The organism is Mycobacterium sp. TKK-01-0059, assembly GCF_000709305.1.
GTDB classification, from domain to species: Bacteria; Actinomycetota; Actinomycetes; order Mycobacteriales; family Mycobacteriaceae; genus Mycobacterium; species Mycobacterium intracellulare.
Map to the genome: position 1 here is coordinate 895,149 of NZ_KL446993.1, position 112,159 is coordinate 1,007,307.

At 69.1% G+C, this 112,159-nt stretch carries 122 protein-coding genes and 2 pseudogenes (2 of these 124 only partly in view); 36 read left to right on the forward strand and 88 right to left on the reverse strand.

Annotated features, from left to right (window positions below):
• On the forward strand, positions 1–26 hold the 3' end of the coding sequence (locus K883_RS04465; protein ID WP_036455270.1) for an ester cyclase. The gene continues 325 nt to the left of window position 1, outside the view; the window shows 26 of its 351 coding nt (coding positions 326–351); the start codon falls outside the window, past its left edge; the stop codon is at positions 24–26.
• A gap of 38 nt (positions 27–64) precedes the next feature.
• Positions 65–1,105 carry an LLM class F420-dependent oxidoreductase gene (locus K883_RS04470; RefSeq protein ID WP_036453817.1) on the forward strand — a complete coding sequence of 347 codons (1,041 nt, stop codon included), beginning with the start codon at positions 65–67 and terminating at the stop codon, positions 1,103–1,105.
• Positions 1,106–1,109: 4 nt separating this feature from the next.
• Here K883_RS04470 and K883_RS04475 read toward each other — a convergent pair whose 3' ends face one another.
• From K883_RS04475 to eccCb, 9 genes are all read right to left on the reverse strand, one after another.
• Positions 1,110–2,501 carry a hypothetical protein gene (locus tag K883_RS04475; RefSeq protein WP_036453819.1) on the reverse strand — a complete coding sequence of 464 codons (1,392 nt, stop codon included), beginning with the start codon at positions 2,499–2,501 and terminating at the stop codon, positions 1,110–1,112.
• A 3-nt stretch (positions 2,502–2,504) separates the two neighbouring features.
• Entirely contained in the window at positions 2,505–2,834 is a 330-nt protein-coding gene (locus K883_RS04480) for a hypothetical protein (protein WP_036453820.1), read from the reverse strand.
• Between the two features lie 48 nt (positions 2,835–2,882).
• Positions 2,883–4,217 (reverse strand): phosphoglucosamine mutase, encoded by a 1,335-nt coding sequence (gene glmM / locus K883_RS04485; RefSeq protein WP_036453822.1) that lies wholly within the window; start codon positions 4,215–4,217, stop codon positions 2,883–2,885.
• Positions 4,218–4,366: 149 nt separating this feature from the next.
• Positions 4,367–4,822, reverse strand: coding sequence for a 30S ribosomal protein S9 (rpsI, locus tag K883_RS04490; RefSeq protein ID WP_162288437.1), 456 nt, complete (start codon positions 4,820–4,822; stop codon positions 4,367–4,369).
• A gap of 80 nt (positions 4,823–4,902) precedes the next feature.
• A complete protein-coding gene (rplM, locus tag K883_RS04495) occupies positions 4,903–5,346 on the reverse strand; it encodes a 50S ribosomal protein L13 (protein WP_008260230.1) in 444 nt (147 codons plus the stop codon).
• A gap of 262 nt (positions 5,347–5,608) precedes the next feature.
• Positions 5,609–5,911, reverse strand: coding sequence for a WXG100 family type VII secretion target (locus K883_RS04500; RefSeq protein WP_086427048.1), 303 nt, complete (start codon positions 5,909–5,911; stop codon positions 5,609–5,611).
• Between the two features lie 9 nt (positions 5,912–5,920).
• The gene (locus K883_RS04505; RefSeq protein ID WP_008260234.1) at positions 5,921–6,238 is read right to left on the reverse strand and encodes a WXG100 family type VII secretion target; all 318 of its coding nucleotides are present in this window, start codon (positions 6,236–6,238) and stop codon (positions 5,921–5,923) included.
• Between the two features lie 43 nt (positions 6,239–6,281).
• The gene (locus K883_RS04510; protein WP_036455272.1) at positions 6,282–7,511 is read right to left on the reverse strand and encodes a type VII secretion-associated protein; all 1,230 of its coding nucleotides are present in this window, start codon (positions 7,509–7,511) and stop codon (positions 6,282–6,284) included.
• On the reverse strand, positions 7,508–11,197 hold the full coding sequence (gene eccCb / locus K883_RS04515) for a type VII secretion protein EccCb (protein WP_036453825.1): 3,690 nt from the start codon (positions 11,195–11,197) through the stop codon (positions 7,508–7,510). The genes K883_RS04510 and eccCb overlap by 4 nt, the downstream gene beginning before the upstream one ends.
• Positions 11,198–11,290: 93 nt before the next feature.
• Here eccCb and eccD point away from each other — a divergent pair, with 93 nt between their 5' ends.
• Entirely contained in the window at positions 11,291–12,700 is a 1,410-nt protein-coding gene (gene eccD, locus K883_RS04520) for a type VII secretion integral membrane protein EccD (protein ID WP_036453827.1), read from the forward strand.
• Positions 12,697–14,010 (forward strand): type VII secretion-associated serine protease mycosin, encoded by a 1,314-nt coding sequence (gene mycP / locus K883_RS04525; RefSeq protein ID WP_369798857.1) that lies wholly within the window; start codon positions 12,697–12,699, stop codon positions 14,008–14,010. Before eccD ends, mycP begins: the two co-directional genes overlap by 4 nt.
• Here the strand turns inward: mycP and eccB are convergent.
• Positions 13,975–15,348, reverse strand: coding sequence for a type VII secretion protein EccB (gene eccB / locus K883_RS04530; RefSeq protein WP_036453831.1), 1,374 nt, complete (start codon positions 15,346–15,348; stop codon positions 13,975–13,977). The genes mycP and eccB overlap by 36 nt on opposite strands.
• Positions 15,349–15,469: 121 nt before the next feature.
• On the opposite strand from eccB, the gene K883_RS04535 reads away from it, so the two are divergent.
• Together K883_RS04535 and K883_RS04540 are read left to right on the forward strand one after the other, a co-directional pair.
• Entirely contained in the window at positions 15,470–16,351 is an 882-nt protein-coding gene (locus K883_RS04535) for a cutinase family protein (protein WP_036453832.1), read from the forward strand.
• Positions 16,352–16,393: 42 nt separating this feature from the next.
• Positions 16,394–17,029 (forward strand): cutinase family protein, encoded by a 636-nt coding sequence (locus K883_RS04540; RefSeq protein WP_026071200.1) that lies wholly within the window; start codon positions 16,394–16,396, stop codon positions 17,027–17,029.
• On the opposite strand, the gene truA is transcribed toward K883_RS04540, so the two are convergent.
• The 8 genes from truA to infA all read right to left on the reverse strand — a co-directional run bounded on the left by truA (position 17,026) and on the right by infA (position 21,704).
• Entirely contained in the window at positions 17,026–17,877 is an 852-nt protein-coding gene (truA, locus tag K883_RS04545) for a tRNA pseudouridine(38-40) synthase TruA (RefSeq protein WP_081914347.1), read from the reverse strand. The two genes, K883_RS04540 and truA, sit on opposite strands and share 4 nt — an antisense overlap.
• Positions 17,864–18,508 (reverse strand): 50S ribosomal protein L17, encoded by a 645-nt coding sequence (rplQ, locus tag K883_RS04550; protein WP_008260250.1) that lies wholly within the window; start codon positions 18,506–18,508, stop codon positions 17,864–17,866. The genes truA and rplQ overlap by 14 nt, the downstream gene beginning before the upstream one ends.
• Before the next feature lie 117 nt (positions 18,509–18,625).
• Entirely contained in the window at positions 18,626–19,669 is a 1,044-nt protein-coding gene (locus K883_RS04555; RefSeq protein ID WP_008260253.1) for a DNA-directed RNA polymerase subunit alpha, read from the reverse strand.
• Positions 19,670–19,745: 76 nt separating this feature from the next.
• Positions 19,746–20,351, reverse strand: a complete 606-nt coding sequence (gene rpsD / locus K883_RS04560; RefSeq protein WP_009952905.1) for a 30S ribosomal protein S4 — start codon at positions 20,349–20,351, stop codon at positions 19,746–19,748.
• A gap of 9 nt (positions 20,352–20,360) precedes the next feature.
• Positions 20,361–20,777 carry a 30S ribosomal protein S11 gene (gene rpsK / locus K883_RS04565; RefSeq protein WP_008260256.1) on the reverse strand — a complete coding sequence of 139 codons (417 nt, stop codon included), beginning with the start codon at positions 20,775–20,777 and terminating at the stop codon, positions 20,361–20,363.
• Positions 20,778–20,783: 6 nt separating this feature from the next.
• Complete coding sequence (gene rpsM / locus K883_RS04570; RefSeq protein ID WP_008260257.1) at positions 20,784–21,158, reverse strand: 30S ribosomal protein S13; 375 nt, start codon at positions 21,156–21,158, stop codon at positions 20,784–20,786.
• Between the two features lie 159 nt (positions 21,159–21,317).
• Complete coding sequence (gene rpmJ, locus K883_RS26475; protein WP_003879483.1) at positions 21,318–21,431, reverse strand: 50S ribosomal protein L36; 114 nt, start codon at positions 21,429–21,431, stop codon at positions 21,318–21,320.
• A gap of 51 nt (positions 21,432–21,482) precedes the next feature.
• Positions 21,483–21,704, reverse strand: a complete 222-nt coding sequence (gene infA / locus K883_RS04575) for a translation initiation factor IF-1 (protein ID WP_003418601.1) — start codon at positions 21,702–21,704, stop codon at positions 21,483–21,485.
• A 295-nt stretch (positions 21,705–21,999) separates the two neighbouring features.
• On the opposite strand from infA, the gene K883_RS04580 reads away from it, so the two are divergent.
• The 10 genes from K883_RS04580 (at position 22,000) to K883_RS04625 (ending at position 33,666) form a co-directional block, all read left to right on the forward strand.
• Positions 22,000–23,631 carry an NAD(P)/FAD-dependent oxidoreductase gene (locus K883_RS04580; protein ID WP_086427049.1) on the forward strand — a complete coding sequence of 544 codons (1,632 nt, stop codon included), beginning with the start codon at positions 22,000–22,002 and terminating at the stop codon, positions 23,629–23,631.
• A complete protein-coding gene (locus tag K883_RS04585) occupies positions 23,628–25,154 on the forward strand; it encodes an ATP-binding protein (protein ID WP_036453838.1) in 1,527 nt (508 codons plus the stop codon). Before K883_RS04580 ends, K883_RS04585 begins: the two co-directional genes overlap by 4 nt.
• A gap of 39 nt (positions 25,155–25,193) precedes the next feature.
• The gene (locus K883_RS04590) at positions 25,194–26,042 is read left to right on the forward strand and encodes an LLM class F420-dependent oxidoreductase (RefSeq protein ID WP_036453840.1); all 849 of its coding nucleotides are present in this window, start codon (positions 25,194–25,196) and stop codon (positions 26,040–26,042) included.
• A gap of 20 nt (positions 26,043–26,062) precedes the next feature.
• Complete coding sequence (locus K883_RS04595) at positions 26,063–26,929, forward strand: LLM class F420-dependent oxidoreductase (RefSeq protein ID WP_036453842.1); 867 nt, start codon at positions 26,063–26,065, stop codon at positions 26,927–26,929.
• Between the two features lie 27 nt (positions 26,930–26,956).
• Positions 26,957–27,952 (forward strand): dTDP-glucose 4,6-dehydratase, encoded by a 996-nt coding sequence (gene rfbB, locus K883_RS04600; RefSeq protein ID WP_008260499.1) that lies wholly within the window; start codon positions 26,957–26,959, stop codon positions 27,950–27,952.
• Position 27,953: 1 nt separating this feature from the next.
• Positions 27,954–28,571: a dTDP-4-dehydrorhamnose 3,5-epimerase gene (gene rfbC, locus K883_RS04605; protein WP_036455274.1), complete on the forward strand. Its 618-nt coding sequence runs from the start codon at positions 27,954–27,956 to the stop codon at positions 28,569–28,571.
• Positions 28,572–28,811: 240 nt separating this feature from the next.
• Entirely contained in the window at positions 28,812–29,936 is a 1,125-nt protein-coding gene (locus tag K883_RS04610; protein WP_036453844.1) for an acyltransferase family protein, read from the forward strand.
• Between the two features lie 144 nt (positions 29,937–30,080).
• The gene (locus K883_RS04615) at positions 30,081–31,217 is read left to right on the forward strand and encodes an acyltransferase family protein (protein ID WP_036453846.1); all 1,137 of its coding nucleotides are present in this window, start codon (positions 30,081–30,083) and stop codon (positions 31,215–31,217) included.
• A gap of 95 nt (positions 31,218–31,312) precedes the next feature.
• Positions 31,313–32,479, forward strand: coding sequence for an acyltransferase family protein (locus K883_RS04620; protein ID WP_036453848.1), 1,167 nt, complete (start codon positions 31,313–31,315; stop codon positions 32,477–32,479).
• A 98-nt stretch (positions 32,480–32,577) separates the two neighbouring features.
• Entirely contained in the window at positions 32,578–33,666 is a 1,089-nt protein-coding gene (locus K883_RS04625; RefSeq protein ID WP_036453849.1) for an acyltransferase family protein, read from the forward strand.
• Here the strand turns inward: K883_RS04625 and K883_RS04630 are convergent.
• The 6 genes and pseudogenes from K883_RS04630 to K883_RS04655 form a co-directional block, all read right to left on the reverse strand.
• On the reverse strand, positions 33,599–33,985 hold the full coding sequence (locus K883_RS04630; RefSeq protein ID WP_036453850.1) for a hypothetical protein: 387 nt from the start codon (positions 33,983–33,985) through the stop codon (positions 33,599–33,601). The genes K883_RS04625 and K883_RS04630 overlap by 68 nt on opposite strands.
• Entirely contained in the window at positions 33,982–34,917 is a 936-nt protein-coding gene (locus K883_RS04635) for a metallophosphoesterase family protein (RefSeq protein WP_036453852.1), read from the reverse strand. The genes K883_RS04630 and K883_RS04635 overlap by 4 nt, the downstream gene beginning before the upstream one ends.
• Positions 34,914–35,324, reverse strand: coding sequence for a cupredoxin domain-containing protein (locus K883_RS04640; protein ID WP_268819450.1), 411 nt, complete (start codon positions 35,322–35,324; stop codon positions 34,914–34,916). The genes K883_RS04635 and K883_RS04640 overlap by 4 nt, the downstream gene beginning before the upstream one ends.
• Before the next feature lie 30 nt (positions 35,325–35,354).
• The gene (locus K883_RS04645) at positions 35,355–36,053 is read right to left on the reverse strand and encodes a Rieske (2Fe-2S) protein (RefSeq protein WP_036453855.1); all 699 of its coding nucleotides are present in this window, start codon (positions 36,051–36,053) and stop codon (positions 35,355–35,357) included.
• Positions 36,050–36,626 (reverse strand): annotated as a pseudogene (locus tag K883_RS04650) (RNA polymerase sigma factor). Before K883_RS04650 ends, K883_RS04645 begins: the two are co-directional and overlap by 4 nt.
• Before the next feature lie 42 nt (positions 36,627–36,668).
• Complete coding sequence (locus tag K883_RS04655; RefSeq protein WP_036453857.1) at positions 36,669–38,105, reverse strand: hypothetical protein; 1,437 nt, start codon at positions 38,103–38,105, stop codon at positions 36,669–36,671.
• Positions 38,106–38,208: 103 nt separating this feature from the next.
• On the opposite strand from K883_RS04655, the gene K883_RS04660 reads away from it, so the two are divergent.
• The 3 genes from K883_RS04660 to mmsB are packed head-to-tail and all read left to right on the forward strand — an operon-like array spanning position 38,209 to position 41,825.
• Positions 38,209–39,729 (forward strand): CoA-acylating methylmalonate-semialdehyde dehydrogenase, encoded by a 1,521-nt coding sequence (locus K883_RS04660; RefSeq protein ID WP_036453859.1) that lies wholly within the window; start codon positions 38,209–38,211, stop codon positions 39,727–39,729.
• A gap of 26 nt (positions 39,730–39,755) precedes the next feature.
• Entirely contained in the window at positions 39,756–40,925 is a 1,170-nt protein-coding gene (locus tag K883_RS04665) for an isobutyryl-CoA dehydrogenase (protein ID WP_008260518.1), read from the forward strand.
• Positions 40,926–40,937: 12 nt separating this feature from the next.
• Entirely contained in the window at positions 40,938–41,825 is an 888-nt protein-coding gene (mmsB, locus tag K883_RS04670; protein WP_008260520.1) for a 3-hydroxyisobutyrate dehydrogenase, read from the forward strand.
• 82 nt (positions 41,826–41,907) lie between these two features.
• On the opposite strand, the gene K883_RS04675 is transcribed toward mmsB, so the two are convergent.
• The 5 genes from K883_RS04675 to K883_RS04695 are packed head-to-tail and all read right to left on the reverse strand — an operon-like array spanning position 41,908 to position 46,908.
• Entirely contained in the window at positions 41,908–42,414 is a 507-nt protein-coding gene (locus K883_RS04675; RefSeq protein WP_008260522.1) for a MarR family transcriptional regulator, read from the reverse strand.
• Between the two features lie 8 nt (positions 42,415–42,422).
• On the reverse strand, positions 42,423–43,478 hold the full coding sequence (locus tag K883_RS04680) for a pyridoxal phosphate-dependent aminotransferase (protein ID WP_008260524.1): 1,056 nt from the start codon (positions 43,476–43,478) through the stop codon (positions 42,423–42,425).
• A complete protein-coding gene (locus K883_RS04685) occupies positions 43,478–44,497 on the reverse strand; it encodes a 3-oxoacyl-ACP synthase III family protein (RefSeq protein ID WP_008260525.1) in 1,020 nt (339 codons plus the stop codon). Before K883_RS04685 ends, K883_RS04680 begins: the two co-directional genes overlap by 1 nt.
• A gap of 7 nt (positions 44,498–44,504) precedes the next feature.
• Positions 44,505–45,152, reverse strand: a complete 648-nt coding sequence (locus K883_RS04690) for a hypothetical protein (protein ID WP_008260527.1) — start codon at positions 45,150–45,152, stop codon at positions 44,505–44,507.
• Positions 45,133–46,908, reverse strand: coding sequence for a thiamine pyrophosphate-binding protein (locus K883_RS04695; protein ID WP_051070699.1), 1,776 nt, complete (start codon positions 46,906–46,908; stop codon positions 45,133–45,135). The genes K883_RS04690 and K883_RS04695 overlap by 20 nt, the downstream gene beginning before the upstream one ends.
• A 54-nt stretch (positions 46,909–46,962) precedes the next feature.
• Here K883_RS04695 and K883_RS04700 point away from each other — a divergent pair, with 54 nt between their 5' ends.
• A complete protein-coding gene (locus tag K883_RS04700; protein WP_020823562.1) occupies positions 46,963–47,658 on the forward strand; it encodes an ABC transporter ATP-binding protein in 696 nt (231 codons plus the stop codon).
• The gene (locus K883_RS04705; RefSeq protein ID WP_020823563.1) at positions 47,655–50,171 is read left to right on the forward strand and encodes an FtsX-like permease family protein; all 2,517 of its coding nucleotides are present in this window, start codon (positions 47,655–47,657) and stop codon (positions 50,169–50,171) included. The genes K883_RS04700 and K883_RS04705 overlap by 4 nt, the downstream gene beginning before the upstream one ends.
• Here K883_RS04705 and K883_RS04710 read toward each other — a convergent pair.
• Genes K883_RS04710 through secY form a run of 8 tightly spaced genes read right to left on the reverse strand, consistent with a single transcriptional unit; the run spans position 50,158 to position 56,599 of the window.
• Positions 50,158–50,781: a class I SAM-dependent methyltransferase gene (locus K883_RS04710; protein WP_036453861.1), complete on the reverse strand. Its 624-nt coding sequence runs from the start codon at positions 50,779–50,781 to the stop codon at positions 50,158–50,160. The two genes, K883_RS04705 and K883_RS04710, sit on opposite strands and share 14 nt — an antisense overlap.
• Complete coding sequence (locus K883_RS04715) at positions 50,778–51,344, reverse strand: DUF4389 domain-containing protein (protein WP_008260537.1); 567 nt, start codon at positions 51,342–51,344, stop codon at positions 50,778–50,780. Before K883_RS04715 ends, K883_RS04710 begins: the two co-directional genes overlap by 4 nt.
• A 23-nt stretch (positions 51,345–51,367) precedes the next feature.
• On the reverse strand, positions 51,368–52,576 hold the full coding sequence (locus K883_RS04720; protein WP_036453863.1) for an FAD-dependent oxidoreductase: 1,209 nt from the start codon (positions 52,574–52,576) through the stop codon (positions 51,368–51,370).
• 14 nt (positions 52,577–52,590) lie between these two features.
• The gene (locus tag K883_RS04725; protein WP_036429494.1) at positions 52,591–53,310 is read right to left on the reverse strand and encodes an anti-sigma factor family protein; all 720 of its coding nucleotides are present in this window, start codon (positions 53,308–53,310) and stop codon (positions 52,591–52,593) included.
• 30 nt (positions 53,311–53,340) lie between these two features.
• Positions 53,341–53,886, reverse strand: a complete 546-nt coding sequence (locus K883_RS04730; protein WP_036429496.1) for a sigma-70 family RNA polymerase sigma factor — start codon at positions 53,884–53,886, stop codon at positions 53,341–53,343.
• A gap of 39 nt (positions 53,887–53,925) precedes the next feature.
• Entirely contained in the window at positions 53,926–54,729 is an 804-nt protein-coding gene (gene map, locus K883_RS04735) for a type I methionyl aminopeptidase (protein ID WP_036453864.1), read from the reverse strand.
• A 2-nt stretch (positions 54,730–54,731) separates the two neighbouring features.
• Positions 54,732–55,277: an adenylate kinase gene (locus K883_RS04740; RefSeq protein WP_036453866.1), complete on the reverse strand. Its 546-nt coding sequence runs from the start codon at positions 55,275–55,277 to the stop codon at positions 54,732–54,734.
• Positions 55,274–56,599, reverse strand: coding sequence for a preprotein translocase subunit SecY (secY, locus tag K883_RS04745; RefSeq protein ID WP_008260543.1), 1,326 nt, complete (start codon positions 56,597–56,599; stop codon positions 55,274–55,276). Before secY ends, K883_RS04740 begins: the two co-directional genes overlap by 4 nt.
• 246 nt (positions 56,600–56,845) lie before the next feature.
• Here secY and K883_RS04750 point away from each other — a divergent pair, with 246 nt between their 5' ends.
• Positions 56,846–57,769, forward strand: a complete 924-nt coding sequence (locus K883_RS04750; RefSeq protein ID WP_036453868.1) for a class I SAM-dependent methyltransferase — start codon at positions 56,846–56,848, stop codon at positions 57,767–57,769.
• A gap of 19 nt (positions 57,770–57,788) precedes the next feature.
• Here K883_RS04750 and K883_RS04755 read toward each other — a convergent pair whose 3' ends face one another.
• Positions 57,789–58,457, reverse strand: a complete 669-nt coding sequence (locus K883_RS04755) for a GNAT family N-acetyltransferase (RefSeq protein WP_008260545.1) — start codon at positions 58,455–58,457, stop codon at positions 57,789–57,791.
• 9 nt (positions 58,458–58,466) lie between these two features.
• The gene (locus tag K883_RS04760) at positions 58,467–59,828 is read right to left on the reverse strand and encodes a xylulokinase (RefSeq protein WP_036453870.1); all 1,362 of its coding nucleotides are present in this window, start codon (positions 59,826–59,828) and stop codon (positions 58,467–58,469) included.
• 30 nt (positions 59,829–59,858) lie between these two features.
• Here K883_RS04760 and K883_RS04765 point away from each other — a divergent pair, with 30 nt between their 5' ends.
• From K883_RS04765 to K883_RS04775, 3 genes are read left to right on the forward strand one after another with little or no spacing between them, the layout of a single operon-like run.
• Positions 59,859–60,839: an NAD(P)-dependent oxidoreductase gene (locus tag K883_RS04765; RefSeq protein WP_036453872.1), complete on the forward strand. Its 981-nt coding sequence runs from the start codon at positions 59,859–59,861 to the stop codon at positions 60,837–60,839.
• Complete coding sequence (locus tag K883_RS04770) at positions 60,836–61,489, forward strand: L-fuculose-phosphate aldolase (RefSeq protein ID WP_036453874.1); 654 nt, start codon at positions 60,836–60,838, stop codon at positions 61,487–61,489. Before K883_RS04765 ends, K883_RS04770 begins: the two co-directional genes overlap by 4 nt.
• Positions 61,489–62,406, forward strand: coding sequence for an MBL fold metallo-hydrolase (locus tag K883_RS04775; protein WP_036453875.1), 918 nt, complete (start codon positions 61,489–61,491; stop codon positions 62,404–62,406). The genes K883_RS04770 and K883_RS04775 overlap by 1 nt, the downstream gene beginning before the upstream one ends.
• A 9-nt stretch (positions 62,407–62,415) precedes the next feature.
• Here K883_RS04775 and K883_RS04780 read toward each other — a convergent pair whose 3' ends face one another.
• On the reverse strand, positions 62,416–63,648 hold the full coding sequence (locus tag K883_RS04780) for a zinc-dependent alcohol dehydrogenase (RefSeq protein WP_036453877.1): 1,233 nt from the start codon (positions 63,646–63,648) through the stop codon (positions 62,416–62,418).
• Positions 63,645–64,409, reverse strand: a complete 765-nt coding sequence (locus K883_RS04785) for an SDR family NAD(P)-dependent oxidoreductase (RefSeq protein WP_020823577.1) — start codon at positions 64,407–64,409, stop codon at positions 63,645–63,647. The genes K883_RS04780 and K883_RS04785 overlap by 4 nt, the downstream gene beginning before the upstream one ends.
• Positions 64,410–64,506: 97 nt before the next feature.
• On the opposite strand from K883_RS04785, the gene K883_RS04790 reads away from it, so the two are divergent.
• The 3 genes from K883_RS04790 to K883_RS04800 are packed head-to-tail and all read left to right on the forward strand — an operon-like array spanning position 64,507 to position 67,277.
• Positions 64,507–65,451, forward strand: a complete 945-nt coding sequence (locus K883_RS04790; protein ID WP_014712348.1) for a class I SAM-dependent methyltransferase — start codon at positions 64,507–64,509, stop codon at positions 65,449–65,451.
• Positions 65,444–66,352: a class I SAM-dependent methyltransferase gene (locus K883_RS04795; protein ID WP_036453879.1), complete on the forward strand. Its 909-nt coding sequence runs from the start codon at positions 65,444–65,446 to the stop codon at positions 66,350–66,352. Before K883_RS04790 ends, K883_RS04795 begins: the two co-directional genes overlap by 8 nt.
• Positions 66,353–66,362: 10 nt before the next feature.
• On the forward strand, positions 66,363–67,277 hold the full coding sequence (locus K883_RS04800) for a class I SAM-dependent methyltransferase (protein WP_008260589.1): 915 nt from the start codon (positions 66,363–66,365) through the stop codon (positions 67,275–67,277).
• Between the two features lie 7 nt (positions 67,278–67,284).
• Here the strand turns inward: K883_RS04800 and sppA are convergent, their stop codons facing one another.
• Positions 67,285–69,072, reverse strand: a complete 1,788-nt coding sequence (gene sppA, locus K883_RS04805; protein ID WP_020823579.1) for a signal peptide peptidase SppA — start codon at positions 69,070–69,072, stop codon at positions 67,285–67,287.
• A 38-nt stretch (positions 69,073–69,110) separates the two neighbouring features.
• Between sppA and K883_RS04810 the strand changes: the two genes are divergently transcribed.
• Positions 69,111–70,037: an LLM class flavin-dependent oxidoreductase gene (locus K883_RS04810; protein WP_036453882.1), complete on the forward strand. Its 927-nt coding sequence runs from the start codon at positions 69,111–69,113 to the stop codon at positions 70,035–70,037.
• Here the strand turns inward: K883_RS04810 and rplO are convergent.
• The 24 genes from rplO to rpsJ form a co-directional block, all read right to left on the reverse strand.
• On the reverse strand, positions 70,034–70,477 hold the full coding sequence (rplO, locus tag K883_RS04815) for a 50S ribosomal protein L15 (protein ID WP_020823581.1): 444 nt from the start codon (positions 70,475–70,477) through the stop codon (positions 70,034–70,036). The genes K883_RS04810 and rplO overlap by 4 nt on opposite strands.
• Positions 70,474–70,674 carry a 50S ribosomal protein L30 gene (gene rpmD / locus K883_RS04820; RefSeq protein WP_020823582.1) on the reverse strand — a complete coding sequence of 67 codons (201 nt, stop codon included), beginning with the start codon at positions 70,672–70,674 and terminating at the stop codon, positions 70,474–70,476. The genes rplO and rpmD overlap by 4 nt, the downstream gene beginning before the upstream one ends.
• Positions 70,671–71,351, reverse strand: coding sequence for a 30S ribosomal protein S5 (gene rpsE, locus K883_RS04825; protein WP_008260606.1), 681 nt, complete (start codon positions 71,349–71,351; stop codon positions 70,671–70,673). Before rpsE ends, rpmD begins: the two co-directional genes overlap by 4 nt.
• Positions 71,352–71,388: 37 nt before the next feature.
• Entirely contained in the window at positions 71,389–71,757 is a 369-nt protein-coding gene (gene rplR, locus K883_RS04830) for a 50S ribosomal protein L18 (protein WP_008260609.1), read from the reverse strand.
• A 41-nt stretch (positions 71,758–71,798) separates the two neighbouring features.
• On the reverse strand, positions 71,799–72,338 hold the full coding sequence (rplF, locus tag K883_RS04835) for a 50S ribosomal protein L6 (protein WP_008260611.1): 540 nt from the start codon (positions 72,336–72,338) through the stop codon (positions 71,799–71,801).
• Between the two features lie 11 nt (positions 72,339–72,349).
• Complete coding sequence (rpsH, locus tag K883_RS04840; RefSeq protein ID WP_008260619.1) at positions 72,350–72,748, reverse strand: 30S ribosomal protein S8; 399 nt, start codon at positions 72,746–72,748, stop codon at positions 72,350–72,352.
• A gap of 138 nt (positions 72,749–72,886) precedes the next feature.
• On the reverse strand, positions 72,887–73,072 hold the full coding sequence (locus tag K883_RS04845; protein ID WP_003873499.1) for a type Z 30S ribosomal protein S14: 186 nt from the start codon (positions 73,070–73,072) through the stop codon (positions 72,887–72,889).
• 4 nt (positions 73,073–73,076) lie between these two features.
• On the reverse strand, positions 73,077–73,649 hold the full coding sequence (gene rplE, locus K883_RS04850; protein WP_014712349.1) for a 50S ribosomal protein L5: 573 nt from the start codon (positions 73,647–73,649) through the stop codon (positions 73,077–73,079).
• Positions 73,649–73,966 carry a 50S ribosomal protein L24 gene (rplX, locus tag K883_RS04855; protein WP_008260626.1) on the reverse strand — a complete coding sequence of 106 codons (318 nt, stop codon included), beginning with the start codon at positions 73,964–73,966 and terminating at the stop codon, positions 73,649–73,651. Before rplX ends, rplE begins: the two co-directional genes overlap by 1 nt.
• Complete coding sequence (rplN, locus tag K883_RS04860) at positions 73,967–74,335, reverse strand: 50S ribosomal protein L14 (protein ID WP_003403649.1); 369 nt, start codon at positions 74,333–74,335, stop codon at positions 73,967–73,969.
• A gap of 230 nt (positions 74,336–74,565) precedes the next feature.
• Entirely contained in the window at positions 74,566–76,062 is a 1,497-nt protein-coding gene (locus K883_RS04865; RefSeq protein ID WP_036453884.1) for an HNH endonuclease signature motif containing protein, read from the reverse strand.
• A gap of 40 nt (positions 76,063–76,102) precedes the next feature.
• A complete protein-coding gene (locus tag K883_RS04870; RefSeq protein ID WP_014712390.1) occupies positions 76,103–76,993 on the reverse strand; it encodes a formylglycine-generating enzyme family protein in 891 nt (296 codons plus the stop codon).
• A 68-nt stretch (positions 76,994–77,061) separates the two neighbouring features.
• Positions 77,062–79,422 carry an arylsulfatase gene (locus K883_RS04875; protein ID WP_014712391.1) on the reverse strand — a complete coding sequence of 787 codons (2,361 nt, stop codon included), beginning with the start codon at positions 79,420–79,422 and terminating at the stop codon, positions 77,062–77,064.
• A gap of 84 nt (positions 79,423–79,506) precedes the next feature.
• Entirely contained in the window at positions 79,507–79,854 is a 348-nt protein-coding gene (gene rpsQ / locus K883_RS04880; protein WP_008260801.1) for a 30S ribosomal protein S17, read from the reverse strand.
• Positions 79,854–80,087, reverse strand: a complete 234-nt coding sequence (gene rpmC, locus K883_RS04885) for a 50S ribosomal protein L29 (protein WP_008260802.1) — start codon at positions 80,085–80,087, stop codon at positions 79,854–79,856. The genes rpsQ and rpmC overlap by 1 nt, the downstream gene beginning before the upstream one ends.
• Positions 80,087–80,503 (reverse strand): 50S ribosomal protein L16, encoded by a 417-nt coding sequence (gene rplP, locus K883_RS04890; protein ID WP_008260803.1) that lies wholly within the window; start codon positions 80,501–80,503, stop codon positions 80,087–80,089. The genes rpmC and rplP overlap by 1 nt, the downstream gene beginning before the upstream one ends.
• 3 nt (positions 80,504–80,506) lie before the next feature.
• On the reverse strand, positions 80,507–81,331 hold the full coding sequence (rpsC, locus tag K883_RS04895; protein ID WP_008260804.1) for a 30S ribosomal protein S3: 825 nt from the start codon (positions 81,329–81,331) through the stop codon (positions 80,507–80,509).
• Entirely contained in the window at positions 81,331–81,888 is a 558-nt protein-coding gene (gene rplV / locus K883_RS04900) for a 50S ribosomal protein L22 (RefSeq protein ID WP_009957089.1), read from the reverse strand. The genes rpsC and rplV overlap by 1 nt, the downstream gene beginning before the upstream one ends.
• Positions 81,885–82,166 carry a 30S ribosomal protein S19 gene (gene rpsS / locus K883_RS04905; RefSeq protein ID WP_008260806.1) on the reverse strand — a complete coding sequence of 94 codons (282 nt, stop codon included), beginning with the start codon at positions 82,164–82,166 and terminating at the stop codon, positions 81,885–81,887. The genes rplV and rpsS overlap by 4 nt, the downstream gene beginning before the upstream one ends.
• 18 nt (positions 82,167–82,184) lie before the next feature.
• Complete coding sequence (gene rplB, locus K883_RS04910) at positions 82,185–83,027, reverse strand: 50S ribosomal protein L2 (protein ID WP_008260807.1); 843 nt, start codon at positions 83,025–83,027, stop codon at positions 82,185–82,187.
• 28 nt (positions 83,028–83,055) lie between these two features.
• A complete protein-coding gene (rplW, locus tag K883_RS04915) occupies positions 83,056–83,358 on the reverse strand; it encodes a 50S ribosomal protein L23 (protein WP_008260817.1) in 303 nt (100 codons plus the stop codon).
• Positions 83,358–84,029 carry a 50S ribosomal protein L4 gene (rplD, locus tag K883_RS04920; RefSeq protein WP_008260818.1) on the reverse strand — a complete coding sequence of 224 codons (672 nt, stop codon included), beginning with the start codon at positions 84,027–84,029 and terminating at the stop codon, positions 83,358–83,360. Before rplD ends, rplW begins: the two co-directional genes overlap by 1 nt.
• The gene (rplC, locus tag K883_RS04925) at positions 84,029–84,682 is read right to left on the reverse strand and encodes a 50S ribosomal protein L3 (protein WP_008260820.1); all 654 of its coding nucleotides are present in this window, start codon (positions 84,680–84,682) and stop codon (positions 84,029–84,031) included. Before rplC ends, rplD begins: the two co-directional genes overlap by 1 nt.
• 14 nt (positions 84,683–84,696) lie before the next feature.
• Positions 84,697–85,002, reverse strand: a complete 306-nt coding sequence (gene rpsJ / locus K883_RS04930) for a 30S ribosomal protein S10 (RefSeq protein WP_003873519.1) — start codon at positions 85,000–85,002, stop codon at positions 84,697–84,699.
• 110 nt (positions 85,003–85,112) lie between these two features.
• Here rpsJ and K883_RS28520 point away from each other — a divergent pair.
• A pseudogene (locus tag K883_RS28520) lies at positions 85,113–85,319 on the forward strand (hypothetical protein); the annotation flags it as partial.
• Positions 85,320–85,457: 138 nt separating this feature from the next.
• On the forward strand, positions 85,458–86,720 hold the full coding sequence (locus K883_RS04935; protein ID WP_014712393.1) for a cytochrome P450: 1,263 nt from the start codon (positions 85,458–85,460) through the stop codon (positions 86,718–86,720).
• On the opposite strand, the gene K883_RS04940 is transcribed toward K883_RS04935, so the two are convergent.
• The 8 genes from K883_RS04940 to mftA form a co-directional block, all read right to left on the reverse strand.
• Complete coding sequence (locus K883_RS04940) at positions 86,686–87,285, reverse strand: TetR/AcrR family transcriptional regulator (RefSeq protein ID WP_170320628.1); 600 nt, start codon at positions 87,283–87,285, stop codon at positions 86,686–86,688. The genes K883_RS04935 and K883_RS04940 overlap by 35 nt on opposite strands.
• A 78-nt stretch (positions 87,286–87,363) precedes the next feature.
• A complete protein-coding gene (gene mftG / locus K883_RS04945; RefSeq protein ID WP_036453887.1) occupies positions 87,364–88,809 on the reverse strand; it encodes a mycofactocin dehydrogenase MftG in 1,446 nt (481 codons plus the stop codon).
• An 8-nt stretch (positions 88,810–88,817) separates the two neighbouring features.
• Positions 88,818–90,236, reverse strand: coding sequence for a mycofactocin biosynthesis glycosyltransferase MftF (mftF, locus tag K883_RS04950; RefSeq protein ID WP_036453888.1), 1,419 nt, complete (start codon positions 90,234–90,236; stop codon positions 88,818–88,820).
• A complete protein-coding gene (gene mftE, locus K883_RS04955) occupies positions 90,233–90,964 on the reverse strand; it encodes a mycofactocin biosynthesis peptidyl-dipeptidase MftE (protein WP_026071193.1) in 732 nt (243 codons plus the stop codon). Before mftE ends, mftF begins: the two co-directional genes overlap by 4 nt.
• Positions 90,965–91,127: 163 nt before the next feature.
• Entirely contained in the window at positions 91,128–92,315 is a 1,188-nt protein-coding gene (mftD, locus tag K883_RS04960; protein ID WP_036453890.1) for a pre-mycofactocin synthase MftD, read from the reverse strand.
• Positions 92,316–92,317: 2 nt separating this feature from the next.
• Entirely contained in the window at positions 92,318–93,529 is a 1,212-nt protein-coding gene (gene mftC / locus K883_RS04965) for a mycofactocin radical SAM maturase (protein ID WP_009957098.1), read from the reverse strand.
• Positions 93,526–93,867 carry a mycofactocin biosynthesis chaperone MftB gene (mftB, locus tag K883_RS04970; RefSeq protein WP_198346941.1) on the reverse strand — a complete coding sequence of 114 codons (342 nt, stop codon included), beginning with the start codon at positions 93,865–93,867 and terminating at the stop codon, positions 93,526–93,528. Before mftB ends, mftC begins: the two co-directional genes overlap by 4 nt.
• Entirely contained in the window at positions 93,852–93,941 is a 90-nt protein-coding gene (gene mftA / locus K883_RS04975) for a mycofactocin precursor MftA (RefSeq protein ID WP_007773607.1), read from the reverse strand. Before mftA ends, mftB begins: the two co-directional genes overlap by 16 nt.
• A 102-nt stretch (positions 93,942–94,043) precedes the next feature.
• On the opposite strand from mftA, the gene mftR reads away from it, so the two are divergent.
• A complete protein-coding gene (mftR, locus tag K883_RS04980) occupies positions 94,044–94,637 on the forward strand; it encodes a mycofactocin system transcriptional regulator (RefSeq protein ID WP_020823599.1) in 594 nt (197 codons plus the stop codon).
• Complete coding sequence (locus K883_RS04985; protein WP_036453893.1) at positions 94,634–95,677, forward strand: DUF2332 domain-containing protein; 1,044 nt, start codon at positions 94,634–94,636, stop codon at positions 95,675–95,677. Before mftR ends, K883_RS04985 begins: the two co-directional genes overlap by 4 nt.
• A 15-nt stretch (positions 95,678–95,692) precedes the next feature.
• Here the strand turns inward: K883_RS04985 and K883_RS04990 are convergent, their stop codons facing one another.
• Positions 95,693–96,553, reverse strand: coding sequence for an aldo/keto reductase (locus tag K883_RS04990; protein ID WP_170320610.1), 861 nt, complete (start codon positions 96,551–96,553; stop codon positions 95,693–95,695).
• A 566-nt stretch (positions 96,554–97,119) separates the two neighbouring features.
• Here K883_RS04990 and K883_RS04995 point away from each other — a divergent pair.
• The gene (locus K883_RS04995; RefSeq protein WP_036453895.1) at positions 97,120–97,947 is read left to right on the forward strand and encodes an inositol monophosphatase family protein; all 828 of its coding nucleotides are present in this window, start codon (positions 97,120–97,122) and stop codon (positions 97,945–97,947) included.
• Between the two features lie 7 nt (positions 97,948–97,954).
• Here K883_RS04995 and K883_RS05000 read toward each other — a convergent pair whose 3' ends face one another.
• The 9 genes from K883_RS05000 to K883_RS05040 all read right to left on the reverse strand — a co-directional run bounded on the left by K883_RS05000 (position 97,955) and on the right by K883_RS05040 (position 107,188).
• Positions 97,955–99,142, reverse strand: a complete 1,188-nt coding sequence (locus K883_RS05000) for an NAD(P)/FAD-dependent oxidoreductase (protein WP_020823602.1) — start codon at positions 99,140–99,142, stop codon at positions 97,955–97,957.
• Between the two features lie 25 nt (positions 99,143–99,167).
• Positions 99,168–99,986 carry a mycofactocin-coupled SDR family oxidoreductase gene (locus K883_RS05005; RefSeq protein WP_081914348.1) on the reverse strand — a complete coding sequence of 273 codons (819 nt, stop codon included), beginning with the start codon at positions 99,984–99,986 and terminating at the stop codon, positions 99,168–99,170.
• A 91-nt stretch (positions 99,987–100,077) separates the two neighbouring features.
• Entirely contained in the window at positions 100,078–100,938 is an 861-nt protein-coding gene (locus K883_RS05010; RefSeq protein WP_036453899.1) for an SHOCT domain-containing protein, read from the reverse strand.
• A 92-nt stretch (positions 100,939–101,030) separates the two neighbouring features.
• Entirely contained in the window at positions 101,031–101,771 is a 741-nt protein-coding gene (locus tag K883_RS28490; RefSeq protein ID WP_179945044.1) for a PE family protein, read from the reverse strand.
• A gap of 171 nt (positions 101,772–101,942) precedes the next feature.
• Complete coding sequence (gene tuf / locus K883_RS05020) at positions 101,943–103,133, reverse strand: elongation factor Tu (RefSeq protein WP_008260847.1); 1,191 nt, start codon at positions 103,131–103,133, stop codon at positions 101,943–101,945.
• Between the two features lie 110 nt (positions 103,134–103,243).
• Positions 103,244–105,349 carry an elongation factor G gene (gene fusA, locus K883_RS05025; RefSeq protein WP_008260848.1) on the reverse strand — a complete coding sequence of 702 codons (2,106 nt, stop codon included), beginning with the start codon at positions 105,347–105,349 and terminating at the stop codon, positions 103,244–103,246.
• Between the two features lie 81 nt (positions 105,350–105,430).
• Positions 105,431–105,901: a 30S ribosomal protein S7 gene (gene rpsG / locus K883_RS05030; RefSeq protein WP_008260850.1), complete on the reverse strand. Its 471-nt coding sequence runs from the start codon at positions 105,899–105,901 to the stop codon at positions 105,431–105,433.
• Positions 105,901–106,275, reverse strand: a complete 375-nt coding sequence (gene rpsL / locus K883_RS05035) for a 30S ribosomal protein S12 (RefSeq protein ID WP_007767794.1) — start codon at positions 106,273–106,275, stop codon at positions 105,901–105,903. The genes rpsG and rpsL overlap by 1 nt, the downstream gene beginning before the upstream one ends.
• 268 nt (positions 106,276–106,543) lie before the next feature.
• A complete protein-coding gene (locus tag K883_RS05040) occupies positions 106,544–107,188 on the reverse strand; it encodes a TetR/AcrR family transcriptional regulator (RefSeq protein ID WP_008260853.1) in 645 nt (214 codons plus the stop codon).
• Between the two features lie 196 nt (positions 107,189–107,384).
• Here K883_RS05040 and K883_RS05045 point away from each other — a divergent pair, with 196 nt between their 5' ends.
• Positions 107,385–107,762: a DUF3060 domain-containing protein gene (locus K883_RS05045; RefSeq protein WP_020823605.1), complete on the forward strand. Its 378-nt coding sequence runs from the start codon at positions 107,385–107,387 to the stop codon at positions 107,760–107,762.
• Between the two features lie 29 nt (positions 107,763–107,791).
• Complete coding sequence (locus K883_RS05050; RefSeq protein ID WP_051197770.1) at positions 107,792–108,253, forward strand: DUF3060 domain-containing protein; 462 nt, start codon at positions 107,792–107,794, stop codon at positions 108,251–108,253.
• 39 nt (positions 108,254–108,292) lie between these two features.
• Here K883_RS05050 and K883_RS05055 read toward each other — a convergent pair whose 3' ends face one another.
• The 4 genes in view from K883_RS05055 to K883_RS05070 are tightly spaced (at most 2 nt apart) and all read right to left on the reverse strand, a layout consistent with a single transcriptional unit that may run on beyond the window.
• Positions 108,293–109,060 (reverse strand): crotonase/enoyl-CoA hydratase family protein, encoded by a 768-nt coding sequence (locus K883_RS05055; protein ID WP_008260858.1) that lies wholly within the window; start codon positions 109,058–109,060, stop codon positions 108,293–108,295.
• The gene (locus K883_RS05060; RefSeq protein ID WP_020823608.1) at positions 109,057–109,776 is read right to left on the reverse strand and encodes a PaaX family transcriptional regulator C-terminal domain-containing protein; all 720 of its coding nucleotides are present in this window, start codon (positions 109,774–109,776) and stop codon (positions 109,057–109,059) included. The genes K883_RS05055 and K883_RS05060 overlap by 4 nt, the downstream gene beginning before the upstream one ends.
• 2 nt (positions 109,777–109,778) lie before the next feature.
• On the reverse strand, positions 109,779–110,717 hold the full coding sequence (locus K883_RS05065) for a crotonase/enoyl-CoA hydratase family protein (RefSeq protein WP_008260861.1): 939 nt from the start codon (positions 110,715–110,717) through the stop codon (positions 109,779–109,781).
• Positions 110,714–112,159 carry the 3' portion of an acyl-CoA dehydrogenase family protein gene (locus K883_RS05070; RefSeq protein WP_020823609.1) on the reverse strand. The gene runs 192 nt beyond the window's last position, so only the last 1,446 of its 1,638 coding nucleotides appear in the window; its start codon lies beyond the right edge, outside the window — the gene reads right to left on this strand; it ends in the stop codon at positions 110,714–110,716. Before K883_RS05070 ends, K883_RS05065 begins: the two co-directional genes overlap by 4 nt.

The following is a 112,159-nucleotide window of genomic DNA, read 5'->3' on the forward strand; positions in this document are numbered from 1 at the left end:
ACTGGACGGGCACTTCCGCGGGCTGAGCGCCCGGTCCCGCACGGGCGCGTGGTAAGTGTCATGGATGCGAATCGGGATCGCTCTCAACTATTCGGGCGGCTTTCACGAAGCCGTGGACCGCGTCGTCGAACTCGAAAAGTCCGGCATCGAGGTCGCGGTGGTGGCCGAGGCGTATTCGTTCGATGCCATCAGCCAGCTGGGATACCTGGCCGCCAAGACCAACACGGTCGAACTGGCGTCCGGGGTGCTTCCGCTCTACATCCGCACGCCGTCGCTGCTGGCGATGACGGCCGCGGGCCTGGATTTCGTGTCCGACGGGCGATTCCGCCTCGGCATCGGCACCTCCGGGCCGCAGGTGATCGAGGGCTTTCACGGGGTCCCGTTCGACGCCCCGCTCGGGCGCACCCGCGAGATCGTGGAGATCTGCCGCAAGGTGTGGCGCCGCGAGCGCGTGCAGTACGCCGGCAAGCACTACCAGCTGCCGCTGCCCGCCGACCGCGGAACGGGTCTGGGCAAGCCGCTGCAGCTCATCAACCACCCTGTGCGCGAACGCATTCCGATCAGCATCGCCGCGCTGGGTCCCAAGAATGTCGAGCTCACCGCCGAGATCGCGGAGGGCTGGCAGCCGGTCTTCTATCTTCCGGACAAGGCCGCGTCGATCTGGGGTGAGCCGCTGGCCGTCGGCGCCGCCAAACGCGATCCCGCGCTGGGTCCGCTCGACGTCATGGTGCACGCGTCGCTGGCCATCGGGGACAACGTCGACGAGCGGCTGGCCTGGGTCAAGCCGCAGCTCGGGCTCTACATCGGCGGGATGGGCGCCAAAGGCCGCAATTTCTACCACAATCTGGCGACGCGTTACGGGTACGGCGAGGTCGCCGACCGGATACAGGAGCTGTATCTGTCCGGCCGCAAGCAGGAGGCCATCGACGCCGTGCCCGACGAGCTGGTGCGGGGCATGTCGCTGATCGGGCCGCGCGGGTATGTGGCCGAACGGATGGCCGCCTTCGCCGAGGCCGGGGTGACCACGCTGTTGTTGAGCCCGCAGGCCACCGATCGCGACGAGTCCATGCGCTTCGTCGAGGAAGCCCTGCAACTGCGGCCCTGAGCGGTCACTGCCCGGCCTGCGGAAGCTGGTCCGCGGCAATCTCGCACGGCGTCGACCCCTCGCCCGCCGCGGGTGAGGGATCGGCGGCCGGCGCTGCCGCGGGAGCCGGCGGCTCGGCCGGTGGCTCGGCCGGTGGCGGGGTCTCGCCCGGTGGCGGCACGTCGACCGGTTGGGCTTGCTGATCGGGCTCCGGCCCGCTGGGTTCGGCGGGTTCGGCGGCGTCCTCGACCGCGTCCTCGACATCGCCCGCGTCCTCCGTGCCCTCCGCGTCAGTCGGATCCTCGGCGTGAAAAGGGTTCTCGTCGAACGCGTTTCCGTCCGCCGAATCGCCGAGGACGGCCGCGCCATCCGACCCGTCGCCCGCCGACCCGAGCAGATCGCCCATCGCGTCGACGATCCTGCCGGCGAGCCCGAGAAGACCGCCGCCACCCCCACCGAGCCCACCATTACCGAGGCCGCCGCCGAGCCCACCGCTGCCGAGGCCGCCGCCGAGCCCACTGCCGAGCCCGCCCAGATCGCCCAAGCTTTCGGCGGGCCACCCCGACGCGTCACCGAGGCCGCTACCCCAGCCCGCGACCGGCGCCGGCAGGGCCGGCAAGGGGGCGACCGGCGCCGGCGCCGCGGCCGCCACCGTCGCCGCGGGGTCGTCCACCCGCGGTGCGGACTCGGCGGCCACCGGCGGGGCGAGCTGCACCGGAACGACGCCCGCCCCGAGATCACCGGGAAACTCGAACCGCGCCGCCGGGGCGGCCGCGGCCCTGTCGATCACCATGGCGTAGGACGTCTGGACCCCGTCCGACGTGGACCGCATCGCGGCCAGCCAGTCGTTACGAATGTCGTTGTCCACGTAGGGAATCACCTGATGCCGCACCACATCCTCGGCGCCCCGCCGGTCCCCGGCCGTGACCGCGGCGGCGGCGGCCAACCAGGCCGGCCGCTGCGCCTGCGCGCGGTCGTCGACGGCGATGGCCGTCGCGACTTTCGAATCGACCAGGTGCCACAGGTTGTCGCGCAGCGACTCGCATCGCTGGGCCGCCGCGCGCAGTTCGCCGACGACCGCGTCCGCGCTGTCGCAATGCCGCTGCAACAGCTGCACCGCGGCGTCGCCGCCCGCGCCCTGCCACGCCGCGGCCAGCTCGGCCACCTGGGCGCGCTGCATGCGCAGCGCCTCGGCGGCCACCACGCCGGCGGCCCGCAGCTCCGCGCAGTCACGGTCGAGCGCGCGCAGGTCGAGTCCGTCCTCGCTCGCATACCATTCCCGGATCTGCGCGGGATGCGCTGTCAGGTCGGGATGTTGGTAGCCGAGCGCGTGGGACGCATGCACGTAGGTCTGGGTGTGCTCGACGGCAACCCGGCCCTCGGCGAGGCGCGCGTCCACGTCCAACCGGTCGGCCACGAGCTACGCGATCCGCGCCGCGGCATACAGTTCGGCGTCGGCGTAGCGCTCCGCGCTGGACCGCAGGGCGGCGGCGATCTCGGAGGACGCGCGCGACCACTGCGTCACCTGCTGCGTCAGGCGCACCAACTCGACGCGGAGCGCGTCGCCGCGCGCGGTGTGCGCCCGCCCGGCGCAGGCCCCGCCGAAGGCCAGCCTGGCCAGGTGATCGCTGACCGCGCGGTCGAGAAATTCCGCGGCCATGGCGAATTGGTTAGCGACCCGGTGCGTGGCCGACGCGTCGATCTGGGCGCGGGCAGCGGCGACAGGCCGTGTTCCCCCAACGAATTTCATGCCTAATCCGACGCCGGTAGGCGGGTCGGGGTTCCCGGCGCTGCGGGATCAGTGCGCGGCGCTGACCGCATCGGCGACCCGGGTGGCGATCCGCGCAGCGATCTCCTTTTCGGGGGCCTCCACCATCACGCGGATCATGGGCTCAGTTCCCGACGGGCGCAACAGGATTCGACCGGTGTCGCCCAGCTCGGCCTCGGCCTGCCCGACCGCGGACTGCACCGACGGCGCGGCGGCGGCCGTGGCCTTGTCGGCGACCGTGACGTTGATCAACACCTGCGGCAGCGTCTGCATGGCCGAGGCCAAATGCGCCAGCGACGAGCCGGTCTGCGCCATCCGGTTCATCAGCCGCAGCCCGGTGACGATGCCGTCGCCGGTCGAGCCCAGCGCGGGCATCACGATGTGCCCGGACTGCTCGCCGCCCAGGCTGTAGTCGCCGGCCCGCAGTTCCTCCACGACGTAGCGATCGCCGACGCCGGTGGTGCGCACCGTGATTCCGGCCGAACGCATGGCCAGATGCAACCCCAGGTTGCTCATCACGGTGGTCACCAGCGTCCGCGAGGACAGTTCGCCGGCCTCGTGCATGGCCAGCGCGAGCACCACCATGATGTGGTCGCCGTCGACGAGGTTGCCGTCGGCGTCGATGGCCAAGCACCGGTCGGCGTCCCCGTCGTGCGCCAGACCCAGGTCGGCGCGGTGCGCGACGACCGCCGCGCGCAGCGAATCCAGGTGCGTGGAGCCGCAGTTGTCGTTGATGTTGAGCCCGTTGGGCTCGGCGTTGATCGCGATCACCCGCGCGCCGGCCGCGCGGTACGCGCGCGGGCCCACCGCCGAGGCCGCGCCGTGGGCGCAGTCCACCACCACGGTCAGCCCGTCGAGGCGCAGCGTGCTGGCCTTGCTCAGGTGACGCAGGTAGCGGTCAGCCGCATCCTCGGCGTCGACGACCCGCCCGATGCCGGTTCCGACCGGGCGCGGCCCCGGATCCCCGACGAGGGCTTCGATCTGGTCCTCGGTGCCGTCGTCGAGCTTGCGGCCGCCGGGCCCGAAGATCTTGATGCCGTTGTCGGGCATCGGGTTGTGGGAGGCGGAGATCATCACCCCGAAGTCGGCGTCGTAGGCGCCGGTCAGGTAGGCCACCGCGGGGGTGGGCAGCACCCCCACCCGCAGCGCGTCGACGCCCTGGCTGGTCAGCCCGGCGATCACCGCGGCCTCCAGCATCTCGCCGCTGGCCCGCGGATCGCGGCCGATCACCGCGACGCGGCGACCCGGCGCCGACGCGCTCGCCAGACGCCGCGCCGCCGCGGAACCCAGCGCCAGCGCCAGCTCGGCGGTCAACTCGCGGTTGGCGACCCCACGGACACCGTCGGTGCCGAATAGTCGACCCATGCGAACAAACCTCTCACAGTTGTCGGGCTAGCACCTAACGTGCCCGTTCCTTTGTGGCCGAAACGGGGCGCGGGTGGGCGCAGACACGCCGCAACCGGCCACAACTTGTGCACCGCGATGCCAAGTTGTGGCCGGAAAGCGACGGCCGATCAGCGCTTGCTGTACTGAGGCGCCTTGCGGGCCTTCTTCAGGCCGTACTTCTTGCGCTCGGTGGCGCGCGGGTCACGGGTGAGGAACCCGGCCTTCTTCAGCGCGGGACGGTCGTCCGGCGAGGCCACGATGAGCGCCCGCGCGATGCCCAGGCGCAGCGCGCCGGCCTGCCCCGAGGGGCCGCCGCCGTGCAGGTGGGCGTAGACGTCGAAGCTCTCCACCCGGTCCACGGTGACCAGCGGGGCCTTGATGAGCTGCTGGTGCACCTTGTTGGGGAAGTAGCCCTCCAGGGTGCGGCCGTTCAGGTTGAACTGGCCGGTGCCCGGCACCAGCCGCACCCGCACCACGGCCTCCTTGCGGCGGCCGACGGTCTGGATGGGCCGCTCGAACACGTAGGGCTCGGCGGGCGCGGCGACGTCGGCGGTCTCCGAGGCCTCGACCGGGGCTTCGGTCACCTCGGCGACGGCCACTGTTTCCTCTGCGGTCTCTGGGTTGTCCGGGTTCTCTGGGTTCTGAAGGCCCTCGGGCGTTTCGGTCACTGGGCCACCTGCTTGATCTCGTACGGAACGGGCTGCTGTGCGACGTGGGGGTGGGTCGGGCCGGCGTAGACGTGCAGCTTGCGCGCGATCTGCCGGGCGAGCTTGTTCTTGGGCAGCATGCCGACGATCGCGTCCTCCACGACGCGGTCGGGGTGCTTGGCCATCAGCTCGCGGATGGTGCGGCTGCTCAGACCGCCGGGGTACCCCGAGTGGCGGTACGCCAGCTTCTTGTCCAGCTTCTGGCCGCTGAAGGCGACCTTGTCGGCGTTGATGACGATGACGAAGTCACCGCCGTCGACGTTGGGGGTGAACGTCGGCTTGTGCTTGCCGCGCAGCAGGTTGGCTGCCGCGACGGCAAGGCGGCCAAGCACCACGTCCGTGGCGTCGATGACGTGCCACGACCGCGTGGTGTCACCCGCCTTTGGCGTGTACGTAGGCACAGCGCTTACCACTCTTTCTCTGCGAGCCTCGGTTCCGAGGCTGTGGATCCCGGTGTGACCGGGTGCCGGTCAGGCGTCCGCGGTAAGGGCTTGGTCTCGGCGACCGACGTTGACCCGAGGCCCTGGCGTACCGCACGCCAACGGAGCAGCTTACCGACCGCCATCCCCGCAGGTCAAAATGACTGTGTGGTCCCGACGGCTCTCCTCCGTCAGGACCACACAGTCTCACGCGCGGCCAGGCCGCGCGGTGTCTCGTCGGCCGCTACCGCGCCCACACGCCGGCGGCGCGGCGGTCGGCGTTGGCCACCTCGTCCGCGCCGTCGCGGACCGCGTTTCCGAGCGCGGCCAGCATCTCGTTGAGCGCGGTCGCCGACTGGTGCCATTTCACCTGCTCGGCCTGGTAGGCGGCGGCCGCTTCGCTGGTCCAGAGCTGCTGCAAGGGCGCGATGTGTGCTCTCAGCTCGTCGAGCGCGGCATTGAAACGGGCCGATGTCGAGTGAATTTCCTGGCGCACCGAGTATTCGATTTCACCGAAGTTGTAGGACAACACCGAATCCACGGGGATCTTTCCTCCTCACAGGTTTCCGCCGGCGGCGGCGATGCGGTCGGCGTGGCTTTGGCCGGCCTCCTGCAGGGTGGCCGCGTTCTGCCGAATGGTGTCGGCGATGGCGTGTAGGGCGTGGTAGAGGCGCACCGACTCGGCGTTCCAGCGATCGATCACGTCTTTGAAGCGCGTGGCCGCCGGCCCGCCCCACGCCGACGGCGGCACGCCGCTCATCCGGCCGATGAACGCCTGCAACATTGCCCTGATTTCCTCGTTGCGCGCGTCGGTGGTGCCCGCCACCGACCGCATCAGGTCGACGTCGGCGCTCAGTGGGTTTGGTGCAGCCATACCTATTACGACCGTGGCAACCGCCGTTCGGTTCCACGAATTGTCATCCGATCGCGTGGGCGGATCTGACCGCCTGCTCGCACGCATCGCGGACCCCGCCCTCGTCGCCGGGTCTGCTCTGGCATCCGACGCTGATCCGCACGGGACCGTCGAGCAGCACCGTCCAGCGCACCTCATGACCCGGGCGCACCTCGCGGTAGGTCACCGCCGACCGGCCCGCGCTGGTGCCGGACGGGTTGAAGTCGACGAACACCCCGGCGGGCTCGGCGTCGATCGCGCGTTTCAACCGTTCGGCGGTGCCGCTGAGCGTCTCGCCGGCCACCGGCGACTGGGTGATGTGCAGCGCGACCTCGGGATCGGCCGGAGACGTGACCTGCACCCGCGCCGAGCCCGGCCCGGTGACCACCCGTCGCGTCGGCCATGTCGCCGGGACCGACAGCGCCACCCGGCCTTCCAGCAAAAACGTCGTGGGCGTGGCCTCTACTCGCGTCGGGGACACCCCGCCGGGCCGGTCCGGCGCCATCGCAGCCGGCGCCGCCGCGGCGACGACGATGGCGGCGGCCCCCAGTGTGCCCAGGGCCCGCACCCGCGACGGGCGGGCGGTGGGACGCGCCCCCGACGGCACCGGGCGCTGCGGGATGGTCGCCCGCGCAAGCCGCGTGAAGCGAATATCGTTGATTTCCAGCACACTTGGTGCCGACGGCCCGCTCCCGCCTAGCGCGTGGATGATCGACGCCGCCAGCGCCGACGCCCCGGCGACCGTGCTCGGGGTGTCGATCAGCACGGACGCGGGGGCCGCGCCGTCGATGACAGCCGCGACGGCTTCGGCGACGGATTGGGGGTCGGCGTTGCGCGGTACGGCGGCGACCTCGCTCGCGGTGACCGCCACCAGCCGCTCGGCGATTTCCACCGCCACCGTCGGTTCCGCGCGAGACGCCCGCGTCAGCAGCCACGATCGCGGGCGCGCCCGCACCCCACCGGCCACCCTCGCGGCGGCCGCGGTCACCACGCCCACGCGCGGGGAGGACCACCAAGACGGGTGCACGACGACCATGCCGGCGGCGGTTCCGCAGGTTGCCGTCCGTAGCGCGGCCTCCCACAACGCGTCGACGGTTACCGGCCGCTCCCCCACCAGCGTGACCTGGTCGTCGATCGCGTCCAGGGCGGACCGGATGACGTCGGCCGTCTCGCCCTCGTCGATCGTTCCTGTGCCACAACATAACCGGCGGATTGTGCCCGGCCCGGCCTCGATGATCGGACGGTGTTCGCTCACGGCGGGCTCCAAGCCACCTGGACGAGGTCTTCGTCGCCGGTACGGTTGGTCAGCAAGCCGCGACCCGGCGGCAATTGCGCCGGCCGAGCGCGGCCGAACGGCGCGCCCTCGCTGGGAGATCCGCTCATCATCAGCGACATGCAACCGAGGTCACGCAGAGCCGCGAGCACAGGCTCGAACATCGCGCGTTCCGCCCCGGCGCCGCGGCGGGCGACGACGAGGTGCAATCCCAAATCTTGTGCATAGGGCAGGAATTCGGTGATCGGTCCCAGCGGATTTCCCGTCGGCGTGGCGACCAGGTCGTAGTCGTCGACCACGACGTAGATCTGCGGCCCGGACCACCACGCGCGGCTGCGCAACTCGGCCTGGCTCGCGTCGGGCGGCGGCATTCGTGCGCTCAGCAGGGCGAGCACGTCGGGCAGCAGCGCGGCCAACGCGGCCGGTGACATCGCATACCCGCGGAGATGCTCCGACTCGACCACGCCGAGCAGCGTGCGCCGGAAGTCGACGATCAACAGCTGCGCTTGCGCGGCGGTCTTCGTCCGGACCAGCTCACGGCACAAGGTACGCAGCGTCGCCGTCTTCCCGCACGCGCTGTCGCCGAGGATCACCAGATGCGGCTGACCATCGAAATCGATTGCCGCCGGGCGCAGTTCGCGCTCTCGCAGGCCGAGTAGCACTCGGGCGCGAAGCTCGGCCCCCGACCCGCGCACCAAGGTCTCGAGGTCCACGTGATCGGGCAAGAGCGGTAACGGCGGCGCAACCGAGTTACCGGCGAGCACCTCGGCTACGGGCCTTGCGACCACCATGTGCAGCCCGTCCCGGGACAGCCCCCGGCCCGGGCTGTCGTGCGGGACGTGCGCGGCGGCCTTGCGGTCCAGTTCGGAGTCGGCGGGATCGCCGAGCCGTAACTCGACGCGGGTGCCGAGCTGATCCCGCAGCGACGGCCTGACGTCGGCCCAGCGCGACGCCGACAACACCACGTGCACACCGAACGAAAGCCCATGGGTCGCAAGGGCGGTGATCGAGGCCTCCAGCGTCTCGAATTCCTGGCGCACGGTAGCCCAGCCGTCGATGACGAGGAAGACGTCGCCGAACGGATCATCGTTGGCGACGCCGGCCGCGGCCCGCCGGCGATAGTCGGCGATCGAGCCGATCGCGTGCTCACCGAATATGGCTTCACGCCGCCGCACGACCGACTCGCATTCGGCGACGATCCGCCCGACGAGTCGGGACTCGGCCCTGCCGGCGACGGCGCCGACGTGCGGCAACGACCGCACCGACGACAGCGTCCCGCCACCGAAATCCAAGCAGTAGAACTGCACCTGGCTCGCGTCGTGCGTGGCCGCCAGGGCGGTGATGAGTGTGCGCAGCGCCGTCGACTTGCCGGATTGCGGCCCACCGACGATCGCCGCGTTGCCGGCGGCGCCGGACAGGTCGACCATCAGTGGCGTTCGGCGCTGTTCGAAGGGGCGGTCGACAAGGCCGATGGGGACGGCGGTCAGGCCGGCCGGCGTGGGCTCCGCGCCGTGCAGCAGGGTGTGCAGCTGCGGCGCCGGCCCCAGCGGGGGCAGCCAAACCCGGTGTGCGGGCGGCCCCTGGCCGCGCAGCCGGTCCAGGACCGCATGGTAGATGGCCGGCGGGGAAGTCACGTTCGCCCGGTGGGTGCGGCGGACCGCGCCGGTGACCCGGGTCGTGAACGCCTGGACCGAGCGCGCCGCGGCGGGGGCCGCGTCCGGGGAAGCGTCCGTCCGCAACGGTTGCGAAACCGAGGCGGCCTGGAAGCGAATCGGTTCGCCGCCGCCGATCCGCAGGAAGCCGGCGCCGGGCGCGGCGGGCAGCTCGTACGCATCGAGATTGCCCAGCACCGTGCGGGATTCGGCGGCGGACAACGTCTTCAGGCACAGGCGGTACGACAGGTGGGCCTCGAGCCCGCGTAGCCGGCCCTCGTCGAGGCGCTGGCTGGCCAGCAGCAGGTGCACGCCCAGGGATCGGCCGAGACGACCGATCGCCACGAAGGTGTCGGCGAAATCTGGTTGCTGGCTGAGCAATTCGGAGAACTCGTCGACGATGACGAACAGCGTCGGCAGGGCCGGCAGCGCCCCCGGCGGGTCGCCGCTGCGGCGCGCGCCTTCGTAGGCCTCGACGCTGACGCAGCCCGCCGTCCGCAGCAGCTGCTGGCGACGATTCATCTCGCCGGCCAGCGCGTCGCGCATGCGGCTCACCAGCGGCGCGTCGTCGGCCAGGTTGGTGATCACGGCGGCCACGTGTGGCGCTCGCGCATAGTCGAGAAAGGTTGCCCCGCCCTTGAAGTCGATGAGCAACAGGTTGAGCGTCAGCGGGGAGTTACGGACCATCATGCCCAGCGCGATCGTTCGCAACAGCTCCGATTTTCCCGACCCGGTGGCACCGATGCAGAGCCCGTGCGGGCCCATCCCGCCCTCGGCCGGCTCTTTGATGTCCAGCTCGAGCGGTGCGCCCTGCATGGTGGTGCCGATGGGGACGCGCAGGCGGTCGCGGCGCGCCTGGCCGCCCCATAGCGTCGCCGGGTCGAAACGTTGCGCGTCGCGCAGACCGACCAATCCGGGCCAACCGGGATCACCGCGCCCCACGCTCCCCCGATGCCCGGCCAGCCGGAGGGCGCACACCAGCGCGTCGACGGGCTCCATCCGGTCGGGGCACGAAACCGGCGCGGTCTCGCCGGGCTGCCGGATGGTCAGCGGCGCACCGTCATTGCCGCCGCCGATCGCGATGGTGCTGGCGCCGTCGACCGCGGTGGGACCCTCGTCCAGCTCGGCGACCACCACCACCCGGGTCGCCCTAACGCCCGCGAGCGCGCCCTGCGCCTGCGCGGCATCCGAATAGACCATCCGCGCCGGACCGGCCGCGTCGGATTCGCCGGGATGTTGGTTGTGCGGCAACCATTTCAGCCATTCCCAGTGGGCGCGATGCGGGTCGCTGACCGCGGCCGCGACCCGCACCTGATCGGGCGCATGCTGCACGGCGAGCTGGCAGATCATCGCGCGTAGCAAGCCACGCGCGGCCCTCGCGTCGCCGTCGATCGTCACCAGCGATCCGTCCCGCAGGTCGATCGGCACCGGCGCGACGACCGTCGAATACGCGTGGAGGAACCGGCGCAACGCCGTGTCGGTGACCGGATCGCGTAGCTCCTCGGCGGCGAGCTCCGGCGCCACCAAACGACGGGCGAGCGGCTGGGGGCCCATGCCCACCCGCACGACGCAGAAGTCCGCGTCGCCCGGTCCGCGCTGCCACATCCGAGCGCCGCCGATCAACGTCCACAGTGTGTCGGGATGGGGATGACGCCGAATGGCGCACGCGCGCTGCGCCATAGCGACCTCGGATACGGATTGGCTGAGCCGACTCAGGTAGTCGAGATACCGTCCGCGGTCGGCATCGATGCCATCGCCGCGCCGGCGCGCCCGGCCGGTCAGCCCGGACGCCAGGGCCGAGACCAGCATCATCAGCGGAAAGGCCAGGAACACGGGGTTGCGGGCCATGGCGGTCCCCGACGCGAACGCGGCGGCCATGATGCCGATGCTCACCACGGAGATCGCCACCGGCAGCAGGCGGGGCAGCAGGCCGGGCCCCGCCGGTGGCGGCAGGTCCGGTGGCGCCTCGACCACGATCGGCGCCTGTTGTGCCTCGGGCAACAACATCTCGGTCATCGCATCGCCTCCAGTTCGACGACGGTAGGCAGCACCGAAAATGGCGACAAGTCACCTGTGGACAGCCGGATGCCGGGGCGTCGAAACCCGGCTATGTTCGCCAGGATCCGACCGAAGGGATCGCCGTTGGCTGCATCCGATACCGGGCTGTGCCGGGTCCGCGTTCATTGGGGCACCGCCGTCGCCGATCTGGCGCTTCCCGCCGGAGTGCCTGTCGCGGTGTTGATTCCGTCGCTCATCGACGCGCTCGGGGTCCGTCACGCCGACCAGGAGGCGGTGCGCTACCAGGTGTCGATTCCCGGCGCGTCCGCGCTGGACCCGTCGACGACGTTGGCGCAGAACCGCATCGGCGACGGCGCGGTGTTGGTGCTGAGCACACCCTCCGTGCCGTTGCCCGCGCCGCGTTACGTCGACGTCGCGCGGGAGGTGGCGGCCGCGCTGGAGGGGCCCGCTCGGTTGCGTGGCGGTGCCGCGACCCGGCGGGTCACCCGGCTCTGCGGAGCGACTGCGGCCGTCGTCCTGACGGCGGTGGGCGGGCTGGCTTTGGTCCGAAACACCTTCAGCGACGACCACCCTCGAGACGTTGGGATGACGGGCGCCGCTTTGGGATCGGCCGCCCTTGTCGCGCTCGGGCTTGCCGCGGTCGCGCACCGGGCCTACCGAGACCCGATCGCCGGGCTGGCGCTGAGCGTGATCGCCACCGTCTTCGCGGCGGTGGCCGGGTTTGTGATGGTGCCCGGTGGCCCAAGCGTTTCCAACGTGTTGCTGGCCGCGGCGGCGGCGGCCGTCACCGCCGTGCTGGCGATGCGGCTGTCGGGCTGCGGCGTCGTCGCGTTGACGGCGGCGGCGTGCTTCGCGGCGGCCGTCGCCGCGGCGGCGCTGGTGGGCGCGATCACCGCCGCGCCTTTGCATGTCGTCGCGTCGGCATCCGCGGTCCTGTCGCTCGGTCTGCTCGGGGCGGCGCCGCGCATGTCCATTGCGCTGGCGGGGTTGTCGCCCCGATTTGCGACGACGGACTTCGCTGACCCCGAACCGAGTGGCTCGCGGGTGCCCGCGCAAGCGATCCGCGCCGAGCGGTGGTTGGTGAGCCTGCGCGCGGGGCTGTCGTCGTCAGCCGGCGTCGGCGCCGCTCTCACCGTGCTCGCCGGCGCTCCGCGGCTGTCCTGCATGGCATTCGGGACCGTCACCGCCGCCCTGTTCCTGCTGCGCTGCAGGTCCGGCGCAGGCGCCGGGCTGCTGAGCTTTGCCACCGGCGGAACCCTCATCGCGGCAACGACCTTCGGCGTCACGGTACTGCGAATGCAGATGCCCGGACCGCTTCTCGCGGCGGCGACGGCGCTGGCCGCCGCCGCGATGTACCTCGGGTTAGCCGCGACATCCTCCTCGCCCGTCGCGCTCCGATGTGTCGAAGTGCTGGAGTGGCTGGCGTGGTCGGCACTGGTCCCGCTGGCCTGCTGGATCAGCGGACTCTACGGCGCGGTCCGGGGATTGAATCTCACGTGAGGAACTCGCACGTTGGGCGCGTGCTCGCGGTGTCGGCGCTGACGATGTTCGCCGCGTTCGGAACGCCATCGGCGCAGGCGGTTTCGCCACCCGGCATCGACGACAAGTGGCTGCCCGAGCCCGCCTTGCCCGCGCCGACGCGGCCGACCGTGCAGCGCGAGGTCTGCGCGGCGCTGACGCTCGACTCGAGGCCGGGCCGTAACCAGCCGCCGGGGGCGTTCGATCTCTCGGAGGTGTGGCGCCTCACCCGCGGCGCAGGGCAACGGATCGCGGTCATCGACACCGGAGTCTCGCGGCACCGCCGGCTGCCCGACGTGGTGCCCGGGGGTGACTACGTGTCGACCGGCGACGGCACGCAGGACTGCGACGCGCACGGCACCCTGGTCGCGGGAATCATCGCGGCCGCACCGGATTCCAAGTCGGACGGCTTCAGCGGGATCGCTCCGGAGGCCACGTTGATCAGCATTCGGCAGTCCAGCGCGAAGTTCGCGCCCGCCACCGACCGGTCCCGCTCCGGGGTGGGTGACGTCGACACCATGGCGAAAGCCGTTCGGACCGCAGCGGATCTGGGCGCGTCGGTGATCAACATTTCCTCGGTGGCGTGCGTTCCGGTGGCCGCCGCGCTCGACGACCGTGCGCTGGGCGCCGCGCTGGCCTACGCCGTCGACGTCAAGAATGCCGTCGTGGTTGCGGCGGCGGGGAATACCGGCGGCGCCGCGCAGTGCCCGCCGCAGCGACCGGACGCGACCTGGCAGACCATCACGGTCGCGGTCAGTCCCGCGTGGTACGACGACTACGTGCTGACCGTCGGTTCGGTGAACGCCGAAGGGGCGCCCTCGGGTTTCAGCCTTGCCGGGCCTTGGGTCGATGTCGCCGCGCCCGGCGAGGCCGTGGCCTCCCTCGCGCCGGATCCGGTGTCGGGCACGAGTTATGCCGCCCCGGTGGTGAGCGGGCTGGCCGCGCTCATCCGGGCCCGCTTCCCGGCGCTGACCGCGCGGCAGGTGATGCAGCGCATCGAGTCGACCGCACATCATCCGCCCGCGGGGTGGGATCCGCTCGTCGGCAGCGGCACCATCGATCCGCTCGCCGCGGTCAGCACCGGGACGGGCCGGCCCGCCGCCACGCCCAAGCCGCCTGCCGCGGCGCCGGCCGCCGTGTCGCCGCCGACGACCCGATCGCGCGATACCCGCGCCCGGGACACCGCGGTGCGCGGCGCCGCGGTTTGCCTCGTCGCACTGACGGTCGCGCTCGCCGCCGGAGGGGTCAGAAGCCGGTTACGGGGAGGCCGCGACCGCGTCCCGGGCGATTGACGCGCCGCGTCTGCTCAGCTCCGGTCCCGCCGGCAAGAGCGTGAGGATCGGCCAGGGCGCCGGGGTCGGCTCGGAGAGGCCGAGATCGTGCGCGGCGTCGTCGTCGGGGATGGCGAATCGCACCCCGGTGTCGACGATCAGGTAGCGGGTGCCGGCTTTGTCGCCCGCCCGCACGTAGGCGCTGCGGCCGGTCGGCACGTACGCGGCATCCAGCGCGGGGCCGCGGCCGTCCGCCTGCGCCAGCGTCACCGCCGCCTGACCGGGCGGCACCGGCAGCCGGCTCCCCGCCAGCAAAGCCACCCCCGCTCGCCCGCCCGCCCAGCTGGCGCATAACGTGCCGGCGGCCTCCGGCAGCGTCGGCGCGCGGTCGGGGAAACCGGCTACGGGCAGCTCGGCGACGACGGGCGCGGCCCGGATCGCCGCGGGCGCGACGGTGATGGGACTGACCGTGCCCTGCGAGCCGCTAAAGCGCATCAGGTCGGCGGCGACCTGGCCGATCCGCTGGACGCCGGCGGCCAGCACCGCGTAATACTCGTCACCGTCGGTGCGTGTGACGCGAAGCACACTGCCGACGTGAAACCCCGGCAGCCCGGGCGCGGCGGCCCCGAGGCCGCGGATGCGGGGCGCCGAGATCGGTGGCGCCTCGGGCATGGCGTTCAGCAACGCTTGCGAGATGAGCCGCGGCGCGCGGCCCTCGAGGCGGAGCGCCCGCACGACCGCGGCATCTTCCAGGTCCACGATGGCCCGGTGCCCGTCGTAGAGCAGATAGGCCGGCGAACCCGAGGAGACGGCGGCCAGGATGGCCTGCCCGGGGGGCATGCGGGTGACCGCGTTGTCGGCGAGGGGGCCGACGATGACCGTCGTGCTGCTGGCGCCATCGCTGTCGCACATCGAGAAGGCCACGTCCTGTGCGGGCAGGGGCCTGCCGACGAACTGCGGTGCACCCGGGATGCCCAGCAGCGGGCCGCGTTTGGCGCGCTCCAGGTCGGCCTCGCGGATCGGCTGCGGATCGGCGGCCGTCCCCGCGATGAGCCGCGCGGAGGCCAGGTTCGGCACCGGATGCCAGACATCGCCCACTCGAACGAACAGCGCACCCGAATCCCGGGACACCACGATCTGCGCCCGATCCAGCGCGACGTGCGGGCTCAGCAAACCCAACAGCGCACAGCCCGCCAGCGCGAGGACCGTGACCACGCAGCCGGCTGCCAGCGATGCCGACGGCATCCGCGCCCGTGGACCGGTCGGGTATATCGCCTCGCCCAGCAACGCGCATTCGGTGCGGCGCACGAGGTACCGGTGAGCGCTGACGCGCAGCCACGTGGTCGGCTGACGCGGCACTGATCCCCCCACCCTGCGAAATCCGTCTGGGCCCACGGTAGGCCGCCGAACGGCCCCGCCGGAGCGCTTATCCACAGGTCGTAGGAGTTTCGCCCCGGCCGAAATTGGGTAAAATTGCCCGGTGAAAACTCACCGTGCAGCTCGCCTCGTCGGCCTGGGCGCTTCCGCCCTGGTGACCGCCGCCGGCCTCCTCGCCGCACCGGCCGCGACGCCGGTCGCCTCCGCCGATGACTGCCCGGACGTCGAGGTCATCTTCGCCCGCGGCACCAACGAGCCGCCCGGCCTGGGCCGGGTTGGCGACGCCTTCGTGGACTCGCTGCGCCAGCAGACGGGCGGGCTGAACATCCTGCCCTACGGCGTGAACTACGCCGCCAGCAAGCTGCAGCTGCACGGCGGTGACGGCGCCAACGACACCATCGACCGCGTGAAGAAGAGCGTGGAGAAGTGCCCGAGCACCAAGATCGTGCTGGGCGGCTACTCGCAGGGCGCCTCGGTGATGGACATCGTGGCCGGCGTGCCCATCGGCGGCATCAACTGGGGCAATTCGCTGCCGCCGCAGTACGCCGACAACATCGCGGCCGTCGCCACCTTCGGCGACGTGGCCGACCGCGCCGGCGGCACGCTGCCCAGCCAGAGCAAGCTGCTGGGCTCCAAGGCCATCGACCTGTGCAACCCCAACGACCCGATCTGCCACGCCGGGCCCGGCAACGAGTGGAGCGGGCACACCGAGGGCTACGTCCCCGTCTACACCACCCAGGCCGCGGCGTTCGTCGCGTCCAAGCTCGTCGGCGCCGGACAGTCGGTGCCCGGGTACGGCCCGTCCTTCCCCGGTGCCGGCCCGCAGCTCCCCGGCCAGCCCGGCTACGGCCAGCAGACGCCCGTGTACGGGCAGACCCCGCCCGGGTCGGGCCCCTCGATCCACGGCGGCACCGGCACCGCCCCCGCACCCGCGCCGCTCGCGCCCGGGCCGGCCACGTCCGTACCGCAAGCACCTCTCGTCTAAATCGTTACCGGCGGGTTATCAAGGCGCGCTTAACATCTCTGTGTGAGGCTTATCCCTTTAGGGCTGGGCGTCGGATTGCTCGCGGGGGCAGCGTTGTTGGTTGCCCCGCAATTGGTTCCCCGTGCATCGGCGTCCTGCCCCGGCGTAGAAGTGGTCTTTGCCCGGGGGACGGATGAGGCGCCCGGTGTCGGGAAGGTGGGCGGGGCGTTCGTCAACTCGCTGCGCGAGCAGACCCGCAAAAGCGTTGGCGCATATGGCGTGAACTATCCCGCCGACAAGGACTTCCTGGCCGCCGCGGACGGCGCCAACGACGCGAGCAGCCACATCCAGCGCATGGCGGTGAACTGCCCCAACACCAAGCTGGTGCTGGGTGGCTACTCGCAGGGGGCCGCCGTCATCGACATCGTCACGGCCGCACCGGTGTCCGGCTTCGGGTTTCGCAGGCCGTTGCCGCCCGCGGCCGCCGATCACGTCGCCGCCGTCGCGCTCTTCGGGAATCCGTCCGGACGGGCGGGAAACCTGATGAGCGCGCTGAGCCCGAATTTCGAGGGCAAGACCATCGACCTGTGCAACCCGGGCGACCCGATCTGTTCGGGCGGCCTGCGGTGGGCGTCGCATTTGAGCTACGTGCCCGGATTGACCAACAAGGCCGCGAGTTTCGCCGCGGCGAGGGTCTAGCGCGAGCGCACGTCCCGGGTGATGAGGTTGCGCGCGGCCAGCTGGTCGTCGGGTGGGTAGTCGACGCCGACCAGTGTCAGCCCGTGCGCCGGGGCGGTCGCGTAGTCGCTGGATCGGGCTGTGGCGGACAGCAGTTCGCGGCACCAGGAGACGGGACGGCGGTGTTCGCCGACGGCCAGCAGCGCCCCGACCAGGGAGCGCACCATCGACCAGCAGAACGCGTCGGCGCTGACCCGTGCGAAGATCAGGTCACCCTCGCGCGTCCACTCCAGCCGCTGCAGATCGCGGATGGTGGTGGCGTTCTCGCGGTGACGGCAGAACGCGGCGAAGTCGTGCAATCCCAACAGGTCCCGCGAGGCGGTGGCCATGGCCTCGACGTCGAGGGGGCGCGGCCAGGCGGTGACGTAGCGGGCCTGCTGCGGATCCACCCCCCACGGCGCCGTCGACAACCGGTACACGTAGTGACGCCGCAGCGCCGAGAACCGGGCGTCGAAACCAGCAGGGGCGCGGACGATGTCGACGACCCGGACGTCGGCGGGCAGGAACCGGCCCAGCCGGCGCAGCAACGGCAGAAACTCCGCCTCACCGACGTGCGGCGCACGCGAGTACGCGTTCGGCAGGGCCGCCGCGGGCACGTCGACATGGGCCACCTGCCCGGTGGCGTGGACTCCGGCATCGGTGCGCCCCGCCGCCCGCAGCCGCACGGGCGTGCGGAAGATGGTCGTCAGCGCCTCGTCGAGAACCCCGGCCACGGTACGCTGGCCGGTCTGAGTGGCCCAGCCTGCGAAACCTGTTCCGTCGTAGGCGATATCGAGCCGCAGACGGACGTCCTCGCTAACTCTCGTCAGCCTCGTCGTTCGCCTTCTCGGCGGCCTCGGCTTCGGCCCGCGCGGCCACGGCCTTGTCGGCCTTGTCTTCGGCCTCGGCCTGGGCCTTGGTCGGCTCGTCGGAGGCCTCGGAGGCCTCGGTCTCCCCGGCCTCGGCGGTGGCTTCCTCGGCCGTCGGGCCGACGGCTTCGGAGGGCTCGACGGCGGCCTGAGGCGCCGCCGCCGCCGCGACAGGAGCGTCGGACTTCTTGGACGCCTTCACCCGGCGGGCCCGATCGGCCTCGGAGGTGACCGTCTTCTCCCGCACCAGCTCGATCACGGCCATGGGCGCGTTGTCGCCCTTGCGCGGCTCGACCTTGATGATCCGGGTGTAGCCGCCGTTGCGGTCGGCGTAAAACGGCCCGATCTCCTCGAACAGGGTGTGCACGACGTCCTTGTCGCGGATCTTCTTCAGCACCTCTCGGCGGTTGTGCAGCGCACCCTTTTTCGCGTGGGTGATCAGCTTTTCCGCATACGGCCGCAGCGCACGCGCCTTGGGCTCGGTCGTCTTGATACGGCCGTGCTCGAACAGCGACGTCGCCAGGTTGGCCAGAAGGGCCTTCTGGTGCGATGACGACCCGCCGAGGCGAGGGCCCTTGGTGGGCTTGGGCATTGCGACTTCTCCTAATTGGGGCCGGTCCCCGTATCAGGTAGGACCGGGACGGACTTTCGCCAGTTGTGTCCGGTTCCTCAGCTGCCGCTGCACGGCCGCATCGTCACCGGACGGCCTTTAGAGCTGTTCGGTTTCCGCGTAGTCCTGGTCGTCGTAGGCGGCCTCGGTGGACCAGGTGCCGGTGGCGACGTCGTAGCCCGCGACCTGCGAGGGGTCGAAGCTCGCCGGGCTGTCCTTGAGCGACAGGCCCAGCTGGTGCAGCTTGACCTTCACCTCGTCGATGGACTTCTGACCGAAGTTGCGGATGTCCAGCAGGTCGGACTCGGTGCGCGACACCAGCTCGCCGACGGTGTGCACGCCCTCGCGCTTGAGGCAGTTGTAGGACCGCACGGTCAGGTCCAGGTCGTCGATCGGCAGCGCGAACGACGCGATGTGGTCGGCCTCCGCCGGCGACGGCCCGATCTCGATGCCCTCGGCCTCGACGTTGAGTTCGCGTGCCAGGCCGAACAATTCGACCAGGGTCTTGCCCGCGGACGCCAGCGCATCGCGGGGGTTGATCGAGCTCTTGGTCTCGACGTCGAGGATCAGCTTGTCGAAGTCGGTGCGCTGCTCGACGCGGGTGGCGTCCACCTTGTAGGTGACCTTGAGCACCGGCGAGTAGATGGAATCGACTGGGATGCGGCCGATTTCGGCGCCCGAGGCCCGGTTCTGAACGGCCGGCACGTAGCCACGGCCACGCTCGACGACCAGCTCGACCTCGAGCTTGCCCTTGTCGTTCAGCGTCGCGATGTGCAGGTCGGGGTTGTGCACCGTGACACCGGCTGGGGGGACGATGTCGCCCGCGGTGACCTCGCCCGGACCCTGCTTGCGCAGGTACATCGTGACGGGCTCGTCCTCCTCGGAGGACACCACCAGGCTCTTGAGGTTCAGGATGATCGCGGTGACGTCTTCCTTGACGCCGGGGACGGTGGTGAACTCGTGCAGCACGCCGTCGATGCGGATGCTGGTGACGGCCGCGCCCGGAATCGAGGACAGCAGCGTCCGGCGCAGCGAATTGCCCAGGGTGTAACCGAATCCGGGCTCCAGCGGCTCGATGACGAACTGGGAGCGGTTGTCTGTGAGGACTTCCTCCGACAGTGTGGGTCGCTGAGAGATCAGCATGGTGTTTCTTCTTCTCCTTCTCGGCACCCGCTATTTGATGCCGTTGGGTTTTCGGGCCGGCCGGCCCGAAAGTCACTTACTTCGAGTAGAACTCGACGATGAGCTGCTCGGTGAGCGGGACGTCGATCTGTGCCCGCTCGGGCAGCTGGTGGACGAGGATGCGCTGACGCTCCCCCACCACCTGCAGCCAGCTCGGGATCGGCCGGTCGCCCGCCGTCTCCCGTGCGATCTGGAACGGCACGGTGTTCAGCGAGGAGTCCCGCACGTCGATGATGTCGTACTGCGACACCCGGTAGCTGGGGACGTTCACGTGGACGCCGTTGACGCTGAAGTGTCCGTGGCTGACCAGTTGGCGGGCCATCCGGCGGGTGCGCGCCAGCCCGGCGCGGTAGACGACGTTGTCGAGCCGGCTTTCCAGGATCCGCAGCAGCTCTTCACCCGTCTTGCCGGGCTGCCGCACGGCCTCTTCGTAGTAGCGGCGGAACTGCTTTTCCATCACGCCGTAGGTGAAGCGGGCCTTCTGCTTCTCCTGCAGCTGCAGCAGGTATTCGCTTTCCTTGATCCGCGCGCGGCCGTGCTGGCCGGGCGGGTAGGGGCGCTTCTCGAACGCCTGGTCGCCACCGACGAGGTCGGTGCGCAGCCGGCGCGACTTGCGGGTGACGGGTCCGGTGTAACGAGCCATGAGTATCTCCTAGACCCTTCTGCGCTTCGGGGGGCGAACGCCGTTGTGCGGCTGGGGGGTGACGTCGGAGATCGCACCGACCTCCAGTCCGGCGGCCTGCAGCGACCGGATCGCGGTCTCCCGGCCCGAGCCCGGTCCCTTGACGAACACGTCGACCTTCTTGACGCCGTGCTCCTGCGCCTTGCGGGCCGCGTTCTCGGCGGCCAGCTGCGCGGCGAACGGCGTCGACTTCCGCGAGCCCTTGAACCCGACGTGACCCGACGACGCCCAGGCGATGACGTTGCCCTGCGGGTCGGTGATCGTCACGATCGTGTTGTTGAACGTGCTCTTGATGTGGGCGGCGCCGTGCGGGACGTTCTTCTTTTCCCGGCGACGGGTCTTCTGCCCCTTCTTGGGGGCGGACGCTGCCTTCTTGGCTGGTGGCATGGGGGGTTACCTGGCCTTCTTCTTGCCGGCGATGGTGCGCTTGGGCCCCTTGCGGGTGCGCGCGTTGGTCTTGGTCCGCTGGCCGCGCACCGGCAGGCCGCGGCGGTGCCGCAGGCCCTGGTAGCAGCCGATCTCGATCTTGCGGCGGATGTCGGCCTGGACCTCGCGGCGCAGGTCACCCTCCACCTTCAGGTTGGCTTCGATGTAGTCGCGCAGGTGGGTCAGCTGGTCGTCGGTGAGGTCCCTGGTGCGCAGGTTCTTGTCGATCCCCGTCGCTTCGAGAATCTCGTTCGAACGGGTCCGGCCGACGCCGAAGATGTACGTCAGCGCGATCTCCATCCGCTTGTCACGCGGCAGATCGACGCCTACTAGTCGAGCCATAGGTGGCGTTTCCTCTTTTTCTCGGCGGAGGTCTGATCCCAGCCCGTTCCCGATCTATCCGGGGCCCGGCCTCCGTCCGGGCGTGGGTGAGCGACGTATTCGCTCAGTGGTGCTGGGAGGTCTGCATTCAGTTGTAGTTGGTACCGCGCGGCGCCTGGCTCAGCCTTGGCGCTGCTTGTGGCGCGGATCGGAGCAGATCACCATGACCCGCCCGTGCCGACGGATCACCCTGCACTTGTCACAGATTGGCTTGACGCTCGGGTTCACCTTCACGGCTGTTCGATCCTGTTCTGTGTCGTTCGTAGGTTGTTCTGATCGGGCTTGTTACTTGTACCGGTACACGATGCGGCCCCGGGACAGGTCGTAGGGAGACAACTCCACCACCACCCGGTCCTCGGGCAGGATGCGGATGTAGTGCTGCCGCATCTTGCCACTGATGTGGGCAAGCACCTTGTGACCGTTCTCCAGCTCAATGCGGAACATCGCATTGGGCAGCGGCTCGACCACGCGGCCTTCGACCTCGATGGCGCCGTCTTTCTTGGCCATAACTAGTTAAGAATCCTCATCGTTTAGTCTCGTTCGCGTCTGCGCCCAGATCGGCGCGACATGGCGCACCGACTTGCAACGTGAGCCGGTGACAGGAAATTCCTAGGACTGGACACACAAAAAGTCGGCGCGGATGCCGCACCGTCGTTCCACGATACCTGGTCATCGGCGTCCACCAAAATCGCTGTCGGCGGAAGGCGGGCCGCCCGCTCGACCTCCCACACGCCCGCTGACGAGCGCATACTTAACGCCAGTGACTACACCCGCCAACCCCTCAAGCCAGCGCAAGCCCGTCATGCTCACCGTCGACGACGACCCCTCGGTTTCCCGGGCGGTCGCGCGCGACCTGCGTCGCCATTACGGCGAGGACCACCGGATCGTGCGCGCGGAGTCGGGGCCCGACGCGCTGGGCACCCTCAAGGAGCTCAAACTGCGCGGCGAGACGGTCGCGCTGCTCATCGCCGACTACCGGATGCCGCAGATGAGCGGCATCGAGTTCCTCGAGCAGGCGATGGACCTGTATCCGGCGGCGCGCCGCGTGCTGCTGACCGCCTACGCCGACACCCACGCCGCCATCGACGCGATCAACGTCGTCGACCTGGACCACTACCTGCTCAAGCCGTGGGACCCGCCCGAGGAGAAGTTCTACCCCGTCATCGACGGGCTGCTGGACGCCTGGCGGGCCGCCCCCGAGCACCCCGTCCCGCACACCAAGGTGATCGGCCACCGCTGGTCGGCGCGGTCCTGGCAGGTGCGCGACTTCCTGGCCCGCAACGGCCTCTACTACACCTGGTTCATGGCCGACGAGCCCGCCGGCGAGCGGCTGCTCAACGCGGCCGGCGAGGACGGCCTGCGGCTGCCGGTGGTGGTCACCCAGCGCGGCGACACCCTCGTCGAACCCACGGACGCACAGCTGGCCGAGACCCTGGGCCTGACCACCACGCCGTCGCAGGAGTTCTACGACCTGATCGTGGTCGGCGGCGGGCCCGCGGGCCTGGCCGCCGCGGTGTACGGCGCCTCCGAGGGCCTGCGCACCGTGCTCATCGAGCACATCGCGACGGGCGGTCAGGCCGGGCAGAGCTCGCGCATCGAGAACTACCTGGGCTTCCCGGACGGGGTTTCGGGCGGCCAGCTGGCCGACCGCGCCCGCCGCCAGGCCGAGAAGTTCGGCGCCGAATTGATCACCGCCCGCAAGGCGACCGCCCTCGAGGTGAACGGGTCCAAGCGCACCGTGCGCTTCGCCGACGGCGGCTCGATCGACGCGCACGCGGTCATCCTGGCCACCGGCGTCGCCTACCGCCAGCTGGACGCCGAAGGGTGCGCCGAGCTGACCGGCTGCGGCATCTACTACGGGGCGGCGGTCTCGATCGCCGCGGAGTGCGAAGACGAAGAGGTCTACGTGATCGGCGGGGCCAACTCGGCCGGGCAGGCCGCCATGTACCTGTCCCGCACGGCCAAATCGGTCAACATCGTGGTGCGCGCCCCCTCCCTGGAGGCGTCGATGTCCTACTACCTGATCCAGCAGATCGAGGCCAATCCCAAGATCAACGTGCTGACCTGCACCGAGGTGCAGCGCGCCACCGGCGACGGCCACCTCGAGCAGCTGAGCCTGGTCAACAACCGGACCGGCGAGACCGAGGACGTCACCTGTGGCCGGATGTTCATCTTCATCGGGGCCGCCCCGCGCACCGACTGGCTGGACGGGGTGCTGGCCCGCGACGACCACGGCTTCATCCTGACCGGCCCGGACCTGCGCAACGTGTGCGGCTGGACGCTGGATCGCCCGCCGCATCAGCTGGAAACCAGCGTGCCGGGGGTGTTCGCCACCGGCGACGTCCGCTCGACGTCGGCCAAGCGGGTCGCGGCGGCCGTCGGCGAAGGGTCGATGGCCGTGATGCTGGTCCACCGCTACCTGGCCGAATCATGACCGGCGCCGAATCGATCAAGGTCCCCTGCGAGCCCGACGAGCTGCGCAGCCTGTTTCTGTTCGAGGCGCTCACCGACGAGCAGCTTGCGGTGCTGTGCGCGGCGGGCCACATCGAAACCTACGAACCGGGCCCGATCTGCGTCGAAGGCGAACCGGCGACCTGCTTCTACGTGCTGATCGAGGGCGAGCTGATGATGTCCAAGCTCTCCGGCGGCCAGGACATCGAGACCAACCGCACCTCGCAGCGCGGCGTGTACTGCGGGGCCTGGCGGGCGTTCACCGGCGGAAAACAGAAGAGCTACGACGCCTCGGTGCACGTGACCCGGCCGTCGCGGTTCTTCGTGATGGACGCGCCGGTGTTCGCCCAATTCATGCGCGACCAGTTCCCGATGGCCGTCCACCTGCTCGACGGCATCGCCGTCGGCACCGACCGGACCCGCCGCATCATCGACAACCGGGAGAAGCTGCTGGCGCTGGGCCGCCTGTCGGCCGGGCTGACCCACCAGCTCAACAACCCGGCCGCGGCGATCTCGCGGGCCGCGTCGGATCTGCGCGAACGGGTGGCCAGCATGCGGCACAAGCTGGCGATGCTCGCCGACGGCACCGTCTCCCCCGAGGCGCTCAGCGCCCTGGTCCGGCTGCAGGAGAGGGTCGCCGAGCAGGTCGCGAAGTCCGCCTCGCAGCATCTGAGCGCGCTGGAGACCGCCGACCGCGAGGACGCCGTCGGCGACTGGCTGGAGGCCCACGGCATCGACGGCGGCTGGGACATCGCGCCGACGTTCGTCGAGGGCGGCATCGACACCGATTGGCTGGAGCGGATTTCCGCGGTCAGCGAGGAGCTCGCGTCGACGTCGGCGGAGCAGGCGATCCGGTGGATCAACTACACCATCGAGAGCGAACTGCTGATGAACCAGATCCTCGAAGCGAGCAAACGGATTTCGGCCCTGGTCGCCGACGCCAAACAGTATTCGCAGCTGGATCGCGCGCCGTTCCAGGTGACCAACGTGCACGAGCTGCTGCGCAGCACGCTGGTGATGTTCGCCGACCGGCTGACCAAGGACGGCGGCAAAAACTCGCACGCCATCGCCGTGGTCAAGGACTTCGACCAGTCGCTTCCCGAAATCCCTTGCTATCCGGGTGATCTCAATCAAGTGTGGACCAACATCATCGACAACGCGATCGCCGCGATGCGCGATACCGGCGGCACGCTGACCATCCGCACCTGCCGGGAAGGCGAGCACATGGCCCGCGTCGAGATCTGCGACACCGGCCCGGGCATACCCGAGGACGTGCGCGAGCACATCTTCGAGCCGTTCTTCACCACCAAGCCGTTCGGCGAGGGCACCGGCCTGGGCCTGGATCTGGCGTTCAACATCGTGGTCAAGAAGCATCGCGGGGACCTGCGGGTGGAATCGGCGCCCGGCGACACCCGATTCATCGTGCTGCTGCCGCTGCAACCGCCCGCCGCCGACGTCGCCCCCGACCTCGACGGCCCGGAAGAAAACGTCACGACCCCGGAATAGGACTGGAATAGGGCCGCACCGCGCCCGGTTGGGAAGACCATGACCGATGCAGCAAGCAAGCCCGATCTCGGCCGGTTCGGATCGTTCGGACGCGGCGTCACACCCCAGCAGGCCAAGGACATCGAGGCGCTGGGCTACGGGGCCGTCTGGGTCGGCGGGTCGCCTCCCGCCGAGCTGTCCTGGGTCGAACCCCTCCTGGAAGCCACGACGACGTTGCAGGTGGGCACCGGCATCGTCAACATCTGGACCGCGGCCGCGGGGCCCGTCGCCGAGTCCTTCCACCGCATCGACAAGGCGTACCCGGGCCGCTTCCTGCTGGGCATCGGCGTCGGCCATCCCGAGGCTCACACCGAGTACCGCAAGCCCTACGACGCCCTGGTGGACTACCTGAAGCAGCTCGACGACTACGGGGTGCCCGCCAACCGCCGGGTCGTCGCCGCGCTCGGGCCGCGCGTGCTGCGGCTGTCCGCGGAGCGCTCCGCCGGAGCACACCCCTACCTGACCACGCCGGAACACACCGCGCGGGCCCGCGAGATCATCGGCCCGTCGGCGTTCCTGGCCCCCGAGCACAAGGCGATCCTGACCACCGACGCCGAGAAGGCACGGGCCGTCGGCCGCAAGGCGCTCGACGTCTATTTCAATCTCGCCAACTACCGAAACAACTGGAAGCGGCTGGGTTTCGGCGAGGACGAGGTCACCCGGCCGGGCAGCGACCGGCTGGTGGACGCGGTGGTGGCCTATGGCACCGTGGACCAGATCGCGGCGCGGCTCACCGAGCACCTCGAGGCCGGCGCCGATCACGTCCCGGTGCAGGTCCTGACCAAGGATGAAAACCTGATCTCGGCGCTGGCCGAACTGGCGGGGCCACTGGGACTGAATCCGTCCTGACGACCGGCAGGGGGAGCTGGATGACCGAGGGAGTTTCGCTCAAGCCCGACCTGGGCCAGTTCGGCGTGTGGCTGCCGACGCGATCCATCCAACCCGAGTTGGCGGCGGGGATCGAATCGCTGGGCTACGGCGCCGCCTGGATCGGCGGCTCGCCGGACGCCGAGTTGTCCTGGGTCGAACCCGCCCTGGCGCGCACCACGTCGCTGCAGCTGGCCACCGGAATCGTCAACATCTGGTCGGCGCCCGCCGCGGCCGTCGCCGAGTCGTTCCGCCGCATCGAAACTCACCACCCGGGAAGGTTTTTGCTCGGCGTCGGGGTCGGCCACCCCGAGCACACCGGAGAGTACGTCAAACCGTACGACGCCCTGGTCTCCTACCTCGACGAACTCGACGCGGCGCTGGTGCCGACCAGCCGCCGGGTGGTCGCCGCGCTCGGGCCGCGGGTGCTGCGGCTCGCCGCGCGACGCAGCGCCGGCGCACATCCCTACCTGACCACCCCGGAACACACGGCCAGGGCGCGCGAGTTGCTCGGCGGGGCAGTGTATTTCGCGCCCGAGCACAAGGTGGTGCTGAGCACGGACGCCGAACAGGCCCGCGAGATCGGCCGCCAGACCGTCGAGCATTATCTGGGCCTGAGCAACTACGTGAACAATTGGCTGCGGCTGGGGTTCACCGAAGCCGACGTGCGCACGCCCGGCAGCGACCGGTTGATCGACGCGGTGGTCGCCCACGGCACCCCGGAGGCGATCGCGGGCCGGCTGCGCGAGCACCTGGACGCCGGGGCCGACCACGTGGCCATCCAGGTGCTGGGCGGCTATTCCAAAGAAACCCTGCTACCTGCGCTGACCGAATTGGCCGGCGCTCTGGGGCTAACTGCCGCAAACTGACCCATCGGCTCGGTTAGGGTTTGGGGCATGCGGTTACTGGTCACCGGCGGCGCTGGTTTCATCGGCGCCAATTTCGTGCACAGCACCGTTCGCGAGCACCCCGAGGACTCCGTGACCGTGCTCGACGCCCTGACCTATGCGGGCCGGCGCGAGTCACTGGCCGGCGTCGAGGACGCCATCGAGCTGGTGGTCGGCGACATCACCGATGCCGAACTGGTGTCGCGGCTGGTCGCCGAATCCGACGCCGTGGTGCACTTCGCCGCGGAGAGCCACGTCGACAATGCGCTGGAGGGCCCCGAGCCGTTCCTGCACACCAACGTGGTCGGCACCTTCACCATCCTCGAAGCGGTGCGGCGTTACGGTGTGCGGCTGCACCACATCTCGACCGACGAGGTCTACGGCGACCTGGAGCTCGACGACCCCCAGCGGTTCACCGAGGCGACGCCGTACAACCCGTCCAGCCCCTATTCGGCGACCAAGGCCGCCGCCGACATGCTGGTGCGGGCCTGGGTGCGCTCATACGGGGTGCGCGCGACGATCTCGAACTGCTCCAACAACTACGGGCCGTATCAGCACGTCGAGAAGTTCATCCCGCGGCAGATCACCAACGTGCTCACCGGGCGGCGGCCCAAGCTCTACGGCGCCGGCGCCAACGTCCGGGACTGGATCCACGTCGACGACCACAACAGCGCGGTGCGGCGCATCCTGGAGAAGGGCGAGATCGGCCGGACGTATTTGATCAGCTCCGAGGGCGAGCGCGACAACCTGACCGTGTTGCGGACGCTGCTGCAGATGATGGGCCGCGAACCCGACGACTTCGACCATGTCACCGATCGCGCCGGCCACGACCTGCGCTACGCGATCGACCCATCGACGCTGTACGACGAATTGTGTTGGGCGCCAAAGCATACCGACTTCGAGGAGGGGCTGCGTGAGACCATCGACTGGTACCGCGCGAACGAATCATGGTGGCGCCCGTTGAAGGACGCCTCCGAAGCCCGCTACGAAGAACGTGGGCAGTGACGTGGAAGTTCGCGAGCTGAAAGTTCCCGGCGCCTGGGAGATCACCCCCGCCGTTCATGGCGATTCGCGGGGCCATTTCTTCGAATGGCTGACCGACAAGGGATTCAGGTCCTTCGCCGGTCACCGGTTGGATGTTCGACAGGCCAATTGCTCGGTGTCATCGGCCGGCGTGCTGCGCGGCCTGCACTTCGCCCAGGTACCGCCGAGCCAGGCCAAGTACGTGACCTGCGTGCGCGGGGCGGTATTCGACGTCGTCGTCGACATCCGGGTGGGCTCACCGACATTCGGTCAGTGGGACTCGGTGCTGCTCGACGACACCGAGCACAGGACGATCTACCTCTCCGAGGGCCTCGGACACGGTTTCCTGGCGCTGCAAGACAATTCGACGGTGATGTACTTGTGCTCGGCGGAATACAACCCGCAACGCGAACACACCATTTGCGCAACCGATCCGGCGCTGGGGATCGATTGGCCGCTGGTGGACGGCGCACCGCCCACCCTGTCCGACCGCGACGCCACGGCCCCCAGCCTCGACGACGTACGCGCCTCCGGCCTGCTCCCCACCTGGGAGGAGACGAACGCGTTCGTCGAGGGTTTGCGGGCAAAGCCCGCGAATTGACGCGGGCGAGCGGCGTCGCCCATTCGAGCGATGTGCGTTATCCCGCACCATTGTTGACGCGCGCGGCGCGCAAAATCATTTTCACCGCCTGAGCTGCCTATTAGACGCATATCTATTAACGTTCCCATTGCGGGCGCCGAATTGGACCAGTACCGTAAACCGGCCCAATTCAGTATTCGGTGGCGCTAGGATTGCGCCGATGATGCCGATGACGCCCTGTTCAAATGGCGGGAACCGTCAATGAAACTCGGGCAGGTGTTCGATCCGCGCCGCAATGCGCTGAACGCATGGCGGTTAGCGCTCGCGGGCGAGGTCATTTTCTGGCACACCTACCCGATCCGGGGTCATCTCCCTTCGGTGCGGGCGGTTCTTCAACTGCTGCTCTGCGTCGGCGTCGACGGATTCTTCGCGATTTCGGGATTCCTCATCACCGCGAGTTGGATCAGCAACCCTCGGCTCCGCGAGTATCTCGCCGCTCGCGCCCTTCGCATCCTGCCCGGCTTCTACGTCTGCATGATCGTGACCGCGTTCGTCTTCGCCCCATTGAGCGTGGCGATCCAGGGCGGCTCGGCGGCAAGGCTGCTCTTCTCGTTCGCTCCGTTCGAGTACGTGCTGAAGAACATCGCCGTGATGTGGCTCAAATTCGATGTCGGAGGCACTCCGCACGGGATCCCCAATGCCGGCATCTGGAACGCTTCCCTGTGGTCGCTCTTCTGGGAAGTGATGTGCTATGTCGTCGTCGCCGTCATCGGCGTGGCCGGGCTCGCCAATCGCCGATGGGTTTCATTAACGATTTTGGTGGTGGCGGCGATCGGCGCGTCACTCATGCCGCCCGTCCGGTTCCCCGACGTGTTCCATCACCCCGAGGGCAACATAGCGACCACTCTCATCTTCATGGCGTGCCGCGCCGCCATCATGTTTGCGGCTGGAGCGTTCTTGTATCAATGGCGGGACGTGATTCCCGCTCGCTGGTCGCTGGTCGCGGTGAGCGTGGTCATCGTGCTGGCGGCCGGCCAGCTGCCGGACTACCGGGTGGTCGCCGCCATCCCGCTCGCCTATGCCGTCGTCGTCTCGGGCTCCCTGCTGCAAAGCAAGCGGTTGAGATTGCGTACCGACCTGTCCTACGGCATGTACATCTACGCCTTCCCGATCCAGCAGTTGCTGCTCGTCCTCGGGTTGATCAGCCTCACCCCCATCGTGTTCTGCCTCACCGTCGCGGTAGCGACCCTGCCGCTGGCCGCGGCAAGCTGGTTCCTCATTGAGAAACCGGCCAGGTCCCTGAAGTCGCGTTTCAAAGGGAAACCTTTGGCCTCCCGGTCGCAAGCGCCGGTCGCATTGCCACCAGAGGTCTCGGGTGCTGCTTAGCACCGGTCACGGCCTGTATCGACGTTAGGTCACCGGTCCACCGGCACGTCGTTTTGGTCATTGTCGCCCGACCGAGCCCGCCTATGTCGCCCGACCGATACGATGGCGCCCGAGGGAGCGCGGCGTACACGTGGACGGAGGCCGATGAAACTCGGGCAGGTATTCGATCCGCGCAAAAACGCGCTGAACGCACTGAGATTGGCGCTGGCGGCCGAGGTGATGCTGTTCCATTCCTGGCCGATCACCGGCCACATGCCGCCGAAATCTACCCTGCAACTTTTCTTCTCGGTGGGTGTTGACGGATTTTTCGCGATCTCCGGCTTCCTCATCACCAGGAGTTGGATCAGTGATCCGCGACTGCGCGACTACCTTGCGGCCCGCGCGCTTCGTATCCTTCCTGGCTTCTACATCTGCCTGATCGCGACCGCGTTCGTTTTCGCCCCGCTCAGCGTGGCCATCCAGGGCGGCTCGGCCGCCAAGCTGCTCGGGTCCACCGCGCCACTCGAGTACGTCGTGAAAAACGCCGCTGTCGCCTACTTGCAGGTCGATGTCGGCGGCACCCCGCGCTTCGTGCCGGGCGGACCGACCTGGAATGGCTCGCTGTGGTCATTGATCTGGGAACTGCTGTGCTACCTCGCCGTCGCCGTGATCGGCGTAGCCGGATTGGCTAATCGCCGGTGGATTTCTGCCGTGATCCTGGCCCTGGCTACGGGTCTGGCGCTGATACTTCCGCCGCTGACATTTCCGGGCGTGTGGACCATCCCGCAGCTCGCGGTGCGCGCAGCCATCATGTTTTCGGCGGGCGCGGTCATGTACCAGTGGCGAGACCTGATCCCAGCTCGCTGGTCACTCGTCGCCATCAGTCTCGTGATCGTGGCGGGCGCCGGGTTCCTGCCCGACTACCGGGTCGTTGGTGCCCTGCCCCTGGCCTACGCAGTCATCGTGTCGGGTGCCCTACTGAAGAACGACCGGTTGAGACTGCGTACGGATCTGTCCTACGGCCTGTACATCTATGCATTCCCGACCCAGCAGTTGCTGGCCGTCTGCGGGCTCGCGACTCGCCTCCATCCCGCGGTGTTCTTCCTCGTCGCCGTCGCGGCCAGCTTGCCGCTGGCCGCTGCAAGCTGGTTCCTCGTCGAAAAACCCTCGATGTCGCTCAAACGCCGGCTCAAACGGAGGTGGTCCGCCCCCGTAACCTCCAGCTCCGAGGAGCCGCCCCCCGCCAGCAAAGCCGACGTCATTGGCGACCGGCCCGGTCCGGGTTTGAGCGAAACCGCCTAGCTCCCAATGACCTTCAAAAACAGCTGAAAACGCCAGTCGTCCCGGCAGAGTGACATAGACTGCCGCCGACAGCTGGGGGCAACGGGTGGAGGTCTATGAAGCTCGGGCAGGCATTCGATACGCGCGATAACGCACTCAACGCATGGCGGTTGGTGCTGGCGATTTCGGTGATCCTCGGGCACTCGTTTACTGTCACGGGCCGCCCGTCGCCGACCGGGATCGTCGGACATCTGCTTGGCGCCGGAGGGGTCGACGGGTTCTTTGCGGTCTCGGGATTCCTCATCACCGCTAGTTGGCTGCGCCAACCGCACCTGCGGGAATACCTGACGGCGCGAGCTCTTCGCATCCTGCCCGGGTACTACGTGTGCCTGATCGTCACGGCCTTCATCATCGCTCCCGTCGGTGTGGCAATTCAGGGTGGCGCAGCGCTGAAGCTCCTCTTCTCAGCCGCGCCCTTCCAGTACGTCTTGATGAACATCGCGGTGGCGACGCTCAAGGTCGACGTCGGCGGAACACCAACTGGGATCCCTTATCCGGGAACGTGGAACAGTTCGCTGTGGACGCTTATGTTCGAGATCGCCTGCTACTTCGTCGTTGCCGGCCTCGGGGTGGCCGGGCTCGCCAATCGCCGCTGGGTCTCGCCCACGATCCTGGTGACAGCGGTAATCTGCGCAGCGTTGGTGCCGCCCTTCAAACTGCAGGCGGAATTCACGCTCCAATTTGCCGCCGCCAGCGCCCGCTTCGCCATCATGTTCGCGGCGGGAGCGCTCCTCTACCAGTGGCGAGACGTCATTCCGGCGCGGTGGTGGCTCGTCGGGGTGAGTGTCGCAGTCGTCCTGCTGGGCGGGACCGTACTGCCGGATTACCGCAGGCTCGGCGGCATACCGCTTGCGTACGCGATCATCGTCTCGGGCGCACTCATCCGAAACAAGCGCTTGAGGTTACGTACGGATCTCTCTTATGGCGTGTACATCTACGCGTTCCCGACTCAACAGTTGCTGGTGATCTGTGGGGTTGGCGTTCTGAATCCGAACGTGTTCTCGATAGTGGCCACACTGTGCACCCTTCCGCTGGCCGCGCTGAGCTGGTTCGTCATCGAAAAGCCTGCGATGTCTCTCAAACGCCGACTCAAAAAGAGGTGGTCCGGGCCCGCCGCGGCCGAAACGGACCCCAGGGTGGCAGAGACCGACACAGAACGTCCCGCTGCCACGGCCGATGCGACGGCCGACCGGCCGGCCCCGAACGGCACCGGCGCCGCCTAGCCGGGTTCGGCCCTCTGACAAAATAAAAAGGCTCAATCGTCCCCGCTCCAACCGCGGTAATATCCGCGAAGCGGGGGGTGCACGACGGGCGGTGGCCGATGACCCTCGGACAAGCTTTCAATGGGGGAAACAACGCGCTGAACGCGTGGCGGCTGGTGCTGGCTGCCGAGGTGATGCTGTGGCACTGCTGGCCCATCACCGGCCGGATGCCACCCGCGGCGACGCTGCAACTTCTGTTCTCGATAGGGGTGGACGGCTTCTTCGCGATCTCGGGGTTCCTCATCACCAGGAGTTGGCTCGACGACCCGCACGTGCGTGACTACCTGACCGCCCGCGCCCTTCGTATCCTGCCCGGCTACTACGCGTGCCTCATCGTGACGGCGTTCGCCTTCGCCCCCCTCAGCGTGGCGATCCAGGGCGGCTCGGTCGGCAAGCTCGTGTGCTCCGGCGGGCCGCTCGAATACGTCCTGAAAAACAGCGCGGTGGCGTACGTCCATCTCGATGTCGGCGGAACACCAAGCGGGATACCACATTCCGGGCTCTGGAACGGTTCGCTGTGGTCGCTGGTCTGGGAAGTGATCTGCTATCTCGCCGTCGCCGGTGTCGGTATGGCGGGCCTGGCCCATCACCGCTGGGTCTCTCCGGCAATACTCGTCGTGGCTACGGGTCTGGCAACGGCGATGCCGCCGATGACGTTCCCCGGGGTATGGACCATTCCCCAGATCGCCGTGCGTTCGGCGATCATGTTCGCGGCCGGAGCCGTCCTCTATCAATGGAGAGAGGTGATCCCCGCTCGGTGGCCGCTCGTCGGGGTCAGCGTCGTCATCGTGCTGGCGTCCAGCATGCTGCCCGATTACCGCACGGTCGCCGCCCTTCCGTTGGCCTACGCGATCATCGTGTCCGGCGCCTTGCTGAAGAGCAGCCGCTTGAGGCTACGCACGGATCTGTCCTACGGCGTCTACATCTACGCGTTCCCGACCCAGCAACTCTTGGCCGTGTGCGGCCTTGCGCGTCTTCAACCCGTTGCGTTCTTTCTCGTCGCCGCCGCGGCGACGCTACCCGTGGCCGCGGCGAGCTGGTTCCTCATCGAAAAGCCCTCGATGGCTCTCAAGCGCCGGCTCAAACGGAAGTGGTCTGACGCCACGAAAGCCGAAGGCGGCCACCCCGCCACCACAGCAGCAGGATGACCACTTCGGCGGCCACGCTGATCGCCGCATAAGGCGACGGATCCCAGCCCCGTTCGGAGAAGCCGAAGAGCCCCACGGTGCGCGACAGCGCGAAGGCGACCAGAGATCCGGCGGCCATTGCGGCACCGGCCCAGCGCAGCCACGCGGGACCGCCGGCCACGATCAGCAGAGCGATCGCCGATGACACACTGGCCTGCACCAGGAATCCCGTGCCGATGGCCGGAATGCGTTGGTAGCCATGGACATAGAGGTAGGCGTGGCTGACGGCGCTGAGGGCCAACGACGCGGCGAATCCGAACCGCACCAGGGCGCCGATCACCGCAACGCCCGTTCTTTCAGCGCCAGTGCGGTCTCTCCCGTGGTGTAGCCGACCTCGCGGATACCCAATGCGTCGCGCAGCTTGCCGGCCGGCAGCGTCACCGGTTTGGGTGCCGGCCCGTCACCGGGTCTGGGCAGCGGGTACGCGGTGGCAGCGCCGCTGTGAAACGTCACATTGTCCTCCGTTTTGGAAAACAGCTGGTGGACATGGCCATTGAGGCACGTGACGGAGGAGAACCGGCGCAGGTAGCTCAGCGCCTGGGCGGCGTCGTCGGTGCCCCAGCCCCATTGGGGGTACATCGCGAACAAGGGGATGTGACTGAACACGATGATCGGGGTGTCGCTCGGCAGATGGGCGACGTCCTTCTTGACGAACTCCAGCTGATCGACCCCCAGATGGCCTAGCTTGCGCAGGTTCAACGTGTTGACGAGCGCGATCAGGTGCACACCGGCGATGTCGAAGCTGTACCAGCCGTCGCCAACCGCGCCCGCGCCGAAGGTGTTTCGGTACTTCTGTCCCGCGTCGTCGACGGAGTCGTGCTCGCCCGGCACGGTGAACACGTGGCGCGTCTTCAGACCGCTCATCATCTGCTTCGCCTGGTCGAACTGTTCGGGGCTGGAAAGGTGAGTGAGGTCGCCGGTGTGGATGACGAAATCCGGTGTGTAGCCGAGGCTGTTGACCTTGTCGATCGCGTCGCTGAACGTCGCCGCGACGTCCCTGTTGGGCGCACCGGTGAAGCCGAGGTGGCTGTCGCTGATTTGGGCGAACCGCAGGGTGGGCCGGACGTGCGCGCGCTGAGCCGCCGCTTCCCCGGCGACATGCGAGATGACCTCGCCCCCGGCCACGGTCAACCCGACCGCCGCCCCGAACCACGCCGTGTGCCGGAGGAGCTGGCGCCGGGTCATGGCATCGTCGCCCGGGCGGCCGGTCATCCCGTCACCACCACGGTGCCGCGCATCATCGGATGAATCGAGCAGACATAGTCGAAAGTCCCAGGGGCGGAGAAGGTGTGGGCGAAGGTCGCTCCCGTTCCCATGCCGGGCGAGTGAAAGGAGCCGTCATTCGCGGCGACCGTATGGGGTTCCTCGTCGCGGTTGGTCCAGGTGACGGTGGTCCCGGCGGGCACCGTCAGGTTCGGCGGCGCGAAAGCGAAGCCGTCAATGGTGACCTGGTTGGCGCCGGCTGCCTGGAGCGGCGCGGTGATCGACACCCCGGTGGTGGGCGCGGCGGTGGGCGCGGGGCTGGTCGCCACGGGGCGCGGTCGGCCACAGCCGGGCGATGAGAGCACGCTCGCGGCCAGCACGGCCGCCAAAAGCCTTCGACGCAGGGCGATATCCATGCCCACAGATAGGGCGGCGGGTTACACCGTTCAGGCGCCGCGCCCCGGGGCGAACACCTCGATGACACCGTCGACCTCACGAACCATCAATTCGGGCAACGGTTTTGGTGCGATCGGCAACTGATGGGTGAGCACTTGCCCGCTGGGCGAGAACGACGTGGTGTGGCAGGGGCAGCGCAAGGTGTCATCGGGCGCGTCGAACCACAGCTTGCAGCCTTGATGGGTGCACACCCCCGATATCGCGTGCACCTTGCCGTCGATGCGCCGGACGAATCCGGTCACCGAACCCAGATCGAAGGCGTGCGTGGCCCCGTCGGGCACGTCCGAGCTGGAGGCGAGGCGCTGCCAGCTTCCCTCGTTGGGGGTGAGTCGCCCGGCGGCGTTATCCGGGGCACTCGGTCGCCGTTGGCGACCGGAGATCACGGCGCGATCGAGCGAAACCGCGGCGACCGCGGCCGTCGCCGCGGCCGACGTGCCGACGATGACCTGGCGGCGCGTGCCGGTGCGCCCGGGCGGGGTTCGCGTCGGCGTGCCTGACATCTGTTCGCCGATGCGACGGTGCAGATCGGCGAGGAATTCCGGGCGCGGCGCGTCATCCCCGCTGCGGGCGGCCCGCAGCTCGATGGCGGTGCGCAGCTGCGCCGCCTCGAAGTCGTCGGGCGCGAACGGCCTGGGCCGGCGCCCCCGCAACAGATCGTCGACATAGCGTCGTAAGCCCCGCGCATTCATTGCTTGCCCCCATCGTTGACCTGCGCCGCCAGCCGCAGGGCGCGGTGCTGGAGCACTTTGGCATTGGGCACGCTGATTCCGAGTTCCGCGGCCGACTCCTTGATCGAATTGCCGCGCAGAAAGCGCGATTCCAGGATCTGGCGATACCGATCCGGCAGGGCGTCCAGGACGCGCGCCACCCGCTGCGGCGCGGTGCTGATCGCCTCCTCGCTGTCGGCCGGTTGTTCGATGTCCTCGATCGAGGTGATCTCCCGTCCCCTCGATCGAGGTGATCTCCCGTCCCAGGGTCTGGCGCCAGTGTGCGGCCAGCACCGTCCTGGCCGTGGCCCGCAGGTAGGCGCGCACCTCGGCCACGCTCACGGTCAGGCGCAGCGGCCGCAGCGCGGCGAGGAACACCTCGGCGGTGAGGTCTTCGGCGTCGGTCCGGTTGCCGACGCGCGCGAACAGCGTGCGGTACACCCACCCGACGTTGTCGGAGTACACCGCCTCCCAGTCCGGGTAGCCGGCCTCATGCCCGGCGCCGGGTACCGCGCGCAGGGGTCGCGGCCCGACGGGATCGCTTCTTGCCGCCACATGCCTCCTTCACCCGATCAATATCGGCTCGGGTTACACGGGTCAGCGCGCGGCGAGCGCGGCTTCGGCGGCCATCAGCTCGTCGAGCTTGGTGGCGGTGGCGGAAAACACGGACTTGGCGATGCCCAGTATCCGCTCGCGGACCCGGGGCTTCGCCGACGCCGACGGCAGCAGGTGGCCGATCAGGTGACCGAACAGATCCAGGCGCGCCGTCGACAACCACGACATCAAGCCCGGGTCGTCGAACCAGCGCAGCTGGTTGCTGTAATCGGCCCACGCCAGCCGTAGCCAGTCGACATCGGTGTCCGGATGCGGCAGCGGCACACAAAGCTCGTTTTTCTGCGAGTCGTCGCGGTACGCGGCCTCCACGTGGGCGATCAGCGCCGCGCTGAAGATCTGTTGGCAGCCCCGGACGCTCTGCAGGGTGATGCGGTTGGAATCGAATATCGGTGTGGCGGGCCGCTTTTCGGCGCCGTCGGCGGTGCAGTCGAGATAGAGCTCGCGGCCGCTGACCGCCACGGCGCCCCGGTCGAGGACCATCGTGTCGGCCTCGATGGCCCGCAGGTGCCCCATCCGCACGACGTCGGTGATCCGCCGCAGCTGCTCGAGTTCGAGGCGGGTGACGGTGGCGCAGCGGTACATGGCGGGACGGATCGCCGGGTCGATCCGCAGCAGCAGGCCGGCCTCTTCGAGGCGGTCGAACAGATCCCGCACCGACGCCGCGTCGTTGATGGCGCGCAGTTGCGCGGTGAAGCCGGCCTTGATCTTCTCGGCGAACAACGCGCCGGGCTGCATGGTCTCGCGGTCCAGCAGCCAGGAATCGCGCGGCATGATCCAGGTGAGCCGACCCGGCTCGACACCCTGGCCCAGTAGCCACAGGCAGGTGTCGATGCCGGTCTTGCCCGCCCCGACGATCACGTAGCGCTCGTGGGCGCCGCGGCGTGGCAGGTCGCCGGGCGGGACGCAGTCGATGCCGGGCGCGACCCGATACGGCGGCGGGCGCATCGCGGGGACCGTGACCCGCATGTAGGTGGCGTCGACGATGCGGCGCGCCACCCGGACGGTGTAGTCGGCGCCGGCGAGCGTGCGGAACCGGGCTTCACCACGGTGTTCGCCGAGGTATTCGCTCATCGGGAAGTAGCTGACCCGCCCGCTGGGCAGCAGCCGCCGGCGCATGATGTGGTCGTAGTAGGCGCAGATCTCGCCGGCGGTGGCCAGTTCGTAAAGCCCCCGGTTCCAACCGACTTTGTCGATGGCGTCGCCACCCAGCGGCAGGGAGTTGACGCCGTAGAACGCCGAGGGCTGGTGCAGCCGCACGAATGGGTAGGCCATGGTCCAGTGCCCGCCGGGCGCGTGGTTGCGGTCCACCACCACGACGCGGGCCTGCGCCGCTGAGGCTTCGGCGACCAGCGCGTCGATGAACGCCATGGCCATGGCGCCCGCCCCGACCACCAGGTAGTCGGCCTCGATGGTGTGCATACCGCTGTCAGGCTAGCCCGCCACCCACCTTGCCAAGGCCCGAACCGGGTTACTAGGATATGCAAGTATCCGCTTGAGCGCGTCAACCACATCCGAGGGCCCCATGACCACACAGATTCCCCACTTCATCGACGGTCGGCGCACCGCCGGCCAGCCCGGCCGCACCGCCGACGTCTTCGACCCCAGCACCGGGAGTGTCCAGGCCCAGGTGCCGATGGCCGGCCAGGCCGACATCGACGCCGCGGTGGCGTCGGCCCTCGAGGCCCAAAAAGGTTGGGCCGCAACGAATCCGCAACGCCGCGCGCGGGTGATGATGCGTTTCATCGAGCTGGTCAACAAACACAACGACGAGCTGGCCGAGCTGCTGTCGCGCGAGCACGGCAAGACCCTGGCCGACGCCAAGGGCGACATCCAGCGCGGCATCGAGGTCATCGAGTTCGCCATCGGCATCCCGCACCTGCTCAAGGGCGAATACAGCGAGGGCGCCGGTCCGGGCATCGACGTCTATTCGCTGCGCCAGCCGCTGGGCGTGGTCGCGGGCATCACGCCGTTCAACTTCCCGGCGATGATCCCGTTGTGGAAGGCCGGCCCGGCGCTGGCCTGCGGCAACGCGTTCGTGCTCAAGCCCAGCGAGCGCGACCCGTCGGTCCCGGTGCGCCTCGCCGAACTCTTCGTCGAGGCCGGCCTGCCACCGGGCGTGTTCCAGGTCGTGCACGGCGACAAGGAGGCCGTCGACGCCATCCTGAACCACCCGGACATCCAGGCGGTCGGGTTCGTCGGCAGCTCCGACATCGCTCAGTACATCTACGCCGGGGCCGCGGCCACCGGCAAGCGTTCGCAGTGCTTCGGCGGCGCGAAGAACCACATGATCGTGATGCCCGATGCCGACCTGGACCAGGCCGTCGACGCGCTGATCGGCGCGGGATACGGCAGCGCGGGCGAGCGCTGCATGGCGATCAGCGTCGCGGTCCCGGTCGGTGAGCAGACCGCGGACCGGCTGCGCGCCCGGCTCATCGAGCGGATCAACAACCTGCGCGTGGGCCACAGCCTGGACCCCAAGGCCGATTACGGTCCGCTGGTGACCGAAGCCGCCGTGGCGCGGGTGCGCGACTACATCGGCCAGGGCGTCGACGCGGGCGCCGAATTGGTCATCGACGGCCGCGAACGCGCCAGCGACGACCTGACTTTCGGTGACGCCAACCTCGAAGGCGGCTTCTTCATCGGGCCGACCCTGTTCGACCACGTCACCCCGGACATGTCGATCTACACCGACGAGATCTTCGGGCCCGTCCTGTGCATCGTGCGCGCCCACGACTACGAGGAGGCCCTGCGTCTGCCGTCCGAGCACGAGTACGGAAACGGCGTGGCCATCTTCACCCGCGACGGCGACGCCGCCCGCGACTTCGTCTCCCGCGTGCAGGTCGGGATGGTCGGTGTCAACGTGCCGATCCCGGTGCCGGTGGCCTACCACACCTTCGGCGGCTGGAAGCGCTCCGGCTTCGGCGACCTCAACCAGCACGGTCCGTCGTCGATCCTCTTCTACACCAAGACCAAGACGGTGACGTCGCGGTGGCCGTCCGGCATCAAGGACGGCGCCGAATTCGTCATTCCCACAATGGATTAGAACCGAGAAGGAATTCCGGCCTCACTATGTTTACCCTTGACGACGACGAACGGGTGATCACCGAGACGGCCGCCGCGTTCGCCGCCAAGCGCCTTGCCCCGCACGCCCTGGAATGGGATGCGGCCAAGCACTTTCCGACCGACGTGCTGCGTGAGTCGGCGGAGCTCGGCATGGCGGCGATCTACTGCCGCGAGGACGTCGGCGGCAGCGGGCTGCGCCGGCTCGACGGGGTCCGCATCTTCGAGCAGCTGGCGATCGCCGACCCCACCACCGCCGCGTTCCTGTCGATCCACAACATGTGCGCGTGGATGATCGACACGTTCGGCACCGCCGAACAGCGCAAGGACTGGGTCCCGCGGTTGGCCTCGATGGACGTCATCGCCAGCTACTGCCTCACCGAGCCGGGCGCCGGCTCCGACGCCAGCGCGTTGAGCACCCGCGCGGTCAAAGAGGGCGGCGATTATGTCCTCGACGGGGTCAAGCAGTTCATCTCGGGCGCGGGCGCCTCGGACGTCTACGTGGTGATGGCCAGGACCGGCGGCGACGGCCCGCGCGGCATCTCGGCGTTCGTCATCGAAAAGGACAGTGCGGGGCTGAGTTTCGGCGCGCCGGAGGAGAAGATGGGCTGGCATGCCCAGCCCACCGCCCAGGTGATCCTGGAGGGCGTGCGGGTGCCGGCCGAGGCGATGCTGGGTGGCGCGGACGGCGAGGGCGCCGGATTCGGCATCGCGATGAACGGCCTCAACGGCGGCCGGCTCAACATCGCCGCGTGCTCGCTCGGTGGCGCCCAGGCCGCCGCCGACAAGGCGGGAACCTACGTTCGCGATCGGCAGGCGTTCGGCAAGTCCCTGCTCGACGAACCGACCATCCGGTTCACCCTGGCCGACATGGCGACCGGCCTCGAGACGTCGCGCATGATGTTGTGGCGCGCGGCCAATGCGTTGGACACCGACGATCCCGACAAGGTCGAGTTGTGCGCGATGGCCAAGCGTTACGTCACCGACACCTGCTTCGAGGTCGCCGACAAGGCCCTGCAGCTGCACGGCGGCTACGGCTACCTGCGCGAGTATGGTCTGGAAAAGATCGTGCGCGACCTGCGGGTGCACCGGATCCTGGAAGGCACCAACGAAATCATGCGAGTGGTCATCGGTCGGGCAGAAGCCGCACGGTTCAGAGCTTCTCCGGCAACCGCATAGAAGGGTCTTCAGATGACCGAGCACGTGACCGTGGCTTTCCTGGGGTTGGGCCACATGGGCGGGCCCATGGCGACGAACCTCGTTGCGGCCAACCACGCGGTGCGCGGATTCGACCCGGTGCCCGCGGCGCTGTCCGCGGCCGCGGCGGCCGGCGTCGCCGCCTTCGACACCGCCGTCGACGCGGTGGCCGGTGCGGACGTGGTCATCACCATGCTGCCCAACGGCGAGTTGGTGAAGCGCTGCTACGCGGAGATCCTGCCCGCGGCGCGGCCCGGTGCTCTGTTCATCGACAGCTCCACGATCTCGGTCGCCGACGCCCGCGAGGTGCATGCGCTGGCGGAGTCGCGCGGCATCGCCCAGCTGGACGCGCCCGTCTCGGGCGGGGTGAACGGCGCGGTCGCCGGGACGCTGGCGTTCATGGTGGGCGGTGACGACGCCGCCCTGCAACGCGCGCGGCCGGTGCTGGAACCCATGGCGGGCAAGATCATTCACTGCGGCGCCGCCGGGGCGGGCCAGGCCGCCAAGGTGTGCAACAACATGGTGCTGGCGGTGCAGCAGATCGCGATCGGCGAGGCGTTCGTCCTGGCCGAAAAGCTCGGCCTGTCGGCGCAGTCGCTGTTCGACGTGATCACCGGGGCGACCGGAAACTGCTGGGCCGTGCACACCAATTGCCCTGTGCCGGGCCCGGTCCCGACGTCGCCGGCCAACAACGACTTCAAGCCGGGGTTTGCGACCGCGCTGATGAACAAGGACCTTGGACTGGCGATGGATGCGGTGTCCTCGAGCGGTTCGACCGCCCCCCTGGGCCGCCACGCCGCCGAGATCTACGCTGAGTTCGTTGCGTCGGACGCCTCCCACGGTGACAAGGACTTCAGCGCGATCATCGAGACGCTGCGTTGACCGCGCGCCGAACGTCGACTTGTGGCGGGAAATAAGCCGATTCGCCGCAACAACTCGACGTTGGGGGCGCGGGACGACGAGCTCAGAAGTCGCCGGCGTTGCGGCGCAACGTCTCGATCGACGACGCGAGGTCCTGCGATTCGGCGTCGGACATCCCGAGATCGGCGAACACCTGCTTGTTGAGCGTGATCGTCGCGTCCTCGACCGTCGAGCGGCCCAGGTCGGTGATCTGGACCAGCGTGGTGCGCCCGTCGGTGGGGTGCGGAACCCGCTGCACCAGCCCGTCGGCCTCCAGCCGGCGGATCGCGTGGGTGACGCTGGTGACGTGAACCTGCAGCCGGTCGGAGGCCTTGGTGATGGGTAGCGCGCCGGAGCGGCTGAACGCCAGCAGCCGCAGCAATTCGTACCGGGAGAAGCTGAGGTCGTAGGGCCGCAGCGCCGTCTCCACGCGGGCCAGCAGGATCTGGTGCGCACGCATCACCGACGTCACCGCGACCATGCCCGGAGCCACGTCACCCCACCCGGCGCGCTCCCAGTTGGCCCGCGCCGCGGCGATCGGATCACGCTTGTCCGGTCGTGAGTCGGCCACGCCCCTTCTTACCGCACTTGGAGCCCGAGCGTGGCCTTTCCCAACGCCGACAGCACCGCCGTCGTCGATGCGCGACCGCCCACGGTGATCCGCGCGGCACCGTCCGCGTAATACCGCACGCGCGGAGCGTCGTCGCCGAAAGCCTCACGCCACGACCAGCCCTGTTGAGACGGCAGATACATGAAGTTCGCGTGCGCGTCGGCCGTGTAGATCCCCAGCGCGCTCAGGCGCATCCGGAGATAGCGGCGTTCGGCGGTGATCAGCCGGATCCGGCGCAGCAGTTCACCTTCCGCGGCATACGACGCCGCGACAGCGAGCAGGCCGGTGATCGCGATGCCGAACGGCAGCTGCTGGGTCCACAGCGTCGGCGCCAGCTGGTGGGACGCCACCGCGTAACCGATTCGCAGCCCGGCCAGGCCGTAGGCTTTGGAGAAGGTCCGCACCACCACGACGTTGGGAAAACGCGTGACCAGTGCCGCCACGTCGAAACGGTGCTCGGGAGCGGTGAACTCGATATAGGCCTCGTCGAGCAGCACGACGGTGTCGTGCGGCACCCGGCGCAGGAACCGGAGTACGGCGGCCGCGGGCTCCAGCGTGCCGGTCGGATTGTGCGGCCGGCACACCACCACCACACGGGCGGCGCCGGCCGCCTCGGCCAGCGCGTCGAGGTCGTGCTGGCCGTGCGCGTCCAGCGGGACGAGCGACGAGTTCAATCGTGCCAGTTGCGCGACGATCGGATAGCCATCGAACGTCGGCGACGCCATGGCGATCGTGTCGCCCGGCGCGGTCAGCGCTTGCAGCGCCTGCAACACGACGCCCGTCGCCCCGGCGCCCAGCACCACCCGGTCGGCGGGCACACCGATGTGGCCGGCGATCAGGCCGCGCAACCGCTCCGGCAAGAACTCCGGATACCGGTTCGCCGCGGAAACGGACCGAATCAACGCCGAACGCACCGACGGTAGCGGCGGAAACGGATTCTCGTTGAGCGACAGGGCGAACGGATCCACCGCGTTGGGCAGCGCATCGCAGATCTGGCCGGCAACCGGGGCCGGAACCGCGTGCATCAGCCTCGTCCGCCCCAGCGCACCGCGGCGGCGCCGGCGAAGTCGCCGGCATGCGCGAAGGCCGCCATCATGACCACTTCCCCGGCGCCCAGCTGGCCGTCGGCGATCGCGCGGTCCAGATTGATCGGGATCCCGGCACCGAACAGGTTGCCGCACTCGTCAAAGGTGTCCCGATGGCGTTGCGGGGGCAACTCGAGCGCGTCGCGCCAATTGCGCAGAAACGCCCGGTTGGGCTGGTTGGTGACCAGCAGGTCGAGGTCCTTGGCGGCCAACCCGATTCGGTCACACACCGCCAGCGCCACTTCCGGAACCTGCCGGTTGCCGCGGGCCAGCACCTTGGTGATCTTGCTCTCCGTGAAACCGATGCTGCCCTCGCCGGGGCCGGCCTGCCACCACTTGCGCGGCGGGTCGTAGGACAGCGTCATTTCGCCCGCATACTCGCCGTAGGTGCGGCACTCGACATCCAGGATGGGCGAGTGTTCGCTCAGCGCGACCAGTCCCACGGCGGCGCCGTCACCGGGCACCGCCGACTGCGCCTTGCGGCGGATGGTCGGTTGATCGAAGAATTGTCCGGCCGCGTTCTGCGCGATCGCGATGAGCGCGGTGCGCCCCTGGCCCGCGGACAGCAATGTGCGGGCCACGTTGAGCGCCAACACGAATGCGGCGCAGCCGCCGTTGTTCAGGTCGAGCACCCAGGACGGCCGCATGCCCAGCCGATGCGCGATGCCGCCACCCTGGCCGTAGAACGCCATGTCGGGTACCTGGGTGTGGGTGATCAGCACGTCCGCACCTTCGACGACGTCGTGGCCGTGCCGTTCGATCAGCCCCCGGGCCGCACGCTCGATCATGTCGACCGAGCTCTCGTCCGCGCCGACGTGATGGCGAAACTTCGGGGCGCGGAACATCACGTTGTCGCGCAGGTCGTCGGATTCGGCGAATCGGGCGTAGTAGCCGGCGGGAATCGGCTCGCCCGGCAGATAGGTGGAAACGTCGATCAGGCTGACAGTCGGCTTAGCCATGGTCTGCTCATCTCATCCACACCGGCGTCACGGGCAGGCCGTTGCGGTGGCGGTACTCGGCGATCGCCTTGAGGTTGCGCAACTCCAGCAGGTGGCCGGCGGCGAACATGTCCCAGAAGTCGCCGACCCACACGGGCCGCTGCGCCGGAGCGGTCTCCGGGTACGGGTTGTGGTCGTAGAAGGGGTGGTGACAATTCGTCCACAGCACAACCGATCCCGGCTTGTCGAGGACGGTCTGGGCGTCGACGACACGCATCAGGTAGATCATCCACAGATGCTTGCCTTGATCCCAGGCGCAGTGGTAATCCACGGTCCGCGCCTGGGCGTTGGCGACGGTGCGTGTGTAGATCTCGGTTTCCGAGCCGAGCCGGTCGTGCGCCAGCCATAATCCGGGCTCGTCGGTGGGGGTGAACCCGCGCAGGCTGTACGTCCACTCCTCCAGGCTGCGGGTGTCGGCCATGTACTCGTAGAGCTCGTCGGGCGGGCAGTCGACGTAGTCGTTGACGGTGCAGTACTGCCCGAAGACCTGGTCGTGCGGGTACACCGACCGCATCATGTCCATGATGATCGGCGTGGCCTTCTCCCTGGGGCTGGTTTCGATGCGGGTGACCCCATCGATGAGGTCCGGGATATCCTCAAGCGCTGGCAGCGACATTGGTCAAGTTCTCCTCAGCATGTGAAATCTGGTCCACCCCATGGCCTTTGGCGGGCGCGGCGGTGAGAAATGGTGCGAACGGCGGGATCTCGTCGGCGGCGCACTCGACACTGACCACCGCCGGGCCGTCGATGTCGAGCGCCGCGCCCATGGCCGCGGCGAATCCATCGGCGTCGCTGACGTCCACCGCCGCCAGGCCGGGGAACATCGCCGCCAGGCCGGCGCCGAGCCGGCTGGGACGAAACCGGTTGTAGCTGTACAGGTCGTCGTAGAACAGCTGCTCGCGGGTCACGCACATGGCGTGCGCGTTGTTGTTGAACAACACGAACGTCATCGGTAGCCGGTACTGCACGGCCGTGTGCACCTCCATGCCGTGCATGAAGAACGCGCCATCACCGGCGATCACCACTGTGCGGCCGGCCGGGCGGCCGGTGTTGGCTCGCCCCAACGTCATTCCGATCCCGGCGCCGAAGCTGTAGCCCATGCCGCCCATGCCGAGCGCGACGGCGAACCTGCCGCCGCGTCGCACCGGGAGATAGTGGATGGCCGCGGCGCCGGTGTTGCCGGCGTCGACCACGATGTCGGACCCGTCGGGCACGACATCGTCCAGCACCGCCATGGCCTCGCGGTACCGCACGCCCGGCCCGGTGAAGGGCGGGGGCGTCATTTCGGCGGGCCGGCCCGCGCCGGGGATGCGCGGACCGGCCGGCCGCCCGCGGTGGCGAACCGCATGGGTCAGCGCGCGCAGCGAGCCGCGCAGATCATCGGTATGCACGTGGGTGCAGGGCAGATACGGCGGCGCCGAACCGATCGAGACCGTCCGCACCGCCGCCAGCGCCTCGTCCAGGCCGCCGCGCGCGGTGACCGCCAGCCGGGTGCCGACGATGAGGCACACCGCGCTGGCGGCCACCGCCTCGGCCACGTTGCGGTGACCCATGACACCGGTCACCCCCAGCGCGGCCGGTCCCCCGTCTGCAGCAGCGACATCCTTCGCGTCCGGGACGGTCGCCACCCGCGCGTGCAGCAGCGCGCGTAGCTCTTCGAGTTCGGCGCGGGCGTCGTCGCGCGCCACCTGCTCGCCGGCCAGGATCGTGACCCGCCCCTGCACCCGCCGCAGCTCGGCCGCGATCGGATGCGGGTTGCCGATCGCGGCCCGCATGCCATCCGCGTCATCGTCGTCACGCCCGGCGTCGAGATGGGCCTGCTGAATGTCCTTGGGCAGCAACAACACCGCCGGTCCGCCGGTGCGCGCCGCGGCGATGGCCCGGGGCAGCAGCGAGACGATGTCGGCCGGCGTGAGCAGCCGCTCGCAGAACACCGATACCGCCGAGAACAATGCCTCGGCGTTCAACGATCCGTTTGCGCCGCTGGTGTCCTGAAAGCTGCCGCGGCCGTCCATCGTGCGGGCGGGCTGGCCGACCAACGCCAGCACCGGAACCCGGCTCGCCAGCGACTCGCCCAGACCCGCAACGAGGTTCAGCGCTCCGCCGCCCGAGGTCGCGGCCACCACGCCCACCCCGGCCCCGCTTCGGCTGTACCCGTCGGCCATGGTGGCCGCGGAGAACTCGTGCTTGGCCAACACCGCGTCGATGTCGGGGCAAAAGTGCGCGGAGTCGTACACGTCCTCGATGTTGGCGCCGTCCACACCGAAGATGTGATCGACTCCGATCGCCGCGAGGTGCCCGACGATGTGGTCGACCACCCGGTGCCTGCCAAGCATGCCTGAAGAAACGAGGTAGCGGCCCGGTCGGTTCATCGTCGTCCAGATCCAGTACATGAACCGTTCACCGCCGGTCATCGTGATGTCTGAATGACGGTCGAACTTTGCAACGTCGTGCGCGAATACCGGGTCGGCGGTCAAACGGTGCGGGCGCTCGACGGCGTCAGCCTGCGGCTGGCGGACGAGCAGTTCGTGTCGGTCGTCGGGCCGTCCGGGGCGGGCAAGAGCACGCTGTTGCACCTGCTCGGCGCCTTGGATTCCCCCGATTCGGGGTCGATCGCGTTCGACGGCGAGGAAATCGCCCGTCTTGGCGATGAACAGCAGTCGCGGTTCCGCCATCGGCGGGTGGGTTTCATCTTCCAGTTCTTCAACCTGCTGCCGACGCTGTCGGCCTGGGAGAACGTGGCGATCCCCAAGCTGCTCGACGGAGTCCGGTTGGGCAGCGCCAAGCCGGATGCCATACGCCTGCTGGACCGGGTCGGGCTCGGCAACCGGGCGCAGCACCGGCCGGCGGAACTGTCCGGCGGTCAAATGCAGCGGGTCGCGGTCGCGCGTGCCTTGATGATGAACCCGCCGCTGATCCTCGCCGACGAGCCGACCGGAAACCTGGACTCCGCGACGGGCGCGTCCATTTTGGCGCTGTTGGCGGAGGTGGCGCACGAGGAGGGTGGGGGTCGGCTGGTCGTGATGGTGACCCACAACGCCGACGCGGCCGCGGCCACCGACCGGGTGATCACGCTGCAGGACGGTCGCGTCGGTTCGGACGTCATGGCGGTCGCGGGGTGAGGCCCGGGGCGCGGCGCGGCTTCAAGCTCGCGGCCGCGGCGAGCAGGCTGCGCGTGTTCAGCCTGCGCGAGCTGGCCGTGCATCGGCGCCGCACGTTCGCGTCGATCGCCGTAATGGCGGTCTCGGCAACGTATTTGGTGGCGATCTTCGGCATCTTCGGGTCGATCACCGGGTCGGTGGGCCGGCTGGCCGACGGGATCGCCGGCGTCGCCGCGCTCGAGGTGTCCGGCATCACCGACGGCGGATTCCCCGACTCGATACTGGCCGACGTGGCCGGCGTTCCCGGCGTAGCCACCGCCGCACCGATGATCCGGGCGTCGGCGTCCACACCGTCGGGGCCGGTGCTGCTGCTGGGCGCCGACGCGAGCACCGCCGCCCTGGGCGGTGCCCTCAAGGACGTGGTCACCCGGCCGGTGCAGGCGCTGTCCTCGACGCCGTCCGGCGTTCAGGCCGGACCTCGCGTCGGCTATGCGAAAGGCCAGGCGTTTCAACTGGGTTCGGCGTCGGTCACGGTGACCGAGGTGCTCGCGGGCAAGCGATACGAGGACCTCAACGGCGGGCACTACGTGCTTGCGCCACTTGCCTTGGCGCAGAACGCCACCGGCCGCACCGGTCAACTCGACTCGATACTCATCACCATGAAGCGGGGCGCCGACCCCGGCGCCGTCCGCGCCGCGGTCACCGCCGCCGTGCACGGCCGTGCGGTCGTCGCGGCCCCGAGCTTTCGGGCGGCCCGCGCCGGCGACGGCGTCAAGCTGATGAACTACATGGCCCTGCTGGGCGCCGCGGTCGCGTTGGTGGTTGGCGCGTTTTTGATCTACACCACGATGACGATGGCGATCACCGCGCGCCGGCCGGTCATCTCGATGCTGCGGGCGATCGGCGGCCGGCGCGCCAGCATCGTCGGCGACATGCTGGCGGAGGCGGCGGTGCTCGGCCTGATCGGCGGGGCTATCGGGTCCGGCATGGGAATTGTGGCGGGCCACATCGCGATTGGGCGCTTACCCCCGGCGATGACACAAGGGCTCGAAGCCCGCGTGCAGTATTGGCTGCCCGGCTATGCGATACCGCTGGCGCTCGCGGCGACGGCGCTGACCAGCGTGGCGGCCTCGGCGATGGCGGCGCGGCAGGTGTACAAGGTCTCGCCGATCGAGGCGCTCGCGCCGGTCGGGGCCTCGGCGGCCGACACGGTGCCGGGGTGGCTGCGCATCGCCGGCGGGGTGGGTGCGGTGGCGGTGCTCGCGGTGTCGACGCCGGTCGTCACCGGCCAGCGCGGCAGCTACGCCATCGTGGCGATGGCCGCGGTGCTGGGTGCCGAGATCGCCCTGGGCTTCGCGCTCACCGCGCCCATCGTCCACGCCACGGCGGCGATGGCCCGCACGTTCGGGTCGTCCGGGGCGCTGGCCGCGGCGACGATCCAGCGTGCGCCGCGCCGGGTGTGGGCGACCGTGATGACCGTGCTCATCGGGGTACTCACCACCGTCGTGATCACCGGCACGAACGCCGACATGATTCGGTCCGCGCGGGACATCTTCGCACCGGTCACCGATACCGACGTGTGGGTGAGCGCGGACCCGCCCGACAGCTACCCCACCGACGCTCTGCCACAGGGGCTTTCCGCGAAGGTCGCCGCGCTTCCCGGCGTGGCACGGGTGACCGAGGGAGCGTTCGGTTTCGCCGTGGTCGGCGGTACCCGCGTCCTGCTCGACGGGTTTTCCGCCGGCAGCAACGATGCGCTCTTCCGGGCGCTCGACGAACGGGTGCGCACCGAGGTGCTCGCCGGCCGCGGTGTGGTGCTGACGCGGAATCTGGGCAACACTCTGCACGTCCGGGCCGGCGACCAACTGCGGCTCCAAACGCCGCACGGCCCGCGGTCGGTGACCGTGCTGGGCCTGGTGCCGTTCTTCTCGACCGTGATCGGCACCGTCGGAATCGACCTCGACCAGATGCGGGCCTGGTTCGATCGCCCGGCGGCGACGACACTGCAAATCGCCGCCGCCCCGGGGGCGAATCGGCAGCGGCTGCTGGCCGGCGTCCGCGAGGCGGCGCCGGCCCCGAACCACGTGTACGACGGCCCCACCGCGCTGGCGGGGCTGCAGGCCCCGCTGCGTCAGAGCATGTTCATCGCCAACGCGGTGTGGGTCATCGTCGTGGCGGTGGCCGCGGTCGCACTACTCAACACGCTGACGCTCTCGGTGAACGAACGCCGCCGCGAAATCGGCGTGCTGCGCGCCATGGGATCCAGCCGGCGGTTCACCTTGCGGATGGTGCTGGCGGAGGCGGCCGGAATCGGTGTCGTCGGCGGCGTTTTGGGGCTGGCGCTCGGCCTGACCGACCAGTGGTTGTTCAGCCGCATCAGCGGGGACATCATGAATTTCGAAGTCGGCTTCCACCCGAGCCCCCCGGCGCTTGCCTTCACGCTCGGGGCGCTGGCGATCAGCCTGCTCGGCTCGGTGCCACCGGCACGGCGCGCGGCGCGCCTGTCCATCATCGAGGCGGTCAGCGTCGAGTGACGGTGGCGAATCCCTGCAGATGGGGTTTGCACGGGAAGGGCACCGGCGTTCGGATGCTGCGCACCGCGGCGGTGTCGAATCCGGCGGCGGCGATGGCCTCGAGGGTGCGCCGGTTCGGCTCGCAGCCACCGGCCAGCCACGACCACGGCTTGGCGATCAGATCCTGGAACCGGCCGGTCGCGCCGCCACCGCGCACGTGCTCGAGGACCACGAGCCTGCCGCCGGGCACCAGCACCCGCCGGATCTCGCCGAGGGTTGCGGCCACGTCGCCGACCGAGCACAACACCAGCCCGGCGTGGACGGATTCGAAAGAGTTGTCCGGGAAGGGAATCGACTCGCCCGTTCCCTCGACGAGGTCGACCGCGATGCCGCGGCGTCCGGCGAGCCTGGCGGCCATCCGCCGGAACGGCGCCGCGGGCTCCACGGCGGCGACCGACGTCACCGTGTCGGGCAGAAACATCAAGTCGGTTCCCGGCCCCAGCCCGAGCATCAGCAGCCGGCCGGTCGCGTTACTCAGCGCCGCCCGTCGGTAGCGGTGGTAAAAGAGCCGGTCGAAAAGCGGCTGGCCGAATCGGTACACGTAGGGGAACGCCCTGCTTCGCAGGGTCATCGGGCGCCCAAATCCATTCGGAACGGCGGGTATTCGTCGCGCATCAAAGACACGTACACCGCCACCCGGTATCGCCAGCGGACCATGCCCATGAGCAGATCGAACGCGCCCGGTGGGATCGTCCCGGTGAACAGCAGCGCCAGCGCGGCGATGACACACAGCACCTGCAGCGGCGCCTCCATCGACCAGCACAGCAGAACCTGGGGGATGGCCAGCAGCCACTTCACCAGCACCGCCCAGTTTTTCAGCCGCTCGGGATAGTCGACCGCGAGATCGCCGGGGTAGTCGGGCCGAGACGCCAGCGTGAAAGGCGGATACCTGTCGGTGCTGTTCATCGGGAAGCGGTAGTTCATCACCCGCCACGACCAGCGCAGCACGCCGACGTTGAATGCGAACAGCGGCCGCGGATAACGCCCGGTGCACAGGATGGCCACGCCGGCCGCCACGGTCGAGAACGGATAGATCAGGTAGAGCAGTATCAGTATCGGGTAGTGCGGCACGGCCAGCACGCACCACTTCACCAGCCAGAGCCAGCGCGAGGGCGCGTCGAAATCGCCTCGCACTCTTACGGAATCGGCCGGGCTGTTCACGGGCTGGACGGGACCGTCGCCGCTACCCCCAAGTTTCGGCTGATTTCGGCGGACATCCGGCGGTGACTGGTAAGGCGCAGAAACGTCGTCAGCGCGCCGGCCTGCAGCCGGTCGGAGATCAGCGCGGCAGGTCGCAGCACGAACTCACCGTGCGACACCGGCAGTGACGCTACCCAGGACACGGCCATGACTTTGCGTCGACGGGTCCTCTCGTACCACCGCAGGGCGGCCGAGACATCGGCGCCGCCGTTGGTCCCACCGCGAAAACCCCTCAGCGCCTTGCACAAAACCATCGTGTCGAGCAGCGCCTGGTTGGTCCCCTGCGCCAGGGTGGGCGGCATGGCGTGCGCGGCATCGCCGAGCAACGTGACGGGGCCGTGCCCCGGGCCCGGAATCGGATGGCGAAAATGCGGGAACGGCGAGCCCGCCAGGTCTTCGTCGCTCAGCGTCGCGAGCACCCGGTCGACAGAGTCGGACCATCCGGCGAAGTGGGACCGGATCATCTCGATCGGGCGCTGCGGTCGGACGAAGCCATGCGACCACGGCAGGTCGAACCACCACTGCACCTCCGACCCGCCGGCGGGCCACAGGCCGAGGTTTCCGCGCGCACCGATGATCATCAGCGCGGCATCGGAATCCGCGATCTCCGGGACAGTGGCAAGCCCCTGCCAACTGCACCAGCCGGTCGGCTTGGCGGCTTGCGCGCCAACGCAATTGCGCACCATCGAGTGCAGACCGTCGGCACCGATCACCACGTCCGCATCAGCCACGGTGCGGTCGCCGAACTCCACGCAGACACCGACGTCCGTACGGTTCACCGCGATCACCGGGGAACCGCACCGGATGCGCTCGGCGTCGAACCCGTCGAGAAGGCGTTCCAGCAATACTCGGCGCGGAACCATCCGCACGGGTGCGCCCAGCCGCCGCACCATCGCGGTGACGTCCAGCGTGGCCAGCGGCCGGCCGCGGGACGTCACGGCCCGCACGGTGGCCAGCAGCCGGCCGGCGCCGCCCATGTCGACACCCAGCTGGTTCAGCACCGCCTCGCCGTTGGACCAGATCGTCACCGCACCGCCGGGCGCCCGCACGTCGGGCCGGCGCTCGAAGACGGTGACGTCATGTCCATCCCTCACCAAGCCGCGGGCGACGGAGATGCCGGCCACGCCGGCGCCCACCACCAGCACCCGAAGCGGACGCCCGAACACGCTGGCTCCGATCTCTACAGCGAACGCTGCAACAACACCTTGCCGCTGTCGGCGGCGACCACTTGCACGGCGGCGATCTGGTCGACCGGGGTCGAGATCGCGCCCACGGGTGTCGCCGTGTGACCGGGCACGGCCACCCAGGTCGCCAGCCGGGTTTGGCTGCCGTCGCGACCCACCACGACCATCGCCAGCGTGTCATGGTGCGCGTTCAGCGGGGCCAGGCACACGCACCGAAGCGCGATGGATGTGCCCCAGTGCTGGCCGGTGACCTGGACGCTGGAGGTCAGCAGCGAGGTGCCCACCTGCGCCATCGGCTCGGCCGACGCGGTCACCTGCTGGGCGGGAGTCGACGACCACGCCTGCAGGCCGACGAACACCCCGATCGCCAGCACCGCGGCCGCCGCGGCGGAGGCCACCCAGGTCACCACCCGGGTGCGCCGCCGGCGCCACCGCACCGCGGCCAGCAACGACGGCAGCATCTCCTCGGACATCTCCGGCGCCGGACCGGACTCGTCGATCGCGGCCACCTCGTCGCGGTCCAGTTGCGAAAGCAGGGCCGGCACGCCGCTGAGGTCGGCGACCGCCTCACGGCAGGCCGGGCAGCGCGCCATGTGCGTCTCGAATTCGCGGCGTTGCGCGGCCGACAGCGACCCCAGCACGTATGCGGCATCCCACATCGCGTAGCGGTCTTCGGGAGGGCCGATATCGGCCACCGGCGTGTTCATTTCATCCATGTCCTTCACCCCTCAAGCCTTCGGAGCCCCTCATCGGGTAACCCCAAGTTCCTGCAGAGTGAGTCGCAACGCCCGTACGGCATAGTGTAGTCGCGACTTCACCGTTCCCTCGGCGATGCCGAGGTCTGCAGCGATCTGCGTGGTGGTCCAACCGCGGTAGTAGGACCGTTCGATCACCGCTCGGTGATCGGCGGACAACTGGGCCATCGCGTCCGCTATCAGCAATCGGTCCAGGGCCGCGTTGACCTCGTCCGGCGTGGACTGTTCGGGCGCCCCCGAAACGTCGGTCGAACCGACGACGTTGCGGTACCGCGCGCTGCGCCGATCGTCGATGATCATGTTGCGGGCGACGGTGAACAACCACGCCCGCGCCGAGCGCTCGGTGTCCCCGACGACTTCGGGATGCTGCCACGCCCGCAGCAGCGTTTCCTGGACCACATCCTCGGACTGGCTCGTGTCCCCCGTCAGGCGCAACGCGTAGCGCCACAGAACCGCGGCGTGTTCGTCGTAGAGCGCCTTCATCAGAGCGGCTTCGGCAGCCGCTGACGCGTTCCGGGTGCCAGCCACACGAGCCACTCGATCACCTCCTGCCCGGGAAACGAGCAGAGCAGAGGTTTAGTTCACCAGGGTCAGGATGCGCGGCCCCGCGTCGGTGACCGCGACGGTGTGCTCCCAGTGTGCCGCCCGCGAGCCGTCGGTGGTGACCACCGTCCACTGGTCGTCGAGCACGACGGTCTTGCCGGTTCCCAGCGTCAGCATCGGTTCGATGGCCAGCACCGACCCGGGGGCCAGCTGCGGGCCGCGCCCGGGTGAGCCCTCGTTGGGCAGGAACGGGTCCATGTGCATCTGCCGGCCGATGCCGTGGCCGCCGTATCCCTCGACGATCCCGAAGGACCGCGAGTGGCGGGCCTCGGCCGCGCGCGTACCCATCTCGATGGCGTGCGATACGTCGGTCAACCGGTTGCCGGGCACCATCGCGGCGATCCCGGCCTCCAGCGATTCCCTGGTGGCCTGCGACAGCGCTTCGTCGGCCGCATCCAGCGTCCCGATCCCGAAGGTGATCGCGGCGTCGCCGTGCCAGCCGTCCAGCACGGCGCCGCAGTCGATCGATACCAGGTCACTGGAGCCCAAAACCTCTGCGGCCGAAGGGATTCCGTGGACCACCCGCTCGTTGACCGACGCGCAGATCGATGCCGGGTAGCCGTGATAGCCCAGGAACGACGGCACCGCGCCGGCGTCCCGGATCACCGATTCGGCGATCTCGTCGAGGCTCAGCGTCGACACGCCGGACACCGCGGCGGCGCGGACGGCCTGCAGCGCGGCCGCCACGACCGCGCCCGCCGCGGCCATCGCGTCGAGTTCGCCGGCGCTGCGCTGCGGCACCACCTTGCGACTCCGCAGCCGCGCCAGCGGGGTCATGTCTACTTGCCCAGCGCCTGCAGCGCGCGGGCGAACACTTCGTCCATGGTGCCGATGGCGTCGACGGTCTTGAGTTCGTCGCTGTAGTAGTCCAGCAGCGGGGCGGTCTCGTCCCGGTAGACCTTCATCCGGTTCAGGATGACGTCGTCGGTGTCGTCGGCGCGGCCGCGCGACTTGAGGCGCGCCAGCAGCTCGTCCTGGGAGACCCGGAACTCCAGCACCGCGTCGATGTCGGTGCCACGGCGTTCGAGCATCTCGTGCAGCGCCTTGGCCTGCTGCAGCGACCGCGGGAACCCGTCCAGGATGAAGCCATTGGCCGCGTCCGGCTCGCTCAACCGGTCGTCGACGAGCTGGTTGGTCAGCTCCGAGGGCACCAGATCACCGGCGTCCAGGTAGCGCTTGGCCTCCAGGCCCAGTTTGGTGCCGTTCTCGATGTTGCTGCGGAACAGCTCACCGGTGGAGATTTGCGGGATCCCCAGCTTTTCGGAGAGCTTCTGCGCCTGCGTCCCCTTGCCCGCCCCCGGCGGACCCAGCAAAACGACTCTCACTTGAGGAACCCTTCATAGTTGCGCTGCATGAGCTGACTCTCGATCTGCTTGACCGTATCCAAGCCCACGCCAATCATGATCAACACCGCGGTGCCGCCGAACGGCAGGTTCTGTACCGCCCCGCCGTTGCCGATCTGCAAGAACAGGTTGGGCAGCACCGAGATCGCACCGAGGTAGATCGAACCCGGCAACGTGATCCGGCTCAGCACGAACCGCAGGTAATCGGCGGTCGGCTTGCCCGGCCGGATCCCAGGGATGAACCCGCCGAACTTCTTCATCTCGTCGGCGCGCTCGTCGGGGTTGAAGGTGATCGACACGTAGAAGTACGTGAAGAAGATGATCAGACCGAAATAGATGCCGATGTAGACGGGATCGCTGGGGTCGGACAGGTAGCTGCCGACGAACTTGTCCCACCAGCTGTTGCCCACGCCGCCGCTGCCGCTGCGGATCAGCTGGGTGATCAGGTGCGGGATATAGATGAGCGAGGACGCGAAGATCACCGGGATGACACCGGCCTGGTTGACCTTGAGCGGCAGATACGTCGAGGTGCCGCCGTACATCCGGCGGCCGACCATGCGCTTGGCGTATTGCACCGGGATGCGCCGCTGGCCCTGCTCGACGAACACCACGCCGACGATGATGATCAGCGCGGCGATGAGCACGGCGGTGAAGATCATGCCGCCTCGGCTGTCCAGGATGGTCTTGCCCTCGGCGGGGATGCGGGCCGCGATGCCCACGAAGATCAGCAGCGACATGCCGTTGCCGATGCCGCGTTCGGTGATCAGCTCACCCATCCACATCACCAGGGCCGCGCCGCCGGTCATCACCAACACGATGACGATCAGCGTCAAGATGCTCTGGTCGGCGATGATGTCCAGCGAGCAGCCCTGCAGCAGCCCCCCGTTGGCGGCCAGCGCCACGATGCTCGTGGCCTGCAGGATCGCCAGCGCGATCGCCAGATAGCGGGTGTACTGCGTCATCTTGGCCTGGCCGGACTGGCCTTCCTTGCGCAGTTCCTCGAACCGCGGGATGACCACGGTGAGCAGCTGCACGATGATGCTGGCGGTGATGTAGGGCATCACGCCCACCGCGAACACCGTGAGTTTGAGCAACGCGCCGCCGGAGAACAGGTTGATCAGCGAATAGATCTGTCCGGCCGCGCCGCCGCTGGCCTCTTTGATGCACTGCTGGACGTTCGGATAGTTGACGCCCGGGGACGGCAGCGCGGCGCCGACCCGATACAAGACGACGATGCCAAGCGTGAAGAGGATCTTCCGTCTCAGGTCGACTGTCCGCAGCGATGAGATGAAAGCGGAAAGCAACTCTTCCTCCTGCGCAGCCGGGGGTTTCCTGCATCACGCGCCCAACTCCCGCAGGCCAGGACGTACGGCGTCGCGCGTCGAACCGTGTACGAGACTAACAGCTGGTCCGGTCAGGTCCGGTCAGGGCCTTTCCCGCGGCCACCGGAAATGCTGCGACCGGGCCCCGGAAAAAGCACAGGAAGCCGTCAGGCCGGGGGCGTAGAGTGCGGCTGTCTCGTTGCATTTGCTAAGTAACTTGGGAGCAGTATGACACGCACCGACCAAGACAGCTGGGACTTGGCGTCGAGCGTCGGCGCCACGGCCACGATGGTCGCCGCGGCCCGCGCGCTGGCCAGCGGGGGAACCAATCCGATCATCAACGACCCGTTCGCCGCGCCGTTGGTGCGGGCGGTCGGCCTGGATTTCTTCCGCCGCCTGGTCGACGGCGAGGTCACCGAGCCGAAGGGCGACGGGGCGGCCGGAGGCGGCGCGAAGGAGCTGGCGCTGGAGACCGATTCGATGGCGGTGCGCACCCGCTTCTTCGACGACTTCTTCCTCAACGCCGCCCGCGACGGGATTCGCCAATCGGTGATCCTGGCCGCCGGCCTCGACGCACGTGCCTACCGGCTGGGCTGGCCGCCCGGCAGCGTGGTGTACGAGGTCGATCAACCCAAGGTCGTCGAGTTCAAGAGCGCCACCCTGGCCAGCCTGGGCGCCGCCCCGGCCGCGGACCGGCGGACCGTCGGCATCGACCTGCGCGAGGACTGGCCGGCGGCGTTGCGCGGCAGCGGTTTTGACGTGACGCGACCGACGGCGTGGAGCGCCGAGGGCCTGCTGATGTATCTGCCGCCCGACGCGCAGGACCGGCTCTTCGACAACATCACGGCGCTCAGCGCGCCCGGCAGCAAGCTGGCCACCGAATTCCACGCCGACAACGGGACGACGATGATGCAACGCGCCCGGGAGTTCAACGACAGGTGGGCCAAAGTCGGCTGCGACATCGACCTTTCGGGGCTGTTCTTCGACGGCGAGCGCAGCAACGTCGTCGACTACCTCACCGGCCTTGGGTGGCAGGTGGCCACCCGGGCGCGCCGCGATCTGTTCGGCGACTACGGCCTGGAATTCCCCGACGACGACGGGTCGTCGCCGCACCCCAACATCGTCGCGGTCACCGCGACATTGGGCTCATAACCGCGGCCACGCCCAGCGCTCAGCCCGGGGGCTTGGCCGCCGGGGCGCGCACGACCATCGGGACCGCGGGGAAACACCACGCCATCTCCGAGCGCGACTTGCGCAGCGCGGCGGTGCCGTAGCCCCGCTTGCGGTAATCGGGGTGGATCCAGATCCGCACGTTGACCTCGCCGCGGACCAGCTCGCCGAACACCATGCCGACCTTCTGGCCGGAGTCGACGGCCACGAACCACGCGGCCTCCTCGTCGTCGACGCGCCCGAGGGCCGCGCTGATCTCGTCGTCCAGGCTGCCGGCCGGCCCGCCCGAGCCGTCGCCGGCCGCGCCGATCTCCTCGGTGCGCACGGCGAAGATGTCGCGGTCGGTGGCGGCGGAGAAGGGCCGCAGCTCGAGGGTCTCCCCCGAGCTCGCCGGGCGCTCGCCGAGGGTGAAGCTCAGCTGCTTGTTGAGGTCTTCGAGTTCGGCGAGGATCTTGCGGCGCGAGTCGATCGTGAGCTGATCGAACGACATGCCCATCACCGCCTCGGCGGCCAGGTGGGAGGTGTCGAGCAGCCGGACGATCGCCTCCACCGCGGCCGCCCTGTTCTCTGATTCCACGATGGCGTCGGCGATTTCGTGCCGCCGCTCCACGGCTTTCGACAGGGCGTCGGCGATTTCCCGGCGGGTGGCTTTGCGGTCGTGGTCGGTCATTGCACCAGCCTAGAACGGCGGTGGTGCCACCGCGCCACATCGGCGGTCTGCCATCTGTAGGAAGCGGTGGTAGCGGTCCTCGACCGCCGCCGCCCACGCGGGATCGGGCTCGACGACGCGCTCGGTGCGCACCCACCGGGCGGCGTCGGCGATCGTCGTCTCCAGGCCGGCGGCCATGCGGGCGAGGAAGGCCGCCCCCAGCGCGGCCCCCTCCGCCACCGCGGACACCTCGACGGGGCGCCCGGTGGCGTCGGCGATGGCCTGCAGCCACGGCCCGACCCGGGTGCCGCCGCCGGTGGCCACGATGCGCGACACCGGCGCGGCGGACAGTTCGATGAGCTGGCGCACCACGAAGCCGGACGCCTCGTAGGCGGCGCGCCGCAGCGCGGCGGCGTCATGGGTCAGATCCAGCGCCTCGAGCAGGCCGCGGCGGTCCGGGTCGTGCAACGGGCTGCGCTCGCCGCGCAGGTAGGGCGACCACACCGGTACGCGGCCGGGTTCGACGGCCGTCGGATCCGCTTGCGCCACAACGCGATCCACCCAGCCGAGGAAGAGCCCGCCGGCGTTGCTGGCCCCGCCGATCTGACTCTTGCCGGGCGTGGTGTGGGGAATGGTCCACAGCCCGGGCATCTGCCGGGGCTCGGAAATCGTCGTCCACACGATCAGCGTGGTGCCGCACATCACCAGCACGTCGCCGTCGCGGTCGGCGCCGGCCACGATCTGTTCGCACAGCGCGTCGATGGCGCCGGTGGCCAGCGCGGCGCCGCTGCCGCGCACCTCCCCGACGACGGCCCCCATGCTTTCCACCCGCGGCATCTGCTCGACGCGGGCGCCGCGCTCGGCGCAGGCGGCGGGGTCCCAGCCGGTCCCGTCGAACAGGGGGAACGCCGTGGCGGCGGTGGCGATGTCGATCACGGCGTCGCCGGCCAGCGCGTGGTTGGCCACCGCCGGCGCGGGCCAGTAGCCGGCGGCGTCGGGCGCCTGCGCGGCCGTCCACCGCAGGAACTCCGCCGCCTCGCCGAGCGCGGGCAGGGGCTGCGCGTCCCCGCCGGGGGTGCGGCCCCGGCCGTCGCCGTACAGCAACCCCGGCGTGATCGGCGTGCCCGTGGCGTCGACGGCGGTCATCGACGGCACCATCGCCGAGACGGCCACCGCCGCGACGTCGGTCCGGTGGGCCAGTTCGGCCAGGGCCGCCGACGGCCCCCGCCGCCACGCCTCGTCGGCGTCGTGCTCGAGGCGGTCGGCCGCCGGGACCCGCAGCGCGTGGGGGATGCGCACCCGCGCCGCCACGTTGCCGTCGGCGTCGGCGGCTATCGCCTTGACCGCGGTGCTGCCGACGTCGATGCCGATTGTGACGTCTTTGCGTGACACGGGCGTCACCGTACGCCAGCATTGGCATTCGTGACGTCCAAACCGCGCGCCTTGGTCACGGCCCCGATGCGGGGCCCGGGCTTCGCCAAGCTGCGGGAACTGGCCGACGTGATCTATGACCCCTGGATCGAGCAGACCCCGCTGCGCATCTACAGCGCCGAGCAGCTGGCCGAACGGATCGCGAGCGAGGGCGCCGAAATCGTGGTGGTGGAAAGCGATTCGGTGCGCGGCCCGGTGTTCGCCCAGGGGTTGCGCGCGATCGCCTCCACCCGCGGCGACCCCAACAACGTCGACATCGCCGGGGCCACCGCGGCCGGCATCCCGGTGCTGAACACCCCGGCCCGCAACGCCGACGCCGTCGCCGAGATGACGGTGGCGCTGCTGCTGGCCGCCACCCGCCACGTACTGCCCGCGGACGCGGATGTGCGCAGCGGCAACATCTTTCGCGACGGCAGCATCCCCTATCAGCGTTTCCGCGGCGGCGAGATCGCGGGGCTCACCGCCGGGCTGGTGGGCCTGGGCGCCGTCGGCTGCGCCACCCAGTGGCGGCTGTCCGGGCTGGGCCTGCGGGTCATCGCGCACGACCCGTACAACCCCGACGCGCGCCACAGCCTCGACGAGCTGCTGGCCGAGGCCGACGTCGTGTCGCTGCACGCGCCGGTCACCGACGACACCGCCGGCTTGATCGGCGCCGGGCAGTTCGCGGCCATGCGCGACGGCGTGGTCTTCCTCAACACCGCCCGCGCCCAGCTGCACGACACCGACGCGCTCGTCGACGCCCTGGTCGCGGGCAAGGTGGCCGCCGCCGGCCTGGATCACTTCGCCGGCGAATGGCTGCCGGCCGACCATCCGCTCGTGGGGATGGCAAACGTCGTGCTGACCCCGCACATCGGCGGCGCGACCTGGAACACCGAGGCCCGGCAGGCGCAGATGGTGGCCGACGACCTCGAGGCGCTGCTGAAGGGTGACGCGCCCGCCCATCTCGTCAACCCGGAGGTACTAGGCCCATGAAATTCGTCGAGAACGCGGAGACCGCGGTGCTGGACGCGGCCAAGGACATGCTGCGCCGGGGCCTTGTGGAGGGCACCGCCGGCAACATCTCGGCGCGCCGCGCCGACGGCAACATCGTCATCACCCCGTCTTCCGTCGACTACCGCGACATGCAGCTCGACGACCTCGTGCTGGTCGATCCGGGCGGCTCGGTGCTGCAGGCGGCCGACGACCGGTCGCCGTCCTCGGAGATGCAGTTGCACCTGGCCTGCTTTGCCGCGTTCGACGACATCGGCAGCGTCATTCACAGTCATCCGGTGTGGGCGACCATGTTCGCCATCGCCCACCAACCGATCCCGGCGTGCATCGACGAGTTCGCGGTGTATTGCGGCGGGGACGTCCGGTGCACCGATTACGCCGCGTCCGGGACCGCCGACGTGGGTACCAACGCGGTCGCCGCGCTCGAGGGCCGCGCCGCCGCCCTGATCGCCAACCACGGCCTGGTGGCGGTGGGACCGCGGCCCGACAAGGTTTTGCATGTCACCGCGCTGGTGGAGCGCACCGCCCAAATCGTGTGGGGCGCACGCGCTCTCGGGGGGCCGGTGCCGATCCCCGAGGACGTCAACAACAACTTCGCCGCGGTCTACGGTTATCTGCGGGCCAACGCCTGATGCGGGGGTCCCGGCTCGGCCGCGCCACCCTGGCGCGGGTAGTCGAACTGCGATTCTCGTTGGACGCCAAGTCCTTTCCCCGTACCCCGCCGTCGGGGTGGCACGACAATGCCGACCTGCTGGTGCCCGACTTCTTCGATCCCGACACCGATCAGTGGCACATCGCGATCCAGAGCTGGGTCATTCAGATCGACGGCCTGACGGTCATCGTCGACACCGGCGTCGGCAACGATCGGCTACGCCCGCACATGCCGCCCCTGGACCACCTGAACACGGCGTTCTTGGCCGCGCTGCGCTCGGCGGGCGTCGAGCGCGACGCCGTCGACGTGGTGGTCAACACCCACATGCACTCCGACCACGTCGGCTGGAACACCATGCTGGACAACGGCAACTGGGTGCCGACGTTCCCCAACGCCCGGTACCTGCTGCCCGCCGCCGACTATCGCCACTTCGAACCGGACGGGCCCGCCGCGCGGCGGTTGCCGCGCACCGAAGCCGAAGCTGCCCAGCAGCGCGGCGACCAGCTGGTGTTCGCGGACAGCGTGTTACCCATCGATGCTGCGGGGCAACTGATCCGGTGGTCGGACGACTACACGGTCAGCGATTCGCTGCGGCTGCGGCCCGCCCCCGGGCACACGCCGGGCTCCTCGGTGCTCTGGCTGGACGCGGGCCAACCCGCGGTCTTCGTCGGTGATCTCACCCACAGCCCGTTGCAGGTGCGTCGCCCCGGCGACGCGTGCGCCTTCGACATCGACGCCGCCGCGGCCGCAGTGACCCGCCGCCGCATCTTCACCGAGGCCGCGCAGGCGACAGCGACGGTGATACCCGCGCACTACCCCGGCCGCGGCGGCGCGACGATCCGCGCGGTCGGCGACGAATTCGAAGTCGGTGAGTGGCTGGACATTCCAGCCCTGTGACGTGCGAGGTCACCGCTGATCGATCGCCACCTTGACCGCGCCGCTCTCGCCCTGATCGGCGAGCGCCCAGAAAGCGTCGCGCCACCGCGCCAACCCGAAGGTATGGGTGAGCATGGGTCGCAGGTCGACGCGTCCGGCGCCGGCCAGGTCGAGGTAGTGGGCGATGGCGTGCTTGCGTTGCCCGTCGACCTCCTCGACGCCGAAGGCGTTGGAGCCCACCAGGGAAATCTCTTTGAAGTAGAGCGGGCTGTCCTCCCAGCGCCCAGGCGCGTGGACGCCGGCCTTCACCAGGGTGCCCCGCGAGCGCAGGACCCGGACGCCCACCTCGAAGGTCTCGGGCTTTCCGATCGTGTCGTAGACGACGTCGACCGCGCCGGGGTGGGCCATCGGCAGGCCCAGCAGCGGCCGGCGCAGCCGGCCACCGCCCCACGCCACGAGCTCCTCGATGAGGTCCGAACGCGGCTCGTGGGCAAGGACTTTCGCGGCGCCGAACCGGCGGGCCAGCTCGGCCTGGGCACCGAAACGGGCCACCGCGGCCACGGCCACGCCGGGATACAGCGCCCGCAGGATGGCGACCGCGCACAAACCCAGCGAGCCGGCCCCGTACACCAGCACCGAGCCCGTATCCGGCGGGGGGTGGCGGGTGACCGCGTGCAGGGACACCGAGAACGGGTCGGCGAACACGGCCACCTCGTCGGGGATCGAGTCCGGCACCGCGAACAGCATGCTGTCGTGGGCGGGCATCAATTCGGCGTAGCCGCCCGTCACGTCGGCCGAGACGCCGGTATGGATGCCGGGGCTGAGGGCGCCGTCGGTGAAGCTCCAGCACAGGCTGTAGTCGCCGGCCTGACACGCCGGGCAGGGCGGCGCGATGCCCCGCGGCCCGCAGGACAGCCACGGGTTGAGCACCACCCGCTGCCCTACCCGCAGGCCGCGCGCCCTGGGGCCCAGCGCCACCACGTCGGCCACCACCTCGTGGCCCAGGACTTGCGGAAACGAACAGAACGCGGACATGGCGTTGTCGGCGTCGCCTTCGCCGAAGTCCATCAGGATCTGCTTGGAATCCGACCCGCAGATGCCGGTCAGCCGCGGCCGGGTGAGCACCCAGTCCTCCTGCGGCAGTTGCGGATCGGGCACCTCGCGCAGCGCGGTCGGGGTGCGGGCCAGGTTCTGGGTGAGCGCGTTGGCGCGCTCGGGCACCTCGAAGGGCTCCGGTGGCACGCCGTAGACCAGCGCCCTCATGGCGCCGCCAGCCCCGCCGCCCCGGCGATGAACGCGTCGAGGTCGGCGTTCTTGGCGTCGACGACCGGTTTCATGTCCGGCACGTAATGCTCGAAGCCCTCGGTGCCCAGGGCGGCGAGGATGCCGTCGGCCACCTCGTCAGCGGAAACCTTGGGACCCCGGTAGAGGGGTTCCTCGCTGCCCGGGTGATCCCAGATCTCGGTGTCCACCGGGCCGGGCTCGATCAGCTTCACCGCGATCGGTGTGCCGTGCAGGTCCACGGCCATCGCCTCGCTCCAGCCGCACAGCGCGAATTTGCTTGCACAGTAGGCGCTTTCGTGGATTATCCCGAGCCGGCCGCCGACGCTGGACACGTTGACGATCATGCCCGATCCCCGCTCGCGCATCCGCGGCAACAGGGCCAGCGTCAACCGCATCGGGGCGAAGAAGTTGACCCGCATGACCGCTTCGACCTCGTCGGGATCCAGCGCGTCGACCGGGCGCCGCTTCGGGACGGCCGCGTTGTTGATCAGCACGTCGATGCCCCCGAGCCTGTCCCAGGCGGTCGCCGCCAGGTCACGCAGCGCGGAGGTGTCGGCCAGGTCGGCGACCCACATCGCCGATCCCGGGGCGGTGCGCCGGCAGTCGGCCAGGACCTCGTCCAGCCGATCCCGGCGGCGCGCGACCAGCCCGACCACCGCGCCACCGCCAGCCAGCCGCCGGGCCAGGGCCGCGCCCAGACCCGACGAAGCGCCCGTGATCAGCACCCGCTCGTACGCCATCAGTAAAGGTTGCCGCGAATCGCGGGAAGCGTACAGTGGGGGAAGCTTGTTATATCGGCTAAATATTAGATTGACTACCTCCGATAGGGGCACCACCATGACTTCCACCAGGTACGAGGGCGACACCTGGGACCTCGCCTCCAGCGTCGGCGTGACCGCCACCATGGTCGCGGCGGCCCGGGCGATGGCCACCCGCGCCGAGCGCCCGCTGATCAACGACCCGTTCGCCGAGCCGCTGGTCAAGGCGGTCGGGGTCGACCTGCTCTCCCGGCTGGCCGGCGGCGAGCTCGACCCGGCCGAGCTGAACGACGTCCACGACGGCGCCGCCAGCTCCGCCGGGGCGATGTCGCGGATGGCCGACAACATGGCCGTGCGCACCAAGTTCTTCGACGAGTTCTTTGTGGACGCCACGAACGCGGGCATCAAGCAGGCGGTGATCCTGGCCTCCGGGCTGGACGCGCGCGCCTACCGGTTGGCATGGCCGGCCGGGACGGTGGTCTACGAGGTGGACCAGCCGCAGGTCATCGAATTCAAGACCCGCTCGCTGGCCGAGCTGGGCGCCGCCCCCACCGCCGAGCGGCGCGTGGTGGCCGTCGACCTCCGCGACGACTGGCCCACCGCGCTCAAGGACGCCGGATTCGATCCCGCCCAGCCGACGGCGTGGAGCGCCGAGGGCCTACTCGGCTACCTGCCGCCGGAGGCGCAGGATCGCCTGCTGGACACCATCACCGAGCTCAGCGCGCCGGGCAGCCGGCTGGCCACCGAGAGCGCGCCCAACCCCGAACCCGGCGACGACGAGAAGCTCAAGGAGCGCATGCAGGCGATCTCCGAGCGCTGGCGCGCGCACGGCTTCGATCTCGACATGGCGGGGCTGGTCTACTTCGGCGACCGCAACGAGGCGGCCCCCTACCTGGCCGCTCACGGGTGGCGCCTGAACAGCGCCAGCATCCGGGATCTGTTCGCCGCCAACGGGCTTGACCCGCTCGGCGACGACGACATGCGGATGGGCGAGATGCTCTACACGAGCGGCACCTATGAGTGAGGGGCGCGCCGAGGGCGACAGCTGGGGGCCGGCACACAGCGTGGGGGCGACGGCGACCATGGTCGCCGCGTCCCGCGCGGTCGCGTCGAAGGGTCCCGACGCGCTGCTCGACGATCCGCTGGCCGACCCGCTGGTCCGCGCCGTCGGCCTGGATCCCTTCATCCGGATCATCGACGGGGAGATCGACTTCGAGGACGACCCGCTGTTCAACCGCAGGGCGCGGGCCGAGCAGATCACGGTGCGCACCAGGTTTTTCGACGACTTCTTCCTGGACGCGACGAACGCGGGCATCAAGCAGGCGGTCATCCTGGCCTCCGGCCTGGACACCCGGGCGTACCGCCTGCGGTGGCCGGCGGGAACCGTGGTCTACGAGATCGACCAGCCCGACGTCATCGCCTTCAAGACCGACACGCTGGCCGGCCTCGGCGCCGCCGCCACCGCGCAGCGCCGCACGATCAGCATCGACCTGCGCGACGACTGGCCGGCGGCCTTGCGCGAGGGAGGTTTTGACGTCACCCAACCGACCGCCTGGAGCGCCGAGGGGCTGCTGCCCTACCTGCCGCCCGAGGCCCAGGACCGGCTGTTCGACAACATCACCGCGCTTTCCGCACCGGGCAGCCGGGTGGCGACCGAACACGTGCCCGACCCCAACGCGTTCTCCGACGAACGCCTGCGCCGCATCTCCGAGCGTTGGCAGCGCTTCGGCTTCGACCTGAATGCGGCCGACCTGTTCTACCGGGGCGAGCGCAACGTCGTCGTCGACTACCTGAGCGGCCATGGCTGGCAGGTGAGCGCGCACCCCGCCCGGGAACTATACGCCCGCAACGGGTTTGAATTTCCCGCGGAAGATATGACGGCCACCTTCGGCGACCTGAGCTACGTCGCCGCGACGCTCGAGTAAGGTTTTTCCCATGCCACGCACTCACGACGACAACTGGGATCTGGCGTCCAGCGTCGGCGCCACCGCGACGATGGTCGCGGCGGGGCGGGCGATGGCGACGAAGGATCCGCGGGGCCTGATCAACGATCCGTTCGCCGAGCCGCTGGTGCGGGCGGTCGGGGTGGAATTCTTCACCAAGATGATGGACGGCGAGCTCGACATCGATGCGATCGAGAACGCCTCGTCGGTGCGCGTTCAGGCGATGATCGACGGAATGACGGTGCGCACCAGGTACTTCGACGACTATTTCATGGACGCCGTCGGCGCCGGGGTGCGTCAGGTGGTGATCCTGGCCTCCGGGCTGGACGCGCGCGCCTACCGGTTGCCGTGGCCGGACGGCACGGTCGTCTACGAGATCGACCAGCCGCAGGTGATCGAGTTCAAGTCCAGCACGCTGGCCGGTATCGGCGCCGAGCCGACCGCCGATCGGCGTACCGTCGGCATCGACCTGCGGGCGGACTGGCCGACCGCGCTGGCCGGCGCCGGGTTCGATACGGCGGCACCGACGGCGTGGCTGGCCGAGGGCCTGCTGATCTACCTGCCGCCGGACGCCCAGGACCGGCTGTTCGACAACATCACCGCGCTCAGCGCGCCCGGCAGCACCATCGCCACCGAATTCGTGCCCGGCATAGTGGATTTCGACGCCGAGAAGGTGCGGGAGATGTCCGGTTCGTTCCGGGACCACGGTGTGGACATCGACATGGCGTCACTGGTCTACACCGGCGACCGCAACCATGTCGTGGACTACCTGTCGAGCACCGGGTGGCACGCCGAGGGCGTGACCCGCACCGAGCTTTTCGAGCGCGGCGGCTTCGACGTGCGCGCCCCGGAGGACGACGACCCGCTCGGTGAGATCGTCTTCATCAGCGGCAGGCTCGGCGGCTAGCTAAACCCTAGAGCCGCCAGGGCCCCGCCCACAGCGCGCTGGCGCCGCTGACCGACCGTCCGACGTTGTCCACGATGCCGCCGATGGTGCGGCCCAGCAGCGCGCCCAGCGCGTCGGGCAGCGACGCGGCGGCCGGCTGCGAGGACGCCCGGGGCCGAAGCATGTCCAGCAGCGAGCCGCCCGGGTAGGTGACGATGCGCACGTCGGCGTCCTCGTCCAGTCCGGCAAGGATTTTCGCGCGCCGCAGCGCGGTTCGGAACCCGCCCAGCTCGTCGACCAGGCCCCGCTCCAGCGCGTCGGCGCCGGTCCAGACCCGGCCCCGCGCGACCCGGTCGACGGCGTCTTTGGTCAGGTTGCGCCCTTCGGCCACCCGCTCCACGAAGTCCGCGTACAGCAGGTCGGCCTCGGCCTCCCGGTGGGCGCGCTGCTCCGGCGTGAACGGCGCGTCGATCGCCCAGGCGTCGGCGTTGGCGTTGGTGCGCACGGTGTCCGAGCCGACGCCCAGCCGCCCCAGCAGATCACGGATCACCAGCTTGCCGGTGAGCACGCCGATCGAACCGGTGATCGTCGCGGGGCTGGCGACGACCGCGTCGGCCGCCACGGCGACGTAGTAACCGCCCGAGGCGGCGACCGACCCCATCGACGCCACCACCGGCTTGCCCCGTTTGCGGGCCTTTTTCACCTCGCGCCACAGGGTTTCCGACGCGGTGACCGAGCCGCCGGGGCTGTTGACCCGCACCACGATCGCCGACACCGAATCGTCGGCGGCGGCTTCCCGCAGCGCCGGCGCGATGGTGTCGCTGCCGACCGTGGAGGTGCCGAACGGCAGGAACTGGGGTCCCCCGCGACCGTCGACGATCGTGCCGTCGACGTTGATGACGGCCACCGTCGGCTTGGGCCGGCGACCGGGCACCGACGGCGCCGGCGGGATCAGCCGCGACCGTGCGGCGCCGGCGTAGCGCGACAGATACAGCCGCGGCGGCGCATTCTCCTCCGAAACATCTTTCACCCCAACCAGTTCCGCGATGCGGTCATAGGCTTCGTCCCGGAATCCGATCCGGTCGACCAGGCCCGAGGACACGGCCTCCTCGCGCAACAGCGGGGCGCGATCGGCTAGGGCGTCCAGGGCAGCGGCGTCGAGCTTGCGTGATGTCCCCACCGCTTCCCACACCTGCTCCCGGATGCTCTCGAGCATCCGGGTGACGGCCTCGCGGTGGGCCTCGGTGAAGCCGTGCTCGGTGAAACGGTTTGCCGCCGACTTGTATTCGCCGCGCGCGACGACTTCGGCTTCGATGCCGGCCTTGTCGAACGCGTCGCGCAAAAAGGTGGCGTTGCTGGCGAATCCGATCAGCCCGACGCTTCCCGCCGGCTGCATCCAGACCTCGCCGAAGGCCGAGGCCAGGTAGTACGACAACGTGCCCGGGTAGGTCTCGGCCCAGGCCAGTGACGGCTTGGCGGCGGTGAACGCGACGATGGCCTCGCGCAGTTCCTGCACCGCGGCCGACGGCGACGCCGTCAGTTGCACGCGGGCGATCAGCCCGGCGACCCGCGGATCCTCGGCCGCCCGGTAGATGGCGGACACCGTGTCGCGCAGCGACACCGGACGGCTCCCGCCGGTGATCATCGCCAGCGGGTCGAACCCCGACGTCTCCGGCGGCATGGAGCGCAGATCCAATTCGAGCACGCAGCCGTTGGGCACGCCGTGATGACGTGCGGTGTCGACCCGGTCGGCCAGCGCGCGCACCTCGTCCGCGCCTTTTGACAAACCGGGTATCGAGGGCAGGAAAGCGAACATGCCTGCAGACTACCGACCGGCCACCGTACGGTGGTCCGGTGAGGTTTTCCATCGCCATCCCGCAGTTCGACTACGAGACGTTCGACGCGGCGGGGCTGCGGTCCTTTCTCACCCGCGCCGAGGAGCTCGGGTTCGAGGGTGGCTGGGTGCTCGAACAGATCATCGGACCCGCGCCGCTGCTGGCCCCGATGGAGCTGCTGGCCTATTGCGCCGCCTGCACCGAGCGGCTGCGCCTGGGCGTCGGCGTGCTGGTGACGTCGCTGCACGAGCCGCTGCAGCTGGCCTCGGCGATCACCGCGGTCGACCGGCTCAGCCACGGCCGCCTCGACGTGGGTGTCGCCCCCGGTGGCGGGCGGCGGAAATTCGCCGCCTTCGGCGTGGACAAGGACACCTTCATCTCGTATTTCACCGAGGGCCTGGAGCTGATGAAGGCCGCCTGGTCCGACGACCCCCGGGTGACGTTCCACGGCCGCTTCCGCGAGGTCGACGACCTGCCCGTCGCGCCCAAGCCGGTGCAGCGACCGCACCCGCCGATCTGGTTCGGGGGCCTCGCCCCGAAGGCCCTGGCCCGCGCCGTGCGGCACGGCGATTCGTTCCTGGGCGCCGGCTCGTCGACCACGGAGGCGTTCGCCGGAGCCGTCGCCGTCGTGCGCCGTGAGCTCGACGCGCAACACAAGGACCCCGCCGGGTTCACCATCGCCAAGCGGGTCTACCTGACGGTCGACGACGACGCCGCCAGGGCGCGGGAACGCGCGCTCGCCGGGCTGGATCGCATCTACGGGCGGATGCCCGGCGTGCAGGACGTGCCGGTCTCCGGCACCCCCGACGACGTGGCCCGCGGGCTGCGCGAGGTCATCGACGCCGGGGCGCAGATGCTGTTACTGAACCCCGTCGGCATCGACGCGAGCGAGAACCGCGAGCAGATGGAACGCCTTGCCGCGGAAGTGATTCCGCAGCTGAGTTAGGACAGCTCGGTGGCCGAGCCGCCGGCGGCGGTGATCTTCTCGCGTGCGCTGCCGCTGAACTTGTGCGCGGCCACCTCGACCTTGACGGTCAACTTGCCGTCGCCGAGGACCTTGACCAGCGAGTTCTTGCGAACGGCGCCCTTGGCCACCAGCTCGTCCACGCCGATCGAACCGCCTTGCGGGAAAAGCCGATTGAGGTCGCCGACGTTGACGATCTCGTACTCGGTGCGGAACCGGTTGCGGAACCCCTTGAGCTTGGGCAGCCGCATGTGGATCGGCATCTGACCACCCTCGAAGGTGACCGGCACGTTCTTGCGCGCCTTGGTGCCCTTGGTACCGCGGCCGGCGGTCTTGCCCTTGGAGCCTTCACCGCGACCGACGCGGGTGCGGGCGGTCTTCGAGCCGCGGGCGGGTTTCAGGTCGTGCAGCTTGATAGTCACTGTGTTTTCCCTTCGGGCGCCGACTCCACCTCGACCAGGTGGCTGACCACCGCGATCAGGCCGCGGGTCTGCGGGTTGTCCTCGCGGATCACCGAGTGGCGGATCCGTCGCAGGCCGAGGGTGCGCAGGGACTCACGCTGCTTCCAGCGGGCCCCGATGGTGCTGCGCACCTGGGTGATCTTCAGTTGACTGCTCATGGTTGGGTCCCCGAAATCTGCGCCTCACGTGCCGCCGCACTCGCCAGCGCGTCGCTTTCCCGTCGCGCCTTGAGCATTCCGGCCGGCGCAACGTCCTCGATGGGCAGTCCGCGGCGGGCGGCAACCTCCTCGGGGCGCTGCAGCAGCTTGAGCGCGGCGACGGTCGCGTGCACCACGTTGATGGCGTTGTCACTGCCCAGCGACTTGGCCAGGATGTCGTGCACGCCAGCGCATTCCAGCACCGCGCGGGCGGCGCCGCCGGCGATCACACCGGTACCCGGGCTGGCCGGGCGCAGCAGCACCACGCCGGCGGCCGCCTCACCCTGCACCGGGTGCGTAATGGTCCCGCGAATCAGCGGCACCCGGAAGAAGCCCTTGCGGGCCTCCTCGACGCCCTTGGCGATGGCGGCGGGAACTTCCTTGGCCTTGCCGTAGCCGACGCCGACCATGCCGTTGCCGTCACCGACGATCACCAGCGCGGTGAAGCTGAATCGCCGACCACCCTTGACCACCTTGGAGACGCGGTTGATGGCGACGACCCGCTCCAGGTAGTTGCTCTTGTCGCCGTCGCGGTCGCGGCCACGACCGCCGTCGCCGCGCCGACCGCGGCTGTCGCGGTCACCGCGCGAGTCACGGCTGTCGCCGGCGCCTTGTCCGCCGGCGGGCTGCTCCGCCATTATGCGGTCCTTCCAGTCGTGTACACGTTCTCAGTCATCAGAATTGCAATCCGTTCTCGCGTGCGGCATCGGCCAGCGCCGCGATCCGTCCGCCGTAGGTGTATCCGCCGCGGTCGAAGACCACGCTGTCGATGCCGGCGGCCTTGGCGCGCTCGGCGATCAGCTGGCCCACCCGCACGCTGCGGGCTTTCTTGTCCCCCTGCAGGCTGCGCACGTCGTCCTCGATCGACGACGCGGCGGCCACGGTGGTCCCGTTCTCGTCGTTGACCAGTTGCACGTGAATGTGTCGCGCGGACCGGTTGACCACCAGCCGCGGACGCTGCGGCGTGCCCTCGATCTTCTTGCGCAGCCGGGCGTGCCTGCGCAGCCGAGAGACGCGCCGAGTCGCGGAAACGCTCTGCCCCACCGGCTTTCGCGCGGCGGCGCCAGCTTGTGATTGCGCCATGATTACTTACCTGTCTTTCCGACCTTGCGGCGGATCTGCTCGCCCTCGTAGCGCACGCCCTTGCCCTTGTACGGGTCGGGGCGACGCAGACGGCGGATGTTCGCCGAGATCTGGCCGACCTTCTGCTTGTCGATCCCGGTGATGGTGAACTTCGTCGGCGACTGCACGGCGAACGTGATGCCGTCCGGCGCCTCGATCACCACGGGGTGGCTGTAGCCCAGCGCGAACTCGAGGTTGGAGCCCTTGAGCTGCACGCGGTAACCGACACCGAAGATCTCCATCTTGGTGGTGTAGCCCTGCGTCACACCGGTGACCAGGTTGGACACCAGGGTGCGGGACAGCCCGTGCAGCGAGCGGTTGCGCCGCTCGTCGTTGGGGCGGGTGACCACGATCGCGCCATCGTCGTTGCGCGCCACGGTGATCGGCTCGGCCACGGTCAGATCCAGCGTGCCCTTGGGGCCTTTCACCGAGACCTTCTGACCGTCGATCGTTACGTCGACTCCGGCGGGAACCGGAACCGGCTGCTTACCAATACGCGACATCTTTTACCCCCTCACCACACGTACGCGAGGACTTCGCCGCCCACGCCCTGTCGGGCTGCCTGGCGGTCGGTCAGCAGGCCCGAGGAGGTGGAGATGATCGCCACACCCAGGCCGCCGAGCACGCGCGGCAGATTGGTGGATTTCGCGTACACCCGCAGGCCGGGCTTGGACACGCGGCGCAAGCCGGCGATGCTGCGCTCCCGGCTCGGCCCGTACTTGAGCTGAACGATCAGCGACTTGCCGACCCGGGCATCCTCGGTGCGGTAGTCGCTGATGTAGCCCTCGCTCTTGAGGATCTGGGCGATGTTCGCCTTGAGCTTCGAGTGCGGCAACGTCACCTCGTCGTGATACGCCGAATTGGCGTTGCGCAGACGTGTCAAGAAGTCTGCGATCGGGTCCGTCATAGTCATCGAGCGCCACTCCTCTTCATCGCTGCGCTCTGCATCGTCGATGTCGCAGTCATGACAGTGTCTGTCACCTTCCTCGCGGTGGTTCCCGGTCCGGGCCTGTCGCGCACTTTTCTGGGTTGGTCTTAGGGGGTCGGGCTGTTACCAGCTGCTCTTTTGCACGCCGGGCAGCTCGCCCGCATGCGCCATCTCGCGCAGGCAGATCCTGCACAGGCCGAATTTGCGGAAGACCGCGCGCGGCCGGCCGCACTTGTTGCAGCGCGTGTAGCCGCGCACCGCAAACTTCGGCTTGCGTGCGGCCTTGTTGACCAGTGCCTTCTTTGCCATTTACTCAGTTCTCCTTGAAGGGAAAGCCGAGGGCCCGCAGCAGCGCTCGTCCTTCTTCGTCAGTCGTCGCCGAGGTGACGACGTTGATGTCCATGCCGCGGACCCGGTCGATCTTGTCCACGTCGATCTCGTGGAACACCGACTGCTCGGCCAGCCCGAAGGTGTAGTTGCCGACACCGTCGAACTGCTTGGGCGAAAGGCCGCGGAAGTCGCGGATACGGGGCAGCGCGATCGAGGTGAGACGGTCGAGGAACTCCCACATCCGGTCCCCGCGCAGGGTGACCCGCGCGCCGATCGGCATGCCCTCACGCAGTTTGAACTGCGCGATGGATTTGCGGGCGCGACGGATCTCGGGCCGCTGCCCGGTGATCAGCGCCAGGTCGCTGACGGCGCCGTTGATCAACTTCGCGTCCCGGGCGGCGTCGCCGACACCCATGTTGACGACGACCTTGGTCACCGTCGGGATCTGCATGACGTTGCCGTAGCCGAATTCCTTGTGCAAGGCATCGCGAATCTCGTTGCGGTAGCGCTCTTTCAGGCGCGGCTGCACTTTCTCACTGGCCTCTGTTGTGGTCATCAGATGTCCTTGCCGTTGCGCTTGGAGATGCGGACGCGCTTGCCGGTCTCCTCGTCGACCCGGTAGCCGACGCGGGTCGGCTTGCCGTCCGAGTCGACCACCATCACGTTGGACGCGTCGATCGGGGCTTCCTGGGTGACGATTCCACCCGACTGGGCTCCGCGCTGGTTGGTCGAAATCGCGGTGTGCTTCTTGATGGCGTTGACGCCCTCGACCAGCACCCGGTTGCGTTCGGGGTAGACCTTGAGCACCTTGCCTTTGGCGCCCTTGTCCTTACCCGCGATCACCAGGACGGTGTCGTCCTTTTTGACCTTCATCTACAAAACCTCCGGAGCCAGCGAGATGATCTTCATGAACCGCTTCTCGCGCAGTTCGCGGCCGACGGGCCCGAAGATGCGCGTCCCGCGTGGGTCGTTGTCGGGCTTGATGATCACCGCGGCGTTCTCGTCGAATTTGATGTAGCTGCCGTCGGGGCGCCTGCGCTCCTTGACCGTGCGCACCACGACGGCCTTGACGACGTCCCCACGCTTGACGTTGCCGCCGGGGATGGCGTCCTTGACGGTGGCGACGATGACATCGCCGATGCCGGCGTAGCGTCGCGACGAACCGCCGAGCACACGGATGCACAAGATCTCCTTGGCGCCGGTGTTGTCGGCGACCTTCAGCCGCGATTCCTGCTGAATCACTCGATCTCCTGACCTGGTTGCGTGTGCACGGCAGGAGAACCCACCTGGGTGGGCATTCGGCGGGCATGACCCACCAAAAAACCTGACGTGCGCGGTCTTTGTCACCGAAGGGCACGCGGGGCCGATTCGCACCGGCCGAGGTCTGCCCAAGGCAACCCCTAGAGTCTAGGGGACGACCAGCTCAGAGCCAAATTCTGCTTCGGCGGCATCGAGATCAGGAAATTCTGCACCTAAAACGGCGGCGGATCGTCGTCGGGACCGTAGACGGTGGGCCAGGAGCACGTCGCCGGCAGGGCCCGCCGGGCCAGCCGGGCGTCGCGGTTGTGTTTGCGTTCTCCGGCGATGCGGGCGGCGCGGTCTTGGGTGCGGGTGCGGCGGCGTTGGGGCATCATCGCGGTGCGCTCGCCGCAGGGTTCGGGCCGCGGCGCAGCGGGCGCGGGGAGGTCGCCGGTGGGCGCGCACAAGCTGGGAAACAACAGCGCACTACCCGGGGTGGTCACATAAGTCTGACCCGCCGGGGAGGTGAAGATCAGCGTGCCATCGGGCAGCTGTTGGTCACGCCAGCCCCAAAACGTTTTCACCAAATGATGCGTACGACACAGCGCCTTGAGGTTCGAGGCATGCGTGGGCCCACCGGCGGCGTACGGGATGGTGTGGTCCACATCGCAGGCGGTGGCCGGGCGATCACAGCCGGGCCAGCGACACGTCAGATCCCGACACCGCACGAAATCGGCCAACGCCCGCGAGGGCACATACCCCGCCTCCGGCGGCGCATCGGCGGGATGGGCCAACGGCACCAGCCGCGCCGAGGCCGCCAACTCGGCCAGCACCTCCGGCGGGATCAATCCCTCGGCACCGATCTGCACGCCCGGCGCCCACCCCGCGCTGGTCTGCGGGGCGATCACATGAATCACCACCGGGCCCGCGGCCCGGCCCCCGGCCGCACAATCCGAGCGGCCGCAACGACACCCCAACCAGTCGGCGTCGGCGGCCAACGCCCCCAACGCATCAGCGCGGCGCTGCTCCCGAGTCCGTGGGTCATGCGCACACACCGTGGCCGCCAACGCATCCAGGCGCCGATCCAACGCGTGCGCATCCGGGGCGTACAGGGTGCCCTCCAGATGCGCCAGCCCATCGCCCATGTCGGCCATCCACACCTGCCGGCCGGCCACGCGCTCCTGGCGCCGGCGCACCGCATCCACATCCGCCTTGGCCACGATCTTGTCGACCTGGGCGGCCAACCGGCCCTGACTCAACGACGGCCAGCGGCCCACCGTGGCCGCCAACACCGCGTCCACCGAACGCAACACATCGAGGTCGGTAATCAGATCCGTGCGGAACACAATGGTCTGAAACATCCGGTAATCGATATCCCCGGCGGCAAACACCGCCCCCACTTTCGGCAGGCGTTCGCGCATCGCGCGGGCATAACGCACCCGGCTCGCGGCCAGGCCCTGGCCGATCCGCAACTGCGCGCCCACCTCCGCGGCCACCGCCGCCTCGGTGTCCACCGCCCACTCCTCGCTCTCCGCACAGCGCGAGAGCCGATAGGCAAACAACTCCCCGACCGCCACCAACTGCGCCGCCGCCGCCCGATTCTCCACGCGCGCCACAACCCCGATCTGTTCCAACAGGGCCGCCGACTCCGGCGTCGACGACGGATGACACCGCTCAACGAGCTCATCAAGCTCCGCGATCACCGCACGCCGCCGCACCTCATCGAACATACATTCGACTATGCCACAGGGGTCCGACAAGCCGCCCGGCCTAGCCCGACCGCGAATCCGCCACGCAGCGAAACCCGATGTGGGTGGTCGCGGAGTCCTGCGATTGCGGGGACCGGGCCGCCGGCCGGTATCGGTGGCAGTACTCCGGCGCGCACAGGTGGCTGCCGCCCTTCAACGTCTGGCTGACGGACGGGTCGGCGGGGCCCGGCGGGGTGCAGCACGCCTTGGGCGGCGAATGGAGCCGATGGTGCGGCGAGAATTCGGTGGCGGTCCATTCCCAGACGTTGCCGATCATGTCGACGAGGCCGAACGCGTTGGGCGCAAACGTGCCCACCGGCGAGGTCCCCACCCAGCCGAGCGCCCCGTCATTGCGGTAGGGGAAGCTGCCCTGCCAGGTGTTGGCCATCAGCCGGCCATCGCTGGTGACCTCGTCACCCCACGAGTACGTCGTGGTGCTTCCGGCGCGGGCCGCGTACTCCCACTCGGCCTCGGTCGGCAGCCGCCGCCCCGCCCAGCGCGCGTAGGCGGCCGCGTCGGGGTAGGCGACCTGCACCACCGGGTGATCGCCGCGGTCGGCCACGTCGCTGTCGGGCCCGAACGGATGACGCCAGCTCGCGCCCGGCACCCACTGCCACCACTGTCGCCAGTCACGCAGGTCCACCGGCCCCGGCGTCGGCCGGAAAACCATTGCGCCCGGGCACAGATCGTCGGGATCCGCACCGGGAAACAGCGCCGGGTCGATCGGTTGCTCGGCCACCGTGAGATACCCGGTGGCGTCGACGAATTCGGCGAACTGCGCATTGGTCACCGGGTGCCGTTCCACCGCAAGGGGACCGATGGTGACCGTATGGATCGGCGCCTCTTCCGGGTAGAAGCTGGTCGAGCCCATGCGGAATGACCCGCCGGGGAGGTCGACCAGTTCGCTCAGCACCAGTCCAGGGTATGACGAACCCCGCTCGATCGATCCAGGCGTCGCCGGCGCTCGCTCGCGCGGCCGCGTCAGTCGCGCGAAAAGGCCAGCGCGATCTCGGTTTCCACGTCCCGATAGGGCCGGCCGGACAGGTCGACGGTGACCTGGGCAATGGTCCCGCCGGTGAACGCGAACGGCGCCTTGAAGCGACTGGACACACCCGATCCGCCGTTGCGACCGACGGTGATGCCGGCGCCCGCCAACCCGAAGGTGCCGGGGTGGGTGCTCACCCCGGCGAGCGTGCCGACGACCTCGTCATCGATGAACAGCGTCAGGTCACCGAGCGGCGTATGACTGTTTTCGACCGTGCCGGTCCGCGAATAGCTGGCGCCGAACAGATGCCTGCCCAACGGCACGGCCTGCGCCGAGGAGACCTCCTGCTGGCGCTCGCCGAGGAAGTTGTACACGTAATGCAGCCGCCCGTCCTGGATGAACAACACGTGCCCGCCGTGCGCGCCGCCCTGCTTGAACAGCACACCCTCGGCGCCGGTGGTATCGATGGTCACCTCGGCCAGCACCGAGAACGAGCGGCCGCGGATCTCGGCGGCGGCGCCGATGCTCACGTCCGCGCAATCGGGATAGTAGACGTAGCTGGACCGTTCGCCGACCAGATACGGCCGCGACCGCCCCAGGGTCTCCAGGATGTTGAAATCCGAGAGCGGCAGCCCGTTGTACTTGGCGGCCTCCGAGAACCACAACGCCTTGAGTTCCTCGAGTTTCTCCGGCTTTTGGGCCGCAAGGTCGTGGCACTGGCTGCGGTCGGCCTCGATGTGGAACAGCTCCCAGCGATCGGCGTCGAAATGCGACCAGCCGGCCGGTGTGGCCGCGTGCACCGTGTTGGCGAACCAGCCCTCGTGCCAGATCCCGCGGGTACCCAGCATGGTGTAGAACTGGGTGTTCTTGCCGGTGGTGGCCTTCGGATCGTCAAGTGCCGCTTTGAAACTCACGCCATCCAGTGGCTTCTGTGCGATGCCCTTGACCGTTTCCGGCGGTGTCAGGCCGAGCAGGTCATAGACGGTCGGCGTGATGTCGCAGACGTTGATGTAGTTGTCGCGGACCTCGCCGTGCGCGGCAATCCCGTTGGGCCAGGAGATGATTGCGGTGTCGGCGATCCCGCCCTCGTGGGAGGCGTAGCGCTTGTAGAGCTTGTAGGGCGTGTTGAACGCCATCGCCCACCCGATCGGGTAGTGGTTGTAGGTCTGCGGCCCGCCGAGATGCTCGAACAGCTTCATGCTTTCTTCGACCGTGTCGATGTAGCCGTTGAAGAACTTGCCCTCGTTGACCGAGCCGTTGGGCCCGCCCTCGCCGCTGGCGCCGTTGTCGGAGATCACCACGATGATGGTGTTGTCGAGCTGGCCCGATTCCTCGAGATAGTCCAGGATCCGGCCGATCTGGGCGTCGGTGTAGCTCAGGAACCCGGCGAACACCTCGGCCATCCGGGAAAACAGCCTCTTCTCGTCGTCATTCAGGGAATCCCAGGGTCGCACCGTGTCCTGCAGGGGCCACTCCTGGCCGTCGGGACCCTTCACGTCGAGGTACGGGTTGACCGGCGACAGTTCGGTGTCGCCCGGCACGATGCCCATCGACTTCTGCCGCTCCAGCACGATCTCGCGGTAGCGCTCGTAGCCCATGTCGAAGCGGCCCGCGTAGCGGTCGGCCCATTGCTTGAAGACGTGATGCGGCGCGTGCCCGGCGCCGGGGCACACGTAGGAGAACCACGGCTTTTCCGGCGCAATCACTTTGGCGTCGCGGATGAATTCGATCGTCTTGTCGGCGAGGTCCTTTGACAGGTGGTAGCCGTCCTCCGGGGTGGCCGGCGGGCTGACCGGGTGGTTGTCGTACACCAGGTCGGGATACCACTGGTCGGTCTCCCCGCCCAGGAACCCGTAGAACCGTTCGAAGCCGCGCGAGAGCGGCCAGTGCCGCTTTGTCGACGCCAGGTTCGATTCCTCCAGCGGCGTCAGGTGCCACTTGCCCACGCAGTAGGTGTTGTATCCCGCCTCGGCGAGGGCCTCGGACAGCAGGGCGGTGTCGAACGGGATGCGACCGTTGGCGTTGGGGAAGCCCTCGGTGAACTCCTCGATGGTGGCCATGCCGACGGTCGTGGCGTTGCGCCCGGTGAGCAGCGACGCCCGGGTGGGCGAACACAGCGCGGTGGTGTGAAACTGCGAAAGCCGGACGCCGCGTTCGGCGATACGCGACATGGCCGGCATCTCGACCAGGCCGCCGAAGCAGTCCCAGGTCGCGATGCCGGTGTCATCCCAGACCAGATAGAGGACGTTCGGTGCGTCCTGCGGCGCGGTCGGCGCGGCGTAGGGACCCCAATCCGGTTCGGAATCCCGGATATCGAGCTCGATCTTGCCGTTGAAGGCTCGCGAGTCAGTGGACATGCGCCGAGCGTAACGCCACCGCGAGAATTCGGCCGTTCTTTCGCAGTGAGGTCACGCTCGGCGAACGCACATACGCGTGAGGGCTTACTTCGCCTTTTCCAGAATCTCGACGAGCCGCCAGCGCTTGGTCGCCGACGTCGGGCGCGTCTCCATCAGCGAGACGCGGTCGCCGATCCCGGCGGCGCTGTTCTCGTCGTGCGCCTTGACCTTCTTGGTGGTCCGGATGATCTTGCCGTACAGCGGGTGACGGACGCGGTCTTCCAGTTCGACCACGATTGTCTTCTGCATCTTGTCGCTCACCACGTAACCGATGCGCATCTTGCGGCGGCCACGCACCTTCGGGTTCGCGGGAGTGTGCTTGGGGCCCTTGTCCTTCGACGCGGCTTGGGCTGCGGCGGCCTTCTTGGGGGCGGCCTTCTTGGCTTCTGCCATCACGATTCCTTACCATCCGGCCCGGAAGCCAGGCCGAGTTCTCGTTCGCGCAGCACGGTGTAGACGCGCGCGATCTCCTGACGCACGGTGCGAAGCCGGCGGTTGTTGGTGAGCTGGCCGGTCGCCATCTGGAAGCGCAGGTTGAACAGCTCCTCCTTGGACTCGCGCAACCGCTCGGTCAGCTCCTCGTCGGTGAGCTCGCGCAGTTCGCCCGGCGAAATTCCCACTGCCATCAGAACTGATCCTCTCGAGTCACGATGCGCGCCTTGATCGGCAACTTGTGGATTGCGCGGGTGAGCGCCGCGCGGGCGATCTGCTCGTTGGGGTAGCTGAGCTCGAACAGCACCCGGCCCGGCTTGACGTTGACGACCCACCACTCCGGCGAACCCTTACCCGAACCCATCCGGGTTTCCGCGGGCTTCTTGGTCAGCGGGCGGTCGGGGAACACGTTGATCCACACCTTGCCGCCACGCTTGATGTGCCGGTTGATGGCGATACGAGCGGACTCGATCTGCCGGTTGGTGACGTACGCGTGCTCCAGGGCCTGGATGCCGTAGTCGCCGAAGTTCACCGCCGTGCCACCGCTGGCGATGCCGCGCTGGCGGGGGTGGTGCTGCTTGCGGTGTTTAACTCTGCGTGGAATCAACATGATTCAGCTCTCCGTGCTTTGCGGTTCTGCAGCGGGTGCGGCGGCCGCGGCGCCCTCTTCGGCGCTGGCGGCCCGGCCGGCCTCGGTGCTGGTGGCCGTGGTGCCTGAGGCGCCACTGCGGCGCGGGCGGGTGCCCGACGGGCGCTCGCGGCGGGAACGCTCGGCGCCCGCGGGGGCGGCGGCGGCCAGTTCGCGCTTGCCACCGACGATGTCGCCCTTGTAGATCCACACCTTCACGCCGATCCGGCCGAAGGTGGTCTTGGCCTCGTACAGGCCGTAGTCGATGTCGGCGCGCAGCGTGTGCAGCGGCACCCGGCCCTCGCGGTAGAACTCCGAGCGGCTCATCTCGGCGCCGCCGAGACGGCCGGAGCACTGCACGCGGATGCCCTTGACGTTGGGCTGGCGCATCGCCGACTGGATGGCCTTGCGCATCGCCCGGCGGAACGCCACGCGGTTGCTCAGCTGCTCGGCGACGCCCTGGGCCACCAATTGCGCTTGGGACTCAGGGTTTCTGACCTCGAGGATGTTGAGCTGCACCTGCTTGCCGGTCAGCTTCTCCAGGTCGGCGCGGATCCGGTCGGCCTCGGTGCCGCGGCGACCGATGACGATGCCCGGGCGCGCGGTGTGGATGTCCACCCGGACGCGGTCGCGGGTGCGCTCGATCTCCACGTCGGCGATCCCGGCCCGCTCCAGGCCGGTCGACAGCAGCCGCCGGATCGCGACGTCTTCCTTGACGTAGTCCGAGTACTGCTTGTCGGCGTACCAGCGGGACTTCCAGTCGGTCGTGATGCCCAGCCGGAAGCCGTGCGGATTGATCTTCTGGCCCACTAGTCTGAGCCTCCCTTCGCGTCAGAAGTCTCAGACGTCTTGGCTTCGGCCTTCGGTGCGGCCTTCTTCGCGGGCGCTTTTGCCGCGGCCTTCTTGGCGGGCGCCTTGCTGGCCGGCGCCTTGGTGGCCGGGGCCTTCTTGGCGGCGGCCTTGCTCGCCTCGGCGCGGCGGGCCCGGGTCGACTTCGCCGACCGCTGGTCCTTGGCCGGGCGGCTCTCCACCACGACCGTGATGTGGCTGGTGCGCTTGCGAATCCGGAACGCGCGGCCCTGGGCGCGCGGCCGGATGCGCTTGGCGGTGGGGCCCTCGTCGGCGTAGACGGTGGCGACCACCAGGGTCGACGGGTCCAGCCCGTTGTTGTTCTGCGCGTTGGCCGCGGCGCTGGCGATCACCTTGGCCACCGGCTCGCTTGCGGCCTGCGGCGCCCAGCGCAGGATGTCGAGCGCGTCGGCCACCGAGCGGCCGCGCACCAGGTCGATCACCCGTCGCGCCTTTCTCGGCGACACCCGCACGAAGCGCGCTTTGGCCACCGCCGAGGGAAATTCAGTCGTGGTCATCGCCGTTTGGCCTTCCGGTCGTCCTTGATGTGTCCCTTGAAGGTGCGGGTGGGGGCGAATTCACCAAGCTTGTGGCCGACCATCGACTCGGTGACGAACACCGGGACGTGCTTGCGTCCGTCGTGGACCGCGAACGTGTGGCCGATGAAGTCAGGAATGATCGTCGAACGGCGCGACCATGTCTTGATCACCTGTTTGGTGTTCTTCTCGTTCTGCGTATCCACCTTCTTGAGCAGGTGGCCATCGACGAACGGGCCCTTCTTCAGGCTGCGTGGCATGTGCTACTCCTGACTTCCCTAGCGACCGTGCTTCTTGCCGGTGCGCCGGCGTCGGACAATGAGCTTGTTGCTGGCCTTGTTGGGATGGCGGGTGCGGCCCTCGGGCTTGCCCCACGGGCTCACCGGGTGGCGACCACCGGAGGTCTTGCCCTCACCACCACCGTGCGGGTGATCCACCGGGTTCATGACCACACCACGGACCGAAGGGCGCTTGCCCTTCCACCGCATGCGGCCGGCCTTCCCCCAGTTGATGTTCGCCTGCTCGGCGTTGCCCACCTCGCCGACGGTGGCGCGGCAACGCACGTCGACGCGACGGATCTCGCCGCTGGGCATACGCAGCGACGCGTAGGTGCCCTCCTTGCCGAGCAACTGAATGCTCGCGCCGGCCGACCGCGCCAGCTTGGCGCCACCGCCCGGCCGCAGTTCCACGGCGTGGATCACGGTACCGGCCGGGATGTTGCGCAGCGGCAGGTTGTTGCCCGGCTTGATGTCCGCGTTCGGACCCGTTTCCACCACGTCGCCCTGCGAAAGTCCCTGCGGCGCAATGATGTAGCGCTTCTCACCGTCCAGGAAGTGCAGCAGCGCGATGTTGGCGGTCCGGTTGGGGTCGTATTCGATGTGGGCGACCTTGGCGTTGACGCCGTCCTTGTCGTTGCGACGGAAGTCGATCACCCGGTAGGCGCGCTTGTGGCCGCCACCCTTGTGGCGGGTGGTGATGCGGCCGTGCGCGTTACGCCCACCGTGGCCGTGCAGCGGCCGAACCAACGACTTCTCCGGGGTGGAACGGGTGACCTCGGAGAAATCGGACACGCTTGCGCCGCGACGGCCGGGGCTCGTCGGCTTGTACTTACGAATTGCCATGTCTAATCAGGTCTTCCTCGTCGTCGGGCTAGCTCGGTGCGCCGAAGAGATCGATCGGCTTGCTACCCGGCGCCAGCGTGACGATGGCCCGCTTGGTGCTCTTGCGCTTGCCGAACCCGGTCCTGGTGCGCTTGCGCTTACCCTGCCGGTTCGCGGTGTTCACCGATGCGACCTTGACGGAGAAGATCTTCTCGATCGCGATCTTGATCTGCGTCTTGTTCGAATCGGGGTGCACCACGAACGTGTACACGTTGTCATCGAGGAGCGAATAGGACTTCTCCGAGATGACCGGGGCCAAGATGATGTCGCGGGGGTCAGTGACGGTCGCCATCAGGCCGAAACCTCCTCGGGAGTACCGGTGTTGGCGCTGATGTAGGCGTTGAGGGCCTCCACGGAAAACACCACGTCGTCGGAGCGGAGCACGTCATAGGTGTTGAGCTGGCCGGGCGTCAGGATGTGCACACCGGGCAGGTTGCGCACGCTCTTGGCGCCCGCCTCGTCGCTGCGTCCGATCACGACCAGCACCTGCTTGCGGTCGGTCAGCGCGCCCAGGAACGCCTTGGCGCTCTTGGTCGACGGGGTCTGGCCGGCGACGATTTCGGTGACCGCGTGGATGCGCCCGTTGCGCGCCCGGTCGGACAGCGCACCGCGCAACGCCGCGGCGATCATCTTCTTGGGCGTGCGCTGGCTGTAGTCACGCGGCTTGGGGCCGTGCACGACGCCACCACCGGTGAACTGCGGGGCCCGCGTGGAACCCTGCCGGGCGCGGCCGGTTCCCTTCTGCCGGTAAGGCTTACGGCCACCGCCGCTGACGTCGCCGCGCGTCTTGGTCGAGTGCGTGCCCTGGCGCGCCGCCGCCCGCTGGGCGGTGACGACCTGGTGCATCAGCGCGATATTGGCCGGGGCGTCGAACAATTCGGCCGGCAACTCGATCGAGCCTTCGACCTTGCCGGCCGGTGTCTTGACGTCGATCTTGAGCGTCTTGGAACCTTGTGCTGCCATCACTTCTCACCTCGTTTGACCGCGCTGCGGACCACCACGAGTCCACCGGTGCGGCCGGGGACCGCACCCTTGATCAGCAGCACGCCGTTCTCGGTATCGACCTTGTGCACCAACAGGTTTTGGACGGTCACCCGGTCGTTACCCATCCGGCCCGCCATCCGCGTGCCCTTGAACACGCGGGCGGGGGTGGCGCAACCACCGATGGAACCCGGGCGACGGTGCACCGCCTGGGCACCGTGACTGGCGCCCTGACCACGGAAGCCGTGGCGCTTCATGGTGCCGGCGAAGCCCTTCCCCTTGGAGGTTCCGGTGACGTCGACGTAGCTGCCGTCGGTGAAGATCTCGGCCGTCAGCTCCTGGCCGACCTGGTATTCCGCCGCCGCGTCCGGGTTGTCCAGCCGCAGCTCGGCCAAGAACCGGCGCGGGTTGACGCCCGCGGCCGCGTACTGACCGGTCACCGGCTTGTTGACCTTGCGCGGACTGATCTCGCCGTACGCCAGCTGCACGGCGCTGTAGCCGTCCTGCTCCGGCGTGCGGATGCGGGTCACCACGTTCGGCCCGGCCTTGACGACCGTCACCGGCACAATCCTGTTGTTCTCGTCGAATACCTGCGTCATGCCCAGCTTGGTACCGAGAATGCCCTTACGCGCCATTGCTCTGTAACCCCCTACTGGATGTTGACGTCGACACTGGCCGGAAGGTCGATGCGCATCAGCGCGTCAACGGTCTTCGGCGTCGGGTCGAGGATGTCGATCAGCCGCTTGTGCGTGCGCATCTCGAAGTGCTCCCGCGAGTCCTTGTACTTGTGCGGAGAGCGGATGACGCAATACACATTCTTCTCGGTCGGCAGCGGCACCGGCCCTACGACGCTGGCACCCGTGCGGACGACGGTCTCGACGATCTTGCGCGCCGACGCGTCGATAGCCTCATGGTCGTAGGCCTTAAGCCTGATGCGGATCTTCTGTCCCGCCACGCTTCTCCTACCCTCGCTCCTGTTGAGGCCCGGTTTCCGGGCTCAAATAATCCATGTCCTCAGTGCCACCGGCGCGCCGATCGGGCCGGCCGATGTTGGCCGATCGAGCGTTGCGCCGGATAGTGCGCCGCTGTTTACCTGTCGTGGTCCACCGGCCCCCGCGGTCGGGTGTGTCACCCTCACGCGGCCTCGGCGCGCCGATTTCACGATCGAAATTCGTCGCACTCGAAGGATGGGACCGGACGCGCCCGTTTGGACGCTGGTCGTATGCCCGACCAGGCGCAAACCCGGCTCAAGGCAACCTGAACAGTATGCCCTAGATCGGGGCCCGAACAAAATTCGGGCGAGATGCCGGGCCCAATCCGCCACGGCCGGCCCGGACGTCGTCGCTACGCGACGCTAACGCCCAGGTCAGAGGCCTTGAGATGGCCGGTGCCGGGGCCAAGACTAGTGCCATGAGCACACCGACCGTCGATCCGGAAACCGCGCAGGCCGTCAAGGTGTTCGCCGACCCCACCGCGTACGCCGACGAGCCGCGGCTGCATGCGGCGCTGACGCACCTGCGCGCGCACGCACCGGTGTCGTTGGTCGACTGTCCGCCGTACCGGCCGTTCTGGGCGATCACCAAGCACGCCGACGTCATGGAGATCGAGCGGGCCAACGACCTGTTCCTCAACGAGCCGCGGCCGTTGCTGGCCCCCGCCGAGGCCGACGACTTCGCGCGCGCCCAGCTGGACGCCGGGATGGGCCTGCGCACCCTGATCCACATGGACGACCCCCGGCACCGGGTGGTGCGCGCGATCGGTGCCGACTGGTTTCGACCCAAGGCCATGCGCGCGCTGAAGGTCAGGGTCGACGAGCTGGCCAAGAGCTACGTCGACAAGATGATGGCCGCGGGCGGCGAATGCGATTTCGTGCAGGAGGTCGCCGTGAACTATCCGCTGTACGTGATCTTGTCGCTGCTGGGCCTGCCGGAATCGGATTTCCCGCGGATGCTCAGACTCACCCAGGAACTGTTCGGCGGCGACGACGAGGAATTCAAGCGGGGCACCACGCCCGAGGAGCAGATGCAGATCCTGCTCGACTTCTTCAGCTACTTCAGCGATCTCACCGCGGCGCGGCGGGCCCGCCCCACCGACGACCTGGCGTCGGCGATCGCCAACGCGCGCGTCGACGGCGAGCCGCTGTCGGACGTCGACACGGCCTCCTATTACGTCATCATCGCGACCGCCGGGCATGACACCACGAGCGCCACCATCGCCGGCGGGCTGCAGGCGCTGATCGAAAACCCCGACCAGCGCGCCCGGTTGACCGCCGACCCCGCACTGATGCCGCTGGCGACCGAGGAGATGATCCGCTGGGTGACGCCGGTCAAAGAGTTCATGCGCACCGCGGTCGCCGACACCGCCGTTCGCGGGGTGCCGATCGCCGCGGGCGAATCGGTGTATCTGTCCTACGTGTCGGCGAACCGCGACGAGGAGGTGTTCGACGACCCGTTCCGGTTCGATGTCGGCCGAGACCCCAACAAGCACTTGGCCTTTGGCTACGGCGTGCACTTCTGCCTGGGCGCCGCGCTGGCCCGCATGGAGGTGAACAGCTTCTTCACCGAACTGTTGCCCCGGCTGGAGTCCGTCGAGTGCGCCGGGGAACCCGAACTCGTCGCCACCACGTTCGTGGGTGGTCTCAAGCACCTGCCGATTCGGTATTCGCTGCGTTAGCCCGATTGGTCTGGACGTGGAGGAAGCCGTCGACCGCCGCCAGCGCGCATTCGCGGTAGTCGAAATCGGGCAGGGTGGACAGGCGGCCCAGCACCAGGGGTCCGATGAGCATGGCGATCGCCCGGGATCGGTCCACCTCGCCCAGCTCGGCGGCCTCCGGGCTGTCGAAGATGACGTCGAACGGCTCCGCGTACTGCTGAGCGATCCGCTCGCGCAGGGTGGTGATCGCCGCGCTGTCGGCGTTGGCGCTGTGCCGGGGTTCGGGCAGCCCCTCCAGGTCACGCCCCAGTGCCAGCCAGGACATCGCCGTCATGAGGGTGGGCGCGTGGGCCACGGATTCGGCCTGGGCCAACACCACCGCGACCAGCCGGTCCCGCAGCGACCCCTCGGCCGGCGGGGTCGGTGACGCCGGTATCAGGCTGTTGAAAGCCGCTGCCAGCAAGTCGTTTCCGCTCGGGAAGTGGCGATACAGGGTCGCCCTGGCCACGTTGGCGGTGCGGGTGACCGCGTCGACCGTCACCGCGCTGGGACCCCCGGCCCGCAGCAGCGTGACGGCGGCGTCCAGCAGCCTGGCCCGCGACCTCGCGGGGCGCGGGTCGGTCGTCCCGGCGGTAATGGCGACCACCTCCTGTCTGAGACGAGACTATCGGGTCGAAACGAATTCTGACGCCCGGTGCCCGATCATCACGATGGTGGCGTGCGGACCGCGGCTGGTGATCGCGGGCAGGACCGAGCCGTCGATCACCCACAGGTTGTCGATGCCATAGACCCGGCACCGGGGGTCGACGACGGCCCGCGGGTCGCCGTCGACCCCCATCGGCGCGGTGCCGCACAGATGCTGCGAGGTGGACCAGACCGCCGACGCGGAACCGATTGTGCTGCCGGCCAATTCGTGGGCCAATTCGATGCCCCGGCGCAGGTCCGCGACGTCGTCGGGCTCGCTGTCGTAACGGTGCTCGATGCGCGGCGCCACGTCGGGATCCGACGAGACCAGCGTGATGCGGCCCCGCGCGCGCGGTTGCATGAGGGCCACCCCGATGTGCGGCCAATCGGCGTGCCCGGCGGTGCCATCGCCGGTCATCGCCACGAATCCACCGGTGTACGGCCTGATCTCGAGGCCGTCGGCCGTGCTGAGCACCACCTCGAGCACCGGGCGCCCGGGGGCCACCGTCCAGTCGGTGGGCAGCACCCACTCGGCGTGATCGCTGAACGACGCCCCCACCGGCAGCGGCGCGACCACCGGCACCCCGGCGGCCGCCAGCGCGTCGGGGTCGCCGATGCCCGACAGCATGAGGAGGTGCGCCGTTTCAATGGCCCCGCCGCACAACACGATTCGGTCGGCGGTGAACGCGGTGTGGCCGTGCGGCCCGATCGCGTCCACGCCCACCGCGACGCTCCCGGCGAAGCGCAGCCGCACCGCCCGGGTCCGCGCGTGCAGCCGCAGGTTCGGCCGGCTCAGCGCCGGGATGAGATACCCGGCGCCGGACCCCCTGCGCACTCCGTCGACGATGTTGAGCGGGACGGCGCCTATCCCCGAAACCGGTTCCGCCGCAACGTCGTTGAGGTCGGCGATCCAGCCGAATCCGGCGCGCTGGGCGGCGGTGATGAAACGGTGCGTGGTCCCGGTCATCTCGTGGGTGCGGCGCACCAGGATGGGTCCGCTGTCGCCGTGGGCGGGACCGTCGAAGTCCAGGTCGGTCTCGATGGCCCGGAAGCTGTCCAGCACCTCGGACCATCCCCAGCCCGGTAGGCCGATGCGGTCGAAGTCGCGGGGCAGCCCGCGGCAGAAGTAGCCGCCGTTGATGGCTCCCGATCCGCCCACCGTGGCCCCCCGCACCAAGGGGTGCTGGCGGACGGGTTCGTCGGTGAGGTGGGTCTGATAGCGCCGGACCAGGGGGCTGCCGACGCCGATCGGCAGCTGCAGCCCGTTGGCGGTCTGGGCGAGCAGGCCCGGATCGTCGAGGGCGGGGCCCGTCTCGAGGACGGTGACCGTGCGGTCCGCGTCGGCGGAAAGGCGTTCCGCGACAACCGATCCAGCGCTGCCGGCGCCGACGATCAGCACATCGCTGTGCGTGACGGCTGCGGTCAAGGCGGCGGCTAACTCCGGATCTGGGGTTTCAGGGCGCGCAAGTTGCGCTCCCGTAGCACACCCCACCACAACCCCAGGCCGTACGCCAGGTCGTCGATGCGCTTGAGCACCAGATAGGTCGGCAGCCCGATCGGTTCGACGTCGTCGCCGACGGCGTCCCGGCGGCGCAGCCAGTCGACCACCCCGTCCATGACGGCCGCGACCAGTACCACCCGCCGGAAGTGCCGCGACATGGTCGCGGCCATCAGCGCCAGCGGCCAGTAGTGCCGGCACAGCGCCGACGCCAGCTGCAGCGCCGCCGACCACAGGCCGCGGCCCGCGATCATGGCGACATCGGTCATCGACGTCTCCGCGCTACGCATCGCCCGTGCGATGCGCCGACCCGTCAGGACGGCCAGCACGATGGACGCCAGCCGCGACAGCGTGGACCCGAAGGCCATCAGCGTCCAGGTCATCAGCGCCCAGCCGGAGATCACCACCGGCGCCGTCTTGTCCGGGTGGCGCACCGACAGCGGGGCGGCCGAGCCGCCGTAAAACGCCTTGCGCGCGAGCCAATCCCGCAATTCGGTGCGGTGGTCGTGGGCCACCAGCGCGATCGGCTCGTAACGCAGCCGGACGCCCGACTCGATCAGCCGCCAGCACAGGTCGACGTCCTCGCCGGACTGCAAAGTCTCGTCGAACCCGCCGACCTCCCGGATGGCCGAGCACCGACAGATGATCGCCGCGCTGGGGACATACGACACCGTGCTGTGGGGCAATACCGGGGCCTCGCGCTCACCGAGGTCGAGCGAGGAGTGCACGGCCTCGTAGCGCGCCACCACGTTCTCGTTGTGCGTCAGGCCGACAATGCGCGGCGCGACCAGGCCGACGGTGGGGTCGCAGAAGTGACCGAGCAGGGCCTCCAGCCAGCCCCGGCGCGGCGCCACGTCGGAGTCCAGGAACGCCACGAAGTCCGTCCGGCAGGCCGCCAGCCCGGTGTTGCGGGCCGCCGCGGGGCCCTTGCTGCGGTGGTGGCGCAACACCTCGATGTCGCAGTGCGCGCCGACGAAGTCTTCGGGCTCGACGGCGTGGAACGAGCCGTCGTCGACCACGACGACGCGCAACCCGCGCAGCGAGCTCACCAGCCGGCGCACGCCAGAAATGTTGTTGCGCACCGGAATTACCACGGTCACGTCGTGATGCGACGGGCCGCCGGCGGGCCTGGGATGCGCGACCGTGGCGTCCAGGAGGGTGCGGGCGAGCTGGGCGGACAGGTCGTCGCGGACCTTCAGCCGGCCGTCGCAGAGCATGTCCTGTGCGGCCGGGGCCAGCTTCAGCAGCCGCGTCGGCGAACCGCCGAGCAGCGCCGAGCCGTCGCCGAGCACCCGCACGCGGCGGTCGACCTGGACCGCGAAGCCGTCGGGCAGCCGGGGCGCCGAAGAGGTCATGTCAGCATCCCGTCGGGGCCGGGCCCCCAGCGGGCGACGCGGCGGACACACTCGTCGACCATCTCGGCGACGATGCGCTCGCCCTCGGCGGCGGTGGCGGTGGTCGGGTCGCCCAGCACGCCGACCGGGCTGACCGCCGCGACTCCCCCGCGGCGCATCGACCCGAGCAACTCCGGCAACGGTGCGGTGTTGCCGGCGCGCCACCGGTCGGTCCGGACATCGGCCGGCGAGATATGGAGCAACACCGATGTTTCGGTATGCCCGGCGTGGGCGTCACCGCCGGGGGCCACACAGGGGCACCACCCGGCGTCGCGGCCCTCGGCGCGCAGCCTGGCCACCGCGGCGCCCAGCGCGGCGACGTTGCCGCCGTGGCCGTTGACGAAGACCAGGCGCCGGGCCCACGTGCCCGCCGACCTGCCGTACTCGACCAGCAGCAGCGTCAGCGCCTCGGTGCCGAGCGAGATCGTCCCGGCAAAGCTCTGGTGCTCGCCGCTCGCGCCGTAGGCGATGGCCGGCGCCACCAGCCACCCGTCGCCGAGGCGCGCGCGAGCGCGCCGGGCGACCGCCGTCGCGATCCGGGTGTCGGTGTCCAGCGGCAGGTGCGGCCCGTGTTGCTCGGTCGAACCCAGCGGAATCATGACCGATGCCGCCGTGCCGGACAGCTGGCTCGACGTCGCTGTTCCTAGTTCGCCGAGTACGGGCACTCGGTGATGGTAGGACGAATTCACCTGGCGTGCACCAATTGTTGAAGCTTGAAAATAACTTTTTTTCCGCGCCGTTCATCGGTCATTCGAATTGTCGGCTCGTTCGTCACGGTTACCCCGCCCGTACCACGATTTCCGTGGCCGTCAAATAATTCCGACAAAGCCGCCCTGGATAGCCCGGCTTTCGTTATCCGCCGGCCGGCGGCACACCCAGCGCCCGGGTGAAACCGGGCGGCACCAGGATGTCGCCGGGCCCGAGGTCGTGGATCGAGGAATGTCCCAGACCCATCAGGGCCGAGTCGATGCCGCCACGCAAAATGTCGAGGACGTTCTCCACGCCCGGTTGGCCCGCCGCGGCCAGGCCCCACAGGTACGCCCGGCCGATCATCACCGCGCGCGCCCCCAGCGCCACGGCCTTCACGACGTCGCTGCCGCGCCGGATGCCGCCGTCGAGCAGCACCTCGACCTGATCGCCGACGGCCGCGGCGATCGCCGGCAGGGCGCGGATCGAGGCCGGGGTGCCGTCCAGGTTATTGCCACCGTGATTCGACACCGAGATCGCCGAAACCCCCGCGTCCACAGCCCTTTTGGCGTCATCGACGCGGATCACGCCCTTGAGCATGAACGGCCCGCCCCACAGTTCGCGAAGCCAGGCGATGTCTTCCCAGGTCGGCGGCGGGGTGCCCATCCACTCGCCGTAGGCCGCGAAGAAGGGGGGCCCCGGTTCGCCGCGGCGGCCCTGGTTGGGTACCCGCAGCTCCGGCGGCCGCATGGTCTTCGCCCACTGCAGAAACCACCGCGGCTTGGTGATCACCTCCGGGCTCATCTTCAGGATGGTCTTGAGATCCATCTTCTCCGGGATCGAGGGGCTGCCCCAGTCCCGGCCGTGCGAGAAGCTCCAGTCGGTGGTGACGATCAGGCCCGCCGCGCCGGCCGCCCGGGCGCGCTCGACCCGCGCCGCGATCGCGTCGCGGTCACCCAGCCAGTACACCTGGAAGAACAACTTGGGGTTCGCCGCGATGACCTCTTCGATCGGCTTGCTGGCGAACGAGGACAGGCCCATGGCGGTGCCGCGGGCGGCGGCGGCGCGCGCGACGGCCACCTCGCCTTCGGGGTGCACGGCCTGCACGCCGGTCGGTGAGATCAGGACGGGCATCGAAATGTCCTGCCCCATAACGCTGGTCGACATGTCGCGCTTGGCCGGCGCGCCGACGACGTGGGGGGCGAAACCGAGTTCACCGAAGGCTTCGACGTTGTCGGAAACCGTGATTCCCTTTTCGCTGGCCGAAATCAACGACGAATAGGCCGATTTCGGCAGCCGGCGCTTGGCGCGTTGCTGCGCGATGGCAACGGTCTCAAACCATTTCTCGGCCATTGTCACACCGGGCTTTCATTACACAGGCGCGCCGGCGGCGCCGCGGGCGTGACCGTCGGTGGCCGCAGCGACAGCGTGAGCGGCACCGGTTGGCGGATGCGCTTGCCGCGGGAGTGGTCGGCCCGGGGGCGCGGCGTCTCGCGGTCGTGCGCCAGCGCCGACGCGCTGTGGCCCTGGACGCATTCGGGGTCCGGCCCGTCCAGCGGCAGGCCGGTGAAGAACTTGGCCGCCATGCAGCCGCCCCGGCAGCTGTCGTAATGCCCGCAGCTGCCGCAGGCGCCCGCCGACTGCGGTTCGCGCAGCTCGCGGAACAACGGGGCGTTCTTCCACACATTGTCAAAGCCGCCGTCCGACAGCACGTTTCCGGCCAGGAAGCGGTCATGGATGGCGAACGGGCAGGCGTACACGTCGCCGACGGGGTCGATCAGGCACACGACGCGGCCCGCGCCGCACATGTTCAGGCCGGCCAGCGCGCCGGACTGACCGAGCGGGGCCAGGTGGAAGAAGGAGTCGCCGGTGAGCACCCGCTCGCCCTTGGCGACCAGCCAGTCGTACAGCTGGACCTGCTGGTCGGCGGTGGGGTGCAGCTCCTCCCAGACATCGGCGCCGCGCCCGGACGGGCGCAGCCGGGTGATCCGCAGCGTGGCGCCGTAACGGCTTGCCAGCGCGGCGAATTCGTCGAGCTGGTCGACGTTGTGCCGCGTGACGACCACCGAGATCTTGGCGTCTTTGAAGCCGGCGTCGGCCAGATTTTCCAGCGCCCGCACCGCCATGTCGAACGACCCGGGTCCGCGCACCGCGTCGTTGACCTCGGCGGTGGCGCCGTCCAGCGAGATCTGGACGTCGACGTAGTCGCTGGCCGCCAACCGCGCGGCGACCTCGGGCGTGATCCGGACGCCGTTGGTGGAGAACTTGACGCCGACGTGATGGGCGGTCGCGTAGTCGACGAGCTCCCAAAAGTCCGGGCGCACAGTGGGTTCCCCGCCACCGATGTTGACGTAGAACACCTGCATGCGTTCCAGCTCGTCGATGATGTCCATGCACTGACGGGTGGACAGCTCGCGCGGATCCCGCTTGCCCGACGACGACAGGCAGTGCACGCAGGCCAGGTTGCAGGCGTAGGTGAGCTCCCAGGTGAGGCAGATGGGCGCGTCGAGCCCGTGCTCGAACTGCTCGATCAGCCGCGGTACGGCCGCTTGGGTCGGTGCGGTCATTGATGGTCCTCCCGGGGCACCAGCATCTTGGAGTCGACGAGCACACCCAGCGCGTGCAGGTAGGGAACCTGCCCCGCGTCGTCGATGCCCGCCGAGCGAAAAGCGGAGCGGACGTCGGGGTGCTCGGCCAGCGACTGCACCACCGTGAGGATGGTGCGGTTCTTCAAAAACGACAGCTTGCGGGTGCCGAAGTGATAGAGCAGCGCGCCGAACGGTTCCGGGCGCACCGCGACCTGCGGGTGCAGTCGCCAGCCGCGATCAGGATCGAACACGGTGTCGCCGGTAGGGCGAGCCGTTTCGGCCTGCGCGGGCGCAGGCACGGTCAGTAGACCCCGCACATGCCGTCGATGGACACCTCTTCGACCAGGGTCTCGGTGACGAGCTGGGTGTCAGTTTCGGTCTCGTGGTCCACGGGGCCTTGCCTTTCGTCGGGTCTTGACAACGATGGGGTCTGAGTCACACTCGCCGCCAGAATATGGCATCGAGTGCCGAAATGGAAGGGCGGGGTCCGAAGATGCCGCAGCAGCGGGTGGGCAGGCGCCGCTCGACCACGCCGGCCCACATCACCGACGTGGCCATCGACCTGTTCACCGCCCGCGGTTTCGCCGACGTGAGCGTCGACGACGTGGCCCACGCCGCCGGCATCTCCCGGCGCACGCTCTTTCGCTACTACGCGTCCAAGAACGCCATCCCCTGGGGCGATTTCGACACTCACCTCGCCCACCTGCGGGACCTGCTCGACAACGTGGATTCCCGGGTGCGCCTGGGCGATGCCCTGCGCGCCGCGTTGTTGGCGTTCAACACCTTTGACGAGTCCGAGACCGCCCGCCACCGCCGGCGGATGCGGGTGATCCTGCAAACCGCTGAGCTGCAGGCGTATTCGATGACGATGTACGCCGGCTGGCGCGAGGTGATCGCCGGGTTCGTGGCCCGCCGTTGCGATTGCAAGACCACCGACCTGCTGCCGCAGACCGCCGCCTGGACGATGCTGGGGGTGGCGCTGTCGGCGTACGAACACTGGCTCAGCGATGAATCCGTCCCGCTGCCGGTCGCCCTCGGCAATGCCTTCGACGTGGTCGGCGCGGGGCTGAACGAGCTGGACACTTGAGCGTCGAGCACCTGGCGCACACGCTGCGCGCCCAGGGCCGGTTCTGCGCCTCGTCGGGCTCCGCGATGTACGGCGAGCTGTTCGAGCTGGTGGCCGCCGACGTCGAAGCCGGCGGCGTGTTCGCGGCCATCCTGTCCGGACACCGCCACGCCCCCTCGCGCGACGCGGTGCCGCTCCGGCTGCTCGGCGGGCTGCACCGGCTGGTGCTCGACGGCCGGGCGCCGCACCTGCGCCGCTGGTACCCCAGCACCGGCGGGAGCTGGGACGCCGGACCGGCCTGGCCTCAGATCCGCGACGCCGCGGCCGGCCACGCCGATGCGCTGCGCGCGGCGCTGGATCAACCACCACAGACCAACGAGGTGGGCCGATCGGCCGCACTGATCGGCGGTTTGCTGCACCTCAATCAATCCGGTTTGCCGATAAGGCTTTTCGAGATCGGGGCGAGCGCCGGGCTGAATCTGCGGGCCGACCACTACCGCTACCGGTTCGCCGGGAGCCAGTGGGGGCCGCCCGACTCGCCGGTGGCCATCGATGACGCGTGGCGCGGCGCGCTGCCGCCGGGGGGCGACGTGCGGATCGTCGAGCGGCGTGGCTACGACATCGCGCCGATCGACGTCGGCGACACCGACGGGGAGCTGACCGTGCTGAGCTACGTCTGGCCCGACCAGGCCGCGCGGCTCGCCCGGCTGCGCGGGGCCATCGAGGTCGCCCGCCGGGTCCCGGCCCGGCTCGAACGCCGGACGGCGGCCGGCGCGGTCGCCGGCCTGCGGGTGTCCGACGGCGCGCTCACCGTCCTCTGGCATTCCATCACCTGGCAATACCTGTCGGCCGGCGAGCGCGACGAGGTGCGCGCGCACGTGGACGCGCTGGCCGCACGGGCCGACGCGCGCTCACCGTTCGCCCACCTGACGATGGAGCCGGCGCGCTCTCGCCCCGGCGGGCCGATCAGGTTCGAGGTGCGCGCCCGCAGCTGGCCGGACGGCGAGACGCGCGTGCTGGGCGACTGCCATCCGCACGGCCCGCCGGTGCACTGGCACTAGGGTTTTCGCGAACCTCTAGGTCCCCATGAAGGTCATCGGATCGTGCAGCACCCGGGTGCCGTCGTGCAATCCGTCGATGGCCTCCATGTGCTGAGGCTCCAAGGTGAAGTCGAACACGTCCAGGTTCTGGGCGACGCGCTCGGGCTTGGACGACCGCGAGACGACCACGTTGTCCAACTGCAGGTTCCACCGGACCAGCACCTGCGCCGGCGTGCGGCCGTACTCGGCGGCGATCGCCGTCACGGTCGGGTCCTCGAGCATCTTGCCGACGCCCAGCGGGCTGTAGGACTGCGTGGTCACGTCGTGCTGGGCGTGCGCCTGGCGCAGCTCGGCCTGGTTGAGGCGCGGGTGCAGCTCGACCTGGTTCACCGCGGGCACCTCGTCGGTCTCCTCGATGACGTTCGCCAGCAGTTCCTCGGTGAAGTTGCAGACGCCGATCGAGCGGACGTGCCCCTCGTCGCGGGCGACCTTCATGCCCTCGAAGCTCTCCACGTACTTGCCCAGCTTCGGCGCCGGCCAGTGGATCAGGTAGAGGTCGAGGTAATCCAGCCCAAGACGGTCCAGGCTCTCCTTGCACGACTCCTGGGCACTCTGGAAGCCCTGCCTCGAGGTGCCCAGCTTGGTGGCGACGAACAACTCCTCACGCGGGATGCCCGACGCGGCGATCGCGCGCCCGACGGCTTCTTCGTTTCCGTACGAGGCAGCGGTGTCGATGAGGCGGCAGCCAGCCTCCAGGGCCGCGAGTACCGAGCTTTCCGTCTCCTCATCGGACAATTTGGCTACGCCCAAGCCGAGTACGGGCATCTTCGCCTCGTCGTTGAGAGCGACGGTCGGAATCACGCTGGAAGCGCTGTATATCTCATCAATCACTGTCACTTTTCAATCACCTGCCTGCCAGGTTGGGGTGTGGGGTTTCTTCGACGTAAACGATTCAGGGACAACACACCAGGCGGCTTATGCCAACCCCTTCTGGTGCGTATGGGCCCCATTCATCGTTCGCTTGGAGACAATAACCGAGCCGGGCGGATGCCGCCCGGACCGAGGCGGTCGACGTCGCATTAGCAAAAAAACGCGAGCTCAGAAGTTACGTCTTTCCAGCACAATAAGATTGGCGATGGAATTTTGGCAATTTTGTGACACCGCAGACACGAGCGCCCGGTGCCCTCGACGAAGACAGACGAAACCTCAAACCGATGTGATGTGCAACACCATCGAATTGCGTTGTGGCGCATCACCAATTTCAGCGTAATCATCCCTGGGCCAGGGGCCTCACCGGCGAAAACACCGACAATGGTGCGTGTTTCAGTCCTGGGGAACGGACATAGCTGCGTCGTGATGCGAACGTGATATACCGTGATGCGACTGTGATGTGAAATCACCTGTCCCCTATCCTCGAGAGACGCGACCACGCGCTACCCCTGGAAGCGAGGCAAGTCTGTCGCATGAAGGCAATGCAAGAGCTTTTCGAAATTGCCTGGCAAGCAACGCAAATCGGTGCCGCCACGCTCAAGAAATCACAGCCGAGCTCGGTGCAGCACAAGGGAGACCGTGACCTGGTCACCGACATCGACCTTGCGATCCAGCGTGACATCGCCGACTACCTGGCCCAAACCACACCCGAGATCCCACTGTTGGCCGAAGAGTCCGAGCAACAGCCGGACATCGAAACCTCCGAGTGGCTCTGGGTGCTCGACCCCATCGACGGAACGTCGAACTTCGTCCACGGGCTGCCGTTGTGCGCCGTATCACTGGCGCTGATGCGCACCGGGCGCACCGTGGTCGCGGTCACCCACGCTCCCCTGCTCGGCAAGACCTACCACGCCATCGAGGGCAAGGGCGCTTTTCTGGGCGGCCAGCGGATCAACGCCAGCGCCGCCGACAGCCTCAGCGGGGCCATCGTGTCGCTCGGCGACTACGCCGTCGGCCACGACGCCGGCAGGCTGAACGAGCACCGGCTGGCGCTCACCGCCGAGCTGGTGCCGCGGGTCGAGCGCATCCGCATGATCGGGGCGGCGACCCTGGACCTCGCGTTCGTCGCCGAGGGCGCCCTGGACGCCTGCGTGATGATGTCCAACAAGCCCTGGGACACCGCGGCGGGGACCCTGATCGCCCGGGAAGCGGGGGCGCAGCTCACAGACGCCCAGGGCAATCCCCACACCCACAAGTCCGCGTCGACGGTCATCAGCGCGCCGGGCATCGCCGAGCAACTCGCGACGGTGATCCGCAACACCGAGAACGTCGGCGACCGGTACGCGACCGCCGTCGGCTAGCGAAGGCTCAGCCCAGCACTTCCGAAATGGGCACGGCCGCAGCGATTTTGGCGCGCATCTTCATGACCTTGCCGGGCATCCCGCCGCCGACCACGCCGGCCAGGGCGCCGTCGCGTTCGTAGTAGGCCAGGAACTTGCGACCGTCGTCCTCGACGACGTGCACGATGTCGTCGGCCTCCGGCTCGCCCAGGCACTGGATCTTGACGTCGTATTGGTCGCTCCAGAAGTAGGGAACCACCACCGCGGTGGGCACGTCCTGCCCCAGCATCGCGGGCACCACGGCGCGGGCCTGATCGGCGACATTGCTCCAATGTTCCACGCGCCCTTGGTGTCCCGTCGCGTCACGCCACGACGCGACGTCCCCGAGCGCCCACACGTTCGGCGCGCTGGTGCGCCCGGCCTCGTCGCAGATGACGCCGTTGTCGACGTCAACTCCGCTGCCCTCGAGCCATTCGGTCGCCGGGCGCGACCCAATGCCGACCACCACCACGTCCGCCGGCAGCTCGGTGCCGTCGCTGAGCACCACCGCCTCGACGCGCGTGTCACCGCGCACCTCCGCCACGCCGACCCCGAGCCGGACGTCGACGCCTTCGGCGCGGTGCAGCCGGGCCACCAGCTCACCGATCTGTTCGCCGAGCACCGCGGCCAGCGGAGTGGGCTGGGGCTCCACCAGCACCACGTCCACCCCCAGGCTGCGCAGGCTGGCCGCCACCTCGCAGCCGATGAAGCCGGCGCCGATGACGACGGCGCGCTGCGCCGCGGACGCGTGCTCGCGCAGCGCCAGGGACTCGTCGAACGAGCGCAGCACCCGGATGCCCTCGAGGTCGGGGATCGACGGGATGCGTCGCGGTACCAGCCCGGTGGCGATGACGAGTTCGTCGTAGCGAAGCGTCGTCCCGTCGTCGAGCGTCACCGTCTGCGCCGCGGTGTCCAGGCGTGTCGCGGCCGATCCCAGCCGCAGGGTGATGTCGTTCTCGTCGTACCACTCGCGCGGTTTGAGCGCGGTGTCGTCGACCTCTTTGCGCAGCACCTCTTTCGACAGCGGCGGGCGGTCATAGGGCAGGTGGACCTCGTCGCTGACGAGCGTGATGGGCCCGGAATACTCCGATTTCCGCAGCTGCTCGGCGGTGCGGGCGGCGGCCAATCCGCCGCCGACGATCACGATTCCGTTGGTGGCGCTCGCGTCAGTACTCACGTGGAGTTCTTAGCACGATGGCGCCTCAGTACTTTAGGGCACCCTTATCTACCGGGATCTGCGTGCCGGTCAGTGTGCCGGACCCGTCGCCGGCGAGCCACGCCACGACGTCGGCGACTTCGTCGGCCGTCATGAAGCCGTTGGGCTGCACCGGCATCGGCGGGAAGCTGTGCACGAAGCTGGGATGCCTGCCGAAGATCTCCATCATCGCTTCGGGCTCGATCATCGGGGTTTCGACGGAGTACGGATGGATCGAGTTGACCCGGATGCCGTATTCGCCGAGCTCGATCGCGAGGGTGTTGGTGAGCGCGGTGAGCCCGTGCTTGCTGGCCGAGTAGTGGCCGTTGCCCGGTGTGGCCTTGAGCCCCGCCGACGAGCTGACCACGACGATGGAACCGCCGTTGCCCGCCTCGATCATCGCGGGCACGGTGGCGCGCAGCGTGCGCCAGGTGCCGGTCAGGTTGACACCGATGACGGCGTCCCACTGCTCGTCGGTGAGCTCCCAGACGCGGCCCCAGCTCAGCACTCCGGCGTTGGCGACCACGATGTCGAGCCGGCCGAACTGTTCCATCCCGTCGGCCACCAGCTCCCGCAGCGCGGCGTCGTCGCGGACGTCGAGGATGCGGGTCAGGATCTTGCGCCCCTGCCCCTCCACCAGGCGCGCGGTCTCGTCGAGGTCCTCGGGCGTGGCAGGCGGGTAGGTCACGCTGGCCGATGCCGGCGCGCAGATATCGAGCGCGATGACGTCGGCGCCCTCGGCGGCCAGCCGCACGGCGTGCGATCGCCCCTGGCCGCGGGCGGCCCCGGTGATGAATGCCACCCGCCCGTGCAGTGATCCAGCCACGTGTAACCCCTTCGACCGCCGACAGACCAAACCAGGCTAGCAGCGGAACTGAAACGTGTTCTAATTCGCCCGCCGGTGGCCGGACGAGCCCCTAGATTTCGGCGATGATCGCAGCGCGGCGGCTGTTGTATTCCTGGTCGGTGAGCGCCCCGCTCGCGTGCAGATCGTTCAGCTCCTGCAGGCGCGCGGCGATCGACGGTTCGGGCGGCGTGACGACCGCCGACGGCGCCGCGCCCTGCTGGACGGCAGGAGCCGGCGGGGCACCCGGCGCCGGTTGGGCGGCCGCTGACTGCTGCTCGACGGCCCGGCGCACCACCGCCTGGATCTGGCCGCGCAGCGCCGGGTTCGACCGGATGTCGACCATCCGGTTGAGGGGAACGTTGTTGGCCTTGAGGATCTGCAGGATCTCCATCAGCGGGCCCGCCTGCCCGCTCAGGTCGTAGGTCCGGTTGTCCTCGGCCACCGTGAACTGCGCGGGCACCAGGCCGTTGACCAAAGCGCTTCGCTCCCAATCGATCCGGTATTCGTTGGTGGTGGGGTTGACCAGGACCACCACCTTGCGGGCGTTGAGGTTGCCCAGCCGGGTGACGCTGGCGATCACGCGGTCTTCGCTGTCGAACGGCAGGAGCCCGGGCCCCGCGATGTGCAGGTGCACCTTGACGACCTGCTGGTTGTTGACCCACGTGCCCGTTTCGGTGATGCCGGTGATCTGCGCGAGCGCCAGCACGCCGCTCTGTTCGAGGGCGGCCACCTTCGCCGACGTCTTGGCGCCGTAGTTGGCCAGCGCGAGCGCGATCAGCACGTCGGCCGCGGTGATCAGCAGGCCGACGTAGAACATCCACTGCAGCAGGCTGTCGAGCCCCATGACGAAATACACGACCAGGAAAATCGGCCCCACGAGGCCTCCGCACAGCAAAACGACCAACTGTGCCTTCAGGTAGCGCGCTAACACTTGCCCCTCCTTGGCTTGCTGGGGATTTGTGTCAGATTAGCGCTCGGGGGCTCGCCGCGAACCCGATACGCGCAAAGCGGGTTCGGCCGCGATCAGGCCAGCGATTCGGGCGGGACGATCGGCACCCGGCGCACCGGAGGCGCCGCGGGCTGCGTGCCCGCCGGCGGGTGCGGGGCGGTGCGCGGCGATACCGGCAGCGTCGTGGCCGGGGAGGCCTGCGGCGCCACCTGTGCCGGCGGCGCGGCGGACGTGCCGGTCGGTGCCGACGCCGCGGGCGCGACGGTGCTCGCGGGCCCGGCCGGTGCGTAGGCCGGCGTCGCCACCCGCGCCGGTCCGGCCGGAGCGGTGGCCGAGGCCAGCGTCGCCGACCCCACCGGCGCCGCCGCGACCGGCGTGCCGGCCGGTGCGGGCACCGCGGCCGCCGGGGCCACCGCCGCCGCCAGGGGCCCCGCGGGCGCGGTCGGCGCCGAGGCGCTTATGGCGCCGGCCGTCATCGTCGGTACCTGCGCGGCCATCGATGCGGGCGCTGCCGCGGTCTGCAGCGGCGTCGCGTTGGCCGCCTCGGCGGCGGCATACTGCATCGCACCGCCGTTCATCAGCTGGACGAACTGGCTGTGGAACGCGGCCGCCTGGGCGCTGAGCGCCTGATAGACCTGGGAGTGGGCGTCGAACAGGGCGGCGATGCTCGCCGACACCTCGTCGGCGCCGGGGGCGAGCACCGCCGACGTCGGCCCCATCGCCGCCGTGTTGGCGGAGGTGATCGTCGTCCCGATCCTGGCCAGGTCCGTCGCGGCAGCCGCAACGAATTCGGGAGTCGCTTGAACGAACGACATCGGCACCTCCCCGCCACGCCTCACGGTCACCGAGAACTATGCCGAAATCCTAGTGCAGGGCGCTCTGCGGCCGCATCATTTCCGCGCCGGTCCGGCAAGGCGGTGCGCACAGCAGACGAAGCCCGGATTGCCGTGTGGGCAATCCGGGCTTCGACCTGACTCAGTAGCGAACTACTTGATGATCTTGACGACCCGGCCGGCGCCGACGGTGCGGCCGCCCTCGCGGATCGCGAACCGCAGACCGTCGTCCATGGCGACGGGCTGGATCAGCTTCACCGAGATGTTGGTGTTGTCACCGGGCATCACCATCTCGGTGCCCTCCGGCAGCGTCACCACACCGGTCACGTCGGTGGTGCGGAAGTAAAACTGCGGACGGTAGTTGTTGAAGAACGGCGTGTGCCGGCCGCCCTCGTCCTTGGACAGGATGTAGACCTGACCCTCGAACTCGGTGTGCGGCGTGGTGGTGCCGGGCTTGGTCACGACCTGGCCGCGCTCGACGTCCTCACGCTTGATACCACGCAGCAGCAGACCGACGTTGTCACCGGCCTGGCCCTGGTCGAGCAGCTTGCGGAACATCTCCACACCGGTGACCGTGGTCTTGGTGCTGGTCGGGCGGATGCCGACGATCTCGACTTCCTCGTTCACGTTGATCACACCGCGCTCGACACGGCCGGTGACCACGGTGCCACGCCCGGTGATGGTGAAGACGTCCTCCACCGGCATCAGGAACGGCTTCTCGGTCTCGCGGACCGGGTCCGGGATCGACTCGTCGACGGCCTCCATCAGCTGCTCGACGGACTCGACCCACTTGGCGTCGCCCTCGAGCGCCTTGAGCGCGGAGACCCGCACCACCGGGGCGTCCTCGTCGAACTCCTGGGCGGCCAGCAGCTCGCGGACCTCCATCTCGACGAGCTCGAGGAGCTCCTCGTCGTCGACCATGTCGGCCTTGTTCAGGGCGACCAGGATGTAGGGCACACCGACCTGACGGGCGAGCAGCACGTGCTCACGGGTCTGCGGCATCGGGCCGTCGGTGGCCGCGACCACCAGGATCGCGCCGTCCATCTGGGCCGCACCGGTGATCATGTTCTTGATGTAGTCGGCGTGACCCGGGGCGTCGACGTGGGCGTAGTGACGCTTGTCGGTCTGGTACTCCACGTGGGAGATGTTGATGGTGATACCGCGCTGACGCTCCTCGGGCGCGTTGTCGATCTGGTCGAACGCGCGGGACTCGTTCAGGTCCGGGTACTTGTCGTGCAGAACCTTGGTGATAGCCGCGGTCAGCGTGGTCTTGCCGTGGTCAACGTGACCAATGGTCCCGATGTTGACGTGCGGCTTCGTCCGCTCGAACTTCGCCTTCGCCACTTCTGTGTCCTCCTGGACTAGTTGGTGCTTGTTAAAGCAGTGTTGGTGTTTTCAGTTGTGCCGCGCCCAAGGCATTCCAATGACCCGGCAAGATTACTCCGAGCGAATGTTTACTGGCCCGTCGCCTTCGCGATGATCTCCTTTGACACGTTCGCCGGCACTTCGGCGTACGAGTCGAAGACCATGGAGTAGTTCGCCCGGCCTTGGGTCTTGGACCGCAGGTCGCCGACGTAGCCGAACATCTCCGACAGCGGCACATGCGCTTTCACGACGCGCGCACCGCTCCGCTCCTCCATGGCCTGGATCTGGCCACGGCGGGAGTTCAGGTCGCCGATCACATCGCCCATGTAGTCCTCGGGCGTGGTGACCTCGACGGCCATGATCGGTTCCAGGATGACTGGCTGCGCTTGCGCCGCAGCCTTTTTCAGCACCTGCGAACCGGCGATCTTGAAGGCCATCTCCGACGAGTCGACCTCGTGGAACGCCCCGTCGAGCAGGGTGACCTTCATGTTCACCAGCGGGTAACCGGCCAGGACACCGTACTGCATGGCGTCCTGCGCGCCCGCGTCCACCGACGGGATGTACTCACGCGGGATGCGCCCACCGGTGACCTTGTTCTCGAACTCGTAGGTCGCGCCGTCCTCGCCGGTGAACGGCTCGAGGTTGATGATGACCTTCGCGAACTGGCCGGAGCCGCCCGTCTGCTTCTTGTGGGTGAACTCGACGTTCTCCACCTTGCGGCGGATGGTCTCCTTGTAGGCCACCTGCGGCTTGCCGACGTTGGCCTCGACCTTGAACTCGCGGCGCATCCGGTCCACCAGGATGTCCAGGTGCAGCTCGCCCATCCCGCCGATCACGGTCTGGCCGGTCTCGTGGTCCAGGTGCACCTTGAAGGTCGGGTCCTCCTCGGCGAGCTTCTGGATCGACAGCGACAGCTTCTCCTGGTCGCTCTTGGTCTTGGGCTCGATGGCCACCTCGATGACCGGGTCGGGGAAGGTCATCGACTCCAGCACGACCTGCTGGTTCGGGTCGCTCAGGGTGTCACCGGTGGTGGTGTCCTTGAGCCCGATCACCGCGTAGATGTGACCCGCCGAGGCGGTCTCCACCGGGTTCTCCTTGTTGGAGTGCATCTGGAACAGCTTGCCCAGCCGCTCCTTCTTGCCCTTGGTGGCGTTGATGACCTGGCTGCCGGAGTCGACCTTGCCGGAGTACACCCGGACGTAGGTCAGCTTGCCGAAGAACGGGTGCGTGGCGACCTTGAACGCGAGCGCGGAGAACGGCTCGTCGGTCGACGGCTTGCGGGTGACCTCTTCGTCCTCCTTGCCCGGCGCGTGGCCGACGGCCGGTGGCACGTCCAGCGGCGAGGGCAGGTAGTCGATCACGGCGTCCAGCATCGGCTGCACGCCCTTGTTCTTGAACGCGCTGCCGCACAGCACCAGGTAGGCCTCGGAGCTGATGGTGAGCTTGCGCAGCGCACCCTTGATCTCGTCGACCGACAGTTCCTCGCCGCCCAGGTACTTCTCCAGCAGCGCCTCGTCGGTCTCGGCGACCGCCTCGAGGAGCTTGGTGCGGTACTCCTCGGCCTTCTCGGCCAGCTCGGCCGGGATGTCGATGGTGTCGTAGGTCTCGCCCAGCTTGGTCTCGCCGCGCCACACCTTGGCGTTCATCTCGACCAGGTCGACGATGCCCTCGAAGTCACCCTCGGAGCCGACGGGCAGCTGGATCGGGATGACGTTGGCGCCGAGGCGCTCCTCCATGGTGCGCACGGAGAAGTAGAAGTCGGCCCCGATCTTGTCCATCTTGTTGACGAAGCAGATGCGCGGGACGTCGTACTTGTCGGCCTGCCGCCAGACCTGCTCGGACTGCGGCTCCACGCCCTCCTTGCCGTCGAAGACGGCGACGGCGCCATCGAGGACACGGAGCGAGCGCTCGACTTCCACGGTGAAGTCGACGTGCCCGGGGGTGTCGATGATGTTGATCTGGTTGTCTTTCCAGAAGCAGGTGGTGGCCGCGGAGGTGATGGTGATCCCCCGCTCCTGCTCCTGCTCCATCCAGTCCATGGTGGCGGCGCCGTCGTGCACCTCACCGATCTTGTAGCTGATACCGGTGTAGTAGAGGATGCGCTCGGTCGTCGTCGTCTTGCCGGCGTCGATGTGCGCCATGATGCCGATGTTGCGGACCTTGGTCAGGTCGGTCAGCACGTCCTTCTGTGCCACAGAAGTCTTCCCACTCTTTCGATTGCTTAATTGCTGTCTGTCGCGGTCAGGCCAGCGCCCCGGCGCGCGGGCCGCAAAGACCTACCAGCGGTAATGCGCGAAGGCGCGGTTGGCCTCGGCCATCTTGTGGGTGTCCTCGCGTCGTTTGACGGCGGCACCCAGGCCGTTGCTGGCATCCAGGATCTCGTTTGCCAGGCGCTCGACCATGGTCTTCTCCCGGCGTTGCCGCGAGAAGCTGACCAGCCAGCGCAGTGCCAGCGTGGTGGACCGATCCGGACGCACCTCGACCGGCACCTGATAGGTGGCACCACCGACGCGGCGGCTGCGCACCTCCAGGGCGGGCTTGACGTTGTCGAGAGCACGCTTGAGCGTGATCACGGGATCGGTGCCCGTCTTGTCCCGGGCTTGTTCGAGCGCACCATAAACAATGCGCTCGGCGAGCGATTTCTTCCCCTGCAGCAGGACTTTGTTCACCAGCTGGGTGACCAGCTGCGACCCGTAGACCGGGTCGTTGACCAACGGGCGCTTCGGCGCGGGCCCCTTGCGCGGCATCAGCTCTTCTCCTTCTTGGCGCCGTAACGGCTGCGAGCCTGCTTGCGGTTCTTGACGCCCTGGGTGTCGAGCGAACCGCGGATGATCTTGTACCGGACACCCGGCAGGTCCTTCACCCGGCCACCACGCACCAGCACCATCGAGTGCTCCTGCAGGTTGTGTCCCTCGCCGGGGATGTAGGCCGTCACCTCAACCTGGCTCGTCAGCTTCACGCGGGCGACCTTCCGAAGAGCGGAGTTCGGCTTCTTCGGAGTGGTGGTGTACACGCGGGTGCATACGCCACGGCGCTGCGGGCTGCCCTTGAGGGCCGCGGTCTTGACCTTGGCGACCTTGTCCCGGCGACCCTTGCGGACCAGCTGCTGAATGGTTGGCATCTACCGGCTTTCTCTGTTCGTGTTCGGCATATTTCTGGCGTCTTCAAGTCTGTGTACTGCAGTTATGACCGTCCGCTTCACCCCGCGGCCGGGTGTGTCGCATGCGCTGCGCACCGGACGTAAGTCCGATGCATGGTGGACACGCGAATTCGCCCGGCATTCACTTCCTTACGGTTAGGCGCCGTAAGCCGCCAGGCACGAGGAACCACAATACCCGCCGCCGGTCTCGCAGGTCAAAGCGGCGGACCAGCGGGGATCGCAACGGGGCCTAGCCCCTGGCGCCGTCGTGGGCGGTGCGCCGTTCCAGACCCGCCGCCAGGCGCAGCACCATGTCGGAGAACAACACGTCGGTGTCGATGTCGTCCATGACGCCGGTCATCTCGAGCAACACGAAGCCGTGCATCGCGGACCAGAACTCCAGCGCGGCGTGGAAGGCTTCGGCGCCGTCGAGCCCGTAGGAGGACAGCACGGCGATCACCGGGGCGGCCGCGCTGCGGGTCGCCGCCGCGTACTCGGCGTCTTCGCCACCCAGCGGCATCCGGGTGAAGGCCGAGTAGCGCCCCGGGTGGTGGTGGGCGTAGCTGCGGTACGCGCCGGCCATGACGAGCACCGCGTCGTCGCGGGCGCGGCCCTCGCCCACCCGGTTGAGCATCATGATGATGTCGTCGATCACCCGGATCCGGACCGCCCGGCGCAAGTCCTCCAGGCTGTCCACGTGGTTGTACAGCGACGGCCCCTTGGTGCCCAACTGCGTTGCCAGCGCGTTGATGGTCAGGGCGTCCCAGCCCTCGCGGTCCAGGAACGTCAGCGCGCCGTCGATGATCCCTTCCCGGCTGAGCTTGGTCGGGCGCGAACCGGGCCGTCCCGCGCGTTGGCGCCCGGCCGCCGACGGCGATTCCGGTTGAGCTGCCATGGCGGTCGCCCTTCGATCGCGGGAACGGGTTGCGGTTAACTAATGACTCTAGTTGACGCCCGGTCAGACATTAATCTCCCCGGAGGCGCATGAGCTCCCGGCAAACCAAAAGAAAATCTGCCATCGGGCGGGCGAATGCACGTAATGTCATGCTTGGCTCATTCGAGCAGACGACCCGTCCAAGAGGGGGCCCGCAGTGAAGTGGACAACTGTCGCCGGGTCGTTGGCCACGTGCGCCGTCGCCATCGTGGCCTGTTTCGCGGCCGTGCCGGGGCTTGCGCAGGCCAAGAACGGCGACACCCATGTCATCGGGGAGGACATGGAGCAGACGGTCGACTGCAACGACGCCACGCTGCTGGTCAACGGCTCGTTCCTGACGGTCACCGCGCTGGGCAACTGTTACGCCGTGACGGTGATGGGTTCGTCGAATGTCGTTATCGCCGACTCGGTTTCGCACGACATCACGGTGTACGGCCACGACCAGACCGTGCTCTACAAGGGCGGTCAGCCGTTCCTGTGGGACCGGGGCCGCGAACTGGGCATGACCAACCGGCTCCAGCAGGTGCCGGGCTGAGGCACCATACCGAGGGGAATCAAACAACGATGCGTGTGCACACCTTCGCCCTGGCACCGGCCGCCGCGATCCTGGTGCTGGCCGGCTGCAGCTCGACGGCCAACCCGCCGGCGGGCTCCTCCTCCACCACCACGACGAAGAGCAGCCCGACGACGAGTGCCGGCGCCGCGCCGACGACGGGATCGAGCGGAGCGAGCACCACCGCGTCCCTCGAGATCGGCAACGCGGTGAACTACGGGTCGATGGGCACCACCACCAACCTCGACTGCGCCACCGGCAAGTCGTTGAACGTGGCCGGTTCGGACAACACCCTGACCGTCACGGGCAGCTGCTCGACGGTGAACATCGGCGGCACCAACAACAAGATCACCCTCGACAAGGTCGAGAAGCGCATCACCGTGCTCGGGATGAACAACACCATCACCTACAAAGACGGCGATCCCAAGGTCGACAACCTCGGCTCGGACAACACGATCAACAAGGGCAGCTGACCGGCGGCTCACCGGCCTTGATCGGCGGCGAACTCGCCCTCAATCGGCGGCCGCGCCGTGACGCCCCGCGCCGGCGGCGAACCGCCCGGCCCCTTCGTTCGCCTCCGCGGCCACCCGGGAGATGCTGGCGAATTCGAAGTCGAGCGCCTCGGATTCCGTTGCCCCCCATTGGTGTAGCGCCGAGAGCCGGTCCGAGCGCAGGCACTGCTGCGGCAGTGCCGACAGTTGTGCCGCCAATTCCTCTGCGGCCCGGCGCGATTGGCCCTTGGGGACCACTCGGTTCGCCAGCCCGATGGCCTGGGCTTCGTCGGCGGCCACGGCGCGGCCGGTGAGGATCATGTCCATCGCGCGGCTGTGGCCGATCAGGCGCGGCAGCCGCACGGTGCCCCCATCGATCAGGGGAACGCCCCAGCGCCGGCAGAACACCCCGAACACGGCGTCCTCCTCGACCACCCGCAGATCACACCAGATGGCCAACTCGAGGCCGCCGGCGACGGCGTAGCCGCTGACCGCGGCGATGACGGGCTTGGACAGCACCATCCGCGTCGGGCCCATCGGGCCCGGGCCACTCCGGTGCACGGCGTTGGCGTCCGGTGTGCCGAACGCCTTCAAATCGGCTCCGGCGCAGAATGTTCCGCCGTCGCCCCACAGCACGGCGACCGACGCGGTGTCGTCGCGGTCGAACTCCTCGAACGCCGCATACAGCGCGGCGGCCGTCGGGCCGTTGACCGCGTTGCGCGCCCCCGGCCGGTCGATGATCACGGTGATCACCCGGCCGTTGCGCTCGACGCGCACCGGATCGCTCATCTCGCCTCCGCACATAGTGGTTCGCGCCGCCGCAGCAGCTCAGCGGCGAAGTCATGGTAGGCCGCCCGCAGCCGGGCCCCGGGCCAGTCGGCCGGCAGGAGTTCGTCGGGCAGGACCGGGTCGGTGAGCAGGTGCCGGACGGTCGCGGCGGCCACCACGAAACGGCCGGGAATGTCCGGCGCGGCGGCCATGTCGTCGAGCAACCGGTGCCCGGCCCGCGCCCAGGCGGGCAGGTCCCACAGCTGCGCGGCCAGCTCGGCGGGGTCGTCGTCGCGCGCCCGCAGCACCCGGACCCTGGCCTTTACGTCGGGGCCGAGCTCCGCGTCGAGGTTGTCGGGGCGCATCCACACCCCCTCGCGCAGCTCACCAAAACGCTTGTCGTGCATGGCGGTTCGCAGCGCGGCCCGGGTGCGTGCGTCGTCTCCCACGCTGGTCACGACCAGGGTGACCCACTCCCCGCGCCAGGGACGCACGCGCGGGTCGATGGCATCGTCCTGGCGCCGCTGGCGGGCGAGCAGGCGATCCGAGAGTTGGTAGCCGTCGACGTTGCGGACCAGGTCGCCCGCGCCGACCATCCGGGTCAGCGCCACTCGCAGCGTCGACTCCTTGATGCCGAAATCGGAAGTGAGCCTGACCAGTTCGCTGGCGCGGGCGCGCGCCGGGTGGGCGCCGAGCAGCACGCTGAGCACCACCGACCGCGCCGTCAGGTCCGGCATGGCTACACCCCGGACGCCCGGCGGCCGTGGTCGCCGAAGGGTTCGTCGCGATGCCGCACCGCCTCACGGAATCCGTGCTCGACCGCGTCGGCGACGAACGCGTGGCCCTCGGGCGTGTGCCGGGCGACACCGTCGAACACCGTGCTGACCATTCTGCTGGTGGCCACACCCTGTTGCAGCAGGGCGGAATTCAGCGCGAGCTTGACCATGATCAGCTGATTGACCGGCACCGCGGCGATCCGCTCGACCAGCCGCTCGGTGCGCTCGTCGAGATCCGCCGGATCCGGCGCCTCGACCGCCCATCCCCACTCGGCGGCCTGAGCGCCGGTGATGCAATCGCCGGTGAACAGCAGCCTTTTCGCGCGCGCGTCGCCGAGCCGGTGCGCCCACAGGCCGGCCGCCGGCACGCCCCACACCCGGGTGGGCGGGTAGCCGATCTTGGCGTCGGCGGCGGCGATCACCTGGTCGGCGTGCAGCGCGATATCGGTACCCCCGGCCACGCAGTAGCCGTGGATCTTGACCACCGTGGGCTTGTCGGCGTGCATGAGGCTGGAAAAGCCCCGGACGAAGCGGCTCATCATCTGGTAATCGATCATCGGGTCCCACGGCTGATCCGCCAGATGGTTGACCGCCTGGGTCTTTCCGTCCAGCACGGTGCCCGCGTACGCGCCGGTGCCGCCGGCCGACCCGGTGCGGTCGGCGTAGGCGCTCAGGTCGAATCCGGCGCAGAAGCCCTCGCCGCGACCGGACACCAGGATGACGTGCACATTCGGGTCGAGGTCGGCGCGCTCCACCAGCGCCGAGAGCTCCAGCGGCGTGTCCGCGACGATCGCGTTGCCCTTCTCCGGCCGGTTGAACGTGATCCGGGCGACCCGGTCGGTGACCTCATAGGTCATCGTCTTCAGGTTGTCGAAGTCGACCGGCCTGATCGCGTGAGTCATCCCTTTACTAGAGCACGCTCGAGAATCGGCGCGAGGTCGAGCCCGTCGGGCATGGTGCCGAACGCGCCGCCCCACTGGCGGTCGAGCCGGGTCGTCAGGAACGCCTCGGCGACGGCGGGGTGCCCGTGGCGCACCAGCAGCGAGCCCTGCAGCGCCAGGCAGATGTCCTCGGCGACCTTGCGGCCGCGGTAGGCGATGGTCTCCAGGTTGGCCAGGTCGGCGCGCAGCCGCGCGACATGGTTGCCCAGGCGCGGGTCCTGGCCCGCGCTCTCGGCGATTTCGCCGAACAGCACCTCGACGCATTCGGGGCGAGTCGCCATGGCGCGCAACGTATCCAGCGCGCTGACGTTGCCCGAACCCTCCCAGATGCCCATCAGCGGCGCCTCCCGGTACAGCCGCGGCATGCCCGAGTCCTCCACATAGCCGTTGCCGCCCAGGCATTCCAGGGCTTCGGCGGCGTGCGGGGTGGAGCGCTTGCACACCCAGTACTTGCTGGCGGCCAGGCCGATCCGGCGCAGCAGCGCCTCGGTCTCGTCGCCGCGCACCGCCTTGTCGGTGGCGCCGGCCATCCGCATCGCGACCATGGTGGCCGCCTCCGCCTCCACGGCCAGGTCGGCCAACACGTTGCGCATCAGCGGCTGGTCAATGAGGTAGGCGCCGAAGGCCTTTCGGTGCTGGGCGTGGTAGATCGCGCGGGTCAAACCGGTGCGCATGCTGGTGGCGCTGCCCAGGGTGCAGTCCAGCCGGGTGAGGTTGACCATCTCGATGATGGTCGGCACGCCGCGGCCCTCCTCGCCCACCAGCCACGCGATCGCGCCGTCGTATTCGACCTCGCTCGAGGCGTTGGCGTGGTTGCCGAGCTTGTCCTTGAGGCGCTGCAAGAACATCCGGTTGCGGGTGCCGTCGGGCAGCACACGCGGCAGCATGAAGCACGACAACCCTCCGGGTGCCTGCGCGAGCACCAGGAAGATGTCACACATCGGCGCCGAGGTGAACCACTTGTGGCCCGTCAGGCTGTAGGTGCCGGAGGCGTTGGGGCCAATGGGGATCGCCTGCGTGGTGCCGGCGCGCACGTCGGAGCCGCCCTGCTTCTCGGTCATCGACATGCCCGCCGTGATGCCGGGCTTGGCGGTGGCCGGCCGGAGTTCGGGGTCGTATTCGCGGGAGGTCAGCAGCGGCTCGTAGACCTTGGCCAGCTCGGGGTTGTAGCGCAGCGCGGGCACCACGGCGTACGTCATCGAGATCGGGCAGACGTGCCCCGGTTCGACCGTCCACACCGAGGTCTTGGCGGCCCGCACGACGTGCGCACCCGGCCGCTCGTCGGCCCAGGGCGCGGCGTGCATGCCATGGGTGATCGCCGCGCGCATCAGCTCGTGGTACGCCGGGTCGTATTCGACCTCGTCGATCCGGTGACCGTTGCGGTCGTGGGTGTGCAGGATGGG

Excerpts from the sequence above, each read along its gene's own strand:
- rplB (WP_008260807.1), bottom strand. The coding sequence starts at position 83,027 with ATGGCAATTCGTAAGTACAAGCCGACGAGCCCCGGCCGTCGCGGCGCA.
- K883_RS04590 (WP_036453840.1), top strand. The coding sequence starts at position 25,194 with ATGACCGATGCAGCAAGCAAGCCCGATCTCGGCCGGTTCGGATCGTTC.
- rplP (WP_008260803.1), bottom strand. The coding sequence starts at position 80,503 with ATGTTGATTCCACGCAGAGTTAAACACCGCAAGCAGCACCACCCCCGC.
- rpsQ (WP_008260801.1), bottom strand. The coding sequence starts at position 79,854 with ATGGCAGAAGCCAAGAAGGCCGCCCCCAAGAAGGCCGCCGCAGCCCAA.
- K883_RS04845 (WP_003873499.1), bottom strand. The coding sequence starts at position 73,072 with ATGGCAAAGAAGGCACTGGTCAACAAGGCCGCACGCAAGCCGAAGTTT.
- glmM (WP_036453822.1), bottom strand. The coding sequence starts at position 4,217 with ATGGGTCGACTATTCGGCACCGACGGTGTCCGTGGGGTCGCCAACCGC.
- K883_RS04680 (WP_008260524.1), bottom strand. The coding sequence starts at position 43,478 with ATGCACGCGGTTCCGGCCCCGGTTGCCGGCCAGATCTGCGATGCGCTG.
- K883_RS05040 (WP_008260853.1), bottom strand. The coding sequence starts at position 107,188 with ATGGCAGCTCAACCGGAATCGCCGTCGGCGGCCGGGCGCCAACGCGCG.
- rpsM (WP_008260257.1), bottom strand. The coding sequence starts at position 21,158 with ATGGCTCGACTAGTAGGCGTCGATCTGCCGCGTGACAAGCGGATGGAG.
- K883_RS04780 (WP_036453877.1), bottom strand. The coding sequence starts at position 63,648 with ATGAGGGCGCTGGTCTACGGCGTGCCACCGGAGCCCTTCGAGGTGCCC.
- K883_RS04710 (WP_036453861.1), bottom strand. The coding sequence starts at position 50,781 with ATGACCCTGCGAAGCAGGGCGTTCCCCTACGTGTACCGATTCGGCCAG.
- K883_RS04665 (WP_008260518.1), top strand. The coding sequence starts at position 39,756 with ATGTTTACCCTTGACGACGACGAACGGGTGATCACCGAGACGGCCGCC.
- K883_RS04755 (WP_008260545.1), bottom strand. The coding sequence starts at position 58,457 with ATGACCGACCACGACCGCAAAGCCACCCGCCGGGAAATCGCCGACGCC.
- K883_RS04655 (WP_036453857.1), bottom strand. The coding sequence starts at position 38,105 with ATGCACACCATCGAGGCCGACTACCTGGTGGTCGGGGCGGGCGCCATG.
- rpsL (WP_007767794.1), bottom strand. The coding sequence starts at position 106,275 with ATGCCAACCATTCAGCAGCTGGTCCGCAAGGGTCGCCGGGACAAGGTC.
- K883_RS05050 (WP_051197770.1), top strand. The coding sequence starts at position 107,792 with ATGCGTGTGCACACCTTCGCCCTGGCACCGGCCGCCGCGATCCTGGTG.
- K883_RS04635 (WP_036453852.1), bottom strand. The coding sequence starts at position 34,917 with ATGACCGGCCGCCCGGGCGACGATGCCATGACCCGGCGCCAGCTCCTC.
- K883_RS28490 (WP_179945044.1), bottom strand. The coding sequence starts at position 101,771 with ATGTCGTTCGTTCAAGCGACTCCCGAATTCGTTGCGGCTGCCGCGACG.
- rplW (WP_008260817.1), bottom strand. The coding sequence starts at position 83,358 with ATGGCGACCGTCACTGACCCCCGCGACATCATCTTGGCCCCGGTCATC.
- infA (WP_003418601.1), bottom strand. The coding sequence starts at position 21,704 with ATGGCCAAGAAAGACGGCGCCATCGAGGTCGAAGGCCGCGTGGTCGAG.
- rplQ (WP_008260250.1), bottom strand. The coding sequence starts at position 18,508 with ATGCCCAAGCCCACCAAGGGCCCTCGCCTCGGCGGGTCGTCATCGCAC.
- K883_RS05055 (WP_008260858.1), bottom strand. The coding sequence starts at position 109,060 with ATGAGCGATCCGGTGCGCGTCGAGCGCAACGGCCGGGTGATCACCGTG.
- K883_RS04685 (WP_008260525.1), bottom strand. The coding sequence starts at position 44,497 with ATGGCTAAGCCGACTGTCAGCCTGATCGACGTTTCCACCTATCTGCCG.
- mmsB (WP_008260520.1), top strand. The coding sequence starts at position 40,938 with ATGACCGAGCACGTGACCGTGGCTTTCCTGGGGTTGGGCCACATGGGC.
- mftR (WP_020823599.1), top strand. The coding sequence starts at position 94,044 with ATGCCGCAGCAGCGGGTGGGCAGGCGCCGCTCGACCACGCCGGCCCAC.
- rplX (WP_008260626.1), bottom strand. The coding sequence starts at position 73,966 with ATGAAGGTCAAAAAGGACGACACCGTCCTGGTGATCGCGGGTAAGGAC.
- K883_RS04580 (WP_086427049.1), top strand. The coding sequence starts at position 22,000 with ATGCTCACCGTCGACGACGACCCCTCGGTTTCCCGGGCGGTCGCGCGC.
- K883_RS04555 (WP_008260253.1), bottom strand. The coding sequence starts at position 19,669 with ATGCTGATCTCTCAGCGACCCACACTGTCGGAGGAAGTCCTCACAGAC.
- K883_RS04995 (WP_036453895.1), top strand. The coding sequence starts at position 97,120 with ATGAAGGCAATGCAAGAGCTTTTCGAAATTGCCTGGCAAGCAACGCAA.
- rpsK (WP_008260256.1), bottom strand. The coding sequence starts at position 20,777 with ATGCCACCAGCCAAGAAGGCAGCGTCCGCCCCCAAGAAGGGGCAGAAG.
- rplE (WP_014712349.1), bottom strand. The coding sequence starts at position 73,649 with ATGACCACAACAGAGGCCAGTGAGAAAGTGCAGCCGCGCCTGAAAGAG.
- rplV (WP_009957089.1), bottom strand. The coding sequence starts at position 81,888 with ATGACCACGACTGAATTTCCCTCGGCGGTGGCCAAAGCGCGCTTCGTG.
- rplD (WP_008260818.1), bottom strand. The coding sequence starts at position 84,029 with ATGGCAGCACAAGGTTCCAAGACGCTCAAGATCGACGTCAAGACACCG.
- K883_RS04700 (WP_020823562.1), top strand. The coding sequence starts at position 46,963 with ATGACGGTCGAACTTTGCAACGTCGTGCGCGAATACCGGGTCGGCGGT.
- K883_RS04625 (WP_036453849.1), top strand. The coding sequence starts at position 32,578 with ATGACCCTCGGACAAGCTTTCAATGGGGGAAACAACGCGCTGAACGCG.
- K883_RS04800 (WP_008260589.1), top strand. The coding sequence starts at position 66,363 with ATGCCACGCACTCACGACGACAACTGGGATCTGGCGTCCAGCGTCGGC.
- rpmC (WP_008260802.1), bottom strand. The coding sequence starts at position 80,087 with ATGGCAGTGGGAATTTCGCCGGGCGAACTGCGCGAGCTCACCGACGAG.
- K883_RS04785 (WP_020823577.1), bottom strand. The coding sequence starts at position 64,409 with ATGGCGTACGAGCGGGTGCTGATCACGGGCGCTTCGTCGGGTCTGGGC.
- K883_RS05060 (WP_020823608.1), bottom strand. The coding sequence starts at position 109,776 with ATGCCGGACCTGACGGCGCGGTCGGTGGTGCTCAGCGTGCTGCTCGGC.
- map (WP_036453864.1), bottom strand. The coding sequence starts at position 54,729 with ATGACCCCGCTGGCGCGGCTGCGGAGTCGCAAGGTGGTGCCGCAGCGC.
- eccCb (WP_036453825.1), bottom strand. The coding sequence starts at position 11,197 with ATGACCGAGATGTTGTTGCCCGAGGCACAACAGGCGCCGATCGTGGTC.
- K883_RS04610 (WP_036453844.1), top strand. The coding sequence starts at position 28,812 with ATGAAACTCGGGCAGGTGTTCGATCCGCGCCGCAATGCGCTGAACGCA.
- K883_RS04935 (WP_014712393.1), top strand. The coding sequence starts at position 85,458 with ATGAGCACACCGACCGTCGATCCGGAAACCGCGCAGGCCGTCAAGGTG.
- eccD (WP_036453827.1), top strand. The coding sequence starts at position 11,291 with ATGTTCGCCAGGATCCGACCGAAGGGATCGCCGTTGGCTGCATCCGAT.
- K883_RS04875 (WP_014712391.1), bottom strand. The coding sequence starts at position 79,422 with ATGTCCACTGACTCGCGAGCCTTCAACGGCAAGATCGAGCTCGATATC.
- K883_RS04695 (WP_051070699.1), bottom strand. The coding sequence starts at position 46,908 with ATGAACCGACCGGGCCGCTACCTCGTTTCTTCAGGCATGCTTGGCAGG.
- mftC (WP_009957098.1), bottom strand. The coding sequence starts at position 93,529 with ATGACCGCACCGACCCAAGCGGCCGTACCGCGGCTGATCGAGCAGTTC.
- K883_RS04865 (WP_036453884.1), bottom strand. The coding sequence starts at position 76,062 with ATGTTCGATGAGGTGCGGCGGCGTGCGGTGATCGCGGAGCTTGATGAG.
- rplF (WP_008260611.1), bottom strand. The coding sequence starts at position 72,338 with ATGTCGCGTATTGGTAAGCAGCCGGTTCCGGTTCCCGCCGGAGTCGAC.
- K883_RS04480 (WP_036453820.1), bottom strand. The coding sequence starts at position 2,834 with ATGAAATTCGTTGGGGGAACACGGCCTGTCGCCGCTGCCCGCGCCCAG.
- mftD (WP_036453890.1), bottom strand. The coding sequence starts at position 92,315 with ATGGCCGAGAAATGGTTTGAGACCGTTGCCATCGCGCAGCAACGCGCC.
- rpsE (WP_008260606.1), bottom strand. The coding sequence starts at position 71,351 with ATGGCGGAGCAGCCCGCCGGCGGACAAGGCGCCGGCGACAGCCGTGAC.
- K883_RS04790 (WP_014712348.1), top strand. The coding sequence starts at position 64,507 with ATGACTTCCACCAGGTACGAGGGCGACACCTGGGACCTCGCCTCCAGC.
- rpmD (WP_020823582.1), bottom strand. The coding sequence starts at position 70,674 with ATGAGCAGTCAACTGAAGATCACCCAGGTGCGCAGCACCATCGGGGCC.
- K883_RS04470 (WP_036453817.1), top strand. The coding sequence starts at position 65 with ATGCGAATCGGGATCGCTCTCAACTATTCGGGCGGCTTTCACGAAGCC.
- K883_RS04690 (WP_008260527.1), bottom strand. The coding sequence starts at position 45,152 with ATGTCGCTGCCAGCGCTTGAGGATATCCCGGACCTCATCGATGGGGTC.
- K883_RS04620 (WP_036453848.1), top strand. The coding sequence starts at position 31,313 with ATGAAGCTCGGGCAGGCATTCGATACGCGCGATAACGCACTCAACGCA.
- K883_RS04645 (WP_036453855.1), bottom strand. The coding sequence starts at position 36,053 with ATGAATGCGCGGGGCTTACGACGCTATGTCGACGATCTGTTGCGGGGG.
- K883_RS04775 (WP_036453875.1), top strand. The coding sequence starts at position 61,489 with ATGCGGGGGTCCCGGCTCGGCCGCGCCACCCTGGCGCGGGTAGTCGAA.
- K883_RS04770 (WP_036453874.1), top strand. The coding sequence starts at position 60,836 with ATGAAATTCGTCGAGAACGCGGAGACCGCGGTGCTGGACGCGGCCAAG.
- K883_RS04615 (WP_036453846.1), top strand. The coding sequence starts at position 30,081 with ATGAAACTCGGGCAGGTATTCGATCCGCGCAAAAACGCGCTGAACGCA.
- sppA (WP_020823579.1), bottom strand. The coding sequence starts at position 69,072 with ATGTTCGCTTTCCTGCCCTCGATACCCGGTTTGTCAAAAGGCGCGGAC.
- K883_RS04640 (WP_268819450.1), bottom strand. The coding sequence starts at position 35,324 with ATGGATATCGCCCTGCGTCGAAGGCTTTTGGCGGCCGTGCTGGCCGCG.
- K883_RS04660 (WP_036453859.1), top strand. The coding sequence starts at position 38,209 with ATGACCACACAGATTCCCCACTTCATCGACGGTCGGCGCACCGCCGGC.
- rpsS (WP_008260806.1), bottom strand. The coding sequence starts at position 82,166 with ATGCCACGCAGCCTGAAGAAGGGCCCGTTCGTCGATGGCCACCTGCTC.
- rplC (WP_008260820.1), bottom strand. The coding sequence starts at position 84,682 with ATGGCGCGTAAGGGCATTCTCGGTACCAAGCTGGGCATGACGCAGGTA.
- rpsD (WP_009952905.1), bottom strand. The coding sequence starts at position 20,351 with ATGGCTCGTTACACCGGACCCGTCACCCGCAAGTCGCGCCGGCTGCGC.
- K883_RS04595 (WP_036453842.1), top strand. The coding sequence starts at position 26,063 with ATGACCGAGGGAGTTTCGCTCAAGCCCGACCTGGGCCAGTTCGGCGTG.
- K883_RS04750 (WP_036453868.1), top strand. The coding sequence starts at position 56,846 with ATGACACGCACCGACCAAGACAGCTGGGACTTGGCGTCGAGCGTCGGC.
- rpsH (WP_008260619.1), bottom strand. The coding sequence starts at position 72,748 with ATGACTATGACGGACCCGATCGCAGACTTCTTGACACGTCTGCGCAAC.
- K883_RS04795 (WP_036453879.1), top strand. The coding sequence starts at position 65,444 with ATGAGTGAGGGGCGCGCCGAGGGCGACAGCTGGGGGCCGGCACACAGC.
- K883_RS05065 (WP_008260861.1), bottom strand. The coding sequence starts at position 110,717 with ATGACTCACGCGATCAGGCCGGTCGACTTCGACAACCTGAAGACGATG.
- mftF (WP_036453888.1), bottom strand. The coding sequence starts at position 90,236 with ATGACCTCTTCGGCGCCCCGGCTGCCCGACGGCTTCGCGGTCCAGGTC.
- rpsG (WP_008260850.1), bottom strand. The coding sequence starts at position 105,901 with ATGCCGCGCAAGGGGCCCGCGCCGAAGCGCCCGTTGGTCAACGACCCG.
- K883_RS04725 (WP_036429494.1), bottom strand. The coding sequence starts at position 53,310 with ATGGATGAAATGAACACGCCGGTGGCCGATATCGGCCCTCCCGAAGAC.
- K883_RS04585 (WP_036453838.1), top strand. The coding sequence starts at position 23,628 with ATGACCGGCGCCGAATCGATCAAGGTCCCCTGCGAGCCCGACGAGCTG.
- K883_RS04505 (WP_008260234.1), bottom strand. The coding sequence starts at position 6,238 with ATGGCTGCACCAAACCCACTGAGCGCCGACGTCGACCTGATGCGGTCG.
- rfbB (WP_008260499.1), top strand. The coding sequence starts at position 26,957 with ATGCGGTTACTGGTCACCGGCGGCGCTGGTTTCATCGGCGCCAATTTC.